Below are 115,343 nucleotides of genomic sequence, written 5' to 3' on the forward strand. Positions count from 1 at the left end.
CTTGACCTCGGCCAGGTGGGCGTTGGTCTCGCGGCAGGTGTCGTGGATGGTTTCCAGCGGGGCGCCTGACAGTTCCAGCTGGCCGGCCGGCTCCAGCGTGACCGAGGCGCCGTCGCGGATGAGCGCGACCGTGCGGCCGCGGCCTTCGCCCGAATGCTCCTGCACCGGCGTCCAGCCGAAGCGCGTCAGGCCGGTGAGCAGGGCCTCGATGCCGCGTTCGCCGTCGAAGGTGGGCGGGCGCAGGTCGTCCAGCCGGAAGCCGAACTTCTCGTGCTCGGTGCCGATGCGCCACTGCTCGGGAGGCTTGTTGCCGTCGGCCAGGTACTGGACCAGTTCCCGGCGATCGGTGATGGGGGATTCGGCGACGTTGCTCGGGCTCGACATGGGCCGCTCGCGGCTGGACTGCGTGGGGGAACGAGCGCGGCATCGCGCTCGGAGGCTAGGGCGATATGGGGCCGGTGGCCTACCATCGCAACGAATGAAGCATAGCCCGGCCCCATGACGCGTTTGTCCGCCTGCCTGCTGTGGCTGTGTTCCAGCGCTGCGCTTGCCCAACCGGCCCTGCCGGGCGACCTGCCGCTGGAGCGCGGCAATGGCCCGGAGCCGGCGACCCTGGACGCGCACCGCTGCCAGGAAGTGGCCTGCGGCAACGTGCTGCGCGACCTCTACGAGGGCCTGGTGACCGAGGACGCCCACGGCCGGCTGGTGCCCGGCATGGCGCAGGCATGGTCGGTTTCCGCCGATGGCCGCGTCTGGACGTTCCGCCTGCGGCCGGGCCTGCGCTGGAGCAATGGCACGCCGCTGGACGCGCCGCAGATCGTCGCCAGCTTCCGCCGCGCGTTCGCACCCGCCACCGCCGCGCCCTTCGGCGAGCTCTTCGAGGCCCTGCACAACGCGCGCGCCGTGCAGGCCGGGCAGGTGCCGCCCGCGCAACTGGGCGTGGCCGCGCCGGACACGCGCACCGTGGTGTTCACCTTCGACCGCAGCGCGCCGGTCCCGGCGCTGCTGACGCTGCCCATCGCCTTCCCGGTCTACCTGCCCGGCGTGGCGCGTTTCGGCGCGCAGCACACGCGGCCGGGCCACCTGGTCGGCAACGGGGCCTACCGGCTGGCGGCGTGGACGCCGCAGGCGAACCTGGTGGTCGCACGCAACCCGCATTTCCATGCCGCATCGACGGTGGCGATCGCGCGGGTGCGTTTCCACGTGACCGAGGACGCGTCCGCCGAGCTGCAGCGCTTCGCCGCCGGCGACCTGCACATGACCGAGGTGGTGCCGCCGCAGCCACTGACCTCGCTGCGGGCGCGTTTCGGGGACCAGTTGCGGATCGCGCCGTACCTGGGCGCATTCTGGCTGGGCCTCAACCTCACCACGCCGCCGCTGCGCGACGCGCCCGGCCTGCGCCGGGCCCTGGCGCTGGCAGTGGACCGCGACAAGCTCACCGCCCACGTCACCGGCCTGGGCGAACAGCCCGCGCACGGCATCGTGCCGCCGGGCATCGCCGGCTACGTGCCGGCGCGCACGCCGTGGTCGGCACTGGACACGCCCGCGCGGGAGGCGCTCGCGCGCCGCCTGTATCGCCAGGCAGGGTATTCGCGTCGGCATCCGCTGGTGATCGAGCTGCGCTACAACACGTCCACGCCGCACCGGCGCATGGCGCTCGCGGTCGCGGCGATGTGGCGGCAGGTGCTGGGCGTGCAGGTGCGGCTGCGCAACGAGGAGTGGAAGGTGTTCGTCGGCAACCGCAAGCAGCGCGTGATCACGCAGGTGTTCCGCGGCGGCTGGATCGGCGACGTCCCCGACGCGCGCAACTTCCTCGCCGCCTTCGGCAGCGATGGCCCGCTCAACTGGACGGGCTACGACGACGCCGGTTTCCGCGAGCGGCTGGCGCGCGCCGATGCCGCCACCTCGCCGGCCGCGCGTGACGCCTGGCTGCGCGCCGCCGAGCAGCGCCTGCTCAATGCCGACGCGGTGGTGCCCCTGTACTTCTACACCTCCAAGCACCTGGTCGCGCCGCAGGTGCAGGGCTGGCATCCCAACGCCCTGGACCGCCACGCGAGCCGCTGGTTGCGCCTGGGGTCGGCGACGCCGCCGGCCGCACGATCGGCCGCGCGATCGGCCGCATCTCCGGCCGCGCGTTCGACAACAGGCACGGCCGCACCATGAAGGCCGCGCTCAAGGTCTGGAGCGGCCGCCTGTTGGAGGCGCTGCTCACCCTGTGGCTGCTGGCGACGCTGTGTTTCGTGCTGCTGCGCGCCGCGCCCGGCGGGCCCTTCGACGCGGAGAAGGCCGCGCCGCCGGAAGTGCAGGCCGCGCTCGCGCAGCAGTACCGGCTGGACCGGCCGCTGCTGGCGCAGTACGGCGCCTGGCTGGGTGATGTCGCGCGCGGCGACCTGGGCCCCTCGTTCCAGTACCCCGACTACACCGTCAACCAGCTGGTGGCGCAGGCCCTGCCGGTGTCGGCGCTCAACGGGGGGCTGGCGCTGCTGCTGGCGCTGCTGCTGGGCATCCCGCTGGGCGTGCTGGCCGCGCTGCGCGCCGGGCGCACGCTCGACCGCGCACTGATGTTCGTCGCCGGCCTGGGCCTGGCGGTGCCCAAGTTCGTGGTCGCGCCGCTGCTGGTGCTGCTGTTCGCAGTCACCCTGCACTGGCTGCCGGCCGGCGGCTGGGGCGAATGGCGGAACCTGGTGCTGCCGGTGGTGGCGCTGGCGCTGCCCAACGTCGCCTACTGCGCACGCCTCACCCGGGCCAGCCTGCTGGAGACGCTGTCGGCCGAATACCTGCGCGCCGCACGCGCCCGCGGCTTGTCCGAAACGCGGCTGCTGTTCGCCCATGCCCTGCGGCCGGCGCTGCTGCCGGTGGCGGCGTGGCTGTCGCCGGCGCTGATCAACGTGGTCACCGGCTCGGCCGTGGTCGAGCAGGTGTTCGGCATCCCCGGCATGGGCCGCTACTTCGTGCAGGGCGCGCTCAATCGCGATTACACCCTGGTGCTGGGCGTGGTGCTGGTGGTCGGCGCGGCGATCGTGGCGATCAACGTGCTGGTGGATGCGCTGCGCGGGTGGATGGATCCGCGGCTTCGGGCGGCAACGGCGTGAAGCGCCTGTCTTCTGATGCAGTCCCGTCGCCCGTAAACGTCCGCCGACCGATGCCTTACAACTCCAGCCAGCGCGCGATCACCGCGCGCGCTTCGTCGACGCCCTGCTTGGACTCACCCGAGTAGGTCTGCACGCTCACGGTGTCGCCGAACGCGCGCGACAGTTCCATGCGCACGGCCTGCAGGGTGTTCATGGCGGCGCCGCGGCTGAGCTTGTCGGCCTTGGTCAGCAGCACGTGCGCGGGCAGCTCGCGCTGCACGGCGTAGCCGAGCATCTGCCGGTCGTAGTCCTTGAGCGGATGCCGGATGTCCATCACCACCACCAACCCCTTCAGCGCCTGGCGGGTGTTGAAGTAGCTCTGGATGAAGGCCTGCCAGTGCGCCTGCAGCTCCTGCGGCACCTTGGCGTAGCCGTAGCCCGGCAGGTCGACCAGGAACTTGGTACCCGGCTCCGGCGATCCGGGCGGCACCAGGTCGAAAAACACCAGCTGCTGGGTCCGGCCGGGCGTCTTGGAGACCCGGGCCAGCGCGTTCTGCTGGCAAATCGCGTTGAGCGCGCTCGACTTGCCGGCGTTGGAACGGCCGGCGAAGGCCACCTCATAACCGCCGTCGGCGGGGAGCTGGCGCGGGTTGTGGGCCGCCAGAAGATAGTGGGCGCGGGCGAAGGGATTGGGGGTAGCCATGTGAACAGGATCGCATGGCGCAAGGCGCATGGTGGAAAAAAGGCCCAAGGCAGAGCCCAAACGCGCCGCCGCGCGTTGCGAAGGCAAACTGAGGTGGCTTTTCCACGAATGTCCGGGCCCAAACGCGCCGCCGCGCGTTGCCAACGGGAAACCATCCCCCGCGCCCCCCGCCACGCCGGCTTCCGCCCCCCGCCCCACCACCCAAGGCGCCCGGTGCACCCGGCCTCCCCGCCCCGCCCGACCGCACCCCGGTGACGCCGGCGCGACCCCTGCCCGGTCCACCCGCGCCCCGCCCGCCACTGCTTGGTTTGACCCGCCGTCGGCCGGCAACCATAATTTCCCGGTTTCGGCGCCCGAATTCCTTAGGCGCCCTGTCAAGCAATCCCGGAGCCCAGCTCATGCGCCACGCCCGCGTCCTCGGCCTCGTCGGCCTGTCTGCCTTTGCAGCAGCCGCCGTTGCCTTCGCCCAAGCCACGGTCACCCCGGTGCCGGACAACGCACCCGTGCAGACCGCGCCGCTGGTCGAGAAGCCGGCGACCTGGGGCGACGTGAAGGCGGGCGCCACCAAGGCCGGCACCTGCGCGGCCTGCCACGGCCTGGACGGCAACCCGACCGACCCGCAATACCCGCGCCTGGCCGGCCAGAGCGAGCGCTACCTGGCCCACCAGATCGCCCTGTTCAAGAGCGGCGAGCGCAACACCGGCATGGCGGCCGTCATGAAGCCCTTCGCCGACGCGCTGACCGCGCAGGACGCCCGCGACCTGGGCGCCTACTTCGCCACCCAGAAGCCGGGCGCCGGCATCGCCGACGACATGGTCGTCAGCGCCGGCACCTACAAGGACAAGAAGTTCTTCGAGATCGGCCAGCAGCTGTTCCGCAGCGGCGACAAGGCCCGCGGCCTGCCCGCCTGCATGGCCTGCCACGGCCCCGCCGGCGCCGGCAACCCCGGTCCCGCCTACCCGGCGGTCGCCGGCCAGCAGTCGGCCTATACCCAGCGCCGCCTGGAGGAATACCGCGCCGGCACCACCACCCAGGCCAATCCGGCCCAGTTCCAGATCATGGCCTCGATCGCCGGCAAGCTCAGCGACGAGGAGATCCGCGCGCTGTCGAGCTACCTGCAGGGCCTGCACGCCCGTCCGGCCGGCGTCGCCGCGACTCCGGCCGTCGCCCCCGCTACCGGCGGCTGAACTTAAGGACGCCGTGCGCGGTCACAGGCTGCCGCACTGAGGTTCAATACGCCGACCGTGTCGCCACGGTCGGCGTTTTTGTTTGGCACGACTTGTTTTGATGCGCCGCCAATCCGCCCGCCACCCGCGCGGGGTCCGGCGAACGCCCCTCCCATGCTCCGACAGGCTTCCCATGACCGCACGAATCGCCCTGCTGCTGGCCCTGCTCCTCTCGACCGCGCTCTCCACCGCGCTCGCCCCGGTGACGGCGTACGCCGCGCCTGCCGCGCCGGCGGCCCCGGCCCTCGTCGAGGGCCAGGACTACACCGTCATCGCCGACGGCCAGCCGTATGCGCCGCTGGCGGGCAAGATCGAAGTGGCCGAGATCTTCCTCTACACCTGCCACCACTGCGCCAACTTCGACCCGATGGTGCAGGCGTGGAAGGCCAGGCTGCCCAAGGACGTGCGCTTCAGCTACGTCCCGCTGGTGTACGAAGCCGACGACGCGCTGGGCCAGGCCTACTTCGCCGCCGAGAGCATGGGCGCGCTGGGCACGACCCACGCCCGCACCTTCCAGGCGATCCACGAGGCGCACACGCTTCCCCGCAACGCCACCCTGGGCGAAGTAGCCTCCTACTACGCCGAACTCGGCCTGGACGCCGGCCGGTTCACGGCCGCCGCCGCCAGCCCCGCCGTCGCGGCGAAGATGGCGCGGGCCCGTGAGTTCGCGCTGGGCAGCGGCCTGGAAGGCACGCCGGCGCTGGTGGTGAACGGCCGTTACCTCGTCACCGGCCGGACCTTCGAGGACCAGCTGCGCATCGCCGGCCAGCTGGTCGCCCGCGAACGCGCGGCCGCCAAGCGCCGCCGCTGAGCGGCGCGCCCAACCACGCCACCCACAAGACGGCACGCACACGTCCACGGGTCCACTGTGGGCCCTATGCTTGCCGGCAGCCCGGTCGCGCCGAGCGCGACCGTCCACCGTCCGGGCGCACCACGCGCCGCCCCAGAATCCTTTCGCGGAGAAACTCCATGAGCTTGCGTGCCACCCTGCTGCTGACCCTGCTGTTGCCGCTGGCGGCCTGTAACAAGGACGCTCCGGCACCCACCGCCGAGACCGCGCCGGCCACCACGGAAGCCGCCACCCCGGCCGCTCCGGCGACCGATGCACCGGCTACCGCGGCCACCCCGGCCGCGCCTGTCGCCGAGTCGGCGGACATTCCGCCGGCCGCCAGCCCCGACGTCCCGGTCGGCCCCGCCCCGGTCGCGGGCATCGACTACGAGGAGATCGCCGGTGGCCAGCCGTTCGAGCCGGGCAGCGGCAAGATCGAAGTGGTCGAAGTCTTCAGCTACACCTGCCCCCACTGCGCCGCGTTCGAACCGCTGGTCCGCGCCTGGCGCGCCCGCCAGCCGGCCGACGTGAAGTTCACCCCGGTGGCGGGCCCGTTCGGCGGCAATCCCGAGCCTTTCGCGCGCGCCTACTACGCGGCCGAATCGCTGGGCCTGCTGGGCAAGACGCACGAGGCGATGTTCCGTGCCGTGCATCTGGACCACAAGATCGACATGCACGACGCCAACGCCGAGACCATCAGCGCCTGGTACGCCGGCTACGGCGCCGACGCCGCCCAGTTCGCCAGCACCATGGGCAGCTTCGCGGTGGACGCCAAGTTCAAGCGCGCCCTGCAGTTCATGCAGCGCAGCGCCGTCGACTCCAGCCCGAGCGTGGTGGTGGACGGCAAGTACAAGATCAAGGGCAAGACCCTGGAAGACACCCTGCGCATCGCCACGCACCTGGTGGCCCAGGAGCGCGCCGCGCGCAGCGGCGGCTGATCGCCAGGAAGCGACGGACGCCCGCGGTGGCCACGGCAGCACCCCTGACTGGCCACCGCCGGCTGCGCCTGCTGAGCGCCAACATCCAGGCCGGCTCGAGCACGCGCCGCTACAGCGACTACGCGATGCGCAGCTGGTCGCACGTGCTGCCGATGGGCAAGCGCCTGAGCCTCGACACCATCGCGCAGCTGGCCGGCGAGCACGACATCGTCGGCCTCAATGAAAGCGACCCGGGCAGCCTGCGCTCGGGTTTCACCAACCAGACCCACTACCTCGCCCAGCGCGGCGGCTTCCACTACTGGAGCCACCAGCCCAACCGGCGCGTCGGCGGCGTGGCCTCCAGTGCCAACGGGCTGCTCAGCCGCCTGGAGCCGATCGAGGTGATCGACCACGCCCTGCCCGGCCGCATCGCCGGCCGCGGCGTGCTGCTGGCCCATTTCGGCAACGACAACCGCGGCCTCACCATCGCCGTCGCGCACCTGTCGCTGGGCGCGGCCTCGCGCGCCTCGCAGCTGTCCTTCATCGCCGAACTGCTGCACGACCATCCCAACGCCGTGCTGATGGGCGATTTCAACTGCGACCTGGAACGGCCGGAAATGCAGGCGCTGTTCAAGCGCACGCGCCTGCAGCCGCCCGACAGCGTCGTCGCGACCTTCCCCAGCTGGCGACCGCAGCGCGCGATCGACCACATCCTGCTGGGCGACGGCCTGGTCCGCCACCACGCGCGCGCGATGGCCGCGGCGGCCTCCGACCACCTGGCACTGTCGCTGGAACTGGACGTGCCGGAGACGGCGCTGCGAAGGTAGGACGCAGCGCGGATGGCGGCCGTACGCGGTCGCAGGCTTGTCGGGGAACATTTCGCTTCAAGCGCCGTCGCCGGCGACCTTCCCGAGGGCCGCTTTGCCGACCCGGATACCCGGTTCGGCTTCGCGAAGCCGAAAAGGGTCTTCCCGAATGCAGATCCGGTCTTCGCGAATCCAGTTTTGGTCTTCCCGAATCCCAATCCGGTCTTCCCGAATCCCAATCCGGTCTTCCCGAAGCCTGCAGAGGACTCGCGAAGGCCAAATCCGTCTTCGGGAAGGCCGATTCCGGATTCCGGAAGGCGAAATCCGGATTCGCGAATCCAATTCCGGCCTTCCGGAGTCGCTGGCGGCTTGCCGGAATCCTCCCCAGCCTTCCGGAGTCGCTGGCGGCTTGCCGGAATCCTCCCCAGCCTTCCGGAGTCGCTGGAGGCTTGCGGGAATGCTCCCCGGCCTTCCGGAGGACCTCCCTGTCTTTTGCAATGGAGGGGAAGGTGCCAAATGAAGAAGCCCCGCATGAGCGGGGCTTCGGTGGGTTACGTGCTTTCCAAAATCGAGTGGTTTCCCCGATCGCAGATCTCAACCAGCCGTCAGGGCGACACCCAGTGCCGCTTCACCACGACCCTGCGGTTTGCGTCCAGGTCGACCGACCAGGCCTCCAGGTCGAGACCTGGTCGATGCTCGAACCATAAGCGTTCCGCACAGGGCGACCTGCACCCCTCGTCGCTGTAGCGATGAAGGGGCGGGTCGCCTGCCATCTCCCGAACCGATGGCCGTCCGAAGGCGAGGATCACCTCCTGCTCCGGATCACCGAGCTGGATCTGGTCGAACGCGGCCGCGTTCTTCCGCGACGAATACGCGCACGTCGCGAGATGGAGCACAGGCAGCAACAAGAGCGCCCATCCAAGCACCCGGCCGATGCGCGGACGCCTGTCGTTTGGTCGGGGCTCAACGCTCATGGTGATCGGGGCTGGAAAAGCCTGAGCTTACCCGGGCGTGCGTACTGCGATCGCCCTCTCCACGCAAGGAAAAACGGCCGGTGGAATCCACCGGCCGTTCCTTGTTTCCCGATCAGACCGCGACCATCAGGCCGCGTCGATCAACCGCATGTATCGACCCGCATTGATCAGAAGCGTAGTGATCAGAAGCGCAGGTCCGCACGCACGTACCAGAACTGGCCGTCCGGGATGTCGTAGGTCGACGCTTCGTACCCGTTGAGCGAGCACGAGGTGCAGACCGGCGGATCCTTGCTGAACATGTTGTTGACGCCGACCGCGATTTCCAGGCCCTTCATCCAGTTGAACTTGTAGCCCACCTGCGCGTCGTTGTAGGTGATCGCGTCGATCTTGTTGGTGGTCGGGGTCGTGCAGAAGATCGCCGGATCGGCGGCCAGGCAGGCCTCTTCCATGTCCGAGATGTGGCGCACGGTCCACGAGGCGAACCAGTTGTCCATCTTCCAGCCGAACACCGCGTTGCTGGTCCACTCGGGGATGGCCGAATCGTTCACCACCACGCCCACGCCCTGCGGCTGCAGCTGGCCGGCGGCGCCGCGTGCTTCGTAGCGCGTCACGATGGTGTTCTGCCAGCTCAGCTTGAACTGGCCGAAGCTGGTTTCCGGCAGCGTCCAGAAGATGTCCGCGTCCCAGCCGTCGGTCTTGATCGAACCCAGGTTGATCAGGAAGTTGGCGAACTCGTCGATCTCGCCCGAGGGCAGACGGGTGATGCCCGTGCAGTACTGCGGGCTGTTGGTCTGCGCGCACAGGTTGAGCTGGGTCTGGGCATCGATCGCCTGGATCGCGCCTTCCAGGTTGTGGCGGTAGAAGGTCACTTCGAAGTCGAGGCGTTCCGACCACGAGGCGCCGGAGGCGAAGCCCGGGCTGAACACCATGCCGGCACTGAAGCTGCGGGCGCGTTCGGGTTCCAGCGCGGGGTTGCCGCCGGTCAGCACGGAGATCTGCGGATCGGTCTGCTGCGCACCCACCGGGACACCCGGGCAGGCGATCGGGGCGACGCTGCCCGGGGGCGCGGTCGGCGGCACCAGGCAGGGGTCGGTGATCAGCGCATCGAAGCGGCTCTGCGAGCCGAACAGCTCACCGATCGACGGGGCGCGGAAGCCTTCGGCGTAGGTGGCGCGGAACAGCAGCTCGTCGGCCACCTGCCAGCGCAGGCCGTACTTGGGCGTGAATTCGCCGCCGAAGGTCGAGTAGTCCGAATAGCGGCCGGCCAGGCTCAGGTCCAGGCTCTTGCCGAAGGCCGAATCGCGCATCAGCGGCACGTTGAGCTCAACGAACAGCTCGTTGACGTGGTAGCTGCCTGCGGTCGGCAGCGAGGGCACGCCGTTGTACTCGCCACGCACGGTCTGCGGGTCGGGGTTGTAGGCGCCCTCATACTTGCGGTACTCGAAGCCGGTCGCGAACGACAGCGGGCCGGCCGGCATTTCGACGATGTCGCCGCTCAGGTTGGCGGTGAACTGGGTCAGTTCCTGTTCGCTGCGGTCGCGGAAGACCGGGCTGATCCACTCCAGCATCGCCGGCGTCATCGTGCCGAAGCCGAAGATGTCCAGCGGCGTGCAGCCCGGGGTGGCCGCGCAGACCGCCGGGTCGCCCAGGGCGAGGGCGATGTTGCGGGAGTTGTAGCTGCCGCGGTTGGTCTGGTCGGCTTCGTTCTTGCTCCAGGCCGCGTTGACGTCCCAGAAGAAGGTCTTGTCGCCGCCGAAGGAACCTTCCAGGCCCGCCGCGATGTACTGCGTGTCGACCTGCTGTTCGAAGATGCGCGGACCGCCCTCGAGCGGACGGCGGCGGATGGTCAGGATGTTGCCGTCATTGCCGCCAACCAGGTCGATGCCGAACGGATTGAACGGATGGTTGGCCGGGATGAAGACATCCGAGCCATAGGTCGTGCCGGCACCCGGACCGAGGTCGATGGGTTCGGGCGCGGCCTGGTTGGTCGACTCGCGACGGTTGAACAGCGCCTTGGCGTAGAAGCCCAGGCCGTCGTTGATGCGGAAGCGGTACTGGCCGAACACGCCGGCGCGCTTGGAGGGCGTGATCACCAGGTTGTACGGCGCGTAGTTGAACGCGTCGGTGGCGAAGTCGAAGCAATGGAAGTCGTCGGTGCGCGCCACGCCCGAGTCGCAGTCCGGCAGGCCCGGCGTGTACACCGGGTTGTTCAGGCCGGGATTGGTCGTCAGGTCGTAGACGTTGCCGGCGTCGTCGACGAAGGCGAAACGGCCGCCGGGCACGCGCGAGCTGCCGCCCTGGATCGGGATCGCGCTGATGTCGCGGTCGGAGGCGCGCACTTCGTCCTGCTCGGTGTAGCTCAGGCTGAGGAACAGGTTGCTGCGGTCGGTGTTCATGCCCCAGGCGAGGTCGGCGCCGTTGATGTCGCCGTCGCCTTCGCTGTACTGGCCGTGGTTGAGCGTGACCTGCCCGCCTTCGAAGTTGCGGCGGGTGATGATGTTGACCACGCCGGCGATGGCGTCGGAGCCGTAGATCGAGGACGCGCCGTCCTCGAGCACGTCGATGCGCTCGACCAGGGCCAGCGGGATGGTGTTGAGGTCGACCGCGGCGCTCACGCCGGAGGCCGAGGACTCGTTGACCCAACGCATGCCGTCCACCAGGACCAGCACGCGCTTGGGACCCAGGTTGCGCAGGTCGACCTGCGCCGAACCGGCGCCGACGCCGTCGCCGTTGGGCGAGAAGCCGAAGTTGCCGGAGGAGTTGAACTTGGTGTTGAGGGCGGAGCCCGAGCCGGTGAGGTTCTGGACGATCTCGCCGATCGAGGTCAGGCCGGTGCGCTCGATGTCCTCGCGGGTCAGCGTCTGGACCGGCACCTGGGTTTCCAGGTCGGCCTTCTTGATGCGCGAACCGGTGACGGTCACGGTGTCGAGGGTGGTGGCGCCCGGCGCCGGGGCGTCCTGGGCGGTCGCGGCAAGCGGCAGACCGAGCAGGAGGGACAGCTGGATGGCCTGGGCCAGGGTACGTCGGTGCAGCGCTTTCATCGACTCTCTCTCCTTAAGACTTCTCAGAACGGGCTTTTTTAAGAACGGCTTCTTGGAATCGGGCGTTTCTCAAAACGGGGCGCGGGACAGCAATCAAGGCGCCGATGCCCTTTGCGGAACATGGCGTCAAGGGTTTGTAAACAATTAGTGAAGCGACGACAAGGCGTCGGAGGTCCTGCTGACCAGCGGCACCCCTATCCCTTGAGCATCAGGCTGAGGCCGACCAGCACCAGGAACACCGCGAAGACGCGCTTGAGCGTGGTCCCGTGCAGCCGATGCGCCAGCCGGGTTCCCCACGGCGCGGCGAGCACCGAGGCGGCGGCTACCCCAATTGCGGCAGGCAGGTACACGTAGCCCACGGAGAATTGCGGCAGCGCACCATCGGGTGCGTGCATGGCGTAGCCCACGGCGCTGGCCAGCCCGATGGCCACGCCGCAGGCCGAGGACGTCCCCACCGCGCGGACCGGGGCGACGCCGCGCCAGACCAGCAGGGGGACCGTCATGCTGCCGCCGCCGATCCCGACGACGGCCGAGACCGCGCCGATGGCGACGCCCGCGGCGCTCATGGCCGGGCCCCGCGGCGCCAGGTCGGCGCCCACGCCGGTCCGCGGGCGGGAGAAGGTCAGCTGCGCGGCGGCCAGCAGGCAGTAGCCGGCGACGATCCAGCGCAGCGCGTCGCCGTCGATGCGCACCGCGACCCCGCTGCCCAGCCAGCCACCCAGCAGCAGCCCCGGCACCATCCAGGCCACGGTCGGCCACAGCACGCTGCCGCGGCGGTGGTGCGCGCGGGCGGACGCCGCCGCGGTCAGCACGATGCTGGCCAGCGAACTGGCCAGTGCGGCGTGCATCGCTGCTTCCTGCGGCACGCCGAGCGTGGGCAGCAGCCAGGCCAGCGCCGCCACCAGCACCAGACCGCCGCCGACGCCGAGCAGGCCGGCCAGGACGCCGGCCACGGCACCCAGCAGCAGGAAGATCAGGATCGAGGCAGCCACGGCAACTCCGTCGAATGAGGGCTGGCGATGGTGGCACAGGATCCGGGCTGCTCAGCCGGGTCGACCCGCGGGGGTGGCCGGTGCCGACGCGGGGTGCCGACGCGGGGCGCCGACGTCCGGAGATGGCCCGCGAGTTACTCTTTTTTGCACGCGCGCGTGTCTTTTCCGGACGCGCGCGTCCCGTTTTTGCACGCGCGCGTGTCATTCCAGGACGCTCGCGTCTCTTTTTTGGACGCGAGCGTCCGAAAATCACTCGCCGGCGTGTCTTTTCCGGTCGCGCGCGTCTCTTTTTTGGACGCGCGCGTGCAAAAACGGGACGCTCGCGAGTCTTTTTCACTAACTCGCGGGCGAAATCCGGACGGCGAGCTGCGGCGCGCGCGACCGATCATGCAGCCAGCGGCCGTGCGTTGTGCGGCGGCGTGCGTGCACACGCGTCCTCGCCGCGGTGGCGACCTGCTGTTCACGATGCTCCGTTATAGTCCGGCGCTATGTCCCCCCGACTGTTGATCACCACGCTGGTGACGCTGGCCGCCTGCATCGCACCGGCCGCCATGGGCCAGTCCACGCTGGCCTGGCCCGCGCGCAACGCCGCCCAGGGCGGCGCGTCCGCCAGCACCGCCGCCGTCCGCCCCGATGCGCAGCTGCCGCGCGTGCGCAGCGCCATCGAGGCCGCCGAGCGCGACGGCTTCGACGCCGCGTCGTTCGCCGACATCGCCGGCCATCCGCTCTATGGCTGGGTGGAATACGCCGGCCTGCGCCACGACATCGACAGCGTTTCATCCGAACGCGCCAATGCCTTCCTGCAGCGCTACGGCGGCCAGGCCGCGGGCGAAGCCTTCCGCGAGATGTGGGTGGCGGCGGCGGCGCGCCGCAAGGACTGGTCGACCGTGCTGGCGGCGTGGAAGCCCGCGCTCGGCGCGCGCAGTTCCGACCTGCGCTGCGTGCAGCTGCAGGCGCGCCAGGTGCTGGGCAGGGACGACGCGCAATGGATAGAGGATGCCAAGGCGGTGTGGCGCGCCGGCGGCAAGCCGCTGCCGGCCACCTGCGACCCGGTGTTCGACGCGCTGGCCGCCAAGGGCGCGCTCAGCGGCGAGCTGCGCTGGGAACGCATCGAAAAGGCCGCCGAGGAGTGGCAGCCGGGCGTGATGCGCGCCGCGGCGCGCGGCCTGCCGCCCGAGGAACTGGCCCTGGCCAACGACTACGCCGCCTTCGTCGACGCCATCCATCCGCGCGCGCTGGACTGGCCGAAGACGGCGCGCAGCCGGCGCATCGCCTCGCACGGCCTGGCCCGCCTGGCCAAGTCGGCGCCGGCGACCGGCGAAACGCAGCTGCCGAAGTACGCGCAGGCGCTGGGCTTCACCGACGAGGAGCGCGGCCGGGTGCTGTACCAAGCCGCGCTGTGGACGGTGGCGTCCTATGAACCCGAATCGGCGCAGCGGCTCAACGCCGTGCCGGCCGCCAGCTTCGACGATCGCCTGCACGAATGGCGCGCCCGCGAGGCGATGGCGCGCTCGGACTGGCCCGCCGCGCTGGCGGCGATCCGCGCGATGGGCGCCAAGCAGCGCAACGACGCGCGCTGGCAGTACTTCGAGGCGCGGCTGGCGCAACGCACCGGCGACAAGGCCGCCGCGCAGCGCCTGTTCGCCGAAGCGGCGAAGAAGCCCGAGTTCCATGGTTTCCTGGCGGCCGACGAGATCGGCGCGCCGTACACGCTGTGCCCGTGGATGCCGGAGGACGCGCCGGCCGACGAAGCCGCGGTGGCGCGCGACCCGGCGATCGTCCGCGCGATGGGCCTGTACCGGATCGAGCGCAAGGGCTGGGCGACGCGCGAATGGGACGAGGCGCTTTCGCGCTTCACCGACGCGCAGCGGCGCATGGCGGTGGAAGTGGCGCAGGCCAACGGCTGGTTCGACCGCGCGGTGTTCGCGCTGGGCAAGGATCCCAAGGGCGAGGCGCGCCCCGACGAGCTGCGGTTGTACACGCTGCGATTCCCGCTGCACCACGACGCCACCATCCGCCGCGAGGCGGCGGCCAACCGGATCGACCCGGCCTGGGTGGCGGCGGAGATCCGCGCCGAGAGCGTGTTCGATCCGCGCGCCCGCTCGCAGGCCAACGCCATGGGCCTGATGCAGGTGCTGCCCGGCACCGGCGCCAGCGTGGCCAGCAGGCTGGGCCTGCCGTGGGGCGGCGCCGACTCGCTGTACAACCCCGACACCAACATCGTGCTGGGCACGGCCTACCTGCGCCAGCTGCTGGACCAGTACGGCGGCCAGCCGTACTTCGCCATCGCCGGCTACAACGCCGGCCCCGCGCCGCTGTCGCGCTGGCGGACCCAGCGCCCGGGCATGGACCCGGACTTCTGGATCGAGACCATCAGTTACAAGGAAACGCGCGAATACGTCGCCCGCGTGCTGGCCTTCAGCGTCCTCTACGACTGGCGCCTCAACGGCGACGCGCTACGCCTGACGGACCGTCTGCGCGGCCGCACGGAAGGCCCGCGCAAGAAGTTCGTCTGCCCGATGGCCACCGCGCCCGCGCCCACCGCGGCACCGCCGGCCGCCGCGCCGGCGAAGCCGGCGACGCGGCGGAAGCGGCGCAGCTAGAGCGCCACCGGCAACGGGCACCCGCGAGGGGCCTTGAACGCGCCGCAGCGCGCTACGGCCCCCGGGCCCGCTGCGGCTTGCCCACATCAAGAACGTGAGCTCCCTCCCCCGTGGCGCGGGGGAGGGCTGGGGTTGGGGTGGACGGTCGCGTCGTACTCGAACGAAGCGGGCTCCTCTCGGGACAACGGTTGCATCGGCATCCGGGCGAGCCTCGGCCCCCATCCCAACCATCCCCGTAAACGGGGATGGAGCTGTCGGCCCGCGCTGCACCGCTCTTCCGCACTCAAACTGGCACACTCACTTCCCCCACTTCGAGGAGGTGCCCATGGGCCTGATCGACACCCTGCTGGGCCACGCCAGCGAAAAGAACCTGGACAAGATCGCCGAGGACTTCGCGCCGCTGCTGGCGCCGGGCGAGAACGTGCAGCGCGCGTTCGGCCTGATCCGCGACCTCATCGTGTTCACCGACCGCCGCCTGATCCTGACCAACAAGCAGGGCGTGACCGGCAGCAAGGTGGAATACCTCAGCGTGCCCTACCGCAGCATCGTCATGTTCTCGATCGAGACGGCGGGCCACTTCGACATGGAGTCCGAACTGCGCATCTGGATCTCCGGCCAGGCCGCGCCGATCGAACGCAGCCTGGGCCGCGATGCCGGCGCGCGCGACATCGTCGCGCTGCTGGCGCAGAAGGCCTAGCGTTCCGAAGCCGGCAGGACCGCGCATGGACATCTACCTCGTCGGCGGCGCCGTCCGCGACCGGCTGCTCGGGTTGCCGCACGGCGACCGCGACTACGTCGTGGTGGGCCAGACGCCCGAGTCGATGGAGGCGGCCGGCTTCAAGGCCGTCGGCAAGGACTTCCCCGTCTTCCTGCATCCGGCCACCGGCGAGGAGTACGCGCTGGCGCGCACCGAACGCAAGTCCGGCCGCGGCTACAAGGGGTTCACCGTCAGCGCCGACCCTTCGGTCACGCTGGAGGAAGACCTGCAGCGGCGCGACTTCACCATCAACGCCATCGCGCAGGCGCGCGGGGGCGGCGGTTCTGCCGGCGATCCTTCCGGCGAACCTCCCGGCGAACATCCCCGCGATCCGGAGGCCGACTTCGACGGCCCGCTGATCGACCCTTATCACGGTGCACGCGACCTGGAACTGCGCGTGCTGCGCCACGTCAGTCCCGCCTTCGGCGAGGATCCGCTGCGGGTGCTGCGCGCGGCCCGCTTCATGGCCCGCTTCGCGCACCTGGGCTTCACCGTCGCCCCGGAGACGATGGCGCTGATGCGGCAGATGGTCGCGAGCGGCGAACTGGCCGAGCTCACCGCCGAGCGGGTGTGGCAGGAACTGCGCCGCGCGATCACCAGCACCACGCCGTCGGCCTTCCTGCGCACCCTGCACGACTGCGGTGCGCTCGCCGTCGTGCTGCCCGAGGTCGAGGCGCTGTACGGCGTGCCGCAGCGCGCCGAATACCATCCGGAAGTCGACACCGGCGTGCACGTGGAACTGGTGTGCGACATGGCCGCCGCGCTGGCGCCGGGCGACGAGCTGGTGGGTTTTGCCGCGCTCACCCACGACCTGGGCAAGGCGCTGACGCCCGAACACGTGCTGCCGCGCCACATCGGCCACGAGAAGGCCGGCCTGGAACCGCTGGACGTGCTGTGCGCGCGCCTGAAGGTGCCGGTGGAACACCGCCAGCTCGCGCGCTGCGTGGTCCGCGACCACCTCAACATCCACCGCATCGACGAGATGCGGCCGCAGACCGTGTACGAGCTGCTCGAACGCTGCGACGCCTTCCGCCGCCCCGAGCGCGTCGACCGCATCGCCACGGCGTGCGAGGCCGACAAGCGCGGCCGCGCGGGACTGGCGGACGTGGCCTACCCGCCCGGCGACCGCTTGCGCGAGATGCACGCCGCCGCCATGGCGATCAAGGCGCGCGATTTGCCCGGCGAACTGCAGGGCGAGGCGCTGGGCGCGGCGCTGCGGCGCGCGCGCATCGCCGCCATTGCTGCTGTCAAGGAACGCAGGCCGTAAAAGCGGCGGGCAAAAAAAACCGGACGGTCCATGACCGTCCGGCGGGTTTGCGTCCTGCGACGACCGTCCTGGAGCAGTGCCGCTCCAGGACGAGTCTTGGTTTTACCACTTGAAGCCGACGCGCGTGTAGTAGAAGCCGCCGTTGAAGCCGTACGGCGAATGCACGGGGTACTTCGCACCGGCAATGCCGCCCCACGGGTTGTCGCTGGGCACCTTGTCGAACAGGTTCTGCGCGCCGACGTTGACGTACAGGCCCGAAGCGAACTTCCAGCCGATCTCCGCGTCGACCGTAACCGCGCTGCCCTCGTCGATCGGCAGGCCGCCGTCGTCCAGGTGGTCTTCGAAGAAGCCGCCGTACCAGTTCAGGCGGGCATTGGCATGGAACACCTCGCGCTGGTGGTCGACGCCGATGTAGCCGCGGTAGGCCGGCAGCGACTCTTCCAGCTTCTTGACGCGCATGTCGCTGATGATGGCCTCCGTGCGGTCGGTGACCTCGGTGTGGTTCCAGTTGGCCGCCAGCGAGTAGGTCGTGTGGCCGCCGAAGTGGTCACCCGTGTAGCTGCCGACGACGTCCAGGCCGGAGGTCTTGGTGTCGAAGTCGTTGACGAAGAACTGGACCTCGCTGATCGAGGCCGCCTCGGGATGGCCGGCTGCCACCAGCGCGGCGCGGTCGGCGTCGCTGACGGTGAAGAAGTTGCTCAGCGCGATGCGGTCTTCGGTCTTGATCAGGTACCAGTCGGCCGTGGCCAGCCACGGACCGCTGTTCCAGACCAGGCCCAGCGAGTAGTTGGTCGACTCCTCGGGCGTCAGCGGCTCGGCGCCGTAGAACGCGGCGATGGCATTGGTCGGCGCCAGCACGGCGGTGTCGCGCAGCTGGCCGTTGATGAACGAGGTGGTCACCTGCTCGGCGTTGGCCTGGCCCGGCGTCGGTGCACGGAAGCCGGTGCTGATGGCGCCGCGCAGGGCGAAGGTTTCGGTGAAGTCGTAGCGACCGGTCAGCTTCCAGTTGGTGGTGCCGCCGAAGTCGCTGAAGTCCTCATAGCGCACCGCCGCCGACATCCGGAACTGCTCGGTGAAGGGCGCTTCGGCATCGACGTACACCGCCCAGTTGTCGCGGCTGTGGGCGCCGGCCGTACGCGGGTTGAAGCCGTTGAAGCCGTTGGAGCCCAGCGAGAAGCCCTGGTCGACCAGCGGCCCGATCGCGTACGACGAGTAGTCGCCGGCGCTGATCTCGAACTCTTCGTCGCGCCATTCGGCACCCATCGCCAGGGCGATCGGCCCGCCGTGGGTGAAGCCGGTTTCGATGTCGTGGCCGACGTCGAAGTTGAAGCTGGTCTCGGTCTGGCGGTTGCCGCCAGGCGCGAACTCGTTGCTGCCCGGCTGCTCGGGGCCCATCGAGGCGTTGATGGTGTTGAGCATGTAGAACTTGATGTCGTTGCGACCGTAGCTGCCGCTCAGGTCCCAATGCCAGCCGTCGCCCCACACGCCCTTTACGCCCAGCACCAGCGAGCTGTCTTCCATCCGGCCGCCGAACTGGGGCGTGAAGCCGCCCGGGAACTGCGAGAGGAAGGTGAAGCATTCGGCCGGCAGCGCGCCGACCTGGGCGCTGACCGTGGCGTAGTCGATCAGGTTGCCGGCGCCGTCGCGCAGCGCGATGGTCGGGCAGGTCACCGCGTTGGAGGTGTCCAGGTCGCCGATCAGCAGCGTGTTGCCGCCGTCGTTGGAGAACACGCCGCTGCGGGTGGTCGGGTTGCGGTAGTAGAAGCCGCCTTCGACGTCGCGCTTGGCGTAGTTGCCGAAGCCGTAGAAGTCGATGTTCTCGCCGGACAGGCCGAAGTTGGCGACGAACTTCATGTCCTCGTGGGTTTCGGGCGAGCCCCAGATCTGCGCCGGATCGCGCACGCCCGGGTAACCGGCGGCGGCGACGGCGGCGGCATCGTCGCGCTGCACGCTGCGCGAGGTGGCATCGGCGCTGCGCCATTCGGCGGTCAGCGTGAGGAAGCCGTTTTCGGTCACGGGCAGGCCCTGCTGGACGCCGTACTGCTGGGTGAAGCCGTCGCCCTCGTAGAACTGGCCGAAGAAGGCCTCGGCGGCTCCGCCGTGGTCGCTGCGCTTGAGGCCGAAGTTGATCACGCCGGCGATGGCATCCGAACCGTACTGGGCGGCGGCGCCGTCACGCAGGACTTCCACCTGCTCCAGCGCCATCGACGGGATCACCGAGATGTCCGGGCCCTGGGCGCCATCGGCCACGCCGTGGCCGAGGAAGGTAATGACCGCGGCGCGGTGGCGGCGCTTGCCGTTGACCAGCACCAGGGTGTTGTCCGGCGGCAGGCCGCGCAGGGTGGCCGGACGGACCAGCGAGGCCGCGTCGTCGATCGGGATGGTGCTGACCACGAACGAGGGCACCAGCGTGCGCATCTTGTCGAGCATGTCGACGGACGGCTCGTTCTGGAATTTCTCGCCGTCGAAGATGTCGATCGGCACCGCCGAGCTGGCCTCGGTACGCGGCTTGGTACGGCTGCCCAGCACCGACACCGTATCCAGCGTCGTGGCTTCTTCCTGCGGTGCCGGCGCGGGCGTGGTTTCCTGCGCGTACACGGTGGTCGTGCCGGCCAGTGCCATCACGGCGCTACCCCAGAGCGCTCGACGGATGGCGACGGCCATGGAATGTCTTGTTGCGCCATGCAAAACGGACTTCATTCGAGCACTCTCCAAAAGGTCGCGTGGCTGTCTGAGACGCTTGGATCCCTGCGTCTCGCGTCACCGGGCGGCACGCCGCAAACGGCTGAACGCGTTCTTAACAGATTAGGCGCGATGTTTGCAAAGTTTGGCCGCGCAATTTGCTGATCAGGGCCACGCAAATGCCCGCCGACGACGATCGCACCTCGAGCTTTTGGAGGCTTGCGTATGGACTTGCGGAGGCAGCAGCCCGGGCCAGCTGGAGCGGCTTGGACGTCCTGCGGGCCGGCCACGACGAGTGCTCGATCGTCCGTGGTGGCGGGTCAAGACCCGCCCTATGGAGGCTGTTGAATTCATGGGTGGAGCTTCGCCCGCCGGACGCGCCCCAGCCCCCAATGCGGCGGGTCGAGACCCGCCCTATGGAGGGCGGTGGATTCATAGGGCGGGTCTTGACCCGCCGGACGCGCCCCGACCTCCCATGCAGCGGGTCGAGACCCGCCCGACGCCTGCGCTACGGCCCCAGGCGTGAGTCCAGGCGCTGCAGCCAGGTGGCCGCCGGCGTCGCGGCCACCGCCAGCCCCAGCAGCACCCCCACGGCATTGGCCAGGGCGTCGGCCGGGTCCGCCAGACGGGTGGTCGTGAGCGCGCCCTGCGCCCATTCCAGCGCGACCCCGAGCGCGACCAGGGCCGCGGCGGCGCGGCACTGGCCGCGCATCCCCGGCGAACAGCCAGACCGCGCCCACCGACAAGGCGGTGTAGCCCAGCACGTGCTCGAGCTTGTCGAACCCGCGTGGCACGGACACCGGCGGTGGCGGCAGCAGGCAGACGACGATGGTCACGGCGATCGCGGCCAGCCACAGGACCACCCAGAGCGCCGGCCGGCGAAACGGGCGCAGCAGCGGCCCCGGCGGTTTGCGCACCGGTCTCACGGCGAGGCCTCGCGGCCCGCGCCGCGGGCGAGCAGGACCGGGCGCCTCACAGGCGGAAGCTCAGGTCGCCGGCCAGGAAGGCCGCGCCGAACTCCACGTCCTTCTGGAAGCCCATCACCTGGAAGCGTTCGCCCATCTGGCTGGGCAGGGTGAGCGTCTTGACCTCGTTGCGGCGCCGCTGCTGCTCGAGCGGATCGTCGATGCGCTCGATGCGCTCGAGCACCCCAGCCAGGCCGTTGCCCAGCAGGAAGCTGGCCTGCGAGCAATAGCCGGTGAAATCGAACCCCGCGGCGACGCCGGCTTCGGCCAGCGCGGTGAAGTCGACCGACGCGGTGAGGTCCTGCAGCCCCGGCCACTGCAGCGGCGCTTCGTGCATGTGGTGGCGGTAGTAGGCGCGCAGCGTGCCGTCGCGGCGGTCGGGCAGGTAGAACTCGCTGCGCGGGTGGCCGTAGTCGATGAGCAGCATCGCGCCGCGGCGCATGCCGCCGGAAACGGCCTGGATCCAGTACGGCAGCTGCGGCAGCACTTCGGAGCGGTAGCCGTCCTCGAAGGGGCGGTCCAGGCCGCGCTCCAGGTGCCGTACCGCGTTGCCGAGGAAGGCGTCGGCCGGGCGCAGGGTGATCGCGAAACCGTCGGCGTCGGTGGTGACGTATTCCTCGTAGACCTCGCCGTCGCGCAGCGCGAAGCGCGGCGTGGGCAGGGCGTCGATCACCTCGTTGGCGAACAGCACGCCGTTCCACTCGTGCGGCAGCGGTCCGTCGGGCCATTCCATCAGGTCGAACAGCGGGCCGGGCAGGTGCTGCTCCAGGCGCGCGCGCTGGCGCTGGCGCAGGTCGGCGCTGGGCTCCAGGATCAGGTAGCGGTCGGGCAGTGCGTCCAGGTCGAGCAGGCGCTTGAGTGCGGTCTGCGCGAACGCGCCGCTGCCGCCGCCCAGTTCGAGGAACACCGCCTCCGGCCCGATCTGCTGCATCACCGGCGCGACGGCTTCGGCCACGCACGCGGCGAACACGGGACCCAGTTCCGGCGCGGTGACGAAGTCCCCGCCCTCGCCGAACTTGTGCGCGCCGGCGCTGTAGTAGCCCAGGCCCGGCGCGTAGAGCGCCAGTTCCATGAAACGGGAAAACGGGATCGCGCCATCGCTGGCGTCGATCTCGTGGCGGATGAGGTCGGCCAGGCGCGCGCTGTGGGCCAGCGCGTCGGCATCGGGCGGGGGCAGTGTGGACATTCTGCTATTTTGGCCGAAAGCCGCCGCCGGGCGTTCACGCGCACATCGCGCGCCGCCGGCCGCAGGCAGGAACCCGGGCGGAGACCAGCACATCCATGGCGGCCGTGATCGACCTGGCAGGGCAAGTGCGTCCGGTGGCGCTGGTCACCGGCAGCGCGCGCCGCATCGGCGCGGCCATCGCCCGCTGCCTGCATGCGGCGGGCTTCGACCTGGCGCTGCACTGCCATACCTCGCGCGCCGAGATGGACGCGCTGGCGGCGCAGCTCGATGCCCTGCGGCCGGGCAGCACACTGGTGCTGCAGGCCGACCTGCGGCAGTTCGATCGCCTGCCCGAACTGGTGGCCCACACCGTCGGGCGCTTCGGCCGGCTGGACGGCCTGGTCAACAACGCCTCCGCGTTCCATCCCACCCCGCTGGGCCGCACCACGCCGGCGCAGTGGGACGACCTGTTCGCCAGCAACGTGCGCGCGCCGTTCTTCCTCGCGCAGGCGGCGGCGCCGCACCTGGCCGCCACCGGTGGCGCGATCGTCAACCTGGCCGACATCCACGGCGAACGTCCGCTGCGCGCGCACAGCGTCTATTCGATGAGCAAGGCCGCGGTGGTGATGATGACGCGGGCGCTGGCGCTGGAGCTGGCGCCGGCGGTGCGCGTCAACGCGATCTCGCCCGGCGCGATCCTCTGGCCGGAAGCCGGCGGCGGGCTGGAGAAGGACGAGGCCGAGAAGGCCGCGATGCTGGACCGCACGCCGCTGCAACGGCTGGGGTCGCCCGAGGAGATCGCGCAGGCCGTCTTGTGGCTGCTGCGCGATGCGAGCTACAGCACCGGCCAGGTGCTGCGGGTGGATGGGGGGCGGTTGCTGGAGACTTGAGGGGGTGGGACATGGTGACCTGATCCCCTGTCCCAACCGTCCCCCGCGCTTTCAACGGCCGGGCTGATACGCGGCGATCGGCGGCCCCCATCCCAACCGTCCCGGCCAGCAGGCATGGCCTGCTGGCGTTCGACGACGCGCGGACCCGTGGTCCGCAAACGCGTCCTCTCACCCCCGCGCAGCGGGGGGCACATCGTCAGATCATCACGGTCGCGAAGCGGTTGCCGCGCTCGGGATGCGAGGCCCAGACGTCGGCCACAGGTGGACGCCACGCACGGGGTCGACGAAACCCGGTGCGATGTCCACCAGCGGCTTGAGCACGAATGCATGCCGCAGTTCCGGGCGCGGCAGCTGCAGGCCGCCGGGCATGTCGAGCACCAGGTCGTCGAAGAAGATGATGTCCATGTCGAGCGTGCGGCTGGAGTTCTTGACGTGGCTGCGGATGCGGCCGTGCGCGTTCTCGATGCCGTGCAGCCAGCGGGTGAGCGCGAACGGGTCCAGGTCGCTGTCGATGATCGCGGCGGCGTTGAGGAAGTCGGGCCCATCGAAGCCGACCGCGGGCATGCGGTACACGGGCGATACGATCACTTCGCCGAAGCGCGCGCGCAGCGCCATCAGTGCCGAGCGCAGGTTCTGTTCGGGCTCGATGTTGCTGCCCAGGCTGAGGTAGGCCGGCCGCGTCGTGCGCCCCAGGTCGGCCGCGGGATTGCGTGGACGCGGCGGCGGCGGCGGCGCCTGGCGCGGCGTCGGCTCGGCGCGCACGGGCGCCACGGCGGCGGCGAACAGCAGCGGCCGTTCCGCCGCGGGTGCGCTGGCGGACGTGGTCGGCGGCGCGGGCGCCGCGGATTCGGGCTCGCCGGCCCCCGCGCCGGTATCGGCCGGTGCTTCCGGCTCCGTCGTGCGCTGCGTCGCCTGTTCGGTTGCGATCTGCGCCGGCGCGGCCAGCGCGGCGTCCGCGTGAGGCGAACTCCCCGCCGCGATGCCGCTCGTATCCGGAGACTCGACCAGGTCGATGCCCTGGATGATGGGCGCTTCGTCGAGGAAGTGCATGAAATCGGCGCGTTCGCGCGGCGTGGCGACCTCGCGGGACTCCGACGCCGCCTCCGCTTCCATGGTGTCCGCGCCCTCGCCTGACGCCAGGTCGCTGGACTCCTCGGCGCCGGTCTCGGCGGCCGCAGTCTCGGCGATCGCAGCCATCGTCTCGGGAACAGCGGCTTCGTCGGTGGCGATTGCTTCGGCGTCCGCGGATGCCTGCTCCGAGACCTGCTCCAGGGGTTCCCGCTCCAGGACTTCCGGTTCCAGCGCTTCCGGCTCCAGTGGTTCCTGCTCCAGCGGCGCCCCGTCCACGTTCTGCTCGAATCCGCCTGGCGGTTGCGTGCCGGGGTCATCCGCCGAAACACCGGCCGTCTCGATGTCCGCGGGGCCCTCGCCGTCGGCGAAGCCGGTGTCGGCGCTCGCGTCATCCGCCGTCGCAGCCATGTCCTCGGAGAGCGCGGCGCGTGCCAGCCGGAGACGGCGGCCGACAGCGCGGCCTCGAAGGGTGACGTCGACGAAGCCGTTTCGCGCACCTCGGTGGCATCGGCGGCCGACGCGGTGATCGGTTCGACCTGCGTCGCCAGCACTTCGGCCGCGGCCGGTGCGGCGACGGTCACGGCGGGCGGCGCGATGATGGTGTCCTCGCCCGCGTGCTCGCGGATCACGCGGGGCGCGCCGGCCACGCGGGTGCGCTCGATCATGACGCCCACCGCGCGCGCGCCGCGCACGGCGCCGGGCTTGCTCAGCTTCAGGCGCACGTGTTCGACCGCGAACTCGTCGAGGATGATCCCGGCCACGCGTTCGGCGAGGGTTTCCACCAGGCCGAACTGGGACGCGCCCACGTATTCGATCACCCGCTTGCTGACGGCCTTGTAATCCAGCGTGTCGGCGATCGCATCGGACGCGGCGGGGATGCGGTTGTCGAACTGCATCTCCAGGTCGAACACCAGCGGCTGGCGGATGCGTCGCTCCCAGTCGTAGATGCCGATCAGGGCTTCGATCTCGAGGCCTTCAATGAAGACTTTGTCCACGCGCGTTATCCCGTTCTTGTCGGCGAAGCGGGGGCGCAGGTGCCGCCGCGCTCCCCAGTGCGCAGCATCGCCCCCTGACTGGCAGGGTCCAGTGATCGTAACGGGATACGGCACGCAATGGCGGTCGCCCGCAACGCAGGCACCCGGCGCGGGCGGCTTCATCGAAATGGGCAGGCCCATCGCCCGCAGGGACGGCGGCCGGTTCGCCGGCGGCGCGCCGCTTCAGCCGACGGCGTCGAGCGTGGCCATGTCCCAGCGCGGGGTGACCCGGACGGCGGCGTCGCCGTGTTGTCCGGCCGCCAGGCGCAGGGCACCGGCGAAGGCGATCATCGCGCCGTTGTCGGTGCAGAACACCGGGCGCGGGAAGCTCACCCGGCCACCACGCTTTTCGGCCATCGCCTGCAGCCGCGCGCGCAGCCGGCGGTTCGCGCCGACACCACCGGCGACCACCAGGGTGTCGCAGCCGGCGGCCTCCAGGGCGCGCTCGCATTTGATCGCCAGGGTGTCGACCACCGCGTCCTCGAAGGCGCGGGCGATGTCGGCCCGGGTCTGCGCGCTCTTGTCGCTGTCGCGCCAGGTCAGCAGGACCTGGGTCTTGAGCCCGCTGAAGCTGAAATCCAGCCCCGGCCGATCGGTCATCGGCCGCGAGAAGCGGTAGATGCCGGGCCGGCCCTGTTCGGCCAGCGCCGCCAGCTGCGGCCCGCCCGGGTACGGCAGGTCCATCATCTTGGCGGTCTTGTCGAAGGCCTCGCCGGCGGCATCGTCCAGCGTCTCGCCCAGCAGCCGGTAGCGGCCGATCGCCTCCACCGCCACCAGCTGGGTATGTCCGCCGGAGACCAGCAGCGCCACGAACGGCGGCTGGGTGGTGGCGTCCTCCATCAGCGGCGCCAGCAGGTGGCCTTCCATGTGGTGCACGCCGATGGCCGGCACGTCCAGCGCCCAGGCGAGCGAGCGGGCCACGCCGGCGCCCACCAGCAGCGCCCCGACCAGGCCCGGGCCGGCCGTATAGGCCACGCCGTCGATGTCGCCCGTGCCCAGGCCGGCTTCGTCCAGGGTCTGCCGGATCAGCGGCAGCAGCTTGCGGACGTGGTCGCGGCTGGCCAGCTCGGGCACCACGCCGCCGTATTGCGCGTGCAGCTCGATCTGGCTGTACACGGCATGGGCCCGCAGCCCGACGCCGATGGCGTAGACGGCCACCCCGGTTTCGTCGCAGCTGGTTTCGATGCCGAGGATGTTCATGGGGGAAGCGGGACCGGGACGGCGATAATGGGGGACCGCGGAAAAGGCGGAGCCCGGGGAGGATCTGGCGGGGCGCGGAAATGGCCCGGAACCCGCGAATCGACGCCTCGCCGGGGCCTGGCCTTGGTTTTCCGCTCCACCAGTTGCACCGCCACCGGAGCGCCCGCTATCATACGCGGCTCCCCGGCCGGACCGGGTCGGTCCCTCAACGAGATTACGTATGCCCAGCGTCAAAGTCCGCGAAAACGAGCCCTTCGAGTTTGCGCTCCGCCGCTTCAAGCGCACCTGCGAAAAGGCCGGCGTCCTGGCCGAGACCCGCAAGCGCGAGTTCTACGAGAAGCCGACGCAGGAACGCAAGCGCAAGGCTGCGGCCGCGGTGAAGCGTCAGTCGCGTCGCACCTCGCGCGACGTCACCAAGCGTCAGCGCCTGTACTGATCGACCGGCGGGCAACCCCCGCCCGGGATCGCTGCACAGGCAGAAGCCGGCCGCGCATTGGCGCCGCCGGCTTTTTGCATTTCTGCGCGGTCCGTTCCAGCACCGCGCCCGGGCCATTCACTCCCGCACCCCTTTGCCGCCGGCGCCCCCCGCGCGCGCTGGCGCCTTCCCCCCAAGGAGCACGCCATGTCCCTCAAGCAACGCCTCACCGACGACATGAAGGCCGCCATGAAGAGCGGCGACAAGCACTCGCTCGGCGTGATTCGGCTGATGAACGCCGGCATCAAGCAGCGTGAAGTCGACGAGCGCATCGAACTCGACGACGCCGGCGTGATCGCGGTGCTGGAGAAGGCGGTCAAGCAGCGCAAGGACTCGATCAGCCAGTTCGAGGCGGCGGGCCGCGAGGACCTGGCCGCCATCGAGCGCGACGAGATGGTCGTGATCGAACGCTACCTGCCCGAAAAGATGGGCGAGGCCGAAGTCCTGGCCGCGATCGACGCCGCCATCGCCCAGACCGGCGCCGCCGGTCCGGCCGACATGGGCAAGCTGATGGCGGTGCTCAAGCCGCAGCTGGCGGGCCAGGCCGACATGGGCCAGGTCTCGGTCCTGGTGAAGCGGCGCCTGGCGGGCTGAGCCGATGTTCGGGCGCTGGTTTGGTCGCGCCGGCCCGGCCGTCCACGACCGCGTCTGGCGTGATGCGGCGGCCTGCGACCAGGGCCTGGCGGCCCAGATCGGCCTGGCGCTGGATCAGGGGCAGGCGGTCCTGCTCCTGCTGCGGTCGATGGTCGACTTACCCGTCCATGCGCAGACGTTGGCGGCGCGAAGGCCGCAGATCGCCGACGATGGCTACGCGGTCTCCGACCTGCTGACGGCCCTGGTGCAGCCCTGGGGCGCTGGGCCTGAGCCGCACGGACGTCCTGCGTCCGGTGGCGCCGGCGCAGAACTTCGCCCGCCGCGTGCCGCTGGAGATCCACGTCCGCGGCCGCGACGCCCGGCGCAGCGCGGACGACCGCCTGCTCGACCTGCTGGCGCCCTTCGCGCCCACGACCATCGTGTTCCACCACGCCCTCGACGATGACCTGCTGCGCCAGCACGCCCGCCAGCTCGAACCGATGCTGCGCGCGCTGGGCATGGACCCGCGGGAAGCCATCGAGAGCACCCTGCTCACCCGCGCCCTGCAGCGCGCCCAACGCCCCTGAGGCCCGGCCCATGATGCCCAGCGACGCTACCCCGCCCGCCCTCCCGCCGGCGGCTGCCCCTGACATCGCCACCGCCCGCCCGGGCGTGACGCTGCGGCCGGCCACGCGCGACGATCTCGGCCTGATCCTCGCCCTGATCCGCGAGCTGGCCGTCTACGAGAAGGAACCCGACGCGGTGCTTGCCGACGAGGCCACCCTGGCGCTCCAGCTGTTCGGCGAGCGCCCCGCGGCGGAGGTGGTGATCGCGCAGGCGGACGGCCACCCGGCCGGCTTCGCCCTGTTCTTCCACAACTTCTCGACCTGGCTGGGCAAGCGCGGCCTGTACCTGGAAGACCTGTTCGTCCGGCCGGAATTCCGCGGCCGTGGCGTGGGCCAGGTGCTGATGGCCTACCTCGCCCGGCTGGCCGTGGAACGCGACTGCGGGCGATTCGAATGGTCGGTGCTGGACTGGAACACGCCCGCGCTGGACTTCTACCGGCAGCTCGGCGCGGTGCCGATGGACGAATGGACCGTGCAGCGCATGACCGGGCCGGCGCTGCAGGCGCTGGCGGACAGCTTCGACGCCGCCGCGGCGCGCGGCTGATGGCCCTCGTGCGCGGGCCCGTCCATTCCGTGGAATCCTAGCGGCCTATGGCCCGCATCCCCGACGCGTTCATCGACGACCTGCTCGCCCGATCCGACATCGTCGAGATCATCGGCACGCGCGTGCCGCTGAAACGGCAGGGCAAGGAATACTCGGCGCGCTGCCCGTTCCACGACGAGCGTTCGCCCAGCTTCACGGTGTCGCCGACCAAGCAGTTCTACCACTGCTTCGGCTGCGGCGCGCACGGCACCGCGATCTCGTTCCTCATGAACTACGACCGCCTCGAGTTCCTCGACGCGGTGGAGGAACTGGCGCGCAGGATCGGCGTGGAAGTGCCGCGCGACACGCAGCAGCGCAACGTCAATCCGGATACGCAGGACATCTACACCGCGGTCGATGCCGCGGCGAAGTTCTTCCGCAAGCAGCTCTACGACAGCCCCAGGGCGCAGGCCTACCTGGAGGGCCGCGGGGTCAGCCCGGCGATCGCCGAACAGTTCGCGATCGGCTATGCCCCCGACGGCTTCAACGCGCTGCGCGACGCGCTGGGCAGCGACCCGCGCCGGATGTCGCTGCTCGAACGCGGCGGCCTGTTCTCGAAGAACGAACGCGGCCATGTGTACGACAAGTTCCGCGACCGCGTGATGTTCCCGATCTTCGACCGCCGCGGGCGCGTGATCGCCTTCGGCGGACGCGTCATGGGCGCGTCGGCCGACGGCAAGGACGCCGGCCCCAAGTACCTCAATTCGCCCGAGACGCCGCTGTTCCACAAGGGACGCGAACTCTACGGCCTGTGGCAGGTGCGCCCAGGCGCACCAGAAGATCGCGCGGCTGATCGTCGTGGAGGGCTACATGGACGTGGTCGCGCTGTTCCAGCACGGCGTGGACACGGCCGTGGCCACGCTCGGCACGGCGACCACGCCCGACCACGCCGAACTGCTGTTCCGCAACGCACCCGACGTGTTCTTCTGCTTCGACGGCGACCGCGCCGGCCGCGCCGCGGCGTGGAAGGCGGTGGAGTCGGTCCTGCCGCGCATGAAGGACGGACGCCAGGCCTTCTTCCTGTTCCTGCCCGAGGGCGAGGATCCGGATTCCATCGTGCGCCAGGAGAGCCGCGAAGGCTTCGAGGCGCGTTTGCAGGACGCCACGCCGCTGTCGCAGTTCTTCTTCGACTCGCTGCAGCACGAAGGCGTCAACCTGGCCACGCTGGAAGGCAAGGGACGGCTGGCCGAGCGCGCCAAGCCGCTGCTGGCGCAGATCCCCGACGGCGCCTTTGGCGACCTGATGAAGCAGCGCCTGACCGAACTGACCGGCGTGGGCGCGCGCGCGGGTACTCCGGACACCCCGGCGCCGGTGCAGCGCGCGAACGCGCGTCCCGGTTCGCCCGCCGCGAACAAACCTTCACTGGTGCGCACCGCGATCACCCTGCTGCTGCAGCAGCCGTCGGTGGCGCTGGCGCTGCCCTCGTCGCTGCACTTCGCCTCGCTCGACCAGCCCGGCGTTGAACTGCTGGTGGAACTGATCGAAGTGGTGCACCAGCGGCCCGAGATCTCGACCGGGCTGATCCTGGAGCATTTCGCCGACCGCCCGGAAGCCCCGGCGCTGACCCGGCTGGCCATGGCGCCGGCGGTGGAATCGACCGCCGCCACGCTCGCCGATTCGCGCGCGTTCGAGGACGAGGACAAGCGGCAGCAGATCTTCCTCGACACGGTCGGGCGACTGGAATCGCAGGCCATCGGCCAGCGCATCGAAGGCCTGCAGACGCGCCTGTCGAGCCTGGTCGACGCCGAACGGCAGGAACTGCGCGAACTGCTGGTCCTGCGCGGGCAGCTGGGGCTGCGCTAGGCGCTGGCGCACCACGCGCAGACACCGGCGCACTTGGCAAGGCGCCGCGCCGGCGTGGATGAAGCGTCTTCGGCTTGCAACCACCCGCACTGAAGTGGGTGACCCGCCGCCAGGCGAGGCGCCTTTCAACAGCGAAGCTGGTTCGAGCCTTGGACTTGGCTTGTCCACTGTTTTGCATTTGACGTTGGGCAACGCGGCGATCGTTGGCCCCCATCCCAACCTTCCCCCGCGGAGCGGGGGAAGGGGCTGATTCGCGGCGATCGTTGGGCCCCATCCCAACCTTCCCCCGCGAAGCGGGGGAAGGGGCTGATTCGCGGCGATCGTTGGCCCCCATCCCAACCTTCCCCCGCGGAGCGGGGGAAGGGGCTGATTTGCGGCGATCGTTGGCCCCCGTCCCAACCTTCCCCCGCGGAGCGGGGGAAGGGGCTGAACGCGGCGACCGTCGGCCCCATCCCGCTTTGCCGATCCCACGCATCGGCCCCGCCACCCCTCCTCCCATGACTTCCTTCCGACCGACCGCCGCCCTCGCCCGGCTAAGCTCGGCGCAGCATCCATCCGGGGAACCCCGTCCATGAACCTGCGTACCGCCCTGACCGCCTCCGCTGTCGCCCTCGCCTTCACCGGCTCGGCCCTCGCCGGCCCTGCACCTGCCCAGAGCGCCCCCGTGCAGCGCGAGCAGGTGGGCAACCGCATCAGCGAGAACATCCCGGCCATCCCCGATGCGCTGCGCGAGCAGCTCAACCGCTACCAGAACACGCGCGGCGCCGGGTTCGCCGGCTGGACGCGCGAGGGCTGCCTGCTCATCGAGACGCGCTTCGCCGAAACCTCGCAGGCGCACCGCGTGTGCGAACCGATGGGCATGCGCGAGCAGCTCACGTTCTATTCCGAGCCGGTGGCCGGCCTGGCGGTCGCGCCCGCGGCCTCGACGCTGGACGGCTTCGTCTTCAGCAAGGACAAGGGCGGCGACGAGTTCTCGCAGCTGCACTGGTTCGACCTGGCCACGCGGCAGACGAGGCTGCTCACCGACGGCAAGCGCACACAGAACGGCGGCGCGCTGTTCTCGCGCGACGGCCGGCAGATGGCGTACGCCGGCACCGCGCGCAACGGCACCGATCGCGACGTCTACGTGCGCGACGTCGCCAGCGGCCAGGCGCGGATGGTGGTCAGCGAAGGCGGCAGCTGGAGTCCGATGGACTTCTCGCCCGACGGCAAGCGGCTGCTGGTGATGAAGTACGTGTCGGCCGCCGAGTCGTATCCCGGCGTGGTCGACCTGGCGACGGGCAAGCTGGAGCTGTTCCCGGTCGATGGCGGCAAGGCCGCGTTCGGCGGCTTCGCCTTCGCGCCCGACGGCAAGTCGGTGTACTTCGTCTCCGACGAACCCGTGCAGGGCCAGGCGCAGGAGTTCCAGACGCTGCGCTTCCACGACCCGGCCAGCAATCGGTTTGAAGTGCTGACCCGCGACATCCCGTGGGACGTCGACAACTTCAATGTCGCCCATGACGGCCGCCACCTGGCCTTCGTCACCAACGAGGACGGCATCTCGAAGCTGCACGTGCTCGCCCTGCCCTCGCATCGCGAAGTGAAGCTGCCGGCGCTGCCGGTCGGCGTGATCGGCGGCTTCGACTTCTCGCCCGACGGCAAGCGCCTGGCCCTGAGCCTCAACAGCGCGACCTCGCCTAGCGACGTGTACGTCGTCGACCTGGCCGGCGCGAAGCTGGCGCGCTGGACGCGCAGCGAGGTCGGCGGCCTGGACGCCAGCACCTTCGTCGCGCCCACGCTGGTGCGCTACCCGACCTTCGACCAGGTCGACGGGGCGCCGCGCAGCATCCCTGCCTTCTACTACCGCCCCGCCCACGTGCCGGCCGGCCGCAAGCTGCCGGTGGTGATCAGCATCCACGGCGGCCCGGAGAGCCAGGCGTTGCCGACCTTCAATCCCACCGCGCAGTTCCTGGTGCGCGAGCTGGGCGTGGCGGTGCTGGTGCCCAACGTGCGCGGCTCGTCGGGCTACGGCAAGAGCTACCTGGCCCTGGACAACGCCGACAAGCGCGAGGACTCGGTGAAGGATATCGGCGCGCTGCTGGACTGGATCGCAAGGCAGCCCGAACTCGACGCCTCGCGCGTCGGCGTGCAGGGCGGCAGCTACGGCGGCTACATGGTGCTGGCCTCGCTGATGCACTACAGCGACCGCATCCGCGCCGGCGTCGACCTGGTCGGCATCTCCGACTTCACCACCTTCCTCACCAACACCGAGAGCTACCGCCGCGACCTGCGCCGGGCCGAGTACGGCGACGAACGCACGCCGCAGATGAAGGAAGTGTTCGCCCGCATCTCGCCGGCGCTCCACCCGCAGCGGATCGCCTCGCGCCTGTTCGTCGCGCAGGGCAAGAACGATCCGCGCGTGCCCTACACCGAGGCCGAGCAGATCGTGAAGGCGGTGCGCGGGAACGGGCAGCCGGTGTGGTACCTGCTGTTCGACGACGAGGGGCACGGCTTCAAGAAGAAGTCGAACGCCGATTACTACGGCGCGGCGACCGTGCTGTTCTGGCAGCAGAACCTGCTGGGCGGGACCGAATAGGAACCCGGCCCGGTCCGCGAAGCATCAAGCCCGCCGCGAGGCGGGCTTTTTCGTGGGTGCGGCTTCGTCCGCGCCACGCGCACGCATTCACCGCGCCGCCAGCGCGTGCCGCTCGCAGGGCGAGAACAGGTCGAGCTTGCGCACGTACTCGGGCGTGCGCACCTGCATGAGCCCCAGCACGGAATGGAACAGGCTGTCGTGGCTGGCCGGGGCGTCGCTGCGGGCCTTCATGCACGCGACGTCGACGCCGCGCGCCGCGGCGAAGCGTGGCGACATCCACATCACCATCGGTACGTGCAGCTGTGCCTCCGGCGCGATGGCGTAGGGCACGCCATGCAGGTAGATGCCGTTCTCGCCCAGCGATTCGCCGTGGTCGGACACGTAGATCAGCGCGGTGTCGCGGTCGGCCTGGGCGGCGAGCCAGTCGATGGTGCGGGCCAGGAAGTCGTCGGTGTAGAGCACGGCGTTGTCGTAGGCGTTGACGATTTCCTGCTGGCTGCAACGGCTGAGGTCATCGGTCTCGCAGGCGGGCGCGAAGCGACGCAGGCGCGGGGGATAGCGCCGGAAGTAGGCCGGGCCGTGGTTGCCCAGCTGGTGCAGGACGACGACCGCGTCACCCGGACGCTGGCCCAGGCGCTCGGCCAGGCCATGCAGCAACACTTCGTCGAGACAGCCGTCGGCGGTGCAGGCGCCCGGCACGGAGGCGTGTTCGAAGGACTCGAACGGCAGGCCCTCGCACACGCCCTTGCAGCCGGTCTGGTTGTCGCGCCACAGCGTGGCGATGCCGGCGTGGTCGAGCACGTGCAGCAGCGACTGCGAACCCTCGATGCGGTCGCGGGCGTAGTCCGCCCGGCCCCAGGGCGAGAACATGCAGGGCAGCGAGACTTCAGTACTGGAACCGCAGGCCTGGACCTGGGTGAAGTTGATCGGTCCGATCCGTGCCAGCGCCGGCGTCGTGTCGCGCGCATAGCCGTCCAGCCCCCAGTTCTGCGCGCGCACGGTCTCGCCCACGACCAGCACCAGCAGCCGCGGTCGCGAGCCCACGGGGCGTGGCTCGGCACGGGCCTAGGTGCCCACCGGCATGCGCGGGGCGGAAGGCCCGCCGTGGGTCGTCGAGGCCACCTGGACCAGCGACACCAGGTAGTTGCCGGGGGTGATCAGGTAACGCAGTTCGTGATGGTTGCGGATCAGCGCCGAGACGCTCTGGTACGAGGCGAGGATGGCGGCGGCGGCCACCAGCAACGATCCGATGAGCAGCAGCGCGCGCCGCAGGAGCGCTGCGGACAGCGAGCGCTCCGCCAGGCGCAGCCGGCATACGGCGATGCTGGGCAGGACACCGAAGCACAGCACGTCCCGCAGCAGCCCGCCGGTGAGCAGCTCGCGCGATTCCTTGGCGTCGGTGTGGAGGATGTTGCGCAGCATGTCCGTGTCGAAATACACGGTGTAGGCGGCCATGAAATGCGCCGCGGCCGCGTTGGCCAGCAGCAGGGCCACCAGCACCGGCCGGGCGGTCCAGCGGTTGAGCAGCACGCCCAGCAGCAGCGCGTGAAGAGCGGTGACGGCGGCGAACAGGCACAGCAGCGTCATCAGCCCGCCGGGCACGCCCACCCGCACCACCGCATGGAAGAACGCGCCGTTGCTCGCCACGGTCATGAACACGCTGGCGGCGATGGCAAGCGCTTCGACGCTGACGGTCGGCCGCAGCGCCCATGCCCGGCGCCAGGGGAATTCAAACCCGCGGGTGCGCGGAAGCGAGGCGACGTTCATGCCGACGCCTCCGTTTCGCGGCGCCGGGTCGACGGCGGCCAGAACGCGGCATGCACGCCGAGGGCGACAGCCCAGCACACCGTCGCGGTGGCCAGGTCATGCGAAAGGAAGTGCGCGCCGCGGACCTGCTGCGCGCCGCCGAACAGCAGGCCGGCCACCAGCGCGACCGCCAGCCCCCGCCACCGCCACCGCGGCCGCACGCGCGCCAGGAAGAAGTACAGCGCCAGCCACATGTAGCCGGCGCTGGCATGGCCGGCGGGGAAGCAGGAGGCATGCCCCCACGTCGCCGGGCGCGTCTGGAACAGCCCCAGGTAGGCGTGCGTGCCGCCATAGCGGGCCAGGTCCCATGGGCAGTCCATGTTCGACCAGGACTTGATCCAGGCGACGCTGGCGGCTGCCAGTGCCGAAGACGACAACAGGTAGAGCCACGGTCGGCGCCAGGCCGCCAGGCTGCCGCGTGCGCAGCTGACCAGCCAGGCGGCCAGCACGCCGAGCCAGGCCAGGGTGCTGAGGTCGCGTCCCAGCAGGTGCAGGACCTGCTGGGTCAGCCGCGCATCGCGCAGCGCCCAGCGGTGGCCCTCCAGCGCGTAGAGGCGGTCGGCCAGTCCCACGTCGCCCTGCCCGGCCCACCACAAGGCCGCCAGGGCCGCGGCGCCGACCAGCACCAGGGCGTGGCGGCGATGGAAGCCGGGGTAAGGACGGGCGACGGCAAGCGTCGGCCGGACAAGCGGAATCGCTGGCGGGGCCAGTTCGCGGGCGTTGGGCGGGCAGGACATCGACAAAGGCACGGGACGGTAGAGCGGAGGCCGTGGCGATGGTTGGAGCGCGGGCGTCGGAGAACGGTGGGAATCGCATTCGCGTCGCGTTAAACCGGGGTGCGCGTCGCGGATGGGTTCAGTCGCCGGCCGGCCGGTGTATCGTCCGGACGGGATTCCCACACGATTCCGACGTCGCGGCCGGCAGGCTGTGCCGTTGCGCAGATGCTCATGCAGACACAGGGTTCCGGGATGCGATTGCTCGTGGTCGAGGACAACCGCAACCTCGTGGCGAACCTGTTCGAGTATTTCGAGGCGCGCGGCCACAGCCTGGACGCGGCCCCCGACGGGCCCACCGGACTGCACCTGGCCCTTACGCAGGACTACGACGCGATGGTGCTGGACTGGATGCTGCCCCGCATGGACGGCCGCGAGGTGCTGCGCGAGCTGCGTCGCGCCGGCCGCGAGGTGCCGGTGTTGATGCTCACCGCGCGCGACGAGCTGACCGACAAGATCGAGGGCTTCCGCGGCGGCGCCGACGACTACCTCACCAAGCCCTTTGCCCTGGGCGAACTGGAGGTGCGCCTGGAAGCACTGGCGACGCGGGCCCGGGGACGCGGCCGGCGCGTCCTGCAGGTCGCCGACCTGCGCCTGGACCTGGCCACGCTGGAAGCCACCCGCGACGGCCGTCCGCTGCACCTGTACCCGGCCTGCCGCAAGCTGCTGGAGATGCTGATGCAGGCCAGTCCCGCCGTGGTGTCGCGCGAACGGCTCGAACGCGGCCTGTGGGGCGAGGATCCCCCCGACGGCGACATGCTCCGCTCGCACATCTACGAGTTGCGGCGCAGCGTCGATGGGCCGTTCGCGCAGAAGCTGATCCGCACGCTGCCGCGCATGGGCTACCGGATCGCCGCCGGGGATCCGCCGGAGGGCAGTGACGATGCATCGTGATTCCCGCAACGGCGCATCGCCGACCACAACCCCTGAAACGGCGGGCACTGCCGCGATGAAATCCGCACCTGAGATTGCGGCCGCGGCCGCGACTCCAACGGCCGCCTCCGCCAAGCGCGCCTCGAGCCTGCGCGAACGCATCCTGTTCGCGCTGCTGGGCTACGTGCTCCTGCTCACGGTGGTCGTCATCGCCCAGGGTTTCTTCGCGCACGAGCGCGCGGAAAGGCTGGTATGGGAAGCGATGCTCACCTCCGAGCTCGACGATGCGGTCGAGCGGATGCACCGCGACCCGGACTACCGCTGGATCGACACCCACAGCATGGTGCTGTACGACCCGCACCGCGGCACGGAGCTGCCCGCGCCGCTGCGGGGCCTGGCACCCGGCATGCACGACGACGTGGTCGTGGGCGACCGCATCCATGTCGTCCTGGTGCGCCAGGTCGACGACCGTCCGCTGGTGCTGGCGCTGGACATCACCGATTTCGAGCGCAGCGAAGTGGACACCGCGCTGCTGGTCGCCGGTTCGACCGCCGGGCTGCTGGTGCTGCTGGGCCTGGTCGTGGCGTGGGCGGCGAGCCGGCTGGTGCGGCCGCTGGGCCAGCTGGCGCAGGACATCGGGGCCCTGCGCCCGGACCAGCATGGCCAGCACGTGCCGTTGCCGACCCGGGCCAGCTCGGAGCTGCAGGTCATCCGCGAGTCGGTGAACGACTACCTGCAGCGGCAGGATCGCTTCGTCGAGCGCGAGCGCAAGTTCATCGCCACGGCCAGCCATGAGCTGCGCACGCCGATGGCGGTCATCGCCGGCGCCACCGAACTGGCCCTGCAACAGCACGACCTCGCGCCCACCACCCACCACCAGCTCACCCGCATCCAGCGCACCGCGGGCGAGGTCGAGCGGCTGATCGCCTTGCTGCTGGTGCTGGCCAAGGATCCGGCGCGCCTGGCGCAGTCCTCCGACCACATCGCCCTGGACCGGCTGCTGCCGCGCATCGTCGAGGATCACCTGTACCTGACCGAAGGCAAGACGCTCGGCGTCAGCCTCGGCGCGTTGCCGCCGTGCGCCATCGATGCCCCGATGCCCATCGTGCAGGCGGCGATCGGCAACCTGCTGCGCAATGCGATCGAGAGCAGCGACCGCGGCGAAATAGTGGTGCGGCTGGAGACGCCGGCCACGGTGGTCATCGAGGATCCCGGCCACGGCATGAGCCCGGAGGAGATCAGCGCGATCTACGCGCGGGTGGCACGCGGCGGCGGCAACGGGGACGACGGCATCGGCCTGGACCTGATCGCGCGCCTGTGCGAACACCTGGGCTGGGCGCTGGCCTTCACCTCGCAGCCCGAACGCGGCACCACGACGACGCTGACGTTTCCCACCTGAGTTCCACCGCCTGACGGCCGCGCCACGGCGGCCGCCGGTGGTCGGTCGACGGCCTCGCCTCAGGGCGCGCGGGTGTCCTTCACGACCTCGCCGCCCTTCATCACGAAGGGCACCGATTCCAGCACGGTGACGTCGGCGGCGGGGTCGCCCGGCACGGCCACCAGGTCGGCGAAGCGGCCCGCTTCGATGACGCCGACATCGTCGCGGCCCAGTGCCTGGGACGCGTTGACGGTGGCGGCCTGGATCGCCTGCACCGGCGTCATCCCGTAACGCACCATCCAGTTCAGCTGCCGCGCGTTGCCGCCGTGCGGATAGACGCCCGCATCGGTGCCGTAGACCATCTTCACCCCGGCCGCGTGCGCCCTGCGGAAGCCTTCACGCTGCAGGTCGGCCACTTCGCGGTCCTTGCGCAGGTTGTCCTCGAGCACGCCGTTCTTCTTGCCTTCGCTCTGGGTGTACTCGGTGTTGTAGATGTCCATCGACAGCCACGCGCCGTGCTGTTTCGCCAGGCGGATGCCTTCGTCGTCGATCAGGCTGGCGTGCTCGATCGTGTCCACGCCGGCGCGGATCGCATCCTTGATGCCGGCCGTGCCGTGCGCGTGCGCGGCGACCTTCAGCCCCCACTGGTGGGCCTCGTCGACGATCGCTTCCATCTCGCGCAGGCTCAGCTGCTGCTGGCCGGGCTCGGTGTTGCGCGAGAACACGCCGCCGGTGGCGCAGATCTTGATCACCTGCGCGCCGTACTTGCGCACCTGGCGCACGCTCTTGCGGCCCTCCTCGGGGCTGTCGGCGTTGTACGGGTTCTTCTCGTCCATCGACGGCGGGAAGTAGGTCGAGTCGCAATGGCCGCCGGTGGCGCCGAAGGCATAGCCCGCCGGCACCACGCGCGGGCCGACGACCTTGCCCTCGTCGATGGCCTGGCGCAGGCCGACGTCGTTCCAGGCGTCGCTGCCGACGTTGCGCACGGTGGTGAAGCCCGCCATCAGCGTGCGGTAGGCATGCGGGACGGCCAGCATCGACCAGAACCGGTCGCCGAACTGCAGGCTGGTGTAGCCCCCGTAGGTCGGATCGTTGTCCAAGTGCACGTGCATGTCGATCAGCCCCGGCAGCAGGGTCATGCCGGGCAGGTCGATCCGGCGCGCGTTCGCGGGCACCTCGTCGCCGGCGCGTCCGACCGCGACGATGCGGCCGCCGCGCACCTGCACCTGCGGGTTGTCCAGCATGCGGCCGGTGCGCACGTCGAGCAGGTGCGCAGCGGTGAGCACGGTGGTGGCGGCGGGGTCGGCCGGCATCGGCGCGGCGGGCATCTGTGCCAGGGGCGCCAGCGCCGGCAGTGCCAGGGCCAGTGCGCCGGCGAGCGCGCGCGGCTTCAGGGTGCGACGGATACCGCGCGAACGGTCAGGGAACAGCCGGATCTTGGGCATGTATGCCGCGTCCTTGGAAAGGGAAGGGCGCGGCCGGCGTCAGCCGATCCGCTGCCAGGAGAAGGGCGCCGCCGGTTGCAGCACGGGCAGCAGCCAGTGGTCGATCAGCAGGAAGGCGAACAGCGCCATCAGGTACACGATGGAATAGTTGAACACCTTCATCGCGTACAGCTCGTCGGGCGGGTCCATCAGCTTCCAGGCGTGGCGGATGAACACGATGCCCAGCGCGAGCGCGCCGCCCAGGTAGAACCAGCCGCTCATGCCGGCGGCGAAGGGCAGCACGGTCACCGCGACCAGCAGCACGGTGTAGAACAGGATCTGCCAGCGCGTGTACTCCACGCCGTGGGTGACCGGCAGCATCGGCACCATCGCCTTGCGGTAGTCCTCGCGGCGGAAGATCGCCAGCGCCCAGAAGTGCGGCGGCGTCCACACGAAGATGATCAGCACCAGCAGCAGCGCGTGCGCCCAGTCCCACTCGCCCTGCATGCCGGTGATCGAGGCCCAGCCCAGCAGCGGCGGCGCGGCGCCGGCGATGCCGCCGATGACGATGTTCTGCGGCGTGGCGCGCTTGAGGAACACCGTGTAGACCACGGCGTAGCCGATCAGCGAGGCGAAGGTGAGCAGGGCGGTGATGGTGTTGACCCACAGCACCAGCACCGCCATCGAGGCCGCGCCGAGCACCAGCGCGAACATCAGCGCGCGCGCGGGCGTGATCTGGCCGGCCACGATCGGGCGCCACGAGGTGCGCGCCATCTTGGCGTCGATGCGCGCGTCCAGCAGCTGGTTGATCGCCGCGGCGCTGCTGGCCGCCAGCCAGATGCCCAGGAACCCCAGCAGGCCGCGCCGCGTTTCCTCCATCGTCGGCACGCCGTCGATCGCCAGCAGCATGCCGACCAGCGCGGTGAACACGATCAGCGCGACGACGCGCGGCTTGGTGAGGTCGAAATACTGGCGCAGAGTGGACATCAGGTCGCAACGCGAAAAAGGGGGAGATGAAGCGTGGTGCCGTAACGAGGGGGCGTCGGCGCCGCCGCCGGGCGTGTGGCAACGAGCAGTGTCCGGGGAGCAGGAGCCCCGCACGCAGCGTGCGCCATTTCCGATGACCGGTGCCCGATGCCCATCACTCAATGCTCCGGCGCGCGCAGCCGCGCGACCAGCGACACCAGCAGGAACAGCAGCAGCGCGGCGCCCGCGTTGTGCAGCACGGCCACCGACAGCGGCAGGCTGAGCTTGACGTTGGCGATGCCCAGCGCCACCTGGGCGACGGTGAGCACGGACAGGAAGACACCCCAGCTGCGCATGCCCGGCGTGCGCAGCAGGCGCACGGCCAGCCACAGCAGGTAGGTGAACACCACCACCGCCATCATCCGGTGCGCGAGCTGGATGGCGATGCGGGACTGTCCGTCGAGGATGCCGCCTTCGTAATCCACGCCGATGCCACGCCACAGCACGAAGCCCTCGCGGAAATCGTGCTGCGGCCACCACTGCCCGACGCATTTCGGGAAATCGTTGGCGCAGGCCAGCGCGGCATAGTTCGCGCTCGTCCAGCCGCCCAGCGCGATCTGCACGGCCAGCACGGCCACGCCCACCATCACCCAGCGACGCAGCCAGCGCGCATCGGCCTGGCGGATCGGCAGATGGGTGGCGCGCCAGGCCATCCACACCAGCAGCGAGAAGGTCAGCAGGCCGCCCAGCAGGTGCGACATCACCACGATGGGCTTGAGCAGCCAGGTCACCGTCCACATGCCCAGCAGGGCCTGGAACACGATCACGGCCAGCGTGAGCACGGCCGCGCGGCTGAGGTCGGTGTTGTTCCAGCGCAGCGCGGCCAGCAGCAGGATGGCCTCGCCCGCGATGGCCAGGCCCGCGGCGGCGCTGTGCTGCCCGCGCATGTACAGCGGGATGGCCAGCGCGACCAGCACCGCCGCGACCACCACCTGCAGCACGCCCAGGCGGCGGCGCCGTGCCGCCAGCAGCGCGAGCGAGAGCACCAGCACGCCCAGCAGGCCGGCGATCATGCGGTGGACCTGCTCGCGCCAGGCCTTGGAATCCTCGAAGGGGCGGATCACGCTGGCGGCATGGCCGCTGGCCTCGTGCACGGCGCCCGGCCAGGTGGCGCGGCCATAGCAGGTCGGCCAGTCGGGGCAGCTCAGGCCCGCGTTCGACAGGCGCACGAAGGCGCCGAACACGATCACGCCGAAGGCGAGCGCGAGCGCCAGCCAGGCGATGCGGTGGAAATGGCGGTAGACCGCCGGTCGTGCCGCCGATGCCCGGGTTGGATTGGTTGTTGCGCTCATGCGGGGCCTTACTTCAGCTTCAGCAGCTTGGACAGGTCGTAACGCAGGTCACCGGGATCCGAGCCGGCAGCGTAGCGCAGAATCACGAACCCGTTCGGATCGATCACGTAGACGGGCACGCCGCGTCCCTTCGCGTGCGTGGTCTGCTCGACCCGGGGCAGGCGCGCGCGCAAGGCGGCGTCGGGCTGCAGCAGGCGCAGGTTGTTGATCGCCGGCGCACCGGCCGGCAGCGCGCAGGCCGGCTGCGGACACAGCCACAGCACGTCGACGCGGGTGGCCTCGCGACCGAGGACTTCCCACACGGTGTGCACGTCGTGCGCCACCTTCGTGCATTCCGGGCCGCAGTCCGCGGGCGGCGCGACCACGATCCGCCAGGTGCGCGCGACGGGATTCCAGGGATAGGCGCGGCCGTCGAGCAGCGTCGGCGTGAGCTGGTGCACGTCGACCGGCGGCGCGAGCATTTCGCCGCGGTTGACCCGGCCATGCGGCTGCCAGCCGCTGAAACGCAGGAGGCCGGCCACGGCCAGGGTGCCGAAGAAGATCGCGAACAGGCCGATCAGCATCAGGCGGTTGCGCCGGCGCTGGAGCGCGGCGTTGTCGGGGGACTCAGGGACGTCGTTCATGGCGGGCCTTGCGGAAAGTGAGGACGGTCGCGGTGATCAGCACCGCCAGGGCCAGCGCGAACCACTGCACGGCATAGCCGCGGTGCTTTTCGGGCGGCAGGGTGTTGGCCAGCAGCGCCAGGTCGCGCTCGTAGCCCAGGGGCAGGGCCGGGTCCAGTCGCAGCACGCGCGGGGCGAGGGGAACTCCCAGCTCCTTCGCCATGGCCATCAGGTCCACGCGAGTCATGAGTTTGTAGTGGCCAAGCTCCGCGTACGGCGGCCCCATCCGGAGCCCGCTGGACGGTGGTGGCGCGAGCAGGCCACGAACATGCCGGGTCACTTCAATGGGCCCACCGCGGCGGACCCGGCCGAGCAGATGCGAAATACGTTGCGGATCCAGCCGCCGATCTGGCGGCAGCGCCACCCAACCCAGATCCACGAGCACCGCGGTGGATCGCGGAGGCGGCGGAGGGACGCCTGGATGAGTGGTCGGTTCCGGCGGCAAGTGCGCAAAGAAGACACCGTAGATTCGGAGGCCTGCGACGCCACCCCTGATCTGGTTATCCAGCAGCCAGCGCTGGCCCTCGACAAAGGCGCCATCGCCCTCGGCCCACGTGTAGTCATGCGCCTGGCGGGCATCGGCCGCCGCGTCCCATAACGGACGCGCATCTCGACGCGCCAATACCCGCGCCGCGGCGTCCAGCATTGCCTGCTTCTCCAGCGCGCGATGCAGCTGCCAACGGCCGAGACTGGCGAAGCCAGCGATCACCAGCGCCGCCAGCACCCAGCCCACGACCAGGGTATGGCGCCGGCTCACGCACGCCCCCCGCACGGCTGCGATAATCCGTTCACGGGCGCGCCGCTGCGGCGCCGGAGGCTGTACATGAAGACCCTGATCATCGTCGGCGTCCTGCTCCTCATCATCTGGAACCTCGGTGCCGGCCTCTATTACATGATGGTGGACAAGGACGACGGCAAGCGCATGGCGCGCGCCCTCACCCGCCGCATTGCGCTGTCCATCGCGCTGTTCCTTGGCGTGGTCCTCGCCGCCAAGATGGGCTGGATCGACTTCCACGGCGTGGGACGAAATCCCTGAGCCTTGGCGTACCTTCGCCGCGGCGGCGTGAACACGGTGCTGTGGACACGTCGGCCCGGATCACCCGCGTGAATCCACCGGGGCTTGAATCACGCGGGGCGTGAATCACCTGGCTTCGATCACCCAACGGCCCGAAGCGCGGCCTGAATCGTGGCCTGAATCGCCGGTGGCGAGAAAGGCAAAAGCGCCGGTGGCGAGAAAAGCAAAAGCGACGGGAGACCGTCGCTTTTTGCCGGGTGCCCGATCCGGCCCGCTCGCGCCGGCCGGATCTTGCGTGCTTACAGCACGTACACGAACAGGAACAGGCCCAGCCAGACCACGTCCACGAAGTGCCAGTACCAGGCCACCGCCTCGAAGGCGAAGTGGTGTTCCTTGTTGAAGTGGCCGCGCGCGCAGCGCAGCCAGATGATCGCCAGCATGATCGTGCCCAGCGTCACGTGCGCGCCGTGGAAGCCGGTGAGCATGAAGAACGTGGAGCCATAGATGCCCGAGCCCAGCGTGAGGTTCAGGTGCTTGTAGGCCTCGACGTACTCGGTGGCCTGGAAGTACAGGAACGTCGCGCCCAGCAGGATGGTGGCGCCCCAGGAAGATCATCAGCTGCTTGCGGTAGCCGGCGATCAGCGCGTGGTGCGCGATGGTGACCGTCACGCCCGACGACAGCAGGATCATCGTGTTGAGCAGCGGCAGGCCCCAGGCCGGGATGGTCTGGAAGGAGCCGCCGATGGCGGCCGGGCCATTGGTCGGCCAGCCCGCGGCGTAGCCGTTCCACAGCACCGCGTTGGTCATCACGCCGTCGCCTTCGCCCGACAGCCACGGCAGCGCGTACTGGCGGGCGTAGAACAGGGCGCCGAAGAACGCGGCGAAGAACATCACCTCGGAGAAGATGAACCAGATCATCCCCATCCGGAACGAGGTGTCGACGTGCTTGTTGTAGTAGCCCTTGATCGACTCGCGGATCACGTCGCCGAACCAGCCGAACAGCACGCCGCACAGCAGGGCGACGCCGAAGAAGAACACGGCCTTGCCCCAGCTGGCCTCGTTGAACCAGCTGGCCAGGCCCACCATCGTGGTGAACAGCGCGATCGACCCGAGGAACGGCCAACGGCTGGAGTGCGGCACGTAGTAGTGATTGGCGTCTGGGGCGTGAGCTTGGCCCATGGCGGTCGTTCCGTTTGGCTGTGTTGCGAAAGGTCAGGGCGCCGCGCGCGAGCCCGGGGCATTGCCCGGCAGCTTCGCGCTCAACGCGTCGTTCTTGAAGAAGGTGTAGGACAGCGTGATCGTCTGCACGTCATCGGGCAGGTTCGGATCGACGATGAAGCGCACGGGCATCGCGCGGCGCTCGCCGGCCTGCAGCGTCTGCGCGGTGAAGCAGAAGCATTCGGTCTTGCTGAAGTAGCCCGAGGCGCGCGCCGGCGCCACCGAGGGCACGGCGCTGCCGACGATCGCGCGCTTGCTGGTGTTGGTGGCGGTGTAGGTCGCGTCGTAGGGCTCGCCCACGCGCACCTGCAGGGTCAGCTGGTCGGGCTTGAACTGCCAGGGCAGCTTGGAATTGACGCCGCCGTCGAACAGCACGGTGACCATGCGGCCGCGCGCCGACGCCTTGGTGGCGGCCGTCTCGTCGGCGGCGCCTCGCTCCAGGCGGATGCCCAGCACCTTCTCGCAGGCGATTCGATAGAGCGGGATCAGGCTGAAGCTGAAGGCGAACGCGGCCAGCGCGACCGCGACCATCTTCAGCAGGCCGCGGGTCTGGGCGCGCGCGGCGTCGTGGCCGGGCGCGCTCATTTCGACAGCCCCACCAGGGCGATGAAACCCACGTACACCAGCGCCGCGGCCACGCCGATCCACAGCGCGAGCCGGCGCGCGCGCTTGCGGCGTGCGTCGATCTCCTGCGGTGGCAGCGTGGGGCGGTTCATCGGATCAGGATCCTGCGGAGGCGATCGTCACGCTCAGTGCGTGATGTCGCCGTGGGCCAGGTCGCCGTCGCGGATGATCGGCGGCACGGTGAAGGTGTGGTGCGGGGCCGGGCTCGGCACCGTCCACTCCAGGCCGCGGGCCGATTCCCACACACGGGCCGTTGCCGGCGCGCCGCTCTTGAGCGAGCGCCACAGGATGAAGCCCATCATGAAGGGGGTCAGGAACATGCCGAAGGCGCCGATCGAGCTGACCAGGTTCCAGTCCGCGAACACCACGTTGTAGTCCGGGATGCGGCGCGGCATGCCGGCCAGGCCCAGGAAGTGCTGCGGGAAGAACAGCAGGTTGACGAACACGATCGTCCACCAGAAATGGAACTTCGCCATCGACTCGTTGTACATGCGGCCGGTCCACTTCGGCCACCAGTAGTACACGGCGGCGATGATGGAGAACAGCGCGCCGGTCACCAGCACGTAGTGGAAGTGCGCCACCACGAAGTAGGTGTCGTGGTACTGGAAGTCCGCCGGGACGATGGCCAGCATCAGGCCGGAGAAACCGCCGATGGTGAACAGGATCACGAAGGCGATCGCCCACAGCATCGGCGATTCGAACGAGATCGAGCCGCGCCACATGGTGGTCACCCAGTTGAACACCTTCACGCCCGTCGGCACGGCGATGAGCATCGTGGCGAACATGAAGTAGAGCTCGCCGCCCAGCGGCATGCCCACGGTGAACATGTGGTGCGCCCAGACGATGAACGACAGGAACGCGATCGAGGCGGTCGCGTACACCATGGCCTGGTAACCGAACAGCGGCTTGCGGCTGAAGGTCGGGATGATCTCCGACACGATGCCGAACGCCGGCAGGATCATGATGTAGACCTCGGGGTGCCCGAAGAACCAGAAGATGTGCTGGAACATCACCGGGTCGCCGCCGCCGGCCGCGTTGAAGAACGAGGTGCCGGCGAACTTGTCGGTCAGCAGCATCGTCACCGCGCCGGCGAGCACCGGCATGACCGCGATCAGCAGGAACGCCGTGATCAGCCAGGTCCAGCAGAAGATCGGCATCTTCAGCAGGTCCACGCCCGGGGCGCGCATGTTGAGGATGGTGGCGATGATGTTGATCGCGCCCATGATCGAGCTGATGCCCATCATGTGGATGGCGAAGATCGCGAAGGCCACGTTGCTGCCGCCCTGCAGCGACAGCGGCGGGTACAGCGTCCAGCCGCCGGCCGGCGCGCCGCCGTCCAGGAACAGCGTGCCCAGCAGCAGCGTGAAGGCGAACGGCAGGATCCAGAAGGACCAGTTGTTCATGCGCGGCAGCGCCATGTCCGGCGCGCCCACCTGCAGCGGCACCATCCAGTTGGCCAGGCCGACGAAGGCCGGCATCACGCCGCCGAAGATCATGACCAGCGCGTGCATCGTGGTCATCTGGTTGAAGAACATCGGGTCCTTCAGCTGCAGGCCCGGCGCCGCCAGTTCGGTGCGGATGTAGACCGACATCGCCGCGCCGATGATGAACATGACGAAGCTGAACAACAGGTACAGCGTGCCGATGTCCTTGTGGTTGGTCGAGAAGAACCAACGCTCGATGAAGCCCTGCTTGTGCTCGTGGGCGTGGTCATCGTGGTGCACCGGGGAGTGCGTGGCTTCGTATTGCGTGGACATGGGCGTGTCTCGGTAAATCGTTCGAATCAGCCGGCTGCCGCTTCGGCGGCAGGAGCGTCGGTAGAGGGTGCTGCTTCGGGCACCGTCGGGGCGGCCTCGGGCTGCGCCGGGGCAGTACCGTCGGCAGGCGCCGCGTCGGCAGGGGCGGCGTCAGCAGGCGCAGCGGCGGCCGGTGCAGCGGCGGCCGGGGCCACCGGCGCGGGCGGCGCGTTCTTCGCCTTCTGCTGATCCATCCATGCGGCGTACTCGGCCTTGGGCAGCACGCGCACGACGATCGGCATGAAGCCATGGTCCTTGCCGCACAGCTCGGCGCACTGGCCGCGGTACACGCCCGGCTGCTTCACCTCGGTCCAGGCTTCGTTGACGATGCCCGGGACGGCGTCCTGCTTCCAGCCCAGCGCGGGCACCCACCAGGCGTGGATCACGTCGTCGGAGGTGATGACGAAGCGGACCTTGGTGTCCGCCGGCAGCACCAGCTCGTTGTCGACGTCGAGCAGGTAGTTGGCGTGGTTGGCCTCGCGCGCGTCGGCGCCGCTCTGGCGGATCTCGTCGCTCTTGCGGGCCAGGCGGCTGGTGATGGTCACGCCATCGGCCAGGTAGTCGTACTTCCACATCCACTGGAAGCCGGTGACCTTGACGGTCATCTGCGAGTCGCGGGTGTCGTACATGGCCACCAGCTTGCTGGTCGCCGGGAAGGCCATCAGGACCAGCAGGACGATCGGGACCACCGTCCAGACGATCTCCAGCTTGGTGCTGTGGGTGAAGTCGCGGTCGGGCACCGCACCCTTGGAGTGGCGGAACCTGAACATCGCCACGGCCATGGCGCCAAACACCAGGATGCCGATGACGACGCAGATCCACAGCGCCAGCATGTGGGCCTCATAGGCATTGGCCGACTGCGCGGTGACGCCTTCGCCCATGTTGAGCTGCCAGCGGTGTGGCGCGTTGGACCACGTGTCGCCGGACTGCGCGAGCGCGAGGAGGGGGAAGGCCATCGCGGCCATGCCCATCACCCACCGCCCCGCGGTCCACAGCTTGCTACGACCGGCTTTCATCTGTTCGAGCCCCGATAGATCAGTTGATTCGTATGTCGATCCGCGGGCTGCCTCGGTCCGGCGCTGCAAAACGGCAGCATCGGCTCCGGCGGGGGAGCCGCGCGGAAAAAGGTGGCTGGCGGGCCCCGGACCCTGCGAATAACCGGTCCGAGCCCATCACGCCGGAGTCCTCCCTGCCGGGGGCACTCACGGGCGCTACGGAATAACCGCGAAATGGTAGCGACCGGGCCGTTCCGGGGCAACCCGCACGACCCCGACGCCCCGCCCGCTCCGGCCCGCAAATGCGGTATTCCGACTCGAAATGTGCCGAAACCGGCACGGGGGACACTGGGTTGGCGTGCAGGCTCTAAACTAGCGGGCTTCCCCATCGCCCCCGTGGCCCGATGACCCCGCATACCGCCCCTGTAGCCCCGGCCGGCGCCGACGCGAGCGTTCCGCGCGCGCCCGGCAGCCCCGCCCTGATCAGTCCCGAGCTGCCCTCCCCGCCCTCCGGGCCCCGCGCGGCGATCACCGCCGGCTGGGTCCGGGATGAAGCCGACCATGTCCGCGCCCTGCTCGAGCAGGCCCGCCTGCCCGAGGCCGACCGCCAGGCGGCCCAGGCCACGGCCGCGGACCTGGTCCGCCGGGTCCGGGCCCGCGCCCACGACCAGGGCGCGATCGAGGCCTTCATGCGCCAGTACGACCTGGGCAGCGAGGAAGGCGTGCTGCTGATGTGCGTGGCCGAGGCCCTGCTGCGCATTCCGGACCAGGACACCGCCGACAAGCTGATCCGCGACAAGCTCGGCGATGCGGACTGGAAGAAGCACATGGGCCAGTCCGACTCGGTCCTGGTCAACGCCTCGACCTGGGGCCTGATGCTCACCGGCCACCTGGTCGACCTCAACGACGAGACCAAGCGCGACGTCCATGGCGCCTTCAAGCGCCTGCTCGGCCGCGTCGGCGAGCCGGTGATCCGCCTGGCCGTGCGCCAGGCGATGAAGATCATGGGCCACCAGTTCGTCATGGGCCGCACCATCGGCGAGGCCCTGGCCCGCTCGCAAAAGGGCGACAACGCCAACTACCGCTACTCCTTCGACATGCTGGGCGAGGGCGCGCTGACCACGAAGGACGCGCAGCGCTACCTGCAGGCCTACCGCGACGCGATCCACGCGATCGGCAAGAGCGGCGACTTCAAGGGCCGCGAGGTCTTCGGCGTGCCCTCGATCTCGGTGAAGCTCTCCGCGCTGCACCCGCGCTACGAACACGCCAAGCGCGCGCGCGTGCTGGCCGAGCTCACCCCCGGCGTGCTCGAACTGGCGCAGCTGGCCCGCTCCTACGGCATCGGCTTCACCATCGACGCCGAGGAATCCGACCGCCTGGAGCTTTCGCTCGACGTCATCGCCGCCGCCTATGCCGACCCCTCGCTGGACGGCTGGGAAGGCTACGGCCTGGCCATCCAGGCCTACCAGAAGCGCGCGCCGGAAGTGATCGACTTCATCGCCGACCTGGCGCGCCGGCATGGCCGCCGCATCCCCGTGCGCCTGGTCAAGGGCGCGTACTGGGACAGCGAGGTCAAGCGCGCGCAGGTGGACGGCCAGGTGGGCTATCCGGTGTTCACCCGCAAGCCCAACACCGACGTCAGTTACCTGGCCAACGCCCGCCGCATGCTGGAAGCCGGCGACGCGATCTACCCGATGTTCGCCACCCACAACGCGCAGACGATCGCCACGATCCACCAGCGCGCCAAGGCGATGGGCCGGGCGAAGCATTTCGAATTCCAGAAGCTGCACGGCATGGGCGACGACCTCTACGCCGAGGTCATTCCCGCCAACCGCCTGGACGTGCCCTGCCGCGTGTATGCGCCGGTGGGCTCGCACGAGGACCTGCTGCCCTACCTGGTGCGCCGCCTGCTCGAGAACGGCGCCAACTCCAGCTTCGTCAACCGCATCACCGACGAGGACATCGCCATCGACGACCTGATCAGCGATCCGGTCCAGACGGTGTCCGCCTTCGAATCCATCGCACATCCGCGCATCCCGCAGCCGGTCGACCTCTACCGCAGCTACGGCCTTGATAGGAGCAACTCCATGGGCGTGAACCTCGCCAACGACGACCAGCTGCGCGCCCTCGCCGGACAGGTCAATGCCGCCGTCACCGGCGACTGGCGCGCCGCGCCGCTGGTGCCGGGCGCGACCACCACCGGCGCCGCCCTGCCGGTCACCAATCCGGCCGACCGTCGCGAGACCGTCGGCCAGTGGCAGCCGGCCGACAGCGCGACCGTCGAGAAGGCGCTGGCCAATGCCGTGGCCGCCCACGACGCGTGGAACGCCACGCCGGCCGCCTCGCGCGCCGCCATCCTGGAGCACGCCGCCAACCTGCTCGAGCAGCGCATGCCGCAGTACCTGGCGCTGTGCACCAAGGAAGCCGGCAAGACCATCCCCGACGGCGTGGCCGAAGTGCGCGAGGCGGTCGACTTCCTGCGCTACTACGGCGCCCAGGCGCGCGTGCTGTTCAAGCCCGAGGCGCTGCCCGGCCCGACCGGCGAGTCCAACACGCTGCAGCTGTCCGGCCGCGGCGTGTTCGTGTGCATCTCGCCCTGGAATTTCCCGCTGGCGATCTTCCTGGGCCAGGTCTCCGCGGCGCTGGCCGCCGGCAACTGCGTGATCGCCAAGCCAGCCGAGCAGACCAACCTGATCGGCCATGCCGCGGTGAAGCTGATGCACGAGGCCGGCGTCCCCGAGGCCGTGCTGCAGTTCCTGCCCGGCGACGGCGCGACCGTCGGCGCCGCGCTGACGCGCGACCCGCGCGTGGCCGGCGTGGCCTTCACCGGCTCCACCGACACCGCGCGCGCGATCAACCGCGCCCTGGCCGCGCGCGACGCCGCCATCGGCGTGCTGATCGCCGAGACCGGCGGCCAGAACGCGCTGATCGCCGACTCGTCCTCGCTGCCCGAACAGGTCGTCAAGGACGCGATCGCCTCGGCCTTCACCTCCGCCGGCCAGCGCTGCTCGGCCGCGCGCGTGCTGTTCGTGCAGGACGACATCGCCGACAAGGTCACCCACATGCTGGCCGGCGCCATGGCCGAGCTGAAGGTCGGCAACCCCGGCCTGCTGTCCACCGACGTCGGCCCGGTGATCGACGAGGACGCGCTGGGCATGCTGCGCGACCACGCCGCGCGCATGGACAAGGAAGCCACGAAGATCGGCGAGGTGGCGATGGATGCCGACGCCGCGCACGGCAGCTTCTTCGCCCCGCGCGCCTACACGATCGGCTCGCTGGACGTGCTGCACAAGGAGATCTTCGGGCCGGTGCTGCACGTGGTGCGCTGGAAGTCGGGCCAGCTCGACGGCGTGATCGATGCGATCAACGCCACCGGCTACGGCCTCACCCTGGGCATCCACTCGCGCATCGACGAGACGATCGAGAAGATCGCCTCGCGGGTGAAGGTCGGCAACTGCTACGTCAACCGCAACCAGATCGGCGCGGTCGTCGGCGTGCAGCCTTTCGGCGGCCAGAACCTGTCCGGCACCGGCCCCAAGGCCGGCGGCCCGCACTACCTGCCGCGCTTCACCACCGAGAAGACGATCACGATCAACACGACGGCGGCGGGCGGCAACGCCTCGCTGCTGACGCTGGGGGATTGAGCTCCACGCCGGTCAAAAGTGGGATACACCTGCGGCGCCGACCGGGCTGATGCTTCGGTAAGGTGACCGCAGTTGCCGCAGAAGGCCCCGCGCAAGCGGGGCCTTTTTGTTTTCGGGTTGCGGGCGATGTCGATGGCGACGGCGAGGAAAATCGCGGCGACATCGCGGCTCGCCTTCGCCCCGCGCGTTCCCGCCCAAAAAAAAGCCCCGCCGAAGCGGGGCCTTTTTCTTCAACAGTTGAAGCTTAGAAGCGGTACTGCGCCGACACGCCGAACAGGTTGGCGTTGCCGTCGAACGCACCGACCAGGCGCGAGCCGCTCGAGGACGGGATGTTCACTTCCGACGAGTCGATCTCGATGCGCTGGTAGGCGGCGTCGAAGCTCAGGTGCTCGGAGAAGTTCCACGTCAGGCCGATCGAGTACAGCATGCGGTCGTCGTCGGGCAGGCGCGGGGTGCGCGTCTCGATGTGGGTCGGCGTCTCGTCCATCGTGATGCCGCCACGCAGGGTGAAGGCGTCGCTGATGTCCCATTCCGCGCCCAGCGCGTACATCTCGGTGTCGTTCCACGCGAAGGGTTCGACGGTGTTGGGCTGGAACGGATTGGCGTAGTCGATGTTGACGCTGCGCAGCGAGCTCCAGTCGGTCCACTGGGCGTCCGCCATCATGCGGAAGCTGTCGGAGAACGCGTAGGTGACGCTGAGGATGTCCACGCTGGGCGTGGTCAGCGGGGCGCTGATGTCGCTGTCGACGAAGCCGTTGCCCAGCACCAGCAGCTGCGCGCGCTGCGCCGGCGGCAGCAGCGGGTTGGTGGCGGCCAGGCGGTAGAGCGACTGCGCGGCGGTGAACTGCGCCGGCGCGGTGAAGTCGGCGTCGCCTTCCAGGTCGTGGTCGATCTCGGAGCGGTGCGAGTAGCCGATCGACAGCGAGTCGGTGGGCTTGAACTGCGCGCCGAACAGCCAGCCGATGCCGCTGGAGTCGCCGGACACTTCGGCGAAGCCGTCGTAGCCCTGCGGGATGCCACCGGCCGCCGGCGGCAGGCCGGTGCTGGCCATGATCGTGCCGAAGTCGACGGCATTGGAGAGCGTCACGTCGGCGCGCTCGTAGATGAAGCCCACGCCCAGCGAGAACTTCTCGGTCACCGCGACGGCGGCCGACAGGGTGAAGTCGATGGTCTTGAGGTCGGACTCGACGGCGTTGTAACGGCCGACCCAGTCGCGGTCGTATTCGGTCTTCAGGCCGAAGGGCGCGCCAACGCTGGCGCCCAGGGTCAGGCCTTCCAGGGCACCGTGCATCGGGAACACCGCGGCCATGTTCGGCACTGCGGTCGCATCGCCCGGGTCGCCGCCGTCGCCGCCGGTGAGCGGGGTGCCGGCGCCGGAAACGCCGCCGCCTTCGAAGTCAGCCGAGAGGTCGATCACGGTCAGGTCGACCTGCAGCGTGTTCTTCTCCCAGGTTCACCATGGCCGCCGGGTTGTTGGTGACGACCGAGGCGTCGTCATCGGCAGTGGCAACGCCGGCCTGGCCGCGGCCGAGGTTCTTGACGCTCTGCTCGCGCAGCTGGAAACCGGTGGCGTGGGCCTGGCCGAAGGCCAGAACGCCCGCGATGCCCAGGGCCAGTGCGGTGAAACGGTTTGCTTGGTTCATGCGTGTACTCTCCAATGGACTTGTGTATTTCTTCTAAGTCTTCCCTGGTCGTTGAGCGCGGCGCCGGCCTGGCCGTTGCCGTCACGCGCCGAGACCCCTCCCGACGTACGACACCGTATGCACTATAGCGTGGGCATTAACCGGATGCTAACAACCCGGAATGCGGGGCTCCCGCGGCCGCCTGAACAGGCAGATGGCGCTGCCGCATGAGCATGTTCGTGTCGATCCCGTCGCGCGAGAAGGCGCCGTTCCGCTGGGCGGTGCCCGTCCTGTTCGTGCTGCTGTGGATGTGCTTCCTGGGGTTCACCGTGCTGCCCGATGCCGGCCAGCAGCGCCTGATGCTGGACTGGGGCGCGCTCTCCGGGGCCCCCGCAGGCCGCGGCGGAGTGGCTGCAATGGCTGATCGACGGCCGCATCCTGCGGCTGTTCACCGCGCTGTTCCTGCACGCCGACTGGGCCCACCTGCTGGGCAACCTGGTGTTCCTGCTGATCTTCGGGCTGTCGGCCGAACGGGCGATGGGCCCCTGGCGGCTGCTGGCGCTGTTCCTGCTGGGCGGCGCGGTGGCCAACCTGGCGGCGGTGATCGCCATCGGCACGCCCGACCGGCTGATCGTGGGGGCCAGCGGCGCGGTGTCGGCGCTGATCGGCGCCTACCTGTTCCTGTTCCCGGGGGCGAAGCTGGGGGTGGTCCTGCCGCTGGGGCTGTTCCTGCAGTTCGTGCGCGTGCCGGCGCCGCTGCTGATCGGCGTGTGGGCCCTGCTGCAGCTGGTCTTCACCTTCATCGGCCCGGCCTTCGGCGCCGTGGCCTGGTCTGCGCACCTGGCCGGCTTCGTGTTCGGCGGCGTGTTCGCGCTGATCGCGCGGGCGGGCATCGCCCGGCGGATGCGGCGCAAGCGCGGGTTCTGACGGCGCGCGCAGGCGCCGTCGATCCTGGCGTCGGGGTCCGGGCGAATCCTGAAACGCTCGGCAGCCGCCAGCCTGGTCCGGTCGGGGCTGGAAAATCGGCGCAAGCTTGAAATCGCCGATGGACAGCCGCATCCCGACGTCACGGCCGCCGAACCTCGTGCGCGCAACGCTGTCGTCCACGCCTGTCGAAATTCGCCGTCCGCCCGTTCCTTCGGTTTCCCCCCGCCCATGAAGCCCCTCTACAAGATCACCTTCCTCAATGCCGGCAAGATCTACGAGCTCTACGCCCGCAAGGTCAGCGCCGGCACGCTGTGGGGGTTCACCGAAGTGGCCGAGCTGGTGTTCGACCTGCACGACGGGCTGGTGATCGACCCGACCGAGGAGCGGCTGCGCGACGAGTTCGGCGCCACGCGCGTGCTGCACCTGCCGATGCAGAGCATCGTGCGGATCGAGGAAGTCGAGCGCAAAGGCCAGTCGGCGATCCGCGACGCGGCCACGGGCGAGAAGGTGGTGACGCCGTTCCCGCTGCCGGCCAAGCCGCGCTGATCGCCAGGCGGGCACCGCGTCTGGTCCGATAGCCCGGCAGTAGGGGCGGCTTCACGCCTGCCTGGCAGCTCAGCTACTCGGGCCTGCAGGGCGACGTGCGCCAGGCGCACGGGCTCTCTCCTTCCGAGGACGCATATGCGGACCATGGGTCCGCGCGTCATCGAACGCCAGCAGGCGGTGCCTGCTGGCCGGGACGGTTGGGATGGGGAAGGGACAGCTCCTTCCCCCGTTTCACCGGGGAAGGCTGAGATGGGGAAGGGACAGCTCCTTCCCCCGTTCCACGGGGGAAGGTTGGGATGGGGGCGCGCCGCGCAGCGGCGCGTCAGATCGCCGCGCCAGACTCCGGCGATCGGCGATCGGCCGCAGTCGAAACCTGTGGGAACCGCCGTCTGCGCATAGCGATCAGTCGCCTGCCGAAAGACCCTCCGCGTCTTCCGGAAGCCGTGTCGCGCCTTCGGGAATCCCTGCAAGGATTCGGGAATCCGTTTTCAGCCTTCGGGAATCCGGTTTCAGTCTTCCGGAAGCCGATTTCGGTCTTCCGGAATCCGTTTCGAGCCTTCCGGAAGCCGCTCCAGCCTTCCGGAATCCAATTTCGGTCTTCCCGAATCCAATTTCGGTCTTCCGGAATCCGTTTTTTGTCTTCCGGAATCCGTTTCGCGCCTTCCGGAAGCCCCACCAGCCTTCCGGAAGCCCCGCCGGCCTTCCGGAATGGAATCCCCGCGTCAGCCCTTCGGCGGCGGCGGGGTGCCGGCGACGACCTTCTTCAGCTCGCCCAGCGCCGCGGTGATCGGCTCCTCGCCCTCGAGGACTTCGCCGGCGTTGGTGCCGGGCACGTCGTCCTCTTCGCCGGCCAGGTGGCCGCGCAGGCTCGCCTCGGTGTAGCCCGGCCGCGCGTTTTCCGCGTCCTTGGAAGGATGGATGGTGACGTCGGGCACGATGCCCAGGGCCTGGATCGACTTGCCGCTGGGGGTGAAGTAGCGCGCGGTGGTGAGCTTGACCGAGTCGCCGTTGTCCAGCGGCAGCAGCGTCTGCACCGAGCCCTTGCCGAACGTGCGGCTGCCCACGATGCGCGCGCGCTTGTTGTCGCGCAGCGCGCCGGCGAGCACTTCCGACGCGCTGGCCGAACCGGCGTCGACCAGCACCACCACGGGGGCGCCGCCGCTGCGGTCGCCGGGCGTGGCGCCGAACTGCGCGTCGCTGATCGGCACGCGGCCGCGCGTGCTGACGATGTCGCCCGATTCCAGCAGGCTGTCGGCGATCTGGACCGCCGAGGTCAGCAGGCCGCCGGGGTTGCTGCGCAGGTCGATCACCAGGCCGCGCAGCTTGCCGCCGGCCTGCTCGTTGAGGCGATCGAGCTGGCGGTCGAAATCGGCCGCCGTGTCGGCCTGGAAGGAGGCGATGCGCAGGTAGCCGTAGCCGGGTTCGAGCATGCGGCCGCGCACGCTGACCACGCGGATGGTCTCGCGGACCACGGTCACTTCCAGCGGCTTGGTCTGGCCTTCGCGCAGGATGGTGAGCACGACCTTGCTGCCGGGCGGCCCGCGCAGCGGGCCCGAGCTGTCGCCCTCGTCGGGCTTGAAGGGCTTGCCGTCGATGGCGGTGATCACGTCGCCGGCCTTGATCCCGGCGCGCGAGGCCGGCGTGTCGTCGATCGGCGCGATCACCCGCAGGCTGCCGTCGGCCTGGCGCTGCAGCTCCACGCCGATGCCGTCGTAGGCGCCGCGCGAGCTCTCGTCGAAATCCTCCGCCGCGCTGCGGTCCAGGTACACGCTGTGCGGGTCCAGGTCGAACAGCAGGCCGCGGATCGCCGCCTGCATCAGTTTGCGGTCGTCGATCGGCTCGACGTAGGCCTCTTTCACCGCGTTGTACACCGCGACATAGCGGCGGATCTCGGCCAGCGGCACCTTGGAGGCGTCGGCGTCCTCGGCGTCGGGCGACTCGATGGGCGCCGGATCCTCATCGCGCTGCTGCGCGGAGGCCGGCACGCAGGCGCAGGCCAGCAGGAGCGGAAGGGCTAGGCGGGATACGGCAAGTGAGGCCGGCGGGCGCGCGCGCATGGGAGAACTCCGGGGAATCGACGACGGTTGGACCGCGCGCCGCGGCGCGGGTTCGGTCCGATTATGTCGGCATCGCGGCCCCGTGGGCCGTCCGGGCCGGAACGGGGCCTGACCGTACGGGCGATGGAGTGCGCAGCGCGTCGGCACGCCGTGACCTGGAGCGGCCGCGCGCGCGGTTCAGCGACGCAGCCAGCTGCCCGGATCCACCGGCTGGCCGTTGCGGCGCAGCTCGAAATACAGGGCGGGGCGGCCGTGGCCGCCTGAACTGCCGACCGAGGCCAGCGTGTCGCCGCGCTTGACCGCGTCGCCGGCGTCCTTGAGCAGGGCGTCGTTGTACGCGTACAGGCTCATGTAGCCGTTGCCGTGGTCGACGATCGCCAGCAGCCCGTAGCCGGTCATCCACTGCGCGTACACCACGGTGCCGTCGGCCACCGCCTTGACCGGGGCACCGGCGCTGGCGCCGATCAGCAGGCCCGCGCTGGGACGCCCGTCGGGCATGCGGGCGCCGTATCCGGCCAGCAGCGCGCCCGACAGCGGCCAGCCCAGTCCGCCGACCTGCGGCGAAGGCGTGGCGGCCACCGCGACCGGTTCGCGCGGCGGCGGCCGGGGCGCGCCAGCCACGGGGCGCGGTTCGCTGGCCTTCTTCGCCGCGGCGGCCCTGGCGGCCTTGGCGGCTTTCGCGGCGGCGGCCCGGCGCTGGGCCTCGGCGCGGGCCGCGGCCTTGCGCAGCTGCACCAGCAACCGTTCCAGGCCCTTGGCATCGCGTCCCAGCGCCTGTTCGCGGCTGCGCCGGTCCTGGTATTTCTCGTCAAGCTGCGCGACGACCACCACGCGGCTGCGGCGGTCCTTCTCCAGCTGCTGCAGCTGGCCCTGCTGGATGGAGCGCGTGCGGTCCAGGGCCTCGCGGCGGGCGAGGATCTGCGCCTGCAGCGCGTCGACTTCGCGCAGCTCCTCGCCCAGCTGCGCGATGCGGCGCGCACGGTCGGCCTGCACGTAGCGGTGGTAGGCCAGCACGCGCTGCGACTGGGCGACGCTGTCGGGGGCGAGCATGGCCTTGAGCGCGGGCGCTCGGCCCTGCGCCTGCGCGGCGCGCAGCAGGCGCGCGAGTTCGGCGCGCTTGTCGGCCAGGCCGGCGTCGAGCTCCGCGCGCCGCTGCTGCAGGTCGCGCAGCGCGGCCTGGTCGCGCGCCAGCTGGCCCTGGATGTCGCGCAGTTCGCGCGCGGACTTGCCGACCTGTTCGTCGGCGTCGCGCAGGCGGCGGGCGGCGTCGCCGCGCTGGTCCTCGATGCGGCGGCGCTCGGCGGCGATCTGGTGCAGTTCGCGCTTGACGTCGGCGAGCCTGCGCTCGGCCTCGCCCGCCTGCGCCCGCGCCGGCGCAGGCCAGGCGGCGCACAGCAGCAGCAGGGCGACCAGGCGCAGGAGCATCCGGTCAGCCGTTGCCGGCGGCGGGGGCGCTGTCGACGAGCGGGTCGACCAGCAGGCTGTGCCCCGTCATCTCCCCCGGCTGCGGCACGCCGAGCAGGTCGAGGATGGTCGGCGCGACGTCGCGCAAGGCCCCGCCGGCACGCAGGCGCGCCTGGCGCGGGCCGCAATAGACGAAGGGCACCGGGCCCACGGTGTGCGAGGTATGCGGCTGGCCGGTGACCGGGTCGCGCATCATCTCCACGTTGCCGTGGTCGGCGGTGACCAGCAGCGCGCCGCCGGTGTCGCGCACGGCCTGCAGCACCGCGCCGATGGCCACGTCCACCGCCTGCGCGGCCTGGATGGCGGCGGCGAGGATGCCGCTGTGGCCGACCATGTCGGGATTGGCGATGTTGCAGATCGCCACGTCGATCTCGCCCGAACGGATGGCGTCGGTCAGCCGGCGGGTCACTTCCGGGCAGCTCATTTCGGGCTGCAGGTCGTAGGTGGCGACCTGCGGGCTGGGCACCAGCACGCGCGACTCGCCCGCGTAGGGGTCCTCGCGGCCGCCGCTGAAAAAGAAGGTGACGTGGGCGTACTTCTCCGTCTCGGCGATGCGCAGCTGGCGCAGGCCGTGCGCGGCGAGCACTTCGCCCAGCGTGTTGCGCAGGTCGTCCGGGCCGAAGGCCAGGGGCGCGGGCAGGCGCGCGTCGTATTCGGTGAGGCAGACGAAGCGCGACAGCGCCGGACGGCGCGCGTCGTAGCCGTCGAACCCCGGAGCGACGAACGCGGCCGTGAGCTGGCGCGCGCGGTCGGCGCGGAAGTTCATGAACACCACGGCGTCGCCATCGCGCATGGGCGTGCCCGCCCCGATCACGGTCGGCGCGACGAATTCGTCGTTCTCGCCACGGGCGTAGGCGGCTTCGAGCGCGGCGACGGCATCGGGGGCCACATGCGCGGCCGCGGATTCGACGATCGCGTCCCACGCGCGGCGCTGGCGGTCCCAGCGCTTGTCGCGGTCCATCGCGTAATAGCGGCCGCTCACCGTGGCGATGCGCGCGTTGCCGGCGACCTCGCAGGTGGCCTGCAGGCGCTGCAGGCTGGGCAGCGCGGAGCGCGGCGGCATGTCGCGGCCATCCAGGAAGGCGTGCACGGCGACCTGCGGCACGGCCTCGCGGCGGGCCAGTTCGATCATCGCCAGGATGTGGTTCTCGTGGCTGTGCACGCCGCCGGGCGAGAGCAGGCCCATCAGGTGCAGGGTGCCGCCGCCATCGCGGGCGGCCGCGCAGGCGGCGCGCAGTTCGGCGTTGGCGAAGAAGCTGCCGTCCTCGATCGCCGCGTCGATGCGGGTGAGGTCCTGGTAGACGATGCGGCCGGCGCCCAGGTTCATGTGGCCGACTTCCGAATTGCCCATCTGCCCGTCCGGCAGGCCCACGTGGCGGCCTTCGGTGTGGATCAGGGTGTGCGGGCACTGGGCCAGCAGCTGGCGCCAGTTCGGGAGTTCGGCCTGGGCCAGGGCGTTGTCGGTGGGGTCTTCCCGGTGTCCCCAGCCGTCGAGGATGAGCAGGACGACGGGCTTGGGACGCGGATGGGACGACACGGGCGGCTTCCGGTGACTTCGGGCAGGGGCAAATTGTAGCGGAGCGGGTTAAACCTGATGCCGGGGCTGCGCATCCAAGCCCATGAACATCCAAGGAGCACCGCATGAACCGCAACCGCATCCTCCCGGCGTCCCTGGCCGTCGCCCTGGCGCTGGCCGTCGCACCGGCCGTGGCCGCCACCGGCGACGTGTCCAAGGTCAACGGCAGCATCTCCGTCGACGACGGCGAGCAGGCCGGCGCGCTGGAGACCGTCAACGGCAGCATCAACATCGGCGACCGCGCCCGCGTGGGCAGCGCCGAGACCGTCAACGGCAGCATCAAGGTCGGCGACACCGTCAACACCGGCACGCTGGAAACGGTGAACGGCAGCATCCGCACCGGCCGCAACCTCACCGCCAAGGGCGACCTGAGCACCGTCAACGGCAGCGTGTTCGTCGACCGTGGCGGCAACGTCGGCGGCGGCGTGGAAACGGTCAACGGTTCGATCGGACTGGTCGACACCGACCTGGGCGGTGGCATCGAAACGGTCAATGGCGACGTGACGGTGGGCGTGGACTCCCACGTGCGCGGCGGCATCCACTACGAGAAGCCGCGCACGCAGTGGGTGAGCATCGGCGAGCGCAAGATCCCGCGCGTGGTGATCGGCCCGAATGCCCGCGTCGACGGCGCGCTGACCTTCGAGCGGGAAGTGGTGCTGTACGTGCACGGCACGGCGCGCACCGGCGCGATCACCGGCGCGAAGGCGATCCGCTACGACACGCCCGCGCCGCCCGAGAAATAAGCGGCTTTGCCCGGCGCGTCCGCCTCGCCGGCGGACGCGCGAAAGGCCCGATTGGGGATGACGGGACCGTCCGGGGGCATGGCTAGAATGGAAGCCTACCTGCCCGCTGGAGGCTCCATGAAATCTGCGTCCTACCTCTGCGCCGTGGCGCTGGCGGCGGGCCTGGCCGGCTGCGACCGCGCGCCGGCGCCCGACAACGCCGCGCCCGCGGCCGCCCCCGCGACGACCACGACGGCCGCCGCCAGCCGCCACGACTTCGACGATGCGATCAACGCATCGGACTTTGCCGAACATGTGCAGACGCTGGCGTCCGACGCGTTCGAAGGCCGCGGACCCGGCAGTGCGGGCGAGGAGAAATCCGTCGCCTACATCGAGTCGCAGTTCAAGCGCATCGGGCTGAAGCCCGGCAACGGCGACAGCTACTTCCAGACCGTGCCGATGGTCGAAACCACGGCCGACGAGAACGTGACGCTGCACCTGGATGTCGACGGCAAGCCGCGTGAGCTCAAGTTCGGCTCCGACATGGTGATCGGCACCCGCACCGGGCAGCCGAAGGTCAAGGTGGACGGCAGCGAACTGGTGTTCGTCGGCTACGGCGTCAACGCACCCGAGCAGGGCTGGAACGATTACGCCGGCGTCGACGTGAAGGGCAAGACCGTGGTGATGTTCATCAACGACCCGGGCTTCCACCAGCAGGATCCGAAGCTGTTCGAAGGCAAGCGGATGACCTACTACGGCCGCTGGACCTACAAGTTCGAGGAAGCCGCGCGCCAGGGCGCCGCGGCCGCCCTGCTCATCCACGACACCGAAGGCGCCGCCTACGGCTGGGACGTGGTCAAGAATTCCTGGAGCGGCGCGCAGTTCGACCTGCGCGCGGCCGACGACACGGCGCCGCGCCTGCCGCTGCAGGGCTGGATCACCGGCGAGGCGGCGCGGTCGCTGATGTCGGCGCTGGGCCAGGACCTGGACAGCCTGTACAAGGCGGCGGGCACGCGCGGCTTCACGGCGATGCCGCTCAAGGCCAAGGCCTCGGTCGAACTGACCAGCGTGATCAGCGAGAAGTCCTCGCGCAACGTGATCGCGCGCCTGGACGGCGCGGCGCATCCGGGCGAAGCGATCGTCTACATGGCCCACTGGGACCACCTGGGCAACCACGCGCACGAAGCCGACGAACACGGCGGCGCGGACGGCAAGGCCGGGGCCGACACGATCTACAACGGCGCCATCGACAACGCCACCGGCGTGGCCGGCATCCTGGAGATCGCCGAGGCCTTCGCGCAACAGTCGCCCAAGCCCGACCGCTCGCTGGTGTTCCTGGCGGTGACGCTCGAGGAGTCCGGCCTGCTGGGCTCCAAGTACTACGTGGCCCACCCGGTCGTGCCGCTGCAGGACACGGTTGCGGTGATCAACCTCGACGCCATGCCGGTGATCGGCAAGGCGCGCGACATGACGGTGGTGGGCTTCGGCAGTTCGCAGCTGGAGGACATCCTCAAGCCGCTCGCCGCGGCACAGGGTCGCAGCCTCCATTCGGAAGCCACGCCGGAGGACGGCTTCTATTTCCGCTCCGACCACTTCAACTTCGCCAAGGCCGGCGTGCCCGCGCTGTACGCCAAGGGCGGCGATGACTTGCTGGAGGGCGGCGTGAGCGCAGGCCAGGCGGCGCAGGTCGACTATCGCGACCATCGCTACCACAAGCCCGCCGACGAGTTCGACGCGGCGTGGAAGATGGACGGCGTGATCCAGGACCTGGAAGCGCTGTACGGCGTTGGTCGCGAACTGGCCGGCAACACGCAATGGCCGACCTGGTACGAAGGCAACGCGTTCCGGGCGGCGCAGCAGAAACTGCGTCCGGCCACGTCCGCGCCCTGACCGGCGACAGGGCAAGCCAGGCAACGGCGCCGGAAGGCGCCGTTGTCGTTTGTGGGCTAGGCTGCCGGCAACCACCACGGAGAACTGTCCGATGCTGACGTTGTCGACCGCGTACTGGTGTGTCCTGGTTGCCGCGCTGCTCCCCTACGCCTGGGTGACGGTCGCCAAGGCCAGCGGCGAGCGCTACAGCAACCGCGATCCGCGCGGCTGGGTGGCCCGGCAGGAAAACCCGCGCGTGCAGCGCGCCTACGCCGCCCATCTCAACGGCTTCGAGGCCTTCGCGCCGTTCGCCGCGGGCGTGATCCTGGCGCAGCTGGCCGGCGTGCCGGTGGAGCGGATCGCCACGCTGGCGCTGATCTTCGTCGCCCTGCGGATCGTCCACGGCCTGATGTACATCTTCAACCAGCCGCTGCTGCGCAGCGCGGTCTGGGCGGGCGGCTTCGCCTGCGTGGCGATCCTGCTGGTGCAGGCGGCGCTGGCGGTGGGCTGAGGCGGGGCACCGACGCCGCGCGTCGGGCACGCAAGAGGCATCTGGGGATCGTTGGGTCGCGGGGTCGTGTCGGCAGTCAGCCGACGGGCCGGTGGTGCGGCCGCGGCCGCGGCTGCTGGCCCAATCTCTGATCGAACCGGACACGCGCAGTGGCGGACGTGCGCACGACATTCGGGCGCCGTCCGGTCCTTGCATGGGCGCGGTCGGCGCCGTCCACTCCTTTGCGTGGGCGCGGTCACGGCGGGTTGCGGCAGAGCGGGCAGCCGTGGCCGTCCTACGGCCGGTGGGTTGCGACGGACAGACGCGGCGGATCGCCGTGCCGAGAGCAGGTTGCCCAAAGGCGCGGCGCGCTGATCTCCTGGGTCCCTGACGAACCTCGCCCTGCGCCCGCGAACCGACGCCCGCCGCATACAGGACACCGGGGCGCGAGTGCGGTCTTTCTGCCGGAATCGTCGGCGAACGCGCTGCCAACTCCGGGACGGGGTCGGTGCCCACGCAGCATCTCGATCGCCTCGCAGCCGGAAACTCACGAGGCCAACTCGAAGCGACGGTTACCTGGGTGTAACCGGGAGCCCGAGACCCGCCGGCAGAGACCCTGGACTGGTGCGGCTGGGATCGGGGGTCGGCGCGCCGTTCGGCATGCCCGACCGCTGCTCATACGCGTCCGGCGGCAAACCGCGGCCGCGGGTGTCCGGGAATCGCAATTCATTGCGGAACAGTTAGCTCGGAACTGGATTCCGTCGCCGGTCCATTTAGTTCCGAGGGGTCTGTGATTTAGTTTCGCGCAAAGAAGAAGCCCCGACCTTTTGGGTCGGGGCTTCGGTGTAAATGCTCAGCAATGACCTACTCTTGCATGCGGATGCACACTACCATCGGCGCGGTTGCGTTTCACTTCCGAGTTCGGGAAGGGATCGGGTGGTTCCACAACGCTATTGTCACTGAGCAAGCTGGTGAAGCAGCGCTTTTGGCGCCTGCTTGCGTCTTGTTGCACGAAGGGGATGCCCCCTGCGGGCGTAAAGGTTTGGGAACGTAGCGAGTTGGTCCTGGTTGGTCTGCGACGTAATCGCGAGTCCAAGGCCACTTGAGGTTATATGGTCAAGCCACACGGATCATTAGTACAGGTTAGCTCAACACATTGCTGTGCTTACACACCCTGCCTATCAACCACCTGGTCTTGATGGTTCCTTTAGGGGACTTGAAGTCCCGGGAGATCTCATCTTGAGGCGCGCTTCCCGCTTAGATGCTTTCAGCGGTTATCGCTTCCGAACATAGCTACCCGGCCGTGCCATTGGCATGACAACCGGAACACCAGAGGTTCGTCCACTCCGGTCCTCTCGTACTAGGAGCAGCCCCTCTCAAATCTCCAACGCCCACGACAGATAGGGACCGAACTGTCTCACGACGTTCTGAACCCAGCTCGCGTACCACTTTAAATGGCGAACAGCCATACCCTTGGGACCGACTACAGCCCCAGGATGTGATGAGCCGACATCGAGGTGCCAAACACCGCCGTCGATATGAACTCTTGGGCGGTATCAGCCTGTTATCCCCGGAGTACCTTTTATCCGTTGAGCGATGGCCCTTCCATACAGAACCACCGGATCACTAAGTCCTAGTTTCCTACCTGCTTGATCCGTCGATCTTGCAGTCAAGCACGCTTATGCCTTTGCACACAGTGCGCGATGTCCGACCGCGCTGAGCGTACCTTCGAGCTCCTCCGTTACACTTTGGGAGGAGACCGCCCCAGTCAAACTACCCACCATACACGGTCCCCGATCCGGATTACGGACCTAGGTTAGAACGTCAAGCACATCAGGGTGGTATTTCAAGGTTGCCTCCGCCGAAGCTAGCGCCTCGGTTTCATAGGCTCCCACCTATCCTACACAGACGAACTCAACGTTCAGTGTAAAGCTATAGTAAAGGTTCACGGGGTCTTTCCGTCTTGCCGCGGGAACGCTGCATCTTCACAGCGATTTCAATTTCACTGAGTCTTAGGTGGAGACAGCGCCGCTGTCGTTACGCCATTCGTGCAGGTCGGAACTTACCCGACAAGGAATTTCGCTACCTTAGGACCGTTATAGTTACGGCCGCCGTTTACCGGGGCTTCGATCAAGAGCTTTGCCTTGCGGCTGACCCCATCAATTAACCTTCCGGCACCGGGCAGGCGTCACACCCTATACGTCCACTTTCGTGTTTGCAGAGTGCTGTGTTTTTGATAAACAGTCGCAGCGGCCTGGTTTCTGCGGCCCTCCTCAGCTATTAACCATGGAGGGCGTACCTTCTCCCGAAGTTACGGTACTATTTTGCCTAGTTCCTTCACCTAAGTTCTCTCAAGCGCCTGAGAATTCTCATCCTGCCCACCTGTGTCGGTTTACGGTACGGTCTGCGTAAGCTGAAGCTTAGGAGATTTTCCTGGAAGCGTGATATCAGCAGCCTAGCCCTAATGGGCCGGTCCTTAGTCTCAACGTTGCCCCCCCGGATTTGCCTAAGGGGACCGCCTCAACTCTCTCACCAGGACAACCAACGCCTGGCCTGCTTAACCTTCTCCGTCCCTCCATCGCACTTACGCGAGGTGCTGGAATATTAACCAGCTTCCCATCGACTACGCATTTCTGCCTCGCCTTAGGGGCCGACTCACCCTGCGTCGATTAACGTTGCGCAAGGAAACCTTGGGCTTTCGGCGTGCGGGCTTTTCACCCGCATTATCGTTACTCATGTCAGCATTCGCACTTCCGATACCTCCAGCAGACTTCTCAATCCACCTTCAACGGCGTACGGAACGCTCCTCTACCGCGCATACTAAAAGTATGCACCCCAAGCTTCGGTTTATCGCTTAGCCCCGTTAAATCTTCCGCGCAGACCGACTCGACCAGTGAGCTATTACGCTTTCTTTAAAGGGTGGCTGCTTCTAAGCCAACCTCCTGGCTGTCTGTGCCTTTCCACATCGTTCACCACTTAGCGATAAATTTGGGACCTTAGCTGTGGGTCTGGGTTGTTTCCCTTTTCACGACGGACGTTAGCACCCGCCGTGTGTCTCCCGCGCAGTCTGTCTTGGTATTCGGAGTTTGCCATGGTTTGGTAAGTCGCAATGACCCCCTAGCCATAACAGTGCTCTACCCCCAAGAAGATTCACGCGAGGCGCTACCTAAATAGCTTTCGAGGAGAACCAGCTATCTCCGGGTTCGATTAGCTTTTCACTCCTAATCACACCTCATCCCCTACCTTTGCAACGGGAGTGGGTTCGGGCCTCCAGTTGATGTTACTCAACCTTCACCCTGGGCATGACTAGATCACCCGGTTTCGGGTCTACTGCCCGCGACTATGCGCCCTTATCAGACTCGGTTTCCCTTCGCCTCCCCTATACGGTTAAGCTCGCCACGAACAGTAAGTCGCTGACCCATTATACAAAAGGTACGCAGTCACCCCGAAGGGCTCCTACTGCTTGTACGCACACGGTTTCAGGGTCTATTTCACTCCCTTCACCAGGGTTCTTTTCGCCTTTCCCTCACGGTACTGGTTCACTATCGGTCGGTCAGGAGTATTTAGCCTTGGAGGATGGTCCCCCCATATTCAGACAGGGTTTCTCGTGCCCCGCCTTACTCGATTTCACTGGATGAGGTCTTTCGCATACCGGGCTGTCACCGTCTATGGCCGAGCTTTCCAACTCGTTTTGCTAAACCTTACCCAGCTTAAGGGCTGGTCCCCGTTCGCTCGTCACTACTGGGGGAATCTCGGTTGATTTCTTTTCCTCCGGGTACTTAGATATTTCAGTTCTCCGGGTTCGCTTCAACAGGCTATGTATTCACCTGAAGATACCTCTTGCGAGGTGGGTTTCCCCATTCGGACATTGCGGGATCAATGCTTGTTGCCAGCTCCCCCGCACTTTTCGCAGGCTGCCACGTCCTTCATCGCCTCTGACCGCCAAGGCATCCACCGTGTGCGCTTATTCGCTTGACCATATAACCCCAAGTCGCCTCGGGATTTGTCTTGTGCCAGGGGGTACAAAGCCCCGGCGCGAATATCAACGACATTTCAAATGTTAGGACCTCTCACGCTTGCGCGCGGGGTCCCGCCTTAGCCTCACGACACGTCTGTAGACCGATTGTCTCAGAACGCTCGCTACATTCCCAATTTTCAAAGAACGCGAATCCGGCCTCAACGCCGCATCCGCTTCAAATCTTCATGTGTGTGCGCAGTTCAAAGTTCACGTCGGGAGTGGTGGGTCTGGGAGGACTCGAACCACCGGCCTCACCCTTATCAGGGGTGCGCTCTAACCACCTGAGCTACAGACCCAAAAATCGGGCCCAACTGGTGTGGTGGAGCTTGTCGGGATCGAACCGACGACCCCCTGCTTGCAAAGCAGGTGCTCTCCCAGCTGAGCTAAAGCCCCATCGCGAAACGGGACGCTCCCGCAGTGAGATGCCCCACCGGGAACTTTGAATGCAGGTCACTTGTGCGGACGCCTGACAGGCTTGGCCTGTCTTTAGTCTCTAAAGGAGGTGATCCAGCCGCACCTTCCGATACGGCTACCTTGTTACGACTTCACCCCAGTCATCGGCCACACCGTGGCAAGCGCCCTCCCGAAGGTTAAGCTACCTGCTTCTGGTGCAACAAACTCCCATGGTGTGACGGGCGGTGTGTACAAGGCCCGGGAACGTATTCACCGCAGCAATGCTGATCTGCGATTACTAGCGATTCCGACTTCATGGAGTCGAGTTGCAGACTCCCAATCCGGACTGAGAGAAGGTTTCTGGGATTGGCTCACCCTCGCGGGATTGCAGCCCTCTGTCCTTCCCATTGTAGTACGTGTGTAGCCCTGGCCGTAAGGGCCATGATGACTTGACGTCATCCCCACCTTCCTCCGGTTTGTCACCGGCGGTCTCCTTAGAGTTCCCACCATTACGTGCTGGCAACTAAGGACAAGGGTTGCGCTCGTTGCGGGACTTAACCCAACATCTCACGACACGAGCTGACGACAGCCATGCAGCACCTGTGTTCTGGTTCCCGAAGGCACTCCTCTATCTCTAAAGGATTCCAGACATGTCAAGGCCAGGTAAGGTTCTTCGCGTTGCATCGAATTAAACCACATACTCCACCGCTTGTGCGGGCCCCCGTCAATTCCTTTGAGTTTCAGTCTTGCGACCGTACTTCCCAGGCGGCGAACTTAACGCGTTAGCTTCGATACTGAGTGCCAAGTTGCACCCAACATCCAGTTCGCATCGTTTAGGGCGTGGACTACCAGGGTATCTAATCCTGTTTGCTCCCCACGCTTTCGTGCCTCAGTGTCAGTGCTGGTCCACAGGTGGCCGCCTTCGCCACGGATGTTCCTCCCGATATCTACGCATTTCACTGCTACACCGGGAATTCCGCCACCCTCTACCGCACTCTAGGTCGCCAGTATCCAATGCCATTCCCAGGTTGAGCCCAGGGCTTTCACATCAGACTTAACGAACCACCTACGCACGCTTTACGCCCAGTAATTCCGAGTAACGCTTGCACCCTTCGTATTACCGCGGCTGCTGGCACGAAGTTAGCCGGTGCTTATTCTTCCGGTACCGTCATAACCCAAGGGTATTAACCCTAGGCTTTTCTTTCCGGACAAAAGTGCTTTACAACCCGAAGGCCTTCTTCACACACGCGGCATGGCTGGATCAGGCTTGCGCCCATTGTCCAATATTCCCCACTGCTGCCTCCCGTAGGAGTCTGGACCGTGTCTCAGTTCCAGTGTGGCTGATCATCCTCTCAGACCAGCTACGGATCGTCGCCTTGGTGGGCCTTTACCCCGCCAACTAGCTAATCCGGCGTCGGCTCATCTCTCTGCGTGAGGCCCGAAGGTCCCCCACTTTCACCCGTAGGTCGTATGCGGTATTAGCGTAAGTTTCCCTACGTTATCCCCCACAAAGAGGCAGATTCCGACGCATTCCTCACCCGTCCGCCGCTCGCCGCCAGGGTTGCCCCCGCGCTGCCGCTCGACTTGCATGTGTTAGGCCTGCCGCCAGCGTTCACTCTGAGCCAGGATCAAACTCTTCACTTAAAATTACAGGATCCGAAGATCCAATCTTTTGAATGCAGAGCCCGTTCCAGAACTCAAATTACTCGCTTGCATTTCTGCATTTGATTCATTTGTTGCTCTGTTACGAACGTCTGCTTATGGACAGTTTCAACCGGCCAGACGTCCGCACAAGTTACCTGCGCACACTGTCAAAGATCTGCAGGATCGGCCTCAGCGCCTCACCCCTTTTTCGCTCCACCCCGTCGCACCAAAGTGCCCGAGGGAGCCGCACATCATACAGCGATTTTCAGGGCCGTCAACACCTCGTGATGACCTTTCTTACCGCTCCCCGCCGTCCCGTTCAGCCCCTCAAGGGCGTCCCGATCAGCGGGGCGCGCATTGTGCATGGGTGTGCGGGGAATGGGAAGGGGTGCAGATGAAATTCTTCAGGTTTTTTGCGTCGCCCTGGAACGCGCGGCCTGCGGCGGGTTAACCCGCCGCGTTGATGCCCGCTTCGACGTCCAATCCGCGGCCCGCGCGTGCCGCGGCGCCGTACTTACTCGTTGACCAGCCGCACGCGCGCGAAGGTGCGCTTGCCCACCGCGAGAACGGCCTCGAATCCGGGCGCGAACAGCCGCTGCGCGTCTTCCACCACTTCGCCGTCGATACGCACCGCGCGCTCCTTGAGCTTGCGGTTGGCTTCTGAATTGCTCGGCGTCAGTCCGGCCGCCGTCAGCAGCGCGGCGATGCGCAGGCCCTCGGCGGGCACACGGACGTCGTGCAACGGCAGCGATGCGGTGTCGCCCTCTCCGCGTACCGCGGCGTTCCACCCGGCGACCGCGGTGTCCGCGGCCTGGGCGCCATGGAAGCGGGCCGCCAGCTCGCGCGCCAGGCGCAGCTTCAGATCCCGCGGATTCAGCTCGCCCGCCTGGATCTGCTGGCGGAACTGCGCCATCTGCGCCACGGAGATCTCGAAGCTCAACAGTTCGATCCAGCGCCACATCAGCACGTCGTCGATCTTCATCGTCTTGGTGACGATGTCGATGGCCGGCTCATTGATGCCGATGTAGTTGCCCAGCGACTTGGACATCTTCTGGACGCCGTCCAGGCCCTCCAGCAGCGGCATCGTCAGCACGATCTGCGGCGGCTGCCCGAAGTGCTCCTGCAGGCCGCGGCCCATCAGCAGGTTGAACTTCTGGTCGGTACCGCCCAGCTCGACATCCGCCTTCAAGGCCACCGAGTCGTAGCCCTGCACGAGCGGATACAGGAACTCATGGATCGCGATCGACTGCTGGGCGGCGTAGCGCTTGGAGAAATCGTCACGCTCGAGCATGCGCGCGACCGTGTGCTGCGAGGCCAGGCGGATCATGTCGGCGGCGGACATCTGGCCGAACCATTCGCTGTTGAAGCGCACTTCCGTGCGCTCGCGGTCGAGCACCTTGAACACCTGCTCCGAATAGGTCTGGGCGTTGGCCAGCACGTCCTCGCGGGTCAGCGGCTTGCGGGTGACGTTCTTGCCGGTGGGGTCGCCGATCATCCCGGTGAAGTCGCCGATGAGGAACACCACCTGGTGCCCCAGGTCCTGGAACTGCCGCATCTTGTTGAGCAGGACGGTATGGCCCAGGTGCAGGTCCGGCGCGGTGGGGTCGAACCCGGCCTTGATCCGCAGGGGCCGGCCGGAAGCGAGCCGCGACTCCAGCTCGTCCCGCTTGAGGATCTCGTCCGCGCCGCGGGCGATGAGCTCCATGGCCGCATGAAATTCAGATGAAGGCACGATTCAGGTTCTCGTCAGCTTTGTCGTGAGCCTGAACAGGCCCCCGGACGTGAAATTCGTTAGGGAGAGGTTAACACCCTGTTAAACCGGGTTGCACGTCAAAATTCCTTTACCGGTCAATGATTTGACGTGTACTGCTCACGTGACTATGGTACCCCCGTCGCACGCGCATCACACGCGTGCAACGCGCAACAGAACGGTCCGCCTAGTCAGGGGCCGGTACTCATCAGGGGAGCAGTGGGCATGATCAATTCCGAAGCACGCGCGCAACGGCGTCAACGTCTGGACGCATTGCGCGAATCGGTGCTGCATCGCCCCGTCTTGGCACGCCATTTGAGCGAAGGCTTCAACGGACGCTGGTCGCGTCGCCAGTGGGCCCACGCCAGCCTGTTCGCCACCCTGGGCATGCTCGTGGCCGCCATCGTGCCGGGCTTCCGCGCGATCGAGCCCGCCACGCCGCTCACGCCAGCTCTACATTCAATGGCGCTCCCGCTGCCCACCCTGCCGATGGCGCGCCTGCGCGGCCAGCCGGGTGACAGCTGGCAGGCCGTCCGCGTCGAACGCGGCCAGACGCTGGGCGCGCTGTTCGAACAGTTCAATATCCCCGCCGCCACGCTGCAGCGCGTGATGAAGCAGCCCGGTGCGCGCGAATCCCTGAGCCGGCTCAAGCCCGGCATGGAACTGCAGTTCGACGTGCCGGTGCCGGCGCCGGGCCAGCAGGTCGCCCTGCGCGGCCTGCGCTTCGACCGCGGCGACAGCCACCGCGTCGAGCTGAGCCTGGATGGCGAGAACATCCGCGAGAAGGTCATCGAGCGGCAGACCGAGACCCGCACCGTGGTGCTCAGCGGCAAGGTCGGGCGCTCGCTGTTCCGTTCGGCGCGCAAGCTGGGCCTGTCGCCGAGCAACGTCAACACGCTCACCGGCGAGATCTTCAAGTACGACATCGACTTCAACGAGGACGTCGGCGCGAACGACCGCTTCAGCGTCGTGGTCGAGCAGACCTGGCGCGAAGGCGAGCTGGTCAAGACCGGCCCCGTGCTGGCGGCGACCTTCACCACCGGCAAGAAGCTGCACAGCGGCTTCCGCTTCGAGCGCAACGGCAAGCCCGAATACTTCACCGGCGACGGTCGCCCGCTGAAGAAGAGCTTCATCCGCATGCCGATCCCGTATGCCCGCCTCACCTCCGGCTTCGGCGCGCGCCGCCATCCGGTGCTGGGCCGCATGCGCATGCACAAGGGCGTGGACTACGCCGCCGGCACCGGCACGCCGATCATGGCCGCCGGCGACGCGCGGGTGGTCTCGGCCGGCTGGCAGGGCGGCTACGGCAACGCGGTGGTCCTGGACCACGGCCGCGGCTACACCACGCTGTACGGCCACATGTCGCGCCTGGGCAAGATCAAGCGCGGCCAGCGCATCGGCCAGGGCACGGTGATCGGCTACGTGGGCACCACCGGCATGTCGACCGGTCCGCACCTGCACTACGAATTCCGCATCAACGGCGTGCACCGCAACCCGCTGTCGATCACGATGCCGCCGCCGGAGCCGCTGACCGGCGGCCCGCTGGCGCAGTTCCGCAAGCAGACCTCCGTCGCCCTGGCCCGCATCCAGGAAGTGGAGAACATCATCTACGCCGACGTCTCGCCGGTGAGCTCGAAGGTGGCCGCCGTGGCCTCCAAGCCGGGCAAGAAGGGCTGAGCGTCCGCGTCAGCGGCGCCGCCTGAGAGGGCCGATCCCACCGGATCGGCCCTTTTCTTTTGCGCTCGCCGCAACGCCATCGACCTGGACCGCCGCGCTCCCTTAGCATCGGCCACGGCGCGCCGCGTGGGCGCGCCCGACACTCCCCAGCCCGGCAGGCCCATGTCCACCAGCACGCCCGACCTTTTCCTCGGCCTGATTTCCGGCACCAGCGCGGACGGCATCGATGCGGCGCTCGTGCGTTTCCACGGCCCCGCCGGCGGCGAGGACACGCGCTGCGAGCTGGTGCGCGGGCACACCTTCGCCTGGCCTGAAGACCTGCGCGCGCAGCTGATCGCGCTCGGCCAGGGCGCGGCGATCGATTCCATCGACGCGCTGGGCACGCTCGACGTGCGGCTGGCCGAACACTTCGCCGGCGCCGCGCAGGGCCTGCTGGCCATGGCGGACGTGCCGGCAGAAGCGGTGCGCGCGATCGGCTCGCACGGCCAGACGGTGCGCCATCGTCCGGCGGGGGCCGCGTTCGACGGCGCGTTTCCTTTCACCCTGCAACTGGGCGATGCCCACGTGATCGCAGAGCTCACCGGCATCGCCACCGTCGCCGATTTCCGCCGTCGCGACGTGGCCGCCGGCGGGCACGGTGCGCCGCTGCTGCCGGCGCTGCACCACGCGCTGCTCCATGCCGCCGACGAGGACCGGGCGGTGTTGAACCTGGGCGGCATCGCGAATTTCACCCTGCTGCCGGCCAACGGCCCGGTGCGCGGGTTCGACACCGGCCCGGCGAACGCACTGATGGATGCGTGGTGCCTGCGGCACACGGGCCGCGATTTCGATGCCGACGGCGCGTTCGCGCGGCGCGGCCGCTGCGACCAGGCGCTGCTGGGACGGCTGCTCGAGGAACCCTGGTTCGCGCTGCCGCCGCCCAAGAGCACGGGCCGCGAAGTCTTCCACCTGGACTGGGTGGCCGCGCGCCTGACCGGCGCCGAATCCCCGGCCGACGTGCAGGCCACGCTGCTGGAACTCACCGCCCGCACGGTGGCCGGCGCGTTGCGCGCGCACCAGCCGCAGACGCGGCGGGTGCTGGTGTGCGGCGGCGGCGTGCACAACGCCGCGCTGATGCAGGCGCTGGCGGCGAACCTGCCCGGCATGCTCGTCGAGTCGACCGCCGCGCACGGGCTGGACCCGGACTTCGTCGAGGCGATGGGCTTTGCCTGGCTGGCGCGCCAGTGCCTGGCGGGGTTGCCGGGCAACCTGCCCAGCGTCAGCGGCGCCCGCGGTCCGCGCGTCCTGGGCGTGGTGCATCCGGCCTGAGCCGGGCGGCGGCTGCCGTTCGGAACCCGGGCGCCGGATCAGGCCTTCTCGCCCGGAAAATTGAAGGCGTCGAAGCCGAAATCCTGGTTGGACTCGGGCTCGTCCTGGCGCTGGACGCGGCCGATCAGGGAGAAGCCGGGGTCGTTGGGGACCCCCTCCAGCGCCGCGATGGCCTCCATCAGCACCGAACTGTCACGGTCGCTGAAGCGCATGCTCATTTCGGCCTCGGCCGCGAACAGCCCCTGCTCCAGCAGGTGCAGCAGCGCCTGGGACAGCCCCATCCGCCGCGACTCGGCCACCCGGCGGATGCGTTCCGCCAGCACCGGATCGATATCGCGCAGCAGGATGTCGGTCATGAGGGCGAGATTCGCACGGGTTCCGCGCTGAAATCTATTTCCTGGCCCGCGCCAGGGTCATGAACGCTTCACCCCGCCGGGTCGACGGCGAGCTCGCGGGGCTTCAGCGACGCCAGCGCGATGCACAGCAGCACCACCGGGATGCCGATCAGCGCCGTGCCGATGAAGAACAGGCCGTAGCCCTCCAGCAGCGTGCGTCCCTGGGAAAAGTACTGCACCGCCACGCCGGAGAAACCCTTGAGCACCTTGCCCAGCAGCGCGTAGAACGAGCTGAGCAGCGCATATTGCGTGGCCGTGTAGCCCAGCGTGGTCAGGCTGGACATGTAGGCGATCAGGGCGGTGCCGGCAAAGCCGCCGGCGATGTTGTCGATCACCATCGCGGCGGTGAACGTGGTCAGGTCCGGGCCGTGGAACGCCAGCCAGGCGAAGGCCAGGTTCGACCCCGGGCCCAGCACGGCCCCGACCAGCAGCGCGGCCATCACGCCGAAGCGGACCGCCACCAGGCCAGCGGCGGCGATGCCGACGAAGGTGCCCACCAGACCGAAGGTGCTGCGCACCGAGCCCACCACGGTCTCGCTCACGCCCAGGTCGACGTAGAACGGATTGGCCATCGGGCCCATGACGAAGTCGGCCAGGCGGTAGACGCTGATGGCGGCCAGGATCACCAGCGCCGAACTGCGGTGCTGGCGGAAGAACTGCAGGAAGGGCCCGACGATCGCGTCGAAGATGCCGCGCGGCGTCCACAGCGGCGCGGCCTGGTGGCTGACGGCGATGACGGTGCGCTCGGGCTCGCGGGCGAGCATCACCGCGACGATGCCCACGCCCATCACCGCGGCCATCGCCGCGTACGACAGCGACCAGCCGATCGACGCCGCCACCAGCAGGATCAGGGCATCGGTGACCAGCAGCGCGCTGCGATATCCCAGCGCGGCGGTCGACGTCATCAGGCCCAGCTGCTCGCTGCCCTCGGCGCTCTCGATGCGCCAGGCATCGATCACGATGTCCTGGGTCGCCGAGGCGAAGGCCACCAGCAGCGCCATCACGCCGAACACCAGCAGGTGGTCGAGCGCGAACCCGGCCACCACCAGCGTGCCGATGCGCGGCTGCACGTACGCCATGCCGACCAGGCCGGTGATGACCGCCAGCTGCGACAGCAGCATCCAGCCGCGGCGCCGGCCCAGCCAGCGGCCGAACAGCGGCGCGTCGGTCTTGTCGACGAGCGGCGCCCAGAAGAATTTCAACGAGTAGGCCAGGCCGACCCACGACAGGAACCCGATGGTGTCCAGCTCGATGCCCTGCTTGCGCATCCAGAAGCCGAGCGTGTTGCCGACCAGGTAGATCGGGATGCCGGAGCTGAAGCCCAGCAGGAGCATCGCCAGCACCTTGGGGTCGCGCAGGTTGCGCGCCACGCTGCGCCAACCGGTTTGTCTGCTGGAAGTCTGCTCAGAGGTCATAGTCGACTGCGAAAGGGGCGTGGTCGGAAAAACGCGGGGTGGGATGGATCGCGCAGGAACGCAGCGCCGACGCCAGCGACGGCGTCACGAACTGGTAGTCGATGCGCCAGCCCACGTTCTTGGCGCGCGCGGCGCCGCGGTTGCTCCACCAGGTGTAGTCCTCGCCCTGCGCGTGCAGCGCGCGGTAGGCGTCGACCCAGCCGGTGCCGTCCATGCACAGGCCGTTGAGCCAGTCGCGCTCGGCCGGCAGGCAGCCGGAGTTCTTCTGGTTGGACTTCCAGTTGCGGATGTCCAGCGCGCTGCGCACGATGTTCCAGTCCCCGCACAGCACGTACTGGCGACCCGACTGCAGCCACTGCTGCAGGATCGGCTGCAGCCACTGCATGACCTCGAACTTGAAGCCCTGGCGCAGCTCGCCGGAGGATCCCGACGGGATGTAGAACGAGACCACGCTCAGCTCGCCGTAGCGGGCCTCGATGTAGCGCCCCTCGTCGTCGAACGCGTCCCAGCCCATCGAGGTCAGCACCTGGTCGGGTTCGCGCCGGCTGTAGATCGCCACGCCGCTGTAACCCTTCTTGGTGCTCGCGTCCTTGAAATACGCGTGGTAACCGGCCGGCCGGAAGGCGGCATCTTCCAGCTGGTGCTCCTGCGCCTTGGTTTCCTGCAGGCACAGCACGTCGGCGTCCTCGCCGGCGAACCAGTCGAAGAAGCCCTTGGTGGCGGCCGACCGCAGGCCGTTGGCGTTGAAGCTGATGATGCGCATCGGGAACGGGGCAGCCCAGTCGAATGCGCCAGACTACCCGGCGCGGGGATGGGTTTGTACCGGTGCGTACCGGCACGGCCGCGGCGGCCTGATCGGGCGCGCGTTGCGGGATACCACCGTGGGGCGCGGGAGGCTGCGACGGAAGGGCCCTCGGGCCGCGCGTACGCAGCCCGATCCACCCGTGGACGGAGCCCAGGGGCTGCTCGCGGTCGGGTCGCGGCAGGTCGGTCGGAGCTGGTCAGCTCCCCGCGAACCCGCGCGACTGCCTCGCGCACCCGTCGGCGCACCTCGCCAGGAGCACGGCCGGCCTGCGCACGCAGGTCCCGGGGCCCCCAAGCGGAGCCCTGGGCGGGTTCGCGCGGAGCCCTCGGGGTCCTCGCGTGCACCTTCCGGTCCCCGCCGGGCCCTTGCGAACAAGTTGCGTGCAGCTTCCAGGCTCCGCGCGAACCCCTCGCAGGTGACACATTGGAGCCCGACCCGTGCGTGCGAGGGCCGGAAGGGGTCCGTCGGCAACCCCGCGTGCCGCTCGCGGGGATGCCGGACAGGCTCCGTGGCCGCGTGTGCTGGTGGACGCTGCGCGGCGACCGACGCAGGCCGCCATCGCGCAGGCGGGCACGCCGTCGCCGCCTGCGGCAAAATCGCGCACCCCACCTGCGAGCGCGCGCCCATGACCGACCACCGTTCCCGCTTCCTGCAGCTGGCATTGCGCGCGCAGGCGCTGCGCTTCGGGGAGTTCACCCTCAAGTCCGGCCGCGTGAGCCCGTATTTCTTCAATGCCGGCCTGTTCAATTCCGGTGTGCTGATGGCCGACCTGGCCCGCAGCTACGCCGATGCGATCGAGGAGGCCGGCGTCGGCTTCGACCTGCTGTTCGGCCCGGCCTACAAGGGCATTCCCTTGGCCACCGCGCTGGCGTGCGAATACGCGCGGCGCGGGCGCGACCTGCCGGTGGCGTTCAACCGCAAGGAAGCCAAGGACCACGGCGAAGGCGGCACGCTGATCGGCGCCCCGCTCGCCGGCCGCCGCGTGCTGGTGGTCGACGACGTGATCACCGCGGGGACGGCGATCCGCGAAGCCCTGCAGATCATCGGGCAGGCCGGCGGCACCGCGGCGGGCATCGTGATCGCGCTGGACCGCCAGGAGGCCGTGGACCCCGCCACTTCCCGACGCTCGGCGGCACAATCTGTCGCGGACCTTCACGCGATTCCGGTGATCGCCGTGGCCACGCTGGGCGACCTGCTCGACTTCACCGGCGACGACAGCACCCTGGCCGCCCAGCGCGAGGCCCTGCTGGCCTACCGCGACGCCTACGGCAGCGAGGCCTGAGCGGGATCGGCCGGCGCGGCGGGGGCGGCGCCTTGCCTCCGCGCTAACCAGTGGCGTGATACTTGCTTGTAGTTGAGCCATCCCGTGCATGCCGGCATGCGAGCCGACCCATGAACAAGCCAGTCAACATCGTTTCCCTCGCCGCCGTGGCCCTGCTGGCCACCGCCCCCACCCAGGCGCAGAACCCGCCCACGAACAAGCCGGGCGCCACGGTCACCGCCACCAAGAAGCTTTACTGCTGGGACGAAGCGGGCAAGCGCGTCTGCGGCGACGCCCTGCCGGCCAACGCCGTCGACAGCGCGCGCACCGAGATCAGCCCGCGCAGCGGCCTGCCGACCAGCAAGGTCGATCGCGCCCTCACCGCCGCCGAGCGCGAAGCCCGCGCCCAGGAAACGGCCATCGCCGAGCAGGCCGCCTTTGCCGCCGCCGCGCAGCGGATGCGCGAGCTGGCGATGGCCGAGTCCTACGACACCGAGGCCGACCTGCGTCGCGCCTTCGGCGAGCGCATCGCGCTGCTCGACGACACCATCAAGGCCTCGCAGCTCAGCATCGGCAGCCTGCGCCTGAGCCTGGTCAGCCTGCTGCGCCAGGCGGGCGAGGCCGAACTGGGTGGCAAGCCGGTCCAGGCCACGCTCACCGGCACGATCCGCAACCAGCATGGCGAGCTGATGCGCCAGCAGGCACTGCTGGTCCAGCACCGCCGCAACCGCAGCGAGATCGACAAGGACCTGGCCCACGCGCTGGAGCGCTACCGCGCGCTGAAGAATCCCGAAGGCGCGGGCGGCGGCTCGGCGGCTCGCGAAGGCTGACCGGGCGGCACCGGCCCCGCCCCGCCACCGTCGGCGGGGCGCCACCACGACCGATCCGATCGACGCGGCGCTAGTCCGCGCCTCGCTGGAAAGTGCGGCGCCGTGCTCGCTGGAAAGTGCGGCGCGCCGCGTGCGTGCACCAGGACGCGCCAGCGCGTGCGTCCTGGTCCGACCGCCTCAGGCAGACCGCCCTCGGACCGACAACCTCAGAACGGCAGGTTGAGATCCGGGCGCAGGGTGATCAGCTGCTCGCGGAACGCGGCCTGGATGCGGTCCAGCGCCGCCTGGTTATCGGCGTCGAAGCGCATGACCAGCACCGGCGTCGTGTTGGATGCGCGCACCAGCCCCCAGCCGTCGGAGAAGTCCACGCGCAGGCCGTCGATCGTCGACAGGCGCGCGCCCTCGAAGCGCGCGTGGTTGCGGAAGCGTTCGACGAAGGTGTGGGGATCGCCTTCGGGCGCCTCGACCTTGATCTCCGCCGTGGACACGCCGTCGGGCAGCGCATTGAGCGTCTGCGAAGGCGTGCCCGGCTGCATGGCGAGGATCTCCAGCAGGCGCGCGGCGGCGTAGATGCCGTCGTCGAAGCCGTACCAGCGTTCCTTGAAGAAGAAGTGGCCGCTCATCTCGCCGGCCAGTTCCGCGCCGGTTTCGCGCATCTTGGCCTTGATCAGCGAATGGCCGGTCTTCCACATCATCGGGCTGCCGCCGTGGCGCAGGATGTGGCCCGGCAGGCGGCCGGTGCACTTCACGTCGAAGATGATCATCGCGCCGGGATTGCGTTCGAGCACGTCGGCGGCGAACAGCATCAGCAGGCGGTCGGGGAAGATGTTGCGGCCGTCGCGCGTGACCACGCCCAGCCGGTCGCCGTCGCCATCGAAGGCGATGCCCAGGTCGGCGTCGAGGCGCTCGACCATGCGGATCAGGTCCTCGAGGTTGTGCGGCTCGCTCGGATCGGGATGGTGGTTCGGGAAGGTGCCGTCGATCTCGCAGTACAGCGGCGTGACTTCGGCGCCGATGGCCTCCAGCACGCGCGGGCCGATCTCGCCGGCGACGCCGTTGCCGGCGTCGACCACGACCTTGAGCGGCCGGTCGAGCTGCACGTCGCTGGCAATGCGCTGCAGGTACTCCTCGCCCACGTCCTGCGTGCGCAGGCCGCCCATCGTCTCGGGCGTGAACAGCCGGTCCTCGGCGATGCGGTCGTACAGGTCGGTGATGGCGGCGCCCGACAGGGTCTCGCCACCCACCACGATTTTGAAGCCGTTGTAGTCGGGCGGGTTGTGGCTGCCGGTGACCGAGACGCACGAGCCCGCGCGCAGGTGGTAGGCGGCGAAATACACCACCGGCGTGGGCGCCATGCCGATGTCGATGACGTTGCGGCCGGCCTTGCGCAGGCCACGGATCAGGCCTTCGCACAGCTCGGGGCCGGACAGGCGGCCGTCGCGTCCGACCACGATGTCGGCCAGGCCCTGCTGCTGCATCAGCGAACCGATCGACTGTCCCAGCAGTTCGGCGATGCCCGCGTCCAGCGTCTGGCCGACCACGCCGCGCACGTCGTACGCGCGGAAGATGCCGCGATCGATCGCGACCTCGGCGCGCGGCGCGGGCGCCGGCACGGCCGGGACGGCGACGGCCACGGGGGCCTGGGCCAGGGTGCTGCTGAGCTCGCCCAGGGTCTGGGCGGGTTCGCCCTCGTCGACGACGGCGCCGCGGCGCACGGCCAGGCGGGGCGAGAACCACGCCAGCAGCGACAGCAGCGCCAACACCACGGCGGCGATCGCGCAAGCGACCCAGCCCATGCCGAACGGCGCACCGGCGATATGCGGCACGGCGGCGGCGACGCGCAGGTCGCTGCCCGGCACCTTCGCCGACAGCACCTCGGCCGCGCCGGTCAGCGACGCATCACCCTTTTCCACCAGGGTCGCACCGCCCTGGCGCAGCGCCAGGTAGGTGCCCGATGCGATGCCCGCACCCTCGATGCTCTTGCTGAGCGGTTCCAGCGGCAGGCGGACACTGGCCACGCCGGTCAGCGCCCCGGCCTGCATCACCGGGGCGGCCAGCGCCAGGCGCTGCTTGCCGGTGCCGTCGGCGATCACCCAGGCCACCGGCTTCTCGGTCGTCAGGGCGGCTTCCATCGCGGCCAGGCGGCCGTAGCCGGTCTTCGGCAGGCCGGCGTAGGCCGGATCGAGGTCGGGGGTGAGCACTTCGCCTTCGGTGGCGCCCGGCCAGCCGCTGGTGAGGGCCTCGCCCGCCAGGCGCAGGTCGCCGCTGGCCAGGGCCGCCTGCACCGGCGCGGAGGCCAGCTGTGCGGCGAACCGCTTCTGTTCGTCCGCCACGCCCCGGGCGATCGTCTCCACCGCTACGTCGCGGGCGGCTTCGACCGAGTCCCGCCGCATGCTGTCGCGATACAGGATCCAGGCATTCCAGCCCATCCAGGCCGCCAGGCCCAGCAGGACCACGGCCGCAAAGAGCCGGGCGAGCCTGAGCTGCGCGGGAGGGATCGAAAGCTTGCCGTCGGTCATCTTGTTTTCCTGTTCAACGCACGCCGGTATGACCGAAGCCGCCGGCTCCGCGCGCACTGGTTTCGAATTCGTCCACTACCTGCAGGCTGGCCCGCACGATCGGCAGCACGACCAGCTGCGCAATCCGATCCCCGGGCTGCATCGTAAAAGGCTCGCGACTGCGATTCCATACGCTGATCATCAGCGGCCCCTGGTAATCGGCGTCGATCAGCCCCGTGCCATTGCCCAGCACGATGCCATGTTTGTGGCCCAGCCCGGAGCGCGGCAGGATCACCGCGCACAGCCCGGCGTCGCCCAGGTGGATCGCCAGTCCGGAAGGCACCAGCGCGGTGTCGCCCGGCGCCAGGACCAGCGGGGCGTCCAGCGCCGCCCGCAGGTCCAGGCCCGCGCTGGCCGGCGTGGCGTATTCGGGCAGCGGCCACTGCCCACCGAAGCGGCTGTCGAGGATGCGGATTTCGAGGGTGTGATTCATCGGGGCGGCATCGCCAGGCGGGACCCGGGCGCGAGCGACCGGGGGATGAAGGAGAAGGTATCGGCCGCAGAGGCGGCGGCCAGAGCACCGGCAGGGATCACGGGCAGGTCGGCGCGGCGCGCGCGCCGGACGGGGCCCGGCGTCATGGACGGTGCAGTCGCGAGGCGACCAGGTCGACCAGCGCCTGGGCCAGTTCGGTCTTGGGCGCCGGACCGAGGGCCTGCTCGAAGCCCTCGCGGCCGTAGATCACCAGCGCGTTGTCGTCGGCCTCGAAGCCGCTGCCGGCCAGGCCGACGCGGTTGGCGGCGATCAGGTCCAGCCGCTTGCGTTCCAGCTTGCCGCGCGCGTACTCCTCGACCTGCTCGGTCTCCGCCGCGAAGCCGACCACCAGGCCCGGCCGCCGGGGATGCGCCGCCACGTCGGCCAGGATGTCGGGCGTGCGCACCAGCTCCAGCGTGAGCGTCTCCATCCCGGCCTGCTTCTTGATCTTGCCGGGCGCAACCCGCAGGGGAGTGAAGTCGGCCACGGCGGCGGCGCCGATATAGATGTCGCAGGGCAGCGCGGCCATCACCGCCGCATGCATCTGCGCGGCGCTGCGCACGTCCACGCGCGCCACGCCGGGCGGCGTGGGCAGCGACACGGGCCCGGCGACCAGCACCACGTCGGCGCCGCGCTGCGCGGCGGCCTGGGCGATGGCGAAGCCCATCTTCCCGCTGCTGCGGTTGCCGATGAAGCGGACCGGGTCCAGGTCCTCGAAGGTCGGTCCGGCGCTGACGAGCACGCGCAGCCCGGCCAGGTTCATCGCATCGCCCCGGCCAGGGCGGCCACGATCGCGTCGGGCTCGCTCAGCCGGCCCGGGCCGAACTCGCCGCAGGCCTGCGGGCCGTCGTCGGGCCCGACCACCTGGACGCCGCGCTCGAGCAGCAGGCCGATGTTGGCCTGGGTGGCGGGGTGCAGCCACATCCGGTTGTTCATTGCCGGCGCCACCGTGATCGGCGCCGTGGTGGCCAGGCACAGCGTGGTCACCAGGTCGTCGGCGAAGCCGTGGGCCAGCTTGGCCAGCGTGTTGGCGGTGGCGGGGGCAACGATCACGCGCTCGGCCCAGCGGGCCAGCTCGATGTGGCCCATCGCCGCTTCGGCCGCCTCGTCCCACAGCGAGGTCCGCACCGTCATGCCCGACAGGGCCTGGAAAGTGGCGGTGCCGACGAACCGGGTCGCTTCCTCCGTCATCGCCACCTGCACCTGCGCCTCGGCCTCGCGCAGCCGGCGCACGAGTTCGGCGGCCTTGTAGGCGGCGATCCCGCCGCACACGCAGAGCAGGATGCGTTGGCCTTGCAGGCGGGCGCGGACGTCGGACATCGGTTCGGCCAGATTCCTACCGCAATACGGGCGTTTAGCTTAACGCACCACGCTGCGGCGCCCGATCCCCATCGTCCTTCCCCGCGGCGAGGATGGACTCCTCCCGGGCGCGGCGGATGCCACCACGCCGGTCCGCTGGCCTGCCAGGTCCCCCCGCAGCCAGACGTCCGCCGCGTCCGGGAACCCTCCGCGAACCGATCGGCACCCACCGATCGCCGCCCACCCATCGCCACTGGCCGCCCCATGACCCGCCGCCGCCTGCACATCCGCGAATGGCCCGCCGAAGAACGTCCGCGGGAAAAGCTGCTGGCCCGCGGCGCGCCGGCGCTGTCGGACGCGGAACTGCTGGCGATCTTCCTCGGGTCGGGCCTGCGCGGCCGCGACGCGGTCACCACCGCCCGTGAACTGCTGGGCGCCCACGGGCCCCTGCGCGCGCTGCTCGATCGCCCCCCGCAGGATCTCGTCCGGCTGCCCGCCCTCGGCCTGGCGCGCGCCTGCACCCTCGCGGCCGCGCTGGAGCTGGGCCGCCGCCATCTGGCGGCCGACCTGGAGCGCGGCGCCCTGCTGACCGACCCGCAGGCCGCCGGCCGCTACTTCGCCCAGCGCCTGCGCGGACATGCCCACGAGGTCTTTGCCGCCCTGTTCCTCGACACGCGGCATCGTGCGATCGCCTTCGAGGAGATGTTCCGGGGCGGGCTCGACGGCGCCGAGGTGCACCCCCGCGAAGTCGTGCGCCGCGCGCTGGCGCTGAACGCGGCGGCGGTGATCGTCGGCCACAACCACCCCAGCGGAAACCCGGAGCCCTCCGCGGCCGACCGCGCCGTCACCGCGCGGCTCAAGCAGGCGCTCGGACTGGTCGACCTGCGCCTGCTCGACCACTTCGTGATCGGCGACGGCGCGCCGGTATCGCTGGCGGCGCGGGGGTGGGTATGAGCGGGCCCCGGTGCCGCGCCGGCGTCGGCGCGGGGCGTCGCGTACAATGCCCGACCCGCTGGAACGCCGAAAAACCCCGTGAAATCCACTCTCCGCGCGCTCGTCGCGCAGGCCATCGATTCGCTGCGCGCCGCCGGCACCCTGCCGGCCGACCTCGCCACGCCCGAGTTCGTCATCGAGCGTCCCAAGAACCGCGGCCAGGGGGACTTCTCGACCAACGCGGCGATGCTGCTGGCCATGCCGGCGCGCTCCAACCCGCGCGCCATCGCGCAGGCGCTGGTCGATGCGCTGCCGGCCAACGATGCGCTGGGCCAAGTCGAGGTCGCCGGCCCGGGCTTCATCAACTTCCACGTCGCCGAGAGTGCATGGCGGCGGCAGATCGGCCAGGTGCTGGAGCAGGGCGCGCGCTATGGGCGCAACGACTCGGGCCAGGGCCACCGGGCCGGTGTCGAATATGTCTCCGCCAACCCGACCGGTCCGCTGCACGTGGGCCACGGCCGCGCGGCGGTGATCGGCGACTGCATCGCCCGCGTGCTCGACGCGAACGGCTGGGCCGTGGCGCGCGAGTTCTACTACAACGACGCCGGCGTGCAGATCAACAACCTGGCCATCTCCGTGCAGGCGCGGGCGCGGGGTACGGCGCCGGGCGACGCGGGCTGGCCGGAGGACGGTTACCGCGGCGAGTACATCAACGATGTCGCCCAGGCCTACCTGCGCGGCGACAGCGTCGAAGTCGACGGCCACGTCGTCACTGGCGCGAAGGATCCGGCCGACCTCGACGCCATCCGCGCGTTCGCCGTCGCCTACCTGCGGCGCGAACAGAACCTGGACCTTGCCGCGTACGGCGTGTCCTTCGACGTCTACTTCCTGGAATCCTCGCTGTACACGCAGAACAAGGTGGAAGAGACCGTGCGCGAGCTCGTCGCCCACGGCCACACCTACGAGGAAGGCGGCGCGCTGTGGCTGCGCACCACCGATTTCGGTGACGACAAGGACCGCGTGATGCGCAAGTCCGACGGCACCTACACGTATTTCGTGCCGGACATCGCCTACCACCGCAGCAAGTGGCAGCGCGGCTACGAGCGCGCGATCACCGAACTGGGCGCCGACCACCACGGCTCGCTCGCCCGCGTGCGCGCCGGCCTGCAGGCGCTGGACTGCGGCATCCCGACGGGCTGGCCGGAGTACGTGCTGCACCAGATGGTGACGGTGATGCGCGGCGGCGAGGAAGTGAAGCTCGGCAAGCGCGCCGGCGGCTACATCACCCTGCGCGACCTGATCGAGGAAGTCGGCCGCGATGCGGTGCGCTGGTTCCTGATCGCGCGCAAGCCCGACTCCCAGCTCACCTTCGACATCGACTTCGCCCGCAGCCAGTCGCTGGACAACCCGGTGTACTACGTGCAGGTCTCCCATGCCCGCATGCATGGCCTCACCCGCCAGCTCAGGGAACGCGGACTGGGGTTCGATGCCGCCAACGGCCTGGCGCAGCCACTGGACGTCGAGGACGAGAGCGCGCGCGAGCTGATCGCCACGCTGCTGCGTTATCCCGACGTGGTGGAGACCGCCGGGCGCGACCTGGAACCGCATCAGATCGCGGCCTACCTGCTCGAGCTCGCGCAGTCCTTCCAGACCTACTACAACGACCACCAGTTCCTGGTCGACGACGCCAACCTGCGCGACGCGCGGCTGGTGCTGGCCCTGGCGACCCGCCAGGTGCTGGCCAATGGCCTGGCGCTGCTCGGCGTGGGCGCGCCCGAGGTGATGTAACCCGCCGCGGCGTCCGACCGGCACGGGCGTCGCAGCTGAACGACGCGACGCCGGTACGGCGTCGCCAATCGACTTACACTCGCGCCAGCCCTGGGCGAAAGTGTCCCGGGAGAAGTCTTCCCGGGCGGGCGCTTCCCGCACGGGAATCCCGGGGCAACGTTTTCCAGGCACCCGTTTCCGGCAACCGTTCCAGTGACGGGTCGTCCGCCTGCATCGTGGGCGCGGCCCTGCAGCATTCGAGGAAGGCACTTTGGCAGCAAAGCGTGGCAAGTCGCAGGCGCGACGCAACAACGGCGGCGGCAACGACGCGATCCCGGGCTGGGCCTGGCTGGTGCTGGGCATCCTGCTGGCCGTGGTGGTGATCCTGGTCGCCCCGCGCTTCATCAAGGGCGACGGCGACGGCTTCTTCCGTCCACAGCCCAATCCCGACGCGGAACCCGTCCCGGTCACCGGCGACGAGGACGCCGTCGCCCCCGAAGGTCCGGTGACCGAATCGACCGGCACCGCCAAGGCCGACGCGCCGGCGAAGGGCAAGGGCAAGGACAAGGGCGCCGAGCAGGACGAGGAGTACGACTTCTACACCCTGCTGCCCGGCAAGGAAGTCCCGCTGAGCGACGCCGAGCTGGCCGCGACCGAGCGCGCCGAAGCCCAGCGCCGCGAAGCGCAGCAACGCCAGGCGCAGGCGCAGGCCGCCCAGGCCTCGACACCGGCGGGCACCGCGTTGCCCAAGCCGGTCGACGCGGACGACGGCAAGCCCACCGGCACCGCGTCCACGGGCACCGCATCCCCCAGCCCGGCCGCCACCAGCGCGGGCCCGGCCAACCCCACCACCACGGCGTCGGCCACGGTGACGAACGCGGCGATGTCGTCCACCTCGCCCAAGGCGTCCACCATCACGCCCACGGCACCGGCCAGCGACACCACCCGCTACCTGCTGCAGGCGGGCGCGTTCGAGGCCTCCGGCCAGGCGGAAGAACTGAAGGCCCGCATCGCGTTGCTGGGCCTGGGCGCGCGGGTGGAGTCGGCGAAGATCAGCGGGAAGACGGTCTACCGCGTGCGCATGGGGCCCTACGGCTCGGCCAGCGACCTCGCCGAAGCCAAGCGCAAGCTCTCCGCCGGCGGACTGCCGGCGCTGGCCATCAAGGTGCAATGACGCGCGTCGGCGGAACCGTCGCCGGGCGACCGTCTGCGCCGCCGGCGCGTCGGTGCCGCGCACGATGAGGCTCATCGCACATCGGCTGCGAAGCATCGGCTTCTGCGGCCTGCTGGCGACCCTGCTGCTGTGCAATCCCGGCCAGGCCCAGGCGGCCGATCCGGTCTGGCGCGTCCTCTTCGTCGGCAACAGCCTGTCCTATTACAACGACCTGCCGGCCACGTACGCGGCTCTGCACCGCACGGCGCGTCCGCAACTGCAGGTGGAAGTGGAGATGCTGGCCCGCGGTGGCGCCACGCTGCGCGAACACCTCGCCGCGGGCGCCCTGGCGCGCGAACTGGATGCTCGGCATTACGACATGGTCGTCCTGCAGGACCTGGGCGGCTGGCCGATGTGCCCGTCCGGCGACGCGCGCTGCGCCGACATGCCCCAGGCGCTGGCCGAGGCCGTCACCCTCGTCCGCGCGCACCACGCGCGGCCGGTGTGGTTTTCCACCTGGCAGACACTGCCCGCGATCCAGCAGGCCCTGAGCGCCCAGGTCGGCGTGATGGCCGCGGCCCTGGACCTGCCCGTGGTGGATGTCGGCGCCGCGATCGGCCGGGTCGCGCCGCAGATCCGCCCGTCCCTGCTGCTGCCTGGCGACGGCCATCCCGACGTGGCCGGCACCTGGCTGGCGGCGGCGATGTTGCTGGACGCCCAGGGCGTGCCCGTGCCGACGCAGACGCCCGGCCCCGCCTGCGGCGTGGACTGGCGGCATGCCCAGCTCGACCTGGATCGTCCCGCCTCGCTGCAGTCCGGCGCACGACGTCGCTGCCACCGGCCCGGCGACGCACAATGGCGTGCCCTGCGAGGCGCCCTGCCTGCGCAGCCCCCTCAGGATTCCCCGCAATGACCGCCAGCCGCACCGCCCTCATCACCGGCGCCACCTCCGGCTTCGGCGCCGCCACCGCCCGCCGCTTCGTCGCGGCCGGCTGGCGGGTGATCATCACCGGCCGCCGCGCCGAACGCCTGCAGGCGCTCGCCGACGAACTCGGCGCCGCGCACGCGCATGCCGCCTGTTTCGACGTGCGCGACGCGACCGCGATGCAGGCTGCCCTCGGCGCCCTCCCGGCGGATTTCGCCGGCATCGACCTGCTGGTCAACAACGCCGGCCTGGCGCAGGGGACGCTACCGGCCCAGCGCGCCAGCCTGACCGACTGGCAGACGATGATCGACACCAACGTCACCGCGCTGGTGACGCTCACCCGCCACGTGTTGCCGGCACTGATCGAACGGCGCGGCGCGATCATCAACATCAGTTCCACCGCCGCGAACTACCCCTACACCGGCGGCAACGTCTACGGCGGCACCAAGGCCTTCGTGAGCCAGTTCTCGCTGGGCCTGCGCAGCGACCTGCACGGCACCGGCGTGCGCGTGACCACGCTGGAACCGGGCATGGCCGAGACCGAGTTCACCCTGGTGCGCACGCACGGCGACCAGGCGGCCTCCGACGCGCTCTACGGCGGCGCCCACCCGATGACCGCGCAGGACATCGCCGACACGATCTACTGGATCGCCACGCTGCCGCCGCACCTCAACATCAACCGCCTCGAGATGATGCCGGTGAGCCAGTCCTTCGCCGGGTTCCAGATCGCGCGCGAAGGCTGACCCACGATCACTGATCCACGATCACTGACGCGCGATCACTGACGCGCGATCACTTATGCGCGCTTGCTGACGCGTGCCCCTGCGCGCGATCCGTGTCGCGCGATCACCTCATGCCGCCGGGGCGGCTTCCGCTACCAGACGCCGACGCGACAGCAGGCGTCCGCGAAGCGCCAGGCCCGGCCGCTCCACCAGGTAGTGCAGCAGCGCGCCGGCGCCCAGCGACGCGGCGGCATAGACGACGAAGGTCAGCAGGCCACGACCGGCGATCGCTTCGCCCCAGTAGGTGCCCACCAGGTGGAACACCGGTTTGTGCACCAGGTACAGGCTGTAGGAAATCGCCGCGAGCCAAGCCATGCCCGGCACCCGCCAGCGCCCGATCGCGCCGTGTCGCTGGGCGGCGGCGCACACCAGCAGGGCCAGTCCGGTCGACAACACCGGCCAGCCGATCGAGTTGCCCAGCAGGCCGGTGCGTTCGCGGAACAGCCACAGCGCCAGCGCCATCACCAGCACGCCGGCCGCCAGCACGGCATTGGCGCGCTGCGAGAGCCACTCCCACAGGCCGGGACGGAACACCCGCACCACCGCCAGCACGACGCCGGCCAGCAGGCCGTCCAACCGGCACCAGGTCGGGTAGTAGATGTCCTCGACGAACCAGTTCCGCGCCGGCGCCGTGGCGGTGTCGTGCAGCCAGACCGCGCTGCGTACGGCGATGCCGGCCAGCACCAGGCCCACGCACAGCGCGAGCACGCCGCGCGGCGAGGACCGGCGAACCATCGCCCAGGCCAGCACCGGGAAGACCAGGTAGAAATGCTCTTCCACGCACAGCGACCAGGCGTTGGAGAAGGCCGCGTTGTTGGCGTAGTCGATGTCCAGGTTGACGATGAAGGCCAGGAACTTCCACGCCGGCTCCATGGCGGGCGCTTCGGCGAAGGCCGGCACCAGCAGGTATACCGCCAGCACCACCCAGAACGCCGGCAGGATGCGGAAGGCGCGGCGCAGGTAGAAGTCGCGGAACGAAAACGTTTCGCCGCGGGCCAGCGGCGCGAGCACCTGGTGTCCGATCAGGAAGCCGCTGAGTACGAAGAACAGGTCCACGCCCATCCAGCCGTAACGCGACAGCCAGTCCCACTGCTCGCCCAGGCCACCGACCAGGAAGGAATGGAACAGCATGACCCACGCGATGGCGATCGCGCGCAACAGGTCGAGACCGGGGATACGCATGCAGCGTCCTTGCAGGTGGAAGTGGAGGGAATGTCCGCGGCACCCGCGCGGCGTCCGGCGCACTGCCAGGGGTCGCGCGAGGAAAGTCGACGGAGTGCGCAAATGATCGCAGCATCGCCCGATCGATGGCAGTGGGCCGTCGCACGCGCGACCGCCGTGACGCCGGTTACCGCCGGCCATCGCCACCCGGACCGGCGGCACATCCACAACGTTGGAGTGACGCTCGGGCCACAACGAACCGGACGGCGATGCCGCCGCCCGGGAAACCCTCCGCTCCCGACGCCCGCCGGCGCGGGCCGGCGGCGTGGCTCAGCCCAGCGGTTCGTCGCTGAGGTAGGTGTAGGCCGTCAGGCCCGCTTCCAGGGCGGCATTGAGGCGCGCGGCCTCGTCGGCCGCCAGGTGCGCGGCGGCGACCTTGGCGGTGTACTGCGCGCGCAGGTCGGACAGCCGGTAGCCGACGTAGTCGAGCATCACATCGGCGGTATCGCCGCGGCGCTGCTGGCTCATCGCGTAGCCGTCGCCGTCGATGTGCACCTCGATCGCGTCGGTGTCGCCGAACAGGTTGTGGATGTCGCCGAGGATTTCCTGGTACGCACCGACCAGGAAGAAGCCCAGCCGGTACGACTGCCCGGGCTTCATCTCGTGCAGCGGCAGCGAGCTGTCCAGCCCCTCGGTCTCCACGTAGGTTTCGATCATGCCGTCGGAGTCGCAGGTCATGTCGGCGATCACGCCGCGGCGCGTGGGCGCCTCGTCCAGGCGCTCGATCGGCGCGATCGGGAAGACCTGGTCGATCGCCCACACGTCGGGCATCGACTCGAACACGCTGAAGTTGACGAAGTACTTGTCGACCAGGCGGTCGTTGAGTTCGTCGAGCAGGTCGCGGTGGCTCTTTTCGTCGTAGCTCAGGCGCGCGCGCACGGCGTGCGCGATGGCGTAGAACAGGTCGTCGATGCGGGCGCGGTGGGTGAGGTCGATCTGGCCCAGGGCGTAGAGCGACAGGCCTTCGCTGTGGTGGTGCTGGGCCTCGTGGAACAGCTCCATCGCCGGGCGCTGGTCGAGCTCGGAATGGATCTCGCGCAGGTGTCGGATGACCGCCGGCTCGTCGTCGTGCTGGTCGGGCACGCGGCCTTCGGGCGCCTGTTCGACTTCGCTGACGTTGGCCACCAGCACCGCATGGTGCGCGGTCATCGCACGGCCGCATTCGGTGACGATGCGCGGCGGCGGCAGCGCGTATTCCTCGCAGGCCTCGGCCAGCGGCTGCACGATGCTGGAGGCGTACTGGTTCACGCCGTAGTTGATCGAGCAGTAGCTGCGCGAACGCGTGCCCTCGTAGTCGATGCCCAGCCCGCCGCCGACGTCCATGTAGCGCACCTTCGCGCCGAGCACGGACAGCTCGACGAAGTAACGGGTGGCTTCGCGCATGCCGTTGGCGATGTCGCGGACGTTGGAGATCTGCGAACCCATGTGGAAATGCAGCAGGCCCAGGCAGTCTTCCAGGCCGGCGTCGCGCAGCTCCTTCCACAGGTCCAGCACCTGCCGCGGCGACAGCCCGAACTTGGCCTTGTCGCCGCCGCTGTTCTGCCACTTGCCCGCGCCCAGCGAGGCCAGGCGCATGCGCACGCCCAGGCCGGGCTTGACGCCCAGCGCGCGCGCTTCCTCGATGATCAGCGGCAGCTCGGAGGGCTTCTCGACGACGATGAAGGTCTCCAGGCCGAGCTTGCGGCCGATCAGCGCCAGCCGGATGTATTCGCGGTCCTTGTAGCCGTTGCAGACGATCAGGCCGCCCGGACGCGACAGCGCCAGCACCGCCATCAGCTCGGGCTTGCTGCCTGCTTCCAGGCCGAAGCCGTCGCCGTGGTGCGAGGCCAGCGTGCCGGCGACGCCCGCGTGCTGGTTGACCTTGATCGGATAGACCGCGGTGTAGCCGCCGGCGTAATCCCAGTCGGTCATCGCCTGGGTGAACGCGCCCTGCAGCTTGCGCAACCGATCGCCGAGGATGTCCGGGAAGCGCACCAGCAGGGGCAGCTTGGCGCCCTGCGCCCGCGCCCTGTCGACCACTTCGGGCAACGGGATGTGCGGCCCCTGCGCCCCACGCGGCGCGACGGTGATGCGCCCGGCCGTGTCGACATCGAAGTAGCCCTCCGACCAGTGTGGGATCGAATAGGTCCTGCGGGCGTGGTCGAGCGACCAGGCGGTCATGGGCGTGCGTCCGGGTAGTTGAGAGCGGACACGCATTGTAGGGCCTGCCCGCCGCCGGGATGCCAACGCCCTGTCGACGTCAGTCGCGCGGCCGCTCGTACACGGGCACGGCGCAGGCCTGTCGCACGCGCGAGGCCAGTGCGCGGCGGTCGCTGCTGGTGAACAGCGTGTGCGGACCCGGCAGTGCCATGGCGGCCTGCAGCCGCCGCAGCGCGGCGGGCTCGCTGGCCACCGATCCACGGTAGTCGAGCAGCAGCACGTAGTGCGAACGGGCTTCGGCGAGCGCAGCGCGCTGGCAGGCGATCCATGCGCGCACGACCCGCGGCTCGCCGGCCAGCGTGCGCGCCAGCGCGTCCAGGGCCTGGACGGACAGGTCGTGCGGCTGGAGCGCGCGCTCGTCGGGCGCTTTCGCGTCGGACGCATCGTCGCCGGCAGCGTCGACGTCGAGGACGGGCGGCAGGCTTGCCGCCATCGTGGCGATCGCCGCCGCGGCGGCGGCCGGCAGGTGCGGGTCCAGGCGCGCCCTCGCCAGCTCCGCGGCCACCTCGCCCGCGGCCGCGGCGTCGCGCGCGATGGCCTGCTCGAGTTGCGCCAGGCCCGTCTGCCACTGGCCGCGGCGCAGCAGCAGCAGGCCGGTGCGCAGCAGCAGCAACGCGCTGTCCGGCGCGTGCTGGCGCGCGGCTTCGTACAGCGGCAGCGGGTCGAGCTCCGGCCGCAGGCGCTCTACCAGCTGGGCGCGCTCCAGATGCGCGGCGGCGTCGAGCTCCAGGCGCCGCTCCAGCTCCTCCAGGCGGGCGCGCTCGCTCGCCGTGGCGTCGAAGTGTGTCTGCCACGCCTGGCGCACGTGCTCGCGCCAGGCGCGGTCCAGCTGTGCGCCGATCGCGTCCGCATGCGCACCCAGGTAGTGGGTCGCCGCGTCACCGTCGCGCGGGCGCAGCGCGGGCGCCCCGCCCAGTGCCCGCGCGCGCTGTGCGAGCGAAGGATGCGTGTCGTCGGGACCGGCAGGACGTTCGCCCAGCGCGGACAGGCGCGCGGGATCCGGCGCCGGTACTTCGGCCAGCGCGCGGGCAAGGTCGGCCTGCAGGCCCGCCGTCGGGTGCCGCTGCGCGCGCATGCGCGCTTCCAGGCGCGGGCGGAAGTCGCGGTCGAGCCAATGCTCGGCCACGGCCAGGCGGGTCAGTCCGCTGATGGCGGCCTGCGGCGAGGTCGTCCGCGCGGCCACCGCGTCGGCGCCGTATTCGTGGTGGCGGGCCAGCGCCAGGCTGTACGCGTTGAACCAGGGCACGTACCAGCGATAGAACAGGTACAGCCCGACGTTGCCGCCGCGCGATGCCATCCCCTCCAGCACGCGTGCCCAGCTGAGGCGGACCCGGTAGATCCAGCCCGAGAAGGCCTGGTCGCGCTGGCCGAAATGGCCGAATTCGTGGGCGATCACCGCGTCCAGCTCGGCCGGGTCGAGCAGCCGCAGCATCGGCAGCCCCAGCACCAGGTACAGGTCGTGGCCGGCCAGCCCCCACGCGCGCGGCACGCCGGCGGCGGCCGCGTTGAGCTCACCGTCGATCACGATGCCCTTCAGGGGCGGCGCGCCGGTGGTCGCGCGCAGCTGCTCGACCCGGGCGAACAATGCCGGCGCCTGCTCCGTCGCCAGCTCCTGGCCGGCGGGCTTTTCGAAGCGGATCCACAGCGCGCGCCAGACCATCACGCCCAGCACGCCGGGCACCAGGATCAGGTAGGCATGGGCATAGCCCAGCGGTTCGCCGGAAAACAGCAGGTGGCCGAGCGCGATCAGCGGCAGGCCGAGGCCGAAGGCCAGGACCAGCAGCAGCACCGCATACCCGACCGCCGCGACGGCGGCCAGCTTGAACCGGTACAGGCCCGGCGAGTGCTCGATCTGCTGCTGCAGCCGCGCGACGAGGGCCGCGTGCCGGTGCCGTGACGCCATGTCGCCTCCTGTCGCCGCCCGGCCGGGCGGAGGCGGCCATCCTAGGCGATGACCCGGCCCTGCGGAGGCTTTCGCTACAATCCGCGCCCCACCTGCCCCACGGGAATGCCCACGATGACCACCGCCACCTCCTGGCACTACGAGAATTTCGACCGCGCCGGATCGGCCATCGGCTACCGCATCACCCGCAAGCTGGACGAGGTGCAGTCGCCCTTCCAGTTCATCGAGATCTTCGAGAGCACCGACTGGGGCAACCTGATGCTCATCGACGGCGCGATGATGCTCACCACGCGCGACAACTTCCTCTACCACGAGATGATGTCGCACCCGGCGCTGTTCACGCATGCCAGCCCCAGGCACGTCGTGATCATCGGCGGCGGCGACTGCGGCACGCTGCGCGAGGTGCTCAAGCACCCGGGCGTGGAAAAGGCCGTCCAGTGCGACATCGACGAACAGGTCACGCGCATGGCCGAGAAGTGGTTCCCCGAGCTGTGCGAGTCCAATGACGACCCGCGCGCGCAGCTGCTGTTCGACGACGGCATCGCCTACATGGCCAACTGTGCGCCGGGCAGCGTCGACATCGTGATCGTGGATTCGACCGATCCGGTCGGCCCGGCGGAGGGGCTGTTCAACAAGGCCTTCTACGAGTCGTGCTTCCGCGCGCTCAAGGACGACGGCATCCTGGTGCAGCAGTCCGAATCGCCGCTGGTGCTGCTGGACCTGATCCGCGAAATGCGCGGCGAGATGGGCAAGGCGGGTTTTGCCACCTTCCAGACGCTGCCGTTCCCGCAGCCGTGCTACCCGACCGGGTGGTGGTCGTGCACCCTGGCCCGCAAGTCCGGCGGCTTCGAGTTCCGCGACGGCGACGCCCGCGCCAAGCTGTTCGACACGCGCTACTACAGCGCCGACATCCACCGGGGCGCGCAGACGCTGCCGCCGTTCGTCGCCGCGGGGCTGGACGGGTAAGCCGGCCGTCTTCAAGGCGTGTCCCCGGTCGCAGGTCGGCCCGGGGCGCTGTGCTACGGTGCCGGCTGGACGTATTTTCCACCTGGACGGTAATGCGCTGGATCCGGGGGGATGTCTTGCGCGGACTTGGGCTGCTTCCGATGTTGCTCGCGCTGGGCTGGCTCGCGTCGCAGGACGTGCCGGCCCAGGCGCGCACGCCCGGACCGGACCCCGTCGCATTCGACCGCCTGGTCGAGGCGGTGGAACGCGGCGACCGGGTCATCACCAGCCCGCAGGAAATCCGCGGGGTGGTCCAGGAACTCGATGCCCTGCGCCCGCGCGAAGACGCGATGCGCGAACTGCGGCTGCGCGGTTTCCGCTGCGACTACGACGACCTGGGCCCGCCCGCCAGCGGGCTGGCCTACGCGCGCGCGGGCCTGAGCGACGCCCGGCGCCTGCAGGACGTGGGCTCGCAGATCCGCTTCCTCCTGTGCGAGGGCCACTACATCGATGGCTCGGGACTGGTCAGCCAGTCGATCGTCCCGGTGGAGGCCGCGCTCGCCCTCGCCCGCAAGCATGAGGATCCGCGGCTGCTGGCCCAGGCGCTGGCGCACCGCGGCGGGCTGCGCTCGCTGGTCGGCGAGCAGGCCGCGGCGCTGGGGGACTTCCTCGACGCGCAGCGTGCGCTGTCCAAGGCGGGCCTGAAGAAGGAAGCCGAGGCTGCGCTGCAGGACATCGCGGTGGCCTACCGGCGCATGGGCGACCACGCCAAAGCGCTGGAATACCTGCGCCAGAGCGTGGCCTTCGCCGAACGCGAAGGCTACTGGAGCACGCTGACCATCGGGCTGCTGCAGACCGCGTTCCTGCACGAGGACCTGGGCCGGCTCGACGAGTCGCTGGCCGTGCTGCGGCGCGTGTCGGCGCTGGCCCTCCAGCACGGCCTGGAATACGACGCCGCCGCGGCCCAGCTGGGCATGGCGTCGGTGCTCGTCAAGAAAGGCCAATGGGATGCGGCCGAGCTGGCCCTGTCGGCCGCCAGCGATGGCTTCGACCGCCTGGCCGACCGTTCCAACGAAGGCATGCTGCACCTGGTGCGCGGGCAGGTGCATGCCGGCCGCGGTGACCATGCCGGCGCGATCGCGCAGTACCTGGAAGCCGGGCGCGCCTTCGACATCGACCCCAACCTGCGCTACCAGGTGGACCTGTACGCCGCCCGATCGCTGAGCCAGGAAGCGCTGGGCAACTATCGCGCCGCGCTCAACGACCTCAAGCTGGAACGCAGCGGGCGACGCAAGCTCAACGAGGATGCGCGCACGCAGCAATCGCTGCTGCTGCAGTACCAGTTCGACACCGCGCGCCGCGACCTGCAGAACGCGCAGCTGCAGTCCGAGCGCCGCAACCAGCAGAAGCAGCTGGCGATGATCCGCCGCGCGAACCGCTGGCAGGCCGCCGCGCTGGTCAGCTTCGGCCTGCTGCTGGTGGGGCTGGTCATCGTGCTGGTCCAGCAGCATCGCCGCACGCGCCGAATCCATGCCCTCGCGCTGACCGATGCGCTCACCGGCGTGGCGAACCGGCGCCACCTGGAAGCCGCCGCGGCCGAGGCGGTCAGCCGCTCCCGCGCGGACCACAAGCCGCTGTCGGTGCTGACCTTCGACCTGGACTGCTTCAAGCGCATCAACGACAACCACGGCCACGCCTGCGGCGACCGCGTGCTGGTGCGCATCGTGCGCGAATGCGAGGCCGCGCTGCGCCAGGGCGACCTGCTGGGGCGCATCGGCGGCGAGGAGTTCGTCGTGCTGCTGCCCGACACCGCGCCGGACCATGCGATGCAGGTGGCCGAACGCCTGCGCGAGAGCATCGAGCGCCTGGACCTGTCGGACATCGCGGCGGACATCCGCGTGACCATCAGCCTGGGCCTGGCGTTGCTGCAGGCCCACGACCACGCACTGGGCGACGTGATCGATCGCGCCGACGCCGCGCTCTACCGGGCCAAGGCCGCGGGCCGCAACCGGGTGGAAGTGGAGGCCTGAAGCGCGGCCTGGCGGCGCTGCCGATCTACAGCGCGTCGGCGTCCATTTCGCCGGTGCGGATGCGCACCACGCGCTCCAGGTCCCAGACGAAGATCTTGCCGTCGCCGATCTTGCCCGTGCCGGCGGCCTTGATGATGGCCTCGACCACGGCGTCCACCTGCTCGTCGGTGACCGCGACTTCCAGCTTGATCTTGGGCAGGAAATCGACGACGTACTCGGCGCCGCGGTAGAGCTCCGTATGGCCCTTCTGGCGGCCGAAGCCCTTGACCTCGGTGGCGGTGATGCCGGCCACGCCCGCGTCGGCCAGGGCCTCGCGCACGTCGTCCAGCTTGAACGGCTTGATCACCGCCATGATCATCTTCATCGACTGTCTCCTGTGGATGCACGCAGGATACCGCCGGGGCGCACCGCGTCGAAGCGGTGGCGCGACCGCATGACGGGGCGCGCTGTTCACCGGACGCGCTGTTCACCGGGCGTGCTGTTCACCGGGCGCGGCTACAATCTGGCGCAGCCGGGCCGGCGCACCGGACGGTGGAGTGCGACGCGCGGGTCACGCGAAGCCCGCCGGGCCGTCCGGACGGACAGTTTCGGACGATTCTTACCGTGCGCCGGGCCGCACGCCGACTGCGTCGCCCCGCGCCCGGCGCGATCCTGCGCCTACCGCCGCCGAAGGAGACCCTTGCCATGATCGACCTGAGCCACCTGGACGACCTCGCCCGCCGCCTCAGCGCCCTGGTGCCGCCGGGCGTGCGCGAGGGCCGCGAGGAACTGCAGCAGAATTTCAAGAGCGTCCTGCAGTCCGGGCTGTCGCGGCTGGACCTGGTGACCCGCGAGGAGTTCGAGGTGCAGCGCGCGGTGCTGCTGCGCACGCGCGAGAAACTCGAGGAACTGCAGCGCACGGTCGCGCAGCTGGAAGAGCGGCTGGGCGGCGCGTCCGCCGTCGACACGCAGCGCCACTGAGTTTTCCGCCATGAACCTGGCACTCGTGCACGGACGTGCGCGAACGGGCGTCCGTGCGCCCGCAGTGCGGGTGGAAGTCCATCTCTCCGGTGGACTGCCCCGCATGTCCATCGTCGGCCTGCCGGAAGCGGCCGTGCGCGAGTCCAAGGACCGCGTGCGCGCGGCCATCACCTGTGCGCAGTACGAATTTCCCGCACGCGTGATCACGATCAATCTCGCCCCGGCCGACCTGCCCAAGGAAGGCGGGCGCTTCGATCTCCCCATCGCGCTGGGCATCCTCGCGGCCAGTGGCCAGATCCCGCTGGACGCGCTGTCGCAGTACGAGTTCCTCGGCGAACTCGGCCTGACCGGCGAGCTGCGGGCGGTGGACGGCGTGCTGCCCGCGGCGTTGGCCGCGGCCGACGCCGGCCGCAAGCTGGTGGTCCCGGCGGGCAACGGCGCCGAGGCGGCGCTGGCCACGCGGGTCGAGGTCAGCACCGCGCGCACGCTGCTGGAGGTGTGCGGCATGCTCGACGGGCGTCGTGCCCTGCCCACCGCGGTCCGACTTCCGACCAGCACGCACAGCGGCCCGGACATGGCGGACGTGCGCGGACAGATCCAGGCGCGCCGGGCGCTGGAGATCGCCGCCGCGGGTGGGCACCACCTGCTGCTGGTCGGCCCACCCGGCTGTGGCAAGACGCTGCTGGCCTCGCGCCTGCCGGGGCTGTTGCCGGAAGCCAGCGAGGATGAAGCACTGGAATCGGCCGCCATCGCCTCGGTAAGCGGCCGCGGCCTGGATCCGGCGCGCTGGCGCGAGCGCCCCTTCCGGGCGCCGCACCACACCGCGAGCGCGGTGGCGCTGGTCGGCGGCGGCTCGCAGCCCCGGCCAGGCGAGATTTCGCTGGCCCACCACGGGGTGCTGTTCCTGGACGAGTTGCCCGAGTGGGACCGCCGGGCCCTTGAGGTGCTGCGCGAACCGCTGGAGTCGGGCGTGGTGACCATTTCGCGCGCGGCGCGGCAAAGCGAGTTCCCGGCCCGCTTCCAGCTGGTGGCCGCGATGAATCCCTGCCCCTGTGGCTGGGCCGGTGATGCCAGCGGACGCTGCCGCTGCGGCGTCGACGCCATCCGCCGGTATCGCAGCCGCATTTCCGGGCCGCTGCTGGACCGCATCGACCTGCACGTGGAAGTCCCGCGGCTGCCGCCCGCGCAACTGCGGCACAACGCCCCGTCTGGCGAATCCAGCGCGCAGGTGCGCGAGCGGGTGCTGCGGGCACGGGCCGCGCAGCAGGCGCGGGGCGGCAAGGCGAATGCCCGGCTCGACCAGGCCGAGACCAATGCCACCTGCCGGCTGGCGGCCGGCGACGACGCCCTGCTGGAGCGCGCCGTGGACACCCTGCAGCTGACGGCCCGATCGCTGCATCGCATCCTGCGGGTGGCGCGCACGATCGCCGACCTGGACGGCCGGACCGGGATCGAATCGGTCCACCTCTCCGAGGCCATCGGATACCGCCGCGCGGACTGGGCGCCGGGCGCCGGTGCCGGCTGAGGCGCTGCCCCTGGGTCCCATATCCAGGAGGGCCACAATCGCGCAGGCTTGCGGAAGCACCGCGGCATGACCGGTCCGCGGCGCCGGCGCGCCGCCAGCGGGCCGGATGGCGTCCACCGGGGACCTGCGGCGGCAGTGCCGCCCTGGCCACGGGTCTCGCCCGCACGATGGGCGGCCAGCAGCCCGGCCTGCCATCGACGCCTGGTCATCGCGACACCTGTTCGTTCCGCGGCACCCGCACGGCTGGAACCGGAGCATCGCCATGAAGTCACTGCAGTCCACCCTGACCTGCTGCCTCGTCGTCGCCTGCCTGGCGCCGCTCGACGGCGAGGCATTCCGCAAACGCGAGCCGACCGGGTACGTCACCGTGTCCAAGCCGGCTTCGACCATGCCCGGCCGGCGCTACGCCTGGGTCGAAATGCCGGCGCAGAAGGCCGTGGAGTTCGACGAGCGTGCCAAGGACCCGGAACTGCGCCTTCGGCTGGAGGCCGCATTGGACAAGGCCCTGCAGGCCAAGGGCTACGCGCGCACCGAAAGGATGCGCGAGGCGGACCTGGCGGTGGCCTATCGCGTCGGCGTCCGCGACGTGCAGCAGTCCATGGCGCATGAAGGCCCGGCTGGCGCGGGCGAAAGCGCGATTCGCTGCAGCGGCGGCGATTGTTCGCAGATCGTCACGGAAGGGGCCGACGGCCTGCCGTCGTTCACCGTCCAGACCCAGGACATGATCCAGGGCGGCCTGATGGTGGAAGTGCTCAAGCCCAACGAGATCCGGGTGCTGTGGCGCGCGCTGTACCGCGGCTCGATACGCGCCCGCGACCGCGGCACGGTGGATCTGGACGCAGTGGCGGTCAAAACGCTGGCGAAGTTGCCGAAAGCTCCGGCGACGGCTCCCTGACCGGGCGCCGCCACGGAGCAGTCAGCGCAGGGAGGGCGTCACGGCGCGGCCCGCCCTGGCCAAGGGCCCTCGCGCAGGAGGCCGCCTCGCGTCGCCGGCAGCAGGGCCTGGCTCAGCAGCGCCCCGTGTCCGCGTCGGCGGGCAAGCGCCACACCTCGCCCGCCGGATCGAGTTCGGCGGTGACCATTTCCTCGCCGCGCCAGCCGAAGCCACACAGGGCCAGCGTGCCCTGGCCCACGGGATCCAGTCTGAAAGCCTCTTCGAGGACGACGTCGTTGATGCCGCCGGTGATGAACGCGCCCAGGCCCAGGTCGGTCGCCGACAGGTACAGCGTCTGCGAGAAGTGCCCCGCCTCCAGCGTCACCACGCGATAGCCCTTGGCGTGCTGGCGGTACTTCCAGAACATGCGGTCGAAGCGCGGCGACAGCAGCACCAGCGTGTGCGCATCGGCGAACCAGTGCTGGCGCGCCACCGCGCGCAGCGTCCACTCGTGCAGGTCGCCTTCCGGCGCGGGCATCGGTTCCAGCGCGTGGTCGCGCGCCTGGTAGTGGTACAGGCCCGGCGCGACCCCTTCCACGTTGCGCACGATCAGGTAGGCCTCGATGGGGTGCAGGCCGCCGCCCGAGGGGCTGGTCTTCTTGTAGAAGGCCATGTCCTCGCAGGTGCGCACTTCGCTCTGCGCGGAGAACACCCGCTCGAGCATCTGCGCGAACAGCGCCTGCGGCAGCGCCCGGCCCGTGTCCCAGTTGCGACAGGTGGCGCGCCGGGCCAGCAGGTCGTCGAACTGCGTGCGCTGCGCGCGCGGCAGCGCGATCTGCCGGGCTGGGTCGCCGCGACGGACGCACTCGGTCGGCGGCATGCCCAGGGTTTCGCGCATGTCGTGCGCCGTGGTGGTGCGGCTGGTCTCCATGTTCTGGACGGCGTCCACGTCGCGCCAGCGGGTGAATGCGTGGGCGGCCGCGGTGAGGGGATGCCAGTGGCGCTCGCGCAGGGCTTCGTCGCGTTGCCGCCAGTGCGTCCACTGCGGATCCTCGTCCTGCTGCCGTGCGGCGATGAGCAGTCCGTCGCGCAGCAGCACCTGCACCGCCGCCGCGGCGTGCGCGCCCAGGCTATCCGCGTCGATCCACTGCAGGGTGCCGATCCGGCCGAGCAGTTCGCGCCCTTCGGCGTCGATTTCGACTTCCTCCCCGCGATGGGGCGCCAGGGCGAACCAGCGCAGGCCACGCCGCAATCCATCGCCACCGGTGATCAGGTCGTTGAGATCGAAGCCGACTTCCTCGCGTGGCTCGATGAACACGATGGCACAACGGCGGACCTGCATTCCCATACTCCGGCGGACGACGCGGGGATCATTGTGCTTGCCGGGGCATGGGCCGGGAAGTAGCGCGCGCCGGGCGCCACCCAGCGCGGTCGCGACCTGCGTTCGTGTTCGCCGCGCTTCGGGTCAGCGGATCGGTCGTGAGGATCCTCGTCCTGGACACTCGTCCTGGATCCTCGTCCAGCATCCTCGTCCAGGATCGGCCCAGCCCGCGTCGCCATCCCTCGGGAACCTGCGCTTTTCGTCCAGTCGCGGCCGCGCTGTCGCCGGTTGTTCAATTCACGCTTCGGGGATAGATTCCCCCGTACTGGGCCCGCTGGGTCCGAACAGGGGGAATCCATGTCTGCCAAGCCCATGTCCGCACCATTGAGTGCGCAGCTCACCGACCGCCTGCTCGACCTGCTCAGCAGCGACGATGCCTACCGCGCGCGCTTCGAGCACGATCCCCGCGCCGCCCTGGTCGAGATCGGCTACCAGTCCCCCGAGCCGGCGAAGATGACGGCCTGCGGCGCGGTGCCGGCCGTGGAACCGGAGCCGTTGATCCAGTGCGTCGTGGCGCAGCTGGCCTCCAAGGACGTGATTGCCCAGGCGCGCCAGGAAATCCATATGATGCTGACCAGCGGGCTTTCCCAGCAGGCCCCGAAGCTCGACACCGGACTCAACACGGTGCGCCGCCTGCGCAGGTGATTGATCGGGCGTCGACCGGCCGCCGGTCGACGCCTCGCTTGCGCGGTCCCCCGCGGTCAGCGTCCGGTTCGCGCCGCGCCTGCGCGGCCGGCCCCCTGCGAACCCGTCCCACGCACCTGTTTCTCGATCGCGGCCGCGGCGTTGCTGTCGACGATGTTGAGCGCCTGCCGGCAGTAGCCGCAATCCACTTCGCCGTACGCCTGCCCGCGCCGTTCCTGCAGCCAATGCGCCTGCGCGAGCGCGGCTTGTCCACGATGGGCCTGCACGTACGCTTCCATCAGCGCCACGCGCGTCTGCACCTGTTCGTTCCCGCCCAGCATCGGTTCCAGCAGCGCGATGGCCGCCGCCGCGTCGCCGTCACGGCGCTTGCGTTCTGCACGCAGCACCGTGGTCATCGCCCTGACGTTGGGCACCGCCATCAGGTCGGCCCGTGATTCCAGGGCGGCGAGCACCTGCACGGCCAGGGCCGGCTGCTCCAGTCGCAGGCCCAGCAACGCGGCGACCAGCGCCACCGTCGCATTGCCTTCGGCGTCGGGATCCAGCGGCTGGGCCAAGGCAGCCAGCGCGGCGGTCACCGCGGCCTGGGCATGTTCGCGGGCCCGCGCGTTGTCTCCTGCGCGCCAGTCGGCGACCGCGGCTGGCAGATGGAAGGCATGGGCGTCGAAGCCTGCCTTGCCGATCAGGGACAGGCCCTTGTCCGACAGGGCCTGCGCCTGCGCCCACTGGCCGCGATCCAGCGCGAGGCTGGTGCGTTCCAGGTAGCCGTAGGGATCGTCGGCGGGAACCTTGTGCAGCAGGCGTTCGGCGGAGGCGAAGTCGCGGCGAGCGGCCGCGACCGTCGCCTGCCGCCGCAGGCTGCCCGTGTAACCGCCGGCGATGGCCTGGTCGAAGGCGCGGGCGGCGCTGGCGTAGTCACCCAGCACCAGTTGCGCGCGGCCGATGGTGTCGTAGTCGATGGCGACGTCGACCTCGCGCGCTTTGGCCGCACGGGTGGCGAAGGCCAGGGCTTCGCGGTGGCGGTTGTCGACGCCCAGGCGATGCGAGGCATTGCTCAGCGCCGGCCCGAAGTCGGGATAGAGCTTGGCCAGTTCGACCCATTTCTCGGTGACCTGCGCCGGCTGTTCGAAGCGCGCACGCCAGGCGTCCAGGTACATCGCCTCGCGCGGCGCCAGGTGATCACGCAACGCCTCGGCCTGGCGCAGCGGCGCGATCGCCGCGGCGGTGTCGGCCTCGGCGACCTTGACGCGCATCTGGCCGATCCAGGCCAGCGCAAAACGCGGATCGAGCTGGGTGGCGCGCTGGTAGAAGCGCAGCGCGTCCGGGTATTGGCTGCGGCCGAAGGCCTTCTGTCCTAGTGCGTATGCGCGCAGGGCGTCGAGGTTGGCCGTCGTGACCTGCGGAAGCGGCTCGGAGTCGGTTTCGATGGCTTTCACCGCCTCGCCGAGGTCCGCGCGCAACGCGGCGGTGACGCTGTCGATCGAGGACAGCGCCGATTCGACCCCCTGCCCGTCGGCCGACTGGGCATACACCGTGGTCTGCGTGCGCGGATCGATCACCTCGGCGCTGACCCGCACCCGACCGCCCACTTCGGCCACCGTCGGCAGGATGACGGCGCGCGCGCCGTCGCGCAGCGCGATTTCCGACGCGATCGCGCGATCGAGCACCGTATCGGCCGGCCGCTGCATCCGGCCGAGCGTGTCGCGCGCCTTCAGGTCGCTGAGCACGTTGACGTGCCGCGACTGCTCCAGGCTGATGCGGAAGGCCTGTTCGAGCGAGTCGTCCAGCGCGGTCTGTCCGGTGAGGTTGCGCAGGTCGCCGACCACCACCCAGTCGCGCTGGCTGAAGGCGATGGCGGGCGCGGGGCGGCCGATGAACCACAAGGCGGCGGTGGCGCCCAGCACCAGTGCGATTTCCGCCGCCAGCGCCATCGGACGCCGCCACAGCGGCACGTCGCGCCATGCCTTGGGTGAGTTGGGCGGGATGCGCAGCGGCGCCACACCCGGCTCGCCCACCTCGAAGATCTGCTGCGCTTCGGGCACGCCCTTGAAGCGCCAGCGACCGTGGGACTTCCACAGCAGGTGCTGGCCGCGTTCGCCCAGTTCCCGGGCGGCGCGATGGGCCAGCGGTTCGGCGACGGCCGACACCAGAATTTGTCCGGGCCGCGCCATCGCCATCAGGCGCGCGGCCATCGGCTTGGCCAGGCCTTCGACTTCCAGCGGCTTGGCACCGACGCTGACGGCTTCGTCGCTGTTGCGCCAGGTAAGCACTTCACCCACGTGCAGTCCCGCGCGGGCCTGAAGCTTCAGGCTGCTCTCCGCGCCCAGCCGGTCCAGGCCGCGCACGTAATCGAGCGCGAAGCCGAGGCCGTCGATGGGACGCTCGAACAGCAGCAGCAGGCCGTCGGAACGGTCGATCAGCCGGCCGCGCCACTGTTGCTGGAGCTGCAGCACCATGCGGTCATGGGCGCGGAACAACTCGCTGGCCGGCCCGTCGCCCAGGCGTTCGACCAGCCCGGTGGAATCGACCAGGTCCGTCAGCAGCAGCGTGCGCAGCTGCGGTGCGCCCGGCGTGGGACGTGGACCCGGTTCCGGGGCTTCCAAGCTTTGCGCGGCCATGTCCATTGCCTCTGCCCCTGTCCTGTTTTCGGCTATGCCGCGACGTGCGCGTCCTGCCACTCGACGCGGTTGCCGCCCAGCCGCTTGGCGCGGTACAGCGCCATGTCCGCCTGGGCGTACCAGTCGTTCCAGTCACTGTCCGCATCGACCAGGCAGGCACCCAGGCTGAGCGTGCAGATCAAGGGGACATCGCCCGGCTCGCTGTGGCGCGGGACCTGCAGCAGGCCGCGGGTGGTGGTGGTGATGAAATCAGCGAAGCCGAGCACGGCTTCGCGATTGTCGGCCTTGACCAGCAGGCAGAACTCGTCGCCGCCGAGCCGGCAGGCGATGTCGCCGTCGCCGACGACCGAACGCAGGATGCTGGCCACGCTCTGCAGGACGCGGTCGCCCACGAGATGGCCGTGCTCGTCGTTGACCTGCTTGAAGCGGTCGCAATCGATCAGTACCAGCCCCAGGCCGCCCAGCGCGCCGTTGCGGCGGCGGTCGTGCAGGTGCTGGGCGAGTCCGCGCCGGTTGTACAGGCCGGTGAGCTCGTCGGTGCGGATGAGCTCCTCGGTCTGGTTGAGCTGGTGCGCGGTGGCGCGCAGCGAATCCAGCGCCGACTGCAGGTCCTGGTTGCGGCGGCGCAGCCGCCGGATCAGGCCCTGCTCGTTGAGCACCACGCGCATGATCGCGCGGCGCAGGAAATGGGAGATCAGGCCGGGGTCGCTGTCGACGAGGCGCTGGAACTCCTCGTGGCGCAGTTCGATCAGTTCGCCATCGGCCAGGGCCACGGCGTCGGCGCTGCGGGCGTGGTCGCCGATCAGCAGGCCCAGTTCGCCGAAGAACTCGCTCGGGCCCAGGCGCTTGGAAATGAGGTCGTCGCCGAAATCCAGCTCGATCGCGCCGCGCGCGACGACGTACATCGTCGTGCCCAGGTCGCCGCGGCGGAAAAGGGTTTCGCCCGCATAGCAGCGGCGTGCGCGACCGACCCGCGCGAACAGTTCGTACTCGGACCGCGTGAGTGCGGCGGTGGCCACGTCGGCGGTCACCGTAGGCTCGGAGCCGGGCTCCGGGCGCGGCGCCAGGGCCGCGATGTCACGCTTCATCCACACGATCCCCGGCACCTGCGGAAGCGGGCGAGGATAGCACCCGGCAATTCACAGAACGCAATCAGAGGGCCGCGCAGGCCAGCCCCGCAAGGGGCCGGCCCGACGCCGGCGGCGGCAGTGCTTACTGACCCGGCACGCAGTTCAGGTGGCCCTTGCAGATGCCGTTTTCCTCGAGGAACTTCTGGCTGTCTTCGCGCTGCTCGCGCAGCTGGGCGACGGTCTTGCAGGACTTCATGATCATGTTGCTGCCGGGGCGCTTCTTCTGTTCGCAGACGACGCGCTCGTCCTCGGCCTTGGTCAGCGCGGCGTTGATCTGTTCGAGCGTGTTGAACACCTCGATGCGCTGGGCGTCGGTGAGGTCCGCCCACTGCTTGCCTTCCAGCGTGTTGCTGAGCAGCGACGACTTGGTGACCAAGTCGTTGCGCTGGCGCGCGGGCATCGCCTTGAACACGCCAACGCGGGCCTCGGCTTCGCTGCGGATCGTGGCCTGGTTCTCCAGAATGTCCGCGATGTTGGGCTGCTTGTCCTCAGGCTGGTAAGCCATGGCCGCGGCGGAGAGAAGAAAGGCTACAAGGATCATCAACACACGCATTGCCGTGGCTCCTAGGACAGGTGGTTTTCAAGGGTCGTCCGGGCACGCTAGCGCCGCGCCGCGGGTTTGTCATGTGCCGCGGCGCGGCCCCGGCGGGAGGTCGCCGGGACGGGTCGGATGGGGCGTTCAGGCCGGTCGGGCCGTGTGGCGACGCCGCGGCGCCCGGCCCGCCCACCGCGCATTCAGGCGGCGATCCAGGCGGCGCATTCAGGCGGCTCGTTCAGCAGCCACGGCCGCCGCGCGCGCCCTCGTTCCGGGTGCGTGCGGCGGCGCTGTGCGGCGGTCGTCAGGCGGCCTTCTGGCCCTCGAACTGTTCCTCCTCGGTCGAGCCCTTCAGCGCGACGGTCGAGGACTGGCCGTTCTGGATCACCTGGGTCACCGCGTCGAAGTACCCGGTGCCCACTTCACGCTGGTGCTTGACCGCGGTGAAGCCGCGCTCGGCGGCGGCGAACTCGGCTTCCTGCAGCTCCACGAAGGCGCTCATCTGCCGGCGGGCGTAGCCATGGGCGAGGTTGAACATGCCGTAGTTCAGGCTGTGGAAGCCGGCCAGGGTGATGAACTGGAACTTGTACCCGTACGACGCGAGCTCCTTCTGGAAGCGCGCGATGGTGGTGTCGTCCAGGTTCTTCTTCCAGTTGAAGCTGGGCGAGCAGTTGTAGGCCAGCAGCTTGCCGGGGAACCTGGCGTGGATCGCCTCGGCGAAGGCGCGGGCGAACTCGAGGTCCGGCTTGCCGGTCTCGCACCACACCAGGTCGGCATACGGAGCGTAGGCCAGGCCGCGGCTGATGGCCTGGTCCAGGCCGTTGCGGGTCTTGGTAGAAGCCTTCGACCGTGCGCTCGCCGGTGACGAAGGGCCGGTCGTTGGGATCGATGTCGGACGTGAGCAGGTCGGCGGCCTCGGCATCGGTGCGCGCCACGATCAGCGTCGGCACGCCCATCACGTCGGCCGCCAGGCGCGCGGCGACCAGCTTCTCGACCGCTTCGCGCGTGGGCACCAGCACCTTGCCGCCCATGTGGCCGCACTTCTTCACCGACGCCAGCTGGTCCTCGAAGTGCACGCCCGCAGCGCCGGCCTCGATCATGGCCTTCATCAGTTCGTAGGCATTGAGCACGCCGCCGAAGCCGGCCTCGGCGTCGGCCACGATCGGCTGCAGGAAGTCGACGTCGCCCGTGCCTTCGGCGCACTGGATCTGGTCGGCGCGCAGCAGCGTGTTGTTGATCCGGCGCACCACCTGCGGCACCGAGTTGGCCGGGTACAGCGACTGGTCCGGATACATCTCGCCGGCGACGTTGGCGTCGGCGGCCACCTGCCAGCCGGAGAGGTAGATCGCCTTCAGGCCGGCCTTGACCTGCTGCATCGCCTGGTTGCCGGTGAGCGCGCCCAGTGCGTTGACGAAGTCCTCGCGGTGCAGGCTGTCCCAGAGCTTGTTCGCGCCCAGGCGGGCGAGCGAATGGTCGACCGGCACGGTGCCGCGCAGGCGCACGACATCCTGCGCGCTGTAGGGACGGGTGATGCCGGCCCAGCGTGCCTGCGTGGTCCAGTCGTGCTGCAGTTGTTCGGCGGTGGGAAGCTGGTTCATGGCGAAGGTCTCGGTGTGGGGGGCGCGGTGGAATAACGGGAGCAGCGAGGGATCAGTCCAGCCGCGAATAGGCCGGCAGGGTGAGGAACTCTTCGAGGGTGTCGGCGTGGGTGAGGCGGTCGAGCATTCCGATCGCTTCGTTGATGCGGCTGCCGCCGGGCAGCGCGGTGCGGTCGCCCAGGCGCGCGGGCAGGTTCAGCAGGGCGCGTTCGAACAGGGCGAAGTCCACTTCGCTGCCGTCGGCCAGGTGCAGCCCGTCCGCGTGCAGCCACTGCCACAGCTGGGTACGCGCGATCTCCGCCGTGGCGGCGTCCTCCATCAGGTGGTGGATCGGCACGCAGCCGTTGCCGTCGAGCCATGCCGCCAGGTAGCGCACGCAGACTTCGACGTTGTTCTCGAAACCGGCCCGGGTGATGGTGCCCAGGCACGGCTTGATGAGGTCGTCGCGCACGACCAGGACCTCTTCGCGGCGCACGCCGTGCTGGTGCCTGCCGGGCATGCGTTCGTCGAAGATGGCGCGCGCCAGCGGAATCAGGGCCGGATGGGCGACCCACGTGCCGTCGTGGCCGGCCGTGACCTCGCGCAGTTTGTCGGCCTGCACGCGCGCCATGGCTTCGGCGTTGGCGGCGGGGTCGCCCGCGACGGGAATCTGCGCGGCCATGCCGCCCATCGCGTGCGCGCCGCGGCGGTGGCAGGTCTGGATCAGCAGTTCGCTGTACGCGCGCAGGAACGGTTGCGCCATCGTGACCTGGCCGCGCTCGGGCAGCACCTTGTCGCGATGGGCGCGGAAGGTCTTGATGTACGAGAACACGTAGTCCCAACGCCCGCAGTTGAGACCGGCGATGCGGCCGCGCAGCGCATGCAGGATCTCGTCCATCTCGAAGGCGGCCGGCAGCGTCTCGATCAGCACCGTCACCTTCATCTGGCCGACGGGCAGGCCCAGCTCGGTCTCGATGTGCTCGAGCACGTCGTTCCAAAGCTGCGCCTCCTCCATCGACTGCAGCTTGGGCAGGTAGAAGTACGGGCCGCGGTCGTCGGCGGCCAGCATCGCGGCGTTGTGCCAGGCAAACAGGCCCAGATCGAAGAGCGACGCCGACAGCGGCGCGTCGTTCACGCGCACGTGTTTCTCGTCGAGGTGCCAGCCGCGCGGACGCACTAGCAGCACGGCTTGTTCGGCGAAGGGACGCAGTACGTAGCGCTTGCCGGGGCTGTCGCCCTGGGCCGGGCCGATGTGTTCGATCACGCCCGCCACCGCCTCGCGCAGCGCGTGCTGGCCGGTGAGCAGGTTGGCCCAGGTCGGGGAGGTCGAGTCCTCGAAGTCGGCCATGTAACAGCTGGCGCCGGAATTGAGCGCGTTGATGACCATCTTCGGGTCGGTCGGGCCGGTGATCTCCACCCGCCGGTCGAGCAGCGCGTCCGGGATCGGTGCCACCCGCCAGTCGCCGGCCCGGATCGCGGCGGTGTCGGCGCGGAAGTCGGGCAGGCCGCCGGCATCGAAAAAGGCCTGCCGTTCGCGGCGGGCGGCCAGCCGGGCCTGCCGGCGCGGCTCGAAACGGCGATGCAGGTCGGCCAGGAAGGCCAGGGCGGACGAGGGCAGCAGGGTTTCCTGCAGCGGGTGCCGGGCCGTCAGCTGGATGCCGGCGGGCAGCGGCGCCGGAGCGGGGACACGGGTGGGGGCGGCACTGTGGGCGACAGCCGACATCGGTGGGAGGTCCTCTAGCTCTACGGCTACTGACCATGCGCGCCCGTGTGGTATATGACAATCAAGTTTTTTCAATGCTTGTCATAAGCCCGACTAATACAGGCGATCCCAATGGCGCTGCGCCCTGGTTCCACGCCCCGGTTCGCTTACAAGGGCGACCGCCTCAAGCCCCTGCGGGCCTTCTGCCAGACCGCCCGACTGGGGTCGGTCTCCCGCGCCGCCGAGGCCCTCTACCTGAGCCAGCCGGCCGTGACCCTGCAGCTGCAGGCGCTGGAACGTGACCTGGGCGTGCGCCTGCTGGAGCGCAGCGGGCGCCGGATCACCCTGACCCGCGAGGGTCAGGAGCTCTACGAGCTGGCCCGCCCCCTGGTGGAAGGACTGGACGGCCTGGACTCGGCCTTCCGCGACCGGGTGAGCGGCCTGGACGCGGGCGACCTGCAGGTGGCCGCCGGCAGTTCCACGATCCTCTATCTGCTGCCGAAGATCGTCGAAGCCTTCCAGGCGCGGCACCCGGAGGTGCGGCTGAGCCTGCACAACGTCACCGGCGCCGGCGGCCTGGAGCTGTTGCGCTCGGACGCGGTCGACCTGGCCGTGGGCTCGATGCTCGACGTCCCGGCGGACCTGGACTACGCGCCGGTCTACCGCTTCGAACCCATGCTGATCACGCCGCGCGACCACCCGCTGGCGCACAAGCCCGAGCTCGCCCTGGGGGACCTGTCGCCCTACGGCCTGATCCTGCCCCCCAAGCGGCTGACCACCTACCGCCTGGTCGACCTGGTCTTCCACCAGAACCGCGTGCCTTACACCGTCGCGCTCGAGGTGGGCGGCTGGGAGGTGATCAAGCAGTACGTGGCGATGGGCCTGGGGATCAGCATCGTCACCGCGATCTGCCTCACCGATGCCGACCGCGAGCGGCTGGCCGCGCGTTCCCTGGCCCGGTACTTCCCGTCGCGCACGTACGGCGTCGTGGTGCGCAAGGGCAAGTTCCTGTCGCCGCAGGCGCGCGCGTTCACCGAGCTGATCAAGCCGGCGCTGTTCGAGCGTGGGGACTACTACGGGACCGGGCCGTCGGAACGCTGATCCCGGGTGCGTGCCCAGTGCGGCGGGATCCCGGTGCGGTGCCGGGCCTCAGGCGTGCTCGACGCCGCGGGTCACCTTCGGCCGGGGGATGGCGGGCGCGGGCGCCGGCCGGCGCGGGTTCTGACGCGGCCGCGGCCGGGAAACGGCGACCGGCTGGACACGGGCGCGGGCGCGCAGCGCGGCCAGGGCCTGCGACAAGCCCATGACCCGCCAGGCCGACGTCAGCTGGCGGTAGCCCAGGTTCTCGACGATCGCGGCCGCCACCAGCGCCACGCGCTGACCCGGGCCAGGATGCAGCTGGAACGAAAGTTCTTCCGTCGCCACCGCATGCAGCGAGTGGACAATGCCCAGGCCCACGCTGGCGAACAGGAACACCGCGGCGGACTGCGGCGACAACTGGCCCGCCAGGGCCAGCAGCAGCACCGCGGCATAGCCCAGGACCTCGATCACCGGGCCGGCGCACTCGACCAGCAGCAGGATCGGCAGGGACCAGCTGCCCACGGCGCCATCCTCGCGCCGGAACAGCATGCGCGCATGCGTCAGCAGGCTCTCGACCAGACCGCGCTGCGCCTGGCTGCGCTGGCGGCGCAACCTGCGCAGGGTTTCGGGCGCCCGCACCCAGCACACCGGGTCCGGCACGAAGGCAATGCGATAGGGCCGGCGCTGCGCACGCAGCTGGCCGTGCAGCCGCAGGCAGAGCTCCATGTCCACGGCTGCGGTGTCGTCGCGGTACCCACCGGCGGCGATGATGCGCTCCTTGTGGAACAGGCCGAACGCGCCGGGCATGGCGGGCAGCGCGTTCAAGGCCGGGCCGGCCAGGCGGGCCTGCACGAAGCCGCGCAGGGATTCCACCGCCTGCAGCATCGGGAGCAGGCGCCGCGGCAGATCGGCGCGGGTCACGAAGCCGTCCCTGGCCTGGCAGCCGTTGACCACGCGCAGCGCGCCGAAGGCGGCGACGGTGGTGGCGTCCTCCAGGAAGGGCTGCACCATGCGGTCCAGGCTGTCGCGTTGCAGGACGCGTTGCGTATCGACCACGCAGAACAGCGGAAAGCGCGCACAGTTGATGCCCGCGTTGAGCGCGTCGGCGCGGCCGCCGTGCGCCTTGTCGACCACGCGCACCCGCGGGTAGGCCGGCGATGCGAACAGGCAGTGCAGCTGGCCCGTACGCAGCCGCCGCCGGTAGGCTTCGGGAAACGGCACCAGGCCGAAGGCACGCACCAGCGCCTGCAGGGTGTCGTCACTGGAACCGTCATTGACGACGATGATTTCGTAATCGCGATATCCCAGGCGCAACAGCGCCCTCACCGTCGCGACGATCCCGGGTTCGTCGTTGAACGCCGGCACCAGGATGCTCACCGGCGGCTGGCAGGGCCCGACATTCCCCCAGGGCAGGCGCACTCCATGGCGGTGCTGGCGCAGCACGGCGCGGACCGTGGCGACGTAGGCAGGCGCCAGGCTTGCCAGATGCAGCGCGAAGAACCAGGCGATGGCGCTCCATTGCACGAAGTCCAGCACGGCGATGAGTCCCGGGGGGATCGGCAGTGCCACGGACGCAAGCGGATTCATGAGTCGACCTCCATGTGCCGCTCGGCGATGACGTGGTCGAGCACGTCGCGGGCGAAGCGGTCGGTCTGCGCATCGCGCACGCGCTGCATGCCTTCCGGATCCATCTCGGGCAGCCGCGATATCGCCAGCGCCGCGCGGTAACGCACCCACCACTGGCCATCGGCGAGCAGCGGCGCCAGCAGTGCTTCGTCGTCCGCCCGGCCGATGCGCCCAAGCGTGGCGGCCGCATGCATGCGCACGTGCCAGCGCGGGTGCGAGAGCAGCGAACGCACCAGGTCCAGCGCGTCCGGGTCGGCGATCACCTGCAGGCAGGTCGACACCAGGCGGTCGTCGGGCTGCTGGTCGAGGATGTGGCGCACGACCGGCGCCGCCTGCGCCGGATCGAGTTCGGACAGGCAGCGCAGCAGCCGGGGTGCGACGTGGGCCGTGGCCTGCATGGTCGCGCTGCCCAGTTCGCGGGAGACGATGTCGCGCGCCGCGGGCCCGGGGCTGCTTTCGTGCAGCATCTGCGCCACGCCGGCCTGCGGCCAGTCCTGGCGCGCGACGATGTGCGGCACGAGCATGTGCACCGCTCGGCCCGGGTCGATCTGCATCAGCGCGCGCGCGGCGCTGAGCGAGACCAGCGTACTGCGGTCATTGAGATAGCCCGCCAGCCGCTCGAAGTGCGCGCGCCCACGCAGGAATCCCAGCGCGACGATCGCCATGACGCGCTCGTCGGGATGGCCGTGGTCGATGGCCGCGTACAGGTACCGGTCCAGGCCGACCTCGCGGGCCACGCGTTGCAGGCCCGGGTTGGAGGGGTCGCTCACGCTCTGGTGCGCGCTGTTCCAGGCTTCGATGAAACCGGCCAGGTCGCGCGGCACCAGCGCGGGGATCGTCGAGGGCAGCCCTTCGGCGTGGTCGAGCAGGATTCGCCGCCACTGCATCGCCGCGCGCTCGCGGTTGCGTTCGCGCGCATCGACGATCCGGCGCAGGGCGAGCGTGGCGGCCAGCATCGTCAGCGCGAGGACGAGCACGCCCGCACCGAGCCACCAGGCCAGGACCAGGCCCGGGTCGGCGGAGCCCAGGATCGCGGGCGGGGTCAGATCCATGGGCGGCTCGCTTCGACGCAGGCGCCCGGCGTGGCGGATGACGCTGTCCCGGCGTGTGCGCAGGGATGCGCGACGGGCGCAGGAACGAATGCGCATGCGCGCGCCCCGGGACACGGCTCGACCTGCGGCGAGTGCTGAAGAAGCATCGCGTCACCTCCGCCTGCCGCGACGCCAGCTTCGGCCGCCGCGGTCGTCCATTCGACATGCACGGGCTTCCGGTGCGGAAGGCCGCGGACCGTCCGCGGCCGCCGGCGGCGAGCCCCCCTGCTGGCCTCGCGCGCCGACCGCCGCTCCGGGTCGCGGCCGCCTGGATCACGCGGCCTACCGACCCGTGGGGGATGTGACGCACATCACGTGCCAATTCCGCTGCAGGCCTGCTGGAGCGGGGCGCCGGGCGCCTTCAACGGGGGTGGCGGGCCCGCGGACTGCCGCAGGACGGGCAGGCTTGGCGCCTGTGCGTCACTTTCTGCACCCGCGGCCAGCCGGCAGGCGGGCCCGGCGGGCCCTCAGACGTCGTGGAACTTGCCCTGCGACACGCCGCGGTACCACTCGCGGATGCGGGCCATGTCCTGGGCCATGTCCTCGCCCAGCTCGAACGGGGGACCGATCCCGATGACCTTGCGGCCGTAATGGAAATACGCCGGCAGGACCGGCACCTCGGCGGCGCGGGCGATCTTCCAGAAGCCGGTCTTCCACCGCTCCACCGGCTTGCGGGTCCCCTCGGGCGCCAGGCCATACCAGAAGCGGTCGGCCCGGCGGATCATCTGCGCCGACTGTTCCACCACGCCGTGCGCCGCGCTGCGGTCGACCGGGATCACGCCCATGCGCTTGAGCAGGGCGCCCATCAGCGGGACCTTGAACAGCGAATCCTTGCCCAGGATCTTGATGTCCAGGCCCAGCGCCACCTTGGCGGCGAAACCCCAGATACCGTCCCAGTTGGACGAATGCGGTGCGCCGATCAGCACCAGCTTGGGAATGTCCGGGAAGCGGCCCTCCATGCGCCAGCCGCCCAGGCGCAGTACGGCCAGGCCCAGCCAGCGTGCCAGCCGGTTGCCGCGCACGCGCGGTGCACTGGGTGGCAGCGCAAGCACCCGGGTGTCGTTTTCGCTCATGGTGTTGCCGTCATCGCCCACGCTGCCGGTCGCCCCTGCCCCCATGCCCCCTCGCCCCCGGATCAGTCCCACGCCCGGGTGGAGCGGGTCTTCTTGATCGTACTGCGTTCGCGCTTGGCGTCGAGCCGCCGCTGCTTGGAAGCGCGGGTGGGCCGCGTGGCCACGCGCGGGGTGGGCGCCTTCAGACCGCTGGCGATGAAGGCCGCCAGTCGCTCGCGGGCGTCCTCGCGGTTGCGCTCCTTGGTGCGGAACCGCTGCGCGCTCAGGACCAGCACGCCCTCCGTGGTCACCCGCCGGTCGCGCTTGGCGAGCAGGCGCTCGCGCACCGCATCGGGCAACACCGCCGACGCGGCGATGTCGAAGCGCAGTTCCACCGCGGTGGCGACCTTGTTGACGTTCTGGCCGCCCGGGCCGGACGAGCGCACGAAGCGCTCGCTCAGTTCGTCGTCGGGAATGGACAGGGTGTCGGTGATTTCCAGCATGGCGGGATTGTAAGCGGGGCCGCGCGGCGACCGCGTCGGTGGTTCCCCGCAGGTGTCCCGGGCAGCCGGCGGGCGGTGCGTCGGGCCCGCGGGACGCGGCGCGCCACAGACCATGCTCGGGGCCGTCTGGCGATGCGCCGATCGCGTGGCGCGACGCGCGCTCAGCGGGGCCGGGGGTGCGCGCTCCCTGCCGGCAGACCTTGCGCCGCGACGGACGCAGTACCCGCCGCACCGGCCATCACGGCTGGAAGTCGAACAGCGCCAGCGCCCGCGAGAACTCCGCATCCACCGGCGCGGTGACGATCACCCGCGCGCCGCCGTGCGGATGCAGGAAGGCCAGCCGACGCGCGTGCAGCAGCATGCGATGGATGCCCAGCATGCGGAAGTTGCGGTTGTGGCGGCCGTCGCCGTGGCTGGTGTCGCCGATCAGGTGGTGGAACGCGTGCTTGAGATGCCGGCGGATCTGGCGGAACCGCCCGGTCTGCGGCTGCGCGTTGAGCAGGCCATAGCGCGAGGTCTCGAAGCCGCTGGAGGGCACCGGCAACTCGCAGGTGGCCAGCCGCGTGAAGCGCGTCACCGCCGGTTTTTTCACGGGCTTGCCCGGCCCGCCGTCCAGGGGATGGTCGATGACGAAATCCGCGTCCGGCCAGCCGCGGCACACTGCCCAGTAGTCCTTCTCGACGTCGCGCGACATCATCACCTGGCCCAGCTGCGCGGCGGTGTCGCGATCGAAGGCG

Annotated in this window: 82 protein-coding genes, 2 tRNA genes, 3 rRNA genes and 9 pseudogenes (2 of these 96 running past the window's edge); 41 read left to right on the plus strand and 55 right to left on the minus strand. The window is 69.8% G+C overall.

The annotated features are described in order from the left end of the window. Positions 1-384, minus strand: the beginning of a protein-coding gene (locus tag I8J32_RS03365) for a glutamate--cysteine ligase (protein WP_200615180.1). It extends 996 nt beyond the left edge of the window; the window shows 384 of its 1,380 coding nt (coding positions 1-384); it begins with the start codon at positions 382-384; its stop codon lies off the left edge, out of view. A gap of 114 nt (positions 385-498) precedes the next feature. On the opposite strand from I8J32_RS03365, the gene I8J32_RS03370 reads away from it, so the two are divergent. Both I8J32_RS03370 and I8J32_RS03375 read left to right on the plus strand, forming a co-directional pair. Further along, positions 499-2,163 carry a peptide ABC transporter substrate-binding protein gene (locus tag I8J32_RS03370; protein WP_200615179.1) on the plus strand — a complete coding sequence of 555 codons (1,665 nt, stop codon included), beginning with the start codon at positions 499-501 and terminating at the stop codon, positions 2,161-2,163. Next, positions 2,160-3,092 carry an ABC transporter permease subunit gene (locus I8J32_RS03375; protein WP_200615178.1) on the plus strand — a complete coding sequence of 311 codons (933 nt, stop codon included), beginning with the start codon at positions 2,160-2,162 and terminating at the stop codon, positions 3,090-3,092. Before I8J32_RS03370 ends, I8J32_RS03375 begins: the two co-directional genes overlap by 4 nt. A 55-nt stretch (positions 3,093-3,147) precedes the next feature. On the opposite strand, the gene yihA is transcribed toward I8J32_RS03375, so the two are convergent. Further along, a complete protein-coding gene (gene yihA / locus I8J32_RS03380; RefSeq protein WP_200615177.1) occupies positions 3,148-3,774 on the minus strand; it encodes a ribosome biogenesis GTP-binding protein YihA/YsxC in 627 nt (208 codons plus the stop codon). Between the two features lie 398 nt (positions 3,775-4,172). On the opposite strand from yihA, the gene I8J32_RS03385 reads away from it, so the two are divergent. The 4 genes from I8J32_RS03385 to I8J32_RS03400 all read left to right on the plus strand — a co-directional run bounded on the left by I8J32_RS03385 (position 4,173) and on the right by I8J32_RS03400 (position 7,573). After that, complete coding sequence (locus I8J32_RS03385) at positions 4,173-4,961, plus strand: c-type cytochrome (protein WP_200615176.1); 789 nt, start codon at positions 4,173-4,175, stop codon at positions 4,959-4,961. A 172-nt stretch (positions 4,962-5,133) separates the two neighbouring features. Beyond that, the gene (locus tag I8J32_RS03390) at positions 5,134-5,811 is read left to right on the plus strand and encodes a thiol:disulfide interchange protein DsbA/DsbL (protein ID WP_200615175.1); all 678 of its coding nucleotides are present in this window, start codon (positions 5,134-5,136) and stop codon (positions 5,809-5,811) included. Positions 5,812-5,969: 158 nt separating this feature from the next. Next, positions 5,970-6,767 carry a thiol:disulfide interchange protein DsbA/DsbL gene (locus I8J32_RS03395; protein ID WP_200615174.1) on the plus strand — a complete coding sequence of 266 codons (798 nt, stop codon included), beginning with the start codon at positions 5,970-5,972 and terminating at the stop codon, positions 6,765-6,767. A gap of 68 nt (positions 6,768-6,835) precedes the next feature. Beyond that, the gene (locus tag I8J32_RS03400) at positions 6,836-7,573 is read left to right on the plus strand and encodes an endonuclease/exonuclease/phosphatase family protein (RefSeq protein WP_200615580.1); all 738 of its coding nucleotides are present in this window, start codon (positions 6,836-6,838) and stop codon (positions 7,571-7,573) included. Between the two features lie 584 nt (positions 7,574-8,157). Here I8J32_RS03400 and I8J32_RS03405 read toward each other — a convergent pair. The 3 genes from I8J32_RS03405 to I8J32_RS03415 form a co-directional block, all read right to left on the minus strand. Then, complete coding sequence (locus I8J32_RS03405; RefSeq protein ID WP_200615173.1) at positions 8,158-8,526, minus strand: hypothetical protein; 369 nt, start codon at positions 8,524-8,526, stop codon at positions 8,158-8,160. Positions 8,527-8,708: 182 nt separating this feature from the next. Then, a complete protein-coding gene (locus I8J32_RS03410) occupies positions 8,709-11,567 on the minus strand; it encodes a TonB-dependent receptor plug domain-containing protein (RefSeq protein ID WP_200615171.1) in 2,859 nt (952 codons plus the stop codon). Between the two features lie 194 nt (positions 11,568-11,761). After that, complete coding sequence (locus I8J32_RS03415; protein ID WP_245156401.1) at positions 11,762-12,559, minus strand: sulfite exporter TauE/SafE family protein; 798 nt, start codon at positions 12,557-12,559, stop codon at positions 11,762-11,764. Positions 12,560-13,047: 488 nt separating this feature from the next. On the opposite strand from I8J32_RS03415, the gene I8J32_RS03420 reads away from it, so the two are divergent. From I8J32_RS03420 to I8J32_RS03430, 3 genes are all read left to right on the plus strand, one after another. Continuing rightward, on the plus strand, positions 13,048-15,162 hold the full coding sequence (locus I8J32_RS03420) for a lytic transglycosylase domain-containing protein (protein ID WP_245156402.1): 2,115 nt from the start codon (positions 13,048-13,050) through the stop codon (positions 15,160-15,162). A 325-nt stretch (positions 15,163-15,487) separates the two neighbouring features. Further along, positions 15,488-15,859 (plus strand): PH domain-containing protein, encoded by a 372-nt coding sequence (locus tag I8J32_RS03425; RefSeq protein ID WP_200615169.1) that lies wholly within the window; start codon positions 15,488-15,490, stop codon positions 15,857-15,859. Between the two features lie 25 nt (positions 15,860-15,884). Further along, the gene (locus I8J32_RS03430; RefSeq protein WP_200615167.1) at positions 15,885-17,186 is read left to right on the plus strand and encodes a multifunctional CCA addition/repair protein; all 1,302 of its coding nucleotides are present in this window, start codon (positions 15,885-15,887) and stop codon (positions 17,184-17,186) included. Positions 17,187-17,288: 102 nt separating this feature from the next. Here the strand turns inward: I8J32_RS03430 and I8J32_RS03435 are convergent, their stop codons facing one another. The 3 genes from I8J32_RS03435 to I8J32_RS03445 form a co-directional block, all read right to left on the minus strand. Then, the gene (locus I8J32_RS03435) at positions 17,289-19,850 is read right to left on the minus strand and encodes a TonB-dependent receptor plug domain-containing protein (RefSeq protein ID WP_245156403.1); all 2,562 of its coding nucleotides are present in this window, start codon (positions 19,848-19,850) and stop codon (positions 17,289-17,291) included. Between the two features lie 526 nt (positions 19,851-20,376). Beyond that, complete coding sequence (locus tag I8J32_RS18025; protein WP_407060985.1) at positions 20,377-20,580, minus strand: hypothetical protein; 204 nt, start codon at positions 20,578-20,580, stop codon at positions 20,377-20,379. 260 nt (positions 20,581-20,840) lie between these two features. Beyond that, positions 20,841-22,019, minus strand: coding sequence for a class I SAM-dependent methyltransferase (locus I8J32_RS03445; protein ID WP_200615164.1), 1,179 nt, complete (start codon positions 22,017-22,019; stop codon positions 20,841-20,843). Positions 22,020-22,114: 95 nt separating this feature from the next. Between I8J32_RS03445 and I8J32_RS03450 the strand changes: the two genes are divergently transcribed. Further along, positions 22,115-22,888 (plus strand): pteridine reductase, encoded by a 774-nt coding sequence (locus tag I8J32_RS03450; RefSeq protein ID WP_200615163.1) that lies wholly within the window; start codon positions 22,115-22,117, stop codon positions 22,886-22,888. A 196-nt stretch (positions 22,889-23,084) separates the two neighbouring features. Here I8J32_RS03450 and folK read toward each other — a convergent pair. The 3 genes and pseudogenes from folK to tsaD all read right to left on the minus strand — a co-directional run bounded on the left by folK (position 23,085) and on the right by tsaD (position 26,193). Beyond that, a pseudogene (folK, locus tag I8J32_RS17490) lies at positions 23,085-23,503 on the minus strand (2-amino-4-hydroxy-6-hydroxymethyldihydropteridine diphosphokinase). Between the two features lie 1,103 nt (positions 23,504-24,606). Beyond that, a pseudogene (gene folB, locus I8J32_RS03460) lies at positions 24,607-24,954 on the minus strand (dihydroneopterin aldolase); the annotation flags it as partial. 222 nt (positions 24,955-25,176) lie between these two features. Then, positions 25,177-26,193: a tRNA (adenosine(37)-N6)-threonylcarbamoyltransferase complex transferase subunit TsaD gene (gene tsaD / locus I8J32_RS03465; protein ID WP_200615161.1), complete on the minus strand. Its 1,017-nt coding sequence runs from the start codon at positions 26,191-26,193 to the stop codon at positions 25,177-25,179. Between the two features lie 220 nt (positions 26,194-26,413). Here tsaD and rpsU point away from each other — a divergent pair, with 220 nt between their 5' ends. From rpsU to I8J32_RS03495, 6 genes and pseudogenes are all read left to right on the plus strand, one after another. Beyond that, positions 26,414-26,629, plus strand: a complete 216-nt coding sequence (gene rpsU / locus I8J32_RS03470; RefSeq protein ID WP_182823286.1) for a 30S ribosomal protein S21 — start codon at positions 26,414-26,416, stop codon at positions 26,627-26,629. A 186-nt stretch (positions 26,630-26,815) separates the two neighbouring features. Continuing rightward, complete coding sequence (locus I8J32_RS03475; RefSeq protein ID WP_200615159.1) at positions 26,816-27,262, plus strand: GatB/YqeY domain-containing protein; 447 nt, start codon at positions 26,816-26,818, stop codon at positions 27,260-27,262. Positions 27,263-27,555: 293 nt separating this feature from the next. Next, positions 27,556-27,828 carry a hypothetical protein gene (locus tag I8J32_RS03480; protein WP_207526757.1) on the plus strand — a complete coding sequence of 91 codons (273 nt, stop codon included), beginning with the start codon at positions 27,556-27,558 and terminating at the stop codon, positions 27,826-27,828. 13 nt (positions 27,829-27,841) lie between these two features. Continuing rightward, positions 27,842-28,411, plus strand: coding sequence for a GNAT family N-acetyltransferase (locus I8J32_RS03485; RefSeq protein WP_200615575.1), 570 nt, complete (start codon positions 27,842-27,844; stop codon positions 28,409-28,411). 47 nt (positions 28,412-28,458) lie between these two features. Next, positions 28,459-30,253 (plus strand): annotated as a pseudogene (dnaG, locus tag I8J32_RS03490) (DNA primase). A 571-nt stretch (positions 30,254-30,824) separates the two neighbouring features. Continuing rightward, positions 30,825-32,828, plus strand: coding sequence for a S9 family peptidase (locus I8J32_RS03495; protein WP_200615156.1), 2,004 nt, complete (start codon positions 30,825-30,827; stop codon positions 32,826-32,828). Positions 32,829-32,915: 87 nt separating this feature from the next. Here the strand turns inward: I8J32_RS03495 and I8J32_RS03500 are convergent. Then, positions 32,916-34,595: pseudogene (locus I8J32_RS03500) on the minus strand (phosphoethanolamine transferase). After that, positions 34,592-35,371, minus strand: coding sequence for a phosphatase PAP2 family protein (locus tag I8J32_RS03505; RefSeq protein WP_200615154.1), 780 nt, complete (start codon positions 35,369-35,371; stop codon positions 34,592-34,594). The pseudogene I8J32_RS03500 and the gene I8J32_RS03505 overlap by 4 nt, the downstream one beginning before the upstream one ends. Before the next feature lie 231 nt (positions 35,372-35,602). On the opposite strand from I8J32_RS03505, the gene I8J32_RS03510 reads away from it, so the two are divergent. Together I8J32_RS03510 and I8J32_RS03515 are read left to right on the plus strand one after the other, a co-directional pair. Further along, positions 35,603-36,301 carry a response regulator transcription factor gene (locus tag I8J32_RS03510; protein ID WP_200615153.1) on the plus strand — a complete coding sequence of 233 codons (699 nt, stop codon included), beginning with the start codon at positions 35,603-35,605 and terminating at the stop codon, positions 36,299-36,301. A 55-nt stretch (positions 36,302-36,356) separates the two neighbouring features. Continuing rightward, the gene (locus tag I8J32_RS03515; protein ID WP_200615152.1) at positions 36,357-37,679 is read left to right on the plus strand and encodes a sensor histidine kinase; all 1,323 of its coding nucleotides are present in this window, start codon (positions 36,357-36,359) and stop codon (positions 37,677-37,679) included. Between the two features lie 59 nt (positions 37,680-37,738). Here I8J32_RS03515 and I8J32_RS03520 read toward each other — a convergent pair whose 3' ends face one another. The 5 genes from I8J32_RS03520 to I8J32_RS03540 all read right to left on the minus strand — a co-directional run bounded on the left by I8J32_RS03520 (position 37,739) and on the right by I8J32_RS03540 (position 42,819). Further along, positions 37,739-39,103, minus strand: coding sequence for a Xaa-Pro dipeptidase (locus tag I8J32_RS03520; RefSeq protein ID WP_284691296.1), 1,365 nt, complete (start codon positions 39,101-39,103; stop codon positions 37,739-37,741). 39 nt (positions 39,104-39,142) lie between these two features. Next, a complete protein-coding gene (locus I8J32_RS03525) occupies positions 39,143-40,072 on the minus strand; it encodes a heme o synthase (RefSeq protein WP_200615573.1) in 930 nt (309 codons plus the stop codon). Positions 40,073-40,227: 155 nt separating this feature from the next. After that, positions 40,228-41,400, minus strand: a complete 1,173-nt coding sequence (locus I8J32_RS03530) for a COX15/CtaA family protein (RefSeq protein ID WP_200615150.1) — start codon at positions 41,398-41,400, stop codon at positions 40,228-40,230. Positions 41,401-41,408: 8 nt separating this feature from the next. Further along, positions 41,409-42,023: a hypothetical protein gene (locus I8J32_RS03535; RefSeq protein ID WP_200615149.1), complete on the minus strand. Its 615-nt coding sequence runs from the start codon at positions 42,021-42,023 to the stop codon at positions 41,409-41,411. Then, a complete protein-coding gene (locus I8J32_RS03540; RefSeq protein WP_200615148.1) occupies positions 42,007-42,819 on the minus strand; it encodes an SURF1 family protein in 813 nt (270 codons plus the stop codon). The genes I8J32_RS03535 and I8J32_RS03540 overlap by 17 nt, the downstream gene beginning before the upstream one ends. Positions 42,820-42,885: 66 nt before the next feature. On the opposite strand from I8J32_RS03540, the gene I8J32_RS03545 reads away from it, so the two are divergent. Continuing rightward, complete coding sequence (locus tag I8J32_RS03545; protein ID WP_200615147.1) at positions 42,886-43,098, plus strand: twin transmembrane helix small protein; 213 nt, start codon at positions 42,886-42,888, stop codon at positions 43,096-43,098. A 278-nt stretch (positions 43,099-43,376) separates the two neighbouring features. Here I8J32_RS03545 and I8J32_RS03550 read toward each other — a convergent pair. The 5 genes and pseudogenes from I8J32_RS03550 to coxB form a co-directional block, all read right to left on the minus strand. Beyond that, positions 43,377-44,256 (minus strand): annotated as a pseudogene (locus I8J32_RS03550) (cytochrome c oxidase subunit 3). Positions 44,257-44,289: 33 nt separating this feature from the next. Continuing rightward, positions 44,290-44,880, minus strand: a complete 591-nt coding sequence (locus tag I8J32_RS03555; RefSeq protein WP_200615145.1) for a cytochrome c oxidase assembly protein — start codon at positions 44,878-44,880, stop codon at positions 44,290-44,292. Beyond that, on the minus strand, positions 44,877-45,011 hold the full coding sequence (locus I8J32_RS17845; protein ID WP_284691297.1) for a hypothetical protein: 135 nt from the start codon (positions 45,009-45,011) through the stop codon (positions 44,877-44,879). Before I8J32_RS17845 ends, I8J32_RS03555 begins: the two co-directional genes overlap by 4 nt. Positions 45,012-45,044: 33 nt before the next feature. Further along, a complete protein-coding gene (gene ctaD / locus I8J32_RS03560; protein ID WP_200615144.1) occupies positions 45,045-46,676 on the minus strand; it encodes a cytochrome c oxidase subunit I in 1,632 nt (543 codons plus the stop codon). 26 nt (positions 46,677-46,702) lie between these two features. Then, positions 46,703-47,686, minus strand: coding sequence for a cytochrome c oxidase subunit II (gene coxB, locus I8J32_RS03565; RefSeq protein WP_407061005.1), 984 nt, complete (start codon positions 47,684-47,686; stop codon positions 46,703-46,705). A 503-nt stretch (positions 47,687-48,189) separates the two neighbouring features. On the opposite strand from coxB, the gene putA reads away from it, so the two are divergent. Further along, a complete protein-coding gene (putA, locus tag I8J32_RS03570; protein WP_245156480.1) occupies positions 48,190-51,354 on the plus strand; it encodes a bifunctional proline dehydrogenase/L-glutamate gamma-semialdehyde dehydrogenase PutA in 3,165 nt (1,054 codons plus the stop codon). A 244-nt stretch (positions 51,355-51,598) separates the two neighbouring features. Here the strand turns inward: putA and I8J32_RS03575 are convergent, their stop codons facing one another. Both I8J32_RS03575 and I8J32_RS03580 read right to left on the minus strand, forming a co-directional pair. Continuing rightward, positions 51,599-52,771, minus strand: a complete 1,173-nt coding sequence (locus tag I8J32_RS03575; RefSeq protein ID WP_207526758.1) for an OmpP1/FadL family transporter — start codon at positions 52,769-52,771, stop codon at positions 51,599-51,601. Next, the gene (locus I8J32_RS03580) at positions 52,752-52,997 is read right to left on the minus strand and encodes an outer membrane protein transport protein (protein ID WP_207526759.1); all 246 of its coding nucleotides are present in this window, start codon (positions 52,995-52,997) and stop codon (positions 52,752-52,754) included. The genes I8J32_RS03575 and I8J32_RS03580 overlap by 20 nt, the downstream gene beginning before the upstream one ends. 212 nt (positions 52,998-53,209) lie before the next feature. Here I8J32_RS03580 and I8J32_RS03585 point away from each other — a divergent pair. Next, positions 53,210-53,903: pseudogene (locus I8J32_RS03585) on the plus strand (rhomboid family intramembrane serine protease). Between the two features lie 228 nt (positions 53,904-54,131). After that, positions 54,132-54,449, plus strand: coding sequence for a DUF1820 family protein (locus I8J32_RS03590; RefSeq protein ID WP_200615140.1), 318 nt, complete (start codon positions 54,132-54,134; stop codon positions 54,447-54,449). 722 nt (positions 54,450-55,171) lie between these two features. Here I8J32_RS03590 and I8J32_RS03595 read toward each other — a convergent pair. The 3 genes from I8J32_RS03595 to gpmI form a co-directional block, all read right to left on the minus strand. Then, positions 55,172-56,506: a S41 family peptidase gene (locus tag I8J32_RS03595; RefSeq protein WP_200615139.1), complete on the minus strand. Its 1,335-nt coding sequence runs from the start codon at positions 56,504-56,506 to the stop codon at positions 55,172-55,174. A gap of 177 nt (positions 56,507-56,683) precedes the next feature. Next, the gene (locus I8J32_RS03600; protein ID WP_200615138.1) at positions 56,684-57,931 is read right to left on the minus strand and encodes a murein hydrolase activator EnvC family protein; all 1,248 of its coding nucleotides are present in this window, start codon (positions 57,929-57,931) and stop codon (positions 56,684-56,686) included. A gap of 4 nt (positions 57,932-57,935) precedes the next feature. Next, the gene (gene gpmI / locus I8J32_RS03605; protein ID WP_200615137.1) at positions 57,936-59,507 is read right to left on the minus strand and encodes a 2,3-bisphosphoglycerate-independent phosphoglycerate mutase; all 1,572 of its coding nucleotides are present in this window, start codon (positions 59,505-59,507) and stop codon (positions 57,936-57,938) included. 104 nt (positions 59,508-59,611) lie between these two features. On the opposite strand from gpmI, the gene I8J32_RS03610 reads away from it, so the two are divergent. The 3 genes from I8J32_RS03610 (at position 59,612) to I8J32_RS03620 (ending at position 62,648) form a co-directional block, all read left to right on the plus strand. Beyond that, positions 59,612-60,289, plus strand: a complete 678-nt coding sequence (locus I8J32_RS03610; RefSeq protein WP_200615136.1) for a DUF4097 family beta strand repeat-containing protein — start codon at positions 59,612-59,614, stop codon at positions 60,287-60,289. 117 nt (positions 60,290-60,406) lie between these two features. Then, positions 60,407-62,158: a M28 family metallopeptidase gene (locus tag I8J32_RS03615; protein ID WP_200615135.1), complete on the plus strand. Its 1,752-nt coding sequence runs from the start codon at positions 60,407-60,409 to the stop codon at positions 62,156-62,158. Between the two features lie 91 nt (positions 62,159-62,249). Then, a complete protein-coding gene (locus tag I8J32_RS03620; RefSeq protein WP_200615133.1) occupies positions 62,250-62,648 on the plus strand; it encodes an MAPEG family protein in 399 nt (132 codons plus the stop codon). A gap of 830 nt (positions 62,649-63,478) precedes the next feature. Here the strand turns inward: I8J32_RS03620 and rrf are convergent. The 6 genes from rrf to tyrS form a co-directional block, all read right to left on the minus strand. Beyond that, positions 63,479-63,591 (minus strand): 5S ribosomal RNA (gene rrf, locus I8J32_RS03625). Positions 63,592-63,739: 148 nt separating this feature from the next. After that, a 23S ribosomal RNA gene (locus I8J32_RS03630) occupies positions 63,740-66,605 on the minus strand. A 259-nt stretch (positions 66,606-66,864) separates the two neighbouring features. Further along, positions 66,865-66,941 (minus strand) — tRNA-Ile (locus tag I8J32_RS03635). A gap of 21 nt (positions 66,942-66,962) precedes the next feature. Continuing rightward, positions 66,963-67,038, minus strand: a tRNA-Ala gene (locus tag I8J32_RS03640). Between the two features lie 102 nt (positions 67,039-67,140). Continuing rightward, positions 67,141-68,682, minus strand: a 16S ribosomal RNA gene (locus tag I8J32_RS03645). The 16S, 23S and 5S rRNA genes sit together here with 2 tRNA genes alongside, the layout of an rRNA operon. Positions 68,683-69,196: 514 nt before the next feature. Further along, positions 69,197-70,387, minus strand: coding sequence for a tyrosine--tRNA ligase (gene tyrS / locus I8J32_RS03650; RefSeq protein WP_200615070.1), 1,191 nt, complete (start codon positions 70,385-70,387; stop codon positions 69,197-69,199). Between the two features lie 270 nt (positions 70,388-70,657). Here tyrS and I8J32_RS03655 point away from each other — a divergent pair, with 270 nt between their 5' ends. Continuing rightward, positions 70,658-72,109, plus strand: a complete 1,452-nt coding sequence (locus tag I8J32_RS03655) for a M23 family metallopeptidase (protein ID WP_200615068.1) — start codon at positions 70,658-70,660, stop codon at positions 72,107-72,109. Positions 72,110-72,271: 162 nt separating this feature from the next. Then, complete coding sequence (locus I8J32_RS03660) at positions 72,272-73,417, plus strand: anhydro-N-acetylmuramic acid kinase (protein ID WP_200615067.1); 1,146 nt, start codon at positions 72,272-72,274, stop codon at positions 73,415-73,417. 137 nt (positions 73,418-73,554) lie between these two features. Here the strand turns inward: I8J32_RS03660 and I8J32_RS03665 are convergent. The 3 genes and pseudogenes from I8J32_RS03665 to I8J32_RS03675 form a co-directional block, all read right to left on the minus strand. Then, positions 73,555-73,773, minus strand: a pseudogene (locus I8J32_RS03665) (hypothetical protein); the annotation flags it as partial. Between the two features lie 68 nt (positions 73,774-73,841). Further along, positions 73,842-75,227: an AmpG family muropeptide MFS transporter gene (locus I8J32_RS03670; protein WP_200615066.1), complete on the minus strand. Its 1,386-nt coding sequence runs from the start codon at positions 75,225-75,227 to the stop codon at positions 73,842-73,844. Then, on the minus strand, positions 75,217-75,990 hold the full coding sequence (locus I8J32_RS03675) for an exodeoxyribonuclease III (protein WP_207526760.1): 774 nt from the start codon (positions 75,988-75,990) through the stop codon (positions 75,217-75,219). Before I8J32_RS03675 ends, I8J32_RS03670 begins: the two co-directional genes overlap by 11 nt. 667 nt (positions 75,991-76,657) lie before the next feature. Here I8J32_RS03675 and pyrE point away from each other — a divergent pair. Continuing rightward, positions 76,658-77,314 (plus strand): orotate phosphoribosyltransferase, encoded by a 657-nt coding sequence (gene pyrE / locus I8J32_RS03680; RefSeq protein WP_200615064.1) that lies wholly within the window; start codon positions 76,658-76,660, stop codon positions 77,312-77,314. A gap of 110 nt (positions 77,315-77,424) precedes the next feature. Then, complete coding sequence (locus tag I8J32_RS03685) at positions 77,425-78,123, plus strand: hypothetical protein (RefSeq protein WP_200615063.1); 699 nt, start codon at positions 77,425-77,427, stop codon at positions 78,121-78,123. Positions 78,124-78,329: 206 nt separating this feature from the next. Here the strand turns inward: I8J32_RS03685 and I8J32_RS03690 are convergent, their stop codons facing one another. The 3 genes and pseudogenes from I8J32_RS03690 to coaBC form a co-directional block, all read right to left on the minus strand. Beyond that, positions 78,330-80,642, minus strand: coding sequence for a phosphomannomutase/phosphoglucomutase (locus tag I8J32_RS03690; protein WP_200615062.1), 2,313 nt, complete (start codon positions 80,640-80,642; stop codon positions 78,330-78,332). Between the two features lie 13 nt (positions 80,643-80,655). After that, positions 80,656-81,114, minus strand: a complete 459-nt coding sequence (gene dut, locus I8J32_RS03695; protein ID WP_200615061.1) for a dUTP diphosphatase — start codon at positions 81,112-81,114, stop codon at positions 80,656-80,658. A 142-nt stretch (positions 81,115-81,256) separates the two neighbouring features. Further along, positions 81,257-82,473 (minus strand): annotated as a pseudogene (coaBC, locus tag I8J32_RS03700) (bifunctional phosphopantothenoylcysteine decarboxylase/phosphopantothenate--cysteine ligase CoaBC). A gap of 258 nt (positions 82,474-82,731) precedes the next feature. On the opposite strand from coaBC, the gene radC reads away from it, so the two are divergent. The 5 genes from radC (at position 82,732) to I8J32_RS03725 (ending at position 87,973) form a co-directional block, all read left to right on the plus strand. Next, positions 82,732-83,406: a RadC family protein gene (radC, locus tag I8J32_RS03705; protein WP_407061006.1), complete on the plus strand. Its 675-nt coding sequence runs from the start codon at positions 82,732-82,734 to the stop codon at positions 83,404-83,406. Between the two features lie 78 nt (positions 83,407-83,484). After that, a complete protein-coding gene (gene argS, locus I8J32_RS03710) occupies positions 83,485-85,173 on the plus strand; it encodes an arginine--tRNA ligase (RefSeq protein ID WP_207526761.1) in 1,689 nt (562 codons plus the stop codon). Between the two features lie 250 nt (positions 85,174-85,423). Next, entirely contained in the window at positions 85,424-86,326 is a 903-nt protein-coding gene (locus I8J32_RS03715) for an SPOR domain-containing protein (RefSeq protein ID WP_200615056.1), read from the plus strand. A 64-nt stretch (positions 86,327-86,390) separates the two neighbouring features. After that, positions 86,391-87,218 (plus strand): SGNH/GDSL hydrolase family protein, encoded by an 828-nt coding sequence (locus tag I8J32_RS03720; protein WP_200615054.1) that lies wholly within the window; start codon positions 86,391-86,393, stop codon positions 87,216-87,218. Further along, on the plus strand, positions 87,215-87,973 hold the full coding sequence (locus I8J32_RS03725) for an SDR family NAD(P)-dependent oxidoreductase (protein ID WP_200615053.1): 759 nt from the start codon (positions 87,215-87,217) through the stop codon (positions 87,971-87,973). The genes I8J32_RS03720 and I8J32_RS03725 overlap by 4 nt, the downstream gene beginning before the upstream one ends. Positions 87,974-88,081: 108 nt before the next feature. On the opposite strand, the gene I8J32_RS03730 is transcribed toward I8J32_RS03725, so the two are convergent. From I8J32_RS03730 to I8J32_RS03740, 3 genes are all read right to left on the minus strand, one after another. Beyond that, entirely contained in the window at positions 88,082-89,194 is a 1,113-nt protein-coding gene (locus I8J32_RS03730) for an acyltransferase family protein (RefSeq protein WP_200615051.1), read from the minus strand. A gap of 309 nt (positions 89,195-89,503) precedes the next feature. Continuing rightward, positions 89,504-91,393, minus strand: coding sequence for an arginine decarboxylase (gene speA / locus I8J32_RS03735; RefSeq protein WP_200615049.1), 1,890 nt, complete (start codon positions 91,391-91,393; stop codon positions 89,504-89,506). A gap of 79 nt (positions 91,394-91,472) precedes the next feature. Then, complete coding sequence (locus I8J32_RS03740; RefSeq protein WP_200615047.1) at positions 91,473-93,335, minus strand: M48 family metallopeptidase; 1,863 nt, start codon at positions 93,333-93,335, stop codon at positions 91,473-91,475. A gap of 114 nt (positions 93,336-93,449) precedes the next feature. Here I8J32_RS03740 and speE point away from each other — a divergent pair, with 114 nt between their 5' ends. Both speE and I8J32_RS03750 read left to right on the plus strand, forming a co-directional pair. Continuing rightward, positions 93,450-94,301 carry a polyamine aminopropyltransferase gene (gene speE / locus I8J32_RS03745; RefSeq protein WP_200615045.1) on the plus strand — a complete coding sequence of 284 codons (852 nt, stop codon included), beginning with the start codon at positions 93,450-93,452 and terminating at the stop codon, positions 94,299-94,301. Positions 94,302-94,441: 140 nt separating this feature from the next. After that, positions 94,442-96,310 (plus strand): GGDEF domain-containing protein, encoded by a 1,869-nt coding sequence (locus I8J32_RS03750; protein ID WP_200615043.1) that lies wholly within the window; start codon positions 94,442-94,444, stop codon positions 96,308-96,310. Positions 96,311-96,335: 25 nt separating this feature from the next. Here the strand turns inward: I8J32_RS03750 and I8J32_RS03755 are convergent, their stop codons facing one another. Beyond that, positions 96,336-96,674, minus strand: coding sequence for a P-II family nitrogen regulator (locus I8J32_RS03755; RefSeq protein ID WP_200615041.1), 339 nt, complete (start codon positions 96,672-96,674; stop codon positions 96,336-96,338). Between the two features lie 320 nt (positions 96,675-96,994). Here I8J32_RS03755 and ubiK point away from each other — a divergent pair, with 320 nt between their 5' ends. The 3 genes from ubiK to I8J32_RS03770 all read left to right on the plus strand — a co-directional run bounded on the left by ubiK (position 96,995) and on the right by I8J32_RS03770 (position 99,690). Beyond that, positions 96,995-97,270 (plus strand): ubiquinone biosynthesis accessory factor UbiK, encoded by a 276-nt coding sequence (gene ubiK / locus I8J32_RS03760; protein WP_200615039.1) that lies wholly within the window; start codon positions 96,995-96,997, stop codon positions 97,268-97,270. Positions 97,271-97,280: 10 nt separating this feature from the next. Continuing rightward, entirely contained in the window at positions 97,281-98,795 is a 1,515-nt protein-coding gene (locus tag I8J32_RS03765; protein WP_200615037.1) for a YifB family Mg chelatase-like AAA ATPase, read from the plus strand. 262 nt (positions 98,796-99,057) lie between these two features. After that, a complete protein-coding gene (locus tag I8J32_RS03770; RefSeq protein ID WP_200615036.1) occupies positions 99,058-99,690 on the plus strand; it encodes a DUF4136 domain-containing protein in 633 nt (210 codons plus the stop codon). A gap of 112 nt (positions 99,691-99,802) precedes the next feature. Here the strand turns inward: I8J32_RS03770 and I8J32_RS03775 are convergent, their stop codons facing one another. Next, positions 99,803-101,011, minus strand: a complete 1,209-nt coding sequence (locus I8J32_RS03775) for a putative peptide maturation dehydrogenase (protein ID WP_200615034.1) — start codon at positions 101,009-101,011, stop codon at positions 99,803-99,805. A gap of 336 nt (positions 101,012-101,347) precedes the next feature. Here I8J32_RS03775 and I8J32_RS03780 point away from each other — a divergent pair, with 336 nt between their 5' ends. After that, positions 101,348-101,695: an NHLP-related RiPP peptide gene (locus I8J32_RS03780; protein WP_200615032.1), complete on the plus strand. Its 348-nt coding sequence runs from the start codon at positions 101,348-101,350 to the stop codon at positions 101,693-101,695. Positions 101,696-101,751: 56 nt separating this feature from the next. On the opposite strand, the gene I8J32_RS03785 is transcribed toward I8J32_RS03780, so the two are convergent. The 5 genes and pseudogenes from I8J32_RS03785 to aceB all read right to left on the minus strand — a co-directional run bounded on the left by I8J32_RS03785 (position 101,752) and on the right by aceB (position 109,275). Continuing rightward, positions 101,752-104,310 carry a putative peptide modification system cyclase gene (locus I8J32_RS03785; protein ID WP_200615030.1) on the minus strand — a complete coding sequence of 853 codons (2,559 nt, stop codon included), beginning with the start codon at positions 104,308-104,310 and terminating at the stop codon, positions 101,752-101,754. A 32-nt stretch (positions 104,311-104,342) separates the two neighbouring features. Further along, complete coding sequence (locus tag I8J32_RS03790) at positions 104,343-105,398, minus strand: GGDEF domain-containing protein (protein WP_200615029.1); 1,056 nt, start codon at positions 105,396-105,398, stop codon at positions 104,343-104,345. A 124-nt stretch (positions 105,399-105,522) separates the two neighbouring features. After that, on the minus strand, positions 105,523-105,945 hold the full coding sequence (locus I8J32_RS03795) for a hypothetical protein (RefSeq protein ID WP_200615028.1): 423 nt from the start codon (positions 105,943-105,945) through the stop codon (positions 105,523-105,525). 334 nt (positions 105,946-106,279) lie between these two features. Continuing rightward, positions 106,280-107,573: pseudogene (gene aceA, locus I8J32_RS03800) on the minus strand (isocitrate lyase). Positions 107,574-107,625: 52 nt separating this feature from the next. After that, a complete protein-coding gene (aceB, locus tag I8J32_RS03805; protein ID WP_200615026.1) occupies positions 107,626-109,275 on the minus strand; it encodes a malate synthase A in 1,650 nt (549 codons plus the stop codon). A 111-nt stretch (positions 109,276-109,386) separates the two neighbouring features. On the opposite strand from aceB, the gene I8J32_RS03810 reads away from it, so the two are divergent. Next, positions 109,387-110,355: a LysR family transcriptional regulator gene (locus I8J32_RS03810; RefSeq protein ID WP_200615025.1), complete on the plus strand. Its 969-nt coding sequence runs from the start codon at positions 109,387-109,389 to the stop codon at positions 110,353-110,355. A 48-nt stretch (positions 110,356-110,403) separates the two neighbouring features. On the opposite strand, the gene I8J32_RS03815 is transcribed toward I8J32_RS03810, so the two are convergent. From I8J32_RS03815 to I8J32_RS03835, 5 genes are all read right to left on the minus strand, one after another. After that, entirely contained in the window at positions 110,404-111,921 is a 1,518-nt protein-coding gene (locus I8J32_RS03815; protein ID WP_200615024.1) for a glycosyltransferase family 2 protein, read from the minus strand. Next, on the minus strand, positions 111,918-113,012 hold the full coding sequence (locus I8J32_RS03820) for a HEAT repeat domain-containing protein (RefSeq protein ID WP_200615022.1): 1,095 nt from the start codon (positions 113,010-113,012) through the stop codon (positions 111,918-111,920). Before I8J32_RS03820 ends, I8J32_RS03815 begins: the two co-directional genes overlap by 4 nt. Positions 113,013-113,518: 506 nt before the next feature. Beyond that, a complete protein-coding gene (locus I8J32_RS03825) occupies positions 113,519-114,124 on the minus strand; it encodes a lysophospholipid acyltransferase family protein (RefSeq protein ID WP_200615021.1) in 606 nt (201 codons plus the stop codon). A 62-nt stretch (positions 114,125-114,186) separates the two neighbouring features. Next, positions 114,187-114,606, minus strand: a complete 420-nt coding sequence (arfB, locus tag I8J32_RS03830) for an alternative ribosome rescue aminoacyl-tRNA hydrolase ArfB (protein ID WP_207526762.1) — start codon at positions 114,604-114,606, stop codon at positions 114,187-114,189. A gap of 238 nt (positions 114,607-114,844) precedes the next feature. Next, positions 114,845-115,343 carry the 3' portion of a pseudouridine synthase gene (locus tag I8J32_RS03835; RefSeq protein WP_200615018.1) on the minus strand. It continues 206 nt past the right edge of the window, so 499 of the gene's 705 nt are visible here — the last part of the coding sequence; the start codon falls outside the window, past its right edge; the stop codon is at positions 114,845-114,847.

Source organism: Lysobacter solisilvae (assembly GCF_016613535.2).
In the GTDB taxonomy this organism is placed as follows: Bacteria; Pseudomonadota; Gammaproteobacteria; order Xanthomonadales; family Xanthomonadaceae; genus Agrilutibacter; species Agrilutibacter solisilvae.

Bases quoted from the DNA above. Each gene is read 5' to 3' on its own strand.
- I8J32_RS03370 (WP_200615179.1), top strand. From the start codon at position 499: ATGACGCGTTTGTCCGCCTGCCTGCTGTGGCTGTGTTCCAGCGCTGCG.
- I8J32_RS03375 (WP_200615178.1), top strand. From the start codon at position 2,160: ATGAAGGCCGCGCTCAAGGTCTGGAGCGGCCGCCTGTTGGAGGCGCTG.
- yihA (WP_200615177.1), bottom strand. From the start codon at position 3,774: ATGGCTACCCCCAATCCCTTCGCCCGCGCCCACTATCTTCTGGCGGCC.
- I8J32_RS03385 (WP_200615176.1), top strand. From the start codon at position 4,173: ATGCGCCACGCCCGCGTCCTCGGCCTCGTCGGCCTGTCTGCCTTTGCA.
- I8J32_RS03390 (WP_200615175.1), top strand. From the start codon at position 5,134: ATGACCGCACGAATCGCCCTGCTGCTGGCCCTGCTCCTCTCGACCGCG.
- I8J32_RS03395 (WP_200615174.1), top strand. From the start codon at position 5,970: ATGAGCTTGCGTGCCACCCTGCTGCTGACCCTGCTGTTGCCGCTGGCG.
- I8J32_RS03405 (WP_200615173.1), bottom strand. From the start codon at position 8,526: ATGAGCGTTGAGCCCCGACCAAACGACAGGCGTCCGCGCATCGGCCGG.
- I8J32_RS03410 (WP_200615171.1), bottom strand. From the start codon at position 11,567: ATGAAAGCGCTGCACCGACGTACCCTGGCCCAGGCCATCCAGCTGTCC.
- I8J32_RS03420 (WP_245156402.1), top strand. From the start codon at position 13,048: ATGTCCCCCCGACTGTTGATCACCACGCTGGTGACGCTGGCCGCCTGC.
- I8J32_RS03425 (WP_200615169.1), top strand. From the start codon at position 15,488: ATGGGCCTGATCGACACCCTGCTGGGCCACGCCAGCGAAAAGAACCTG.
- I8J32_RS03430 (WP_200615167.1), top strand. From the start codon at position 15,885: ATGGACATCTACCTCGTCGGCGGCGCCGTCCGCGACCGGCTGCTCGGG.
- I8J32_RS03435 (WP_245156403.1), bottom strand. From the start codon at position 19,850: ATGGCCGTCGCCATCCGTCGAGCGCTCTGGGGTAGCGCCGTGATGGCA.
- I8J32_RS18025 (WP_407060985.1), bottom strand. From the start codon at position 20,580: ATGCGCGGCCAGTGCCGCGCCGCCGCGGCCCTGGTCGCGCTCGGGGTC.
- I8J32_RS03445 (WP_200615164.1), bottom strand. From the start codon at position 22,019: ATGTCCACACTGCCCCCGCCCGATGCCGACGCGCTGGCCCACAGCGCG.
- I8J32_RS03450 (WP_200615163.1), top strand. From the start codon at position 22,115: ATGGCGGCCGTGATCGACCTGGCAGGGCAAGTGCGTCCGGTGGCGCTG.
- tsaD (WP_200615161.1), bottom strand. From the start codon at position 26,193: ATGAACATCCTCGGCATCGAAACCAGCTGCGACGAAACCGGGGTGGCC.
- rpsU (WP_182823286.1), top strand. From the start codon at position 26,414: ATGCCCAGCGTCAAAGTCCGCGAAAACGAGCCCTTCGAGTTTGCGCTC.
- I8J32_RS03475 (WP_200615159.1), top strand. From the start codon at position 26,816: ATGTCCCTCAAGCAACGCCTCACCGACGACATGAAGGCCGCCATGAAG.
- I8J32_RS03485 (WP_200615575.1), top strand. From the start codon at position 27,842: ATGCCCAGCGACGCTACCCCGCCCGCCCTCCCGCCGGCGGCTGCCCCT.
- I8J32_RS03495 (WP_200615156.1), top strand. From the start codon at position 30,825: ATGAACCTGCGTACCGCCCTGACCGCCTCCGCTGTCGCCCTCGCCTTC.
- I8J32_RS03505 (WP_200615154.1), bottom strand. From the start codon at position 35,371: ATGTCCTGCCCGCCCAACGCCCGCGAACTGGCCCCGCCAGCGATTCCG.
- I8J32_RS03510 (WP_200615153.1), top strand. From the start codon at position 35,603: ATGCGATTGCTCGTGGTCGAGGACAACCGCAACCTCGTGGCGAACCTG.
- I8J32_RS03515 (WP_200615152.1), top strand. From the start codon at position 36,357: ATGAAATCCGCACCTGAGATTGCGGCCGCGGCCGCGACTCCAACGGCC.
- I8J32_RS03520 (WP_284691296.1), bottom strand. From the start codon at position 39,103: ATGCCCAAGATCCGGCTGTTCCCTGACCGTTCGCGCGGTATCCGTCGC.
- I8J32_RS03530 (WP_200615150.1), bottom strand. From the start codon at position 41,400: ATGAGCGCAACAACCAATCCAACCCGGGCATCGGCGGCACGACCGGCG.
- I8J32_RS03535 (WP_200615149.1), bottom strand. From the start codon at position 42,023: ATGAACGACGTCCCTGAGTCCCCCGACAACGCCGCGCTCCAGCGCCGG.
- I8J32_RS03545 (WP_200615147.1), top strand. From the start codon at position 42,886: ATGAAGACCCTGATCATCGTCGGCGTCCTGCTCCTCATCATCTGGAAC.
- I8J32_RS03555 (WP_200615145.1), bottom strand. From the start codon at position 44,880: ATGAGCGCGCCCGGCCACGACGCCGCGCGCGCCCAGACCCGCGGCCTG.
- I8J32_RS17845 (WP_284691297.1), bottom strand. From the start codon at position 45,011: ATGAACCGCCCCACGCTGCCACCGCAGGAGATCGACGCACGCCGCAAG.
- ctaD (WP_200615144.1), bottom strand. From the start codon at position 46,676: ATGTCCACGCAATACGAAGCCACGCACTCCCCGGTGCACCACGATGAC.
- coxB (WP_407061005.1), bottom strand. From the start codon at position 47,686: ATGGGCATGGCCGCGATGGCCTTCCCCCTCCTCGCGCTCGCGCAGTCC.
- I8J32_RS03580 (WP_207526759.1), bottom strand. From the start codon at position 52,997: ATGAACCAAGCAAACCGTTTCACCGCACTGGCCCTGGGCATCGCGGGC.
- I8J32_RS03590 (WP_200615140.1), top strand. From the start codon at position 54,132: ATGAAGCCCCTCTACAAGATCACCTTCCTCAATGCCGGCAAGATCTAC.
- I8J32_RS03595 (WP_200615139.1), bottom strand. From the start codon at position 56,506: ATGCGCGCGCGCCCGCCGGCCTCACTTGCCGTATCCCGCCTAGCCCTT.
- I8J32_RS03600 (WP_200615138.1), bottom strand. From the start codon at position 57,931: ATGCTCCTGCGCCTGGTCGCCCTGCTGCTGCTGTGCGCCGCCTGGCCT.
- I8J32_RS03610 (WP_200615136.1), top strand. From the start codon at position 59,612: ATGAACCGCAACCGCATCCTCCCGGCGTCCCTGGCCGTCGCCCTGGCG.
- I8J32_RS03615 (WP_200615135.1), top strand. From the start codon at position 60,407: ATGAAATCTGCGTCCTACCTCTGCGCCGTGGCGCTGGCGGCGGGCCTG.
- I8J32_RS03620 (WP_200615133.1), top strand. From the start codon at position 62,250: ATGCTGACGTTGTCGACCGCGTACTGGTGTGTCCTGGTTGCCGCGCTG.
- tyrS (WP_200615070.1), bottom strand. From the start codon at position 70,387: ATGGAGCTCATCGCCCGCGGCGCGGACGAGATCCTCAAGCGGGACGAG.
- I8J32_RS03655 (WP_200615068.1), top strand. From the start codon at position 70,658: ATGATCAATTCCGAAGCACGCGCGCAACGGCGTCAACGTCTGGACGCA.
- I8J32_RS03660 (WP_200615067.1), top strand. From the start codon at position 72,272: ATGTCCACCAGCACGCCCGACCTTTTCCTCGGCCTGATTTCCGGCACC.
- I8J32_RS03670 (WP_200615066.1), bottom strand. From the start codon at position 75,227: ATGACCTCTGAGCAGACTTCCAGCAGACAAACCGGTTGGCGCAGCGTG.
- I8J32_RS03675 (WP_207526760.1), bottom strand. From the start codon at position 75,990: ATGCGCATCATCAGCTTCAACGCCAACGGCCTGCGGTCGGCCGCCACC.
- pyrE (WP_200615064.1), top strand. From the start codon at position 76,658: ATGACCGACCACCGTTCCCGCTTCCTGCAGCTGGCATTGCGCGCGCAG.
- I8J32_RS03685 (WP_200615063.1), top strand. From the start codon at position 77,425: ATGAACAAGCCAGTCAACATCGTTTCCCTCGCCGCCGTGGCCCTGCTG.
- I8J32_RS03690 (WP_200615062.1), bottom strand. From the start codon at position 80,642: ATGACCGACGGCAAGCTTTCGATCCCTCCCGCGCAGCTCAGGCTCGCC.
- dut (WP_200615061.1), bottom strand. From the start codon at position 81,114: ATGAATCACACCCTCGAAATCCGCATCCTCGACAGCCGCTTCGGTGGG.
- I8J32_RS03720 (WP_200615054.1), top strand. From the start codon at position 86,391: ATGAGGCTCATCGCACATCGGCTGCGAAGCATCGGCTTCTGCGGCCTG.
- I8J32_RS03725 (WP_200615053.1), top strand. From the start codon at position 87,215: ATGACCGCCAGCCGCACCGCCCTCATCACCGGCGCCACCTCCGGCTTC.
- I8J32_RS03730 (WP_200615051.1), bottom strand. From the start codon at position 89,194: ATGCGTATCCCCGGTCTCGACCTGTTGCGCGCGATCGCCATCGCGTGG.
- speA (WP_200615049.1), bottom strand. From the start codon at position 91,393: ATGACCGCCTGGTCGCTCGACCACGCCCGCAGGACCTATTCGATCCCA.
- I8J32_RS03740 (WP_200615047.1), bottom strand. From the start codon at position 93,335: ATGGCGTCACGGCACCGGCACGCGGCCCTCGTCGCGCGGCTGCAGCAG.
- speE (WP_200615045.1), top strand. From the start codon at position 93,450: ATGACCACCGCCACCTCCTGGCACTACGAGAATTTCGACCGCGCCGGA.
- I8J32_RS03750 (WP_200615043.1), top strand. From the start codon at position 94,442: ATGTTGCTCGCGCTGGGCTGGCTCGCGTCGCAGGACGTGCCGGCCCAG.
- I8J32_RS03755 (WP_200615041.1), bottom strand. From the start codon at position 96,674: ATGAAGATGATCATGGCGGTGATCAAGCCGTTCAAGCTGGACGACGTG.
- ubiK (WP_200615039.1), top strand. From the start codon at position 96,995: ATGATCGACCTGAGCCACCTGGACGACCTCGCCCGCCGCCTCAGCGCC.
- I8J32_RS03765 (WP_200615037.1), top strand. From the start codon at position 97,281: ATGAACCTGGCACTCGTGCACGGACGTGCGCGAACGGGCGTCCGTGCG.
- I8J32_RS03770 (WP_200615036.1), top strand. From the start codon at position 99,058: ATGAAGTCACTGCAGTCCACCCTGACCTGCTGCCTCGTCGTCGCCTGC.
- I8J32_RS03775 (WP_200615034.1), bottom strand. From the start codon at position 101,011: ATGCAGGTCCGCCGTTGTGCCATCGTGTTCATCGAGCCACGCGAGGAA.
- I8J32_RS03780 (WP_200615032.1), top strand. From the start codon at position 101,348: ATGTCTGCCAAGCCCATGTCCGCACCATTGAGTGCGCAGCTCACCGAC.
- I8J32_RS03785 (WP_200615030.1), bottom strand. From the start codon at position 104,310: ATGGCCGCGCAAAGCTTGGAAGCCCCGGAACCGGGTCCACGTCCCACG.
- I8J32_RS03790 (WP_200615029.1), bottom strand. From the start codon at position 105,398: ATGAAGCGTGACATCGCGGCCCTGGCGCCGCGCCCGGAGCCCGGCTCC.
- I8J32_RS03795 (WP_200615028.1), bottom strand. From the start codon at position 105,945: ATGGCTTACCAGCCTGAGGACAAGCAGCCCAACATCGCGGACATTCTG.
- aceB (WP_200615026.1), bottom strand. From the start codon at position 109,275: ATGTCGGCTGTCGCCCACAGTGCCGCCCCCACCCGTGTCCCCGCTCCG.
- I8J32_RS03810 (WP_200615025.1), top strand. From the start codon at position 109,387: ATGGCGCTGCGCCCTGGTTCCACGCCCCGGTTCGCTTACAAGGGCGAC.
- I8J32_RS03815 (WP_200615024.1), bottom strand. From the start codon at position 111,921: ATGAATCCGCTTGCGTCCGTGGCACTGCCGATCCCCCCGGGACTCATC.
- I8J32_RS03820 (WP_200615022.1), bottom strand. From the start codon at position 113,012: ATGGATCTGACCCCGCCCGCGATCCTGGGCTCCGCCGACCCGGGCCTG.
- I8J32_RS03825 (WP_200615021.1), bottom strand. From the start codon at position 114,124: ATGAGCGAAAACGACACCCGGGTGCTTGCGCTGCCACCCAGTGCACCG.
- arfB (WP_207526762.1), bottom strand. From the start codon at position 114,606: ATGCTGGAAATCACCGACACCCTGTCCATTCCCGACGACGAACTGAGC.